Below are 83,851 nucleotides of genomic sequence, written 5' to 3'. Positions count from 1 at the left end.
GTTTGTAGGGTTTCATACCTGCCTATTTTAGCGCAGGTCTTCATATCTGCTTGGTGCAATGGCACTTTGAACTCACGTGCCCGGAAATGCTAGCAAAAAATCTCGTAAATAAGTTTAAAACGCCATTGAAAATTACTCTTTCGACCTTGGGGAATGCGCGTTGATGATTTGCCGGAGCACGGCGGGGAGGATTCCTCCGTGGGCGAGATAATCCACTTCGACGGGGGCGTCGACGCGCGCGAGGGCGTAAAAGTGGAGGATGGATCCGTCCTCTCTTTGGGTGGAAATCTTGAGTTCTTTCCGGGGCGTTAGGTTTTCAATCCCTTCGATGGCGAAGGTTTCTTTTCCCGTCAGTCCTAAACTTTCGCGGGTTTCCCCCGGTTTGAATTGGAGGGGGAGGACGCCCATGCCCACCAGGTTCGAACGGTGGATCCGTTCGTAACTTTCGGCGATGACCACGCGAACGCCCAGGAGTCGTGTTCCTTTGGCCGCCCAGTCTCGGGACGAGCCTGAACCATACTCTTTCCCCGCAATAACGATAAGCGGGACCTGGTCCTTTGCGTAGCGGAGGGAAGCGTCGAAAATGGACATTCTCTCTTCCGACGGAATATGGACCGTCACTCCACCTTCCACGCCGGGAACCAAATGATTTTTAAGCCGAATGTTGGCGAAGGTCCCTCGGATCATGACCTCGTGGTTGCCTCGTCGGGCCCCATACGAGTTGAAGTCTTTTTTTGTGACACCCTGAGCCATGAGATAGAGACCCGCGGGACTCTCTTCTCCAATGGACCCGGCGGGGGAGATGTGGTCTGTGGTCACAGAATCCCCCAACACCGCCAAGGCACGTGCGCCATGAATGTCCGTCAGGACGCCAGGTTCTAATCCCATCCCATCGAAATAGGGGGGATTTTTAATATAGGTGGAGGAGGGGTCCCAGGTGTATTGGCTTCCTTCGGGAGCGACAAGGGCGTTCCAATTGTCATCGCCTTGCGCCGCGGCTTCATAGCGCGTTTTAAACATTTCCGACCGAAGGGCCTTTTTTACGGTGTCCCGCACTTCCTCCGCGGTTGGCCAGATGTCTTTTAAATAAACGGGTCCATTCGAACCGTGTCCCAGGGGTTCCGTGGTGAGATCCAGGTCCATCCGACCGGCCAGGGCGTAGGCCACCACGAGGGGGGGCGACGCCAGGTAGTTGGCTTTCACATGGGGATTGATTCGCCCTTCGAAATTTCGGTTTCCAGACAAAACGGCCGCAGCAACAAGATTCCCTTCTTTAATGGCTTTCGAAACAGGTTCCGGGAGTGGTCCGCTGTTTCCAATGCAGGTCGTACAGCCATACCCCACCAGATGGAAATTGAGTTTTTCTAAATAAGGTGTCAGGCCGGCGGCGTCCATATAATCCGTGACCACACGCGACCCTGGGGCCAGGCTTGTTTTGACGTGCGGGGCCACCTGGAGACCCTTGTTCACCGCTTTCTTGGCCAATAGACCGGCCGAGATCATCACCGAAGGGTTTGAGGTGTTCGTGCAACTGGTGATGGCCGCCAAGACCACGCTGCCGTGGGTCAAAACGGTCTGATGTCCGTTCAGGTGGACAGGGACTTCCTTTTTCAGTGCCGAGGCGGGAAGTTCAAAACCCCGTTCCTTGACCGGAGCGGCAAGTGCCTTCAAAAACGAAGACTTGGATTCATTGAGCGGTACCCTGTCCTGGGGCCTTTTCGGGCCCGCCAAGGAGGGAACGATAGAACGGAGGTCAAGCTCCAACACCTGCGTGTAGGCAGGGGTGGGGGTCGTGTCGGTGCGGAAAAGGCCTTGGGCTTTGCAATAGGTTTCCACCAGCTGGATATGTTCTTCCGATCGACCGGTGAGTCGGAGATAAGCCAACGTTTCGCTGTCCACCGGAAAGAAACCCGCGGTGGCGCCGTATTCCGGGGCCATGTTGGCGATGGTGGCCCGGTCGGGAAGGGAAAGTTCCGATAGCCCTGGGCCGAAAAATTCGACAAATTTTCCGACCACGTTCATCTTTCGCAAGAGTTGGGTGACGGTGAGAACGGCGTCGGTGGCGGTGGATCCTGGGGGGAGACGCCCCTCAATTTTCACCCCCACGACTTCTGGAATGAGCAGGGACATGGGTTGTCCTAATAAAGCGGCCTCGGCTTCGATCCCTCCCACTCCCCATCCCAAAACGCCAAGTCCATTGATCATGGTGGTGTGGGAATCGGTCCCGATGACCGTGTCGAAATGGGCCACAGGGGTCTCTCCCTGTCGATCCACGGCAACGACGGAGGCGAGGTATTCCAGGTTCACCTGATGGACAATCCCAGTGTCGGGGGGAACGGTGCGGAAATTGCGGAGGGCTTTTTGACCCCATTTCAAAAAGGTATACCGTTCTCGGTTTCGGGAATACTCCATCTCCGCATTTTTTTGAAAGGAGTCGGGGGATCCGAAGTGGTCCACCTGAACCGAATGGTCGATCACCAGATCCACGGGGAACAGGGGGTTAATTCGGTCCGGGGCTACGCCGAATTTTTGCGCGGCGTCCCGCATGGCGGCCAGGTCGACCACCACAGGGACCCCCGTGAAATCCTGAAGCAAGACACGGGAAGCGATAAAGGGGATTTCTTTTGCGGGGAGGTTTTTCGGTGTCCAGCGGGCCAAGGATTCCACGTCGCTTTTTGTGACCAGGCGTCCATCTTCCGTGCGAAGGAGATCTTCTAACAGGACGCGAATGGAGTAGGGCAACGCGTTGAGGGAGATCCCCAACCGGGATCCCAGGGCGGGGAGAGAAAAATGCATGAAAGAGGGCTGGCCGGGAAGTGTCGCACGAGTGTCAAAACTGTTGAGAGCGTTGGATGGCATAGGGGAAAACTCCGTTAAAAAGATTATATCCAAGATCATTCTACTAAAACCAATCGATTTCTTTTTGAATGCCCATCCCCAAAAAATCAGGTAGAATCTCTCCGCGGCCGTCCCTTGCGGTGTCGACACCTTTTTTATTGAGAGATTGCTATGGAAAGACAAGACGAACCCCTTCCGGTTACTGAAGAAGAAGTGAAACCGTCCCTTGGACAAAGAATAATCAAAGCCGTTCTCCTGTGGGGTTTCCTCTTTGTGTTGATGGGGGGTCTTCTGGCCGGTCTCTGGAGTTGGGGATCCCTTCATTTCGTTTTTTCGACGGGAGAGCGGGCGGGTTTTGTTCAAAAATTTTCGAAGAAGGGATGGATATTTAAAACCTGGGAAGGTGAATTGAGCATGGTGAACCTGCCCGGGGCGGTCCCGGAAATTTTTAAATTTACGGTTCGCGATGAAAAGGTAGTCCCTTTGATTGAAGACACGATGGGTCGCCGGGTGGTTTTGACCTACAACCAGCACCGAGGGGTCCCCCCCGAAATTTTCGGGGAGACCGCCTATTTCGTTTTTCGAGTTCGAGGGGTTAAAGAGGAAGAGGGGGAGACGTCCTCTTTTCTTCCGACAACGCCTTCAAACCCCATCCCCTAGCCATGAAGCAAGAAAGTGTGCTAAAATCCCGTCGCTCAAAGAACTTCGGCATCGAACTCCATTGACAGCTCTCAGCGTTCTCATTCTTGCGGCCGGGGAAGGAACCCGGATGAAGTCCGATGTGCCGAAGGTCCTGCACCGGGTTGCGGGTAAAGCGTTGGTGGAACACGTGTTGGACGCGGTCTCTCCCTTGGGTGGGGCGGTGGGCGTTGTTCTTGGGCGCGGGGCTGAAGCTGTTCAAGATCGATTGGCGTTGCGGAAAGAAATCAATTTTTTTATTCAGAATAAACGGCGAGGTTCGGGGGATGCGGTGCGTCCGGCCTCCCGTTGGTTGGCGGGACGGGGCGGAAATGTTTTGGTCCTTTGTGGTGACGCGCCCCTGATTCGCTCGGCAACGGTTCGGGCGTTGAGTCGACTTCACGTTCGAGAGAGAAATGCCGCAACGCTTTTAACAGCGACCGTTGCACATCCGGCCGGGTATGGTCGGGTTTGTCGTGTGGATGGCCGTCCGGTGGCGATCATTGAAGATCGGGACGCCTCGCCTGAAGAGCGTGGCCTCTGTGAAATAAATTCGGGGACGTACTGCTTTCAAGTTCGAGATCTTTTAGAGGGCTTACGTGCCCTTCAGCCGGACAATGCGAAGGGCGAATATTACATTACGGACGTGGTCAAATTTTTAGTCGCCCGGGGGCGCTCCGTGGGGGCTCTCCGACTTTCGGAAGGGGACGAGGTCTTGGGTGTTAACAATCGACGGGAACTGGCGGAAGCCGGGCGGCGGTTGAACCAGCGGGTTCTCAACAGCTTGATGGACGATGGCGTCACTGTTGTTGACCCGACCTCCACTTATGTGGACGCCTCCGTGAGGGTGGGGCGAGACACGGTGATTGAACCGAACACGTTTTTGATGGGCGCCACCCGTATTGGGCGTCACTGTCATGTGGGGCCCAATACGCAATTGAAAGATTGTGTGGTGGCGGACGGGGTTCAGTTGGAAGCGAGTTTTTGTGAGGGGGCGCGGGTGGATCGGGGGGCGCGGGTGGGCCCCTTTTCTCGGTTGCGGCCCGGGGCGGTGGTCGGTCGCGAGGCCCACGTGGGGAATTTTGTGGAAATTAAAAAGTCCCGCTTGGGCGTTGGCGTAAAGGTCAATCACTTGAGTTATGTGGGGGACGCCACCGTGGGAGCCCAGGTCAATGTGGGTGCGGGGGTCATCACCTGCAATTACGATGGATTTAAGAAGCACACGACAACCGTCGGGCCTGGGGCTTTCCTTGGGTCGAACGTGAATTTGGTCGCGCCGGTTCGTGTGGGTGCGGGGGCTGTGGTGGGTGCGGGGTCGACCCTCACGCACAATGTTCCCGCCCATTCGTTGGCGCTGGAACGGGCCCCCGCCGTGATCAAACGCGGCTGGGCCAAAAAAAGACGGGCGGAGAAAACGGGACAAAAACATGGCTAAAAAAGAGGGAATTCGTATGGTGGCTCCATTGAAACTTTTTTCTGGTAACGCTCACCCGGCGCTGGCGAAGGAAATCGCTAAAGTTTTAAAAACGACCATAGGCGAAGCGAGCGTGGGTCGTTTCCCGGATGGGGAGGTGGAAGTTAAAATTACGGAAAATGTGCGGGGCGCCGATTGTTTTGTCATTCAGCCCACCAGCTATCCGGCCAACGATAACTTGATGGAACTCTTGTTGATGGTGGACGCCCTTCGTCGCGCCTCGGCCTGGCGCATTACGGCGGTGATGCCCTATTTCGGATACGGCCGCCAGGACAGAAAAGCCGAACCCCGCGTTCCTATTTCGGCGAAACTGGTGTCCAATATTATTCGTGCCGCGGGGATTGATCGCGTTCTCACCATGGATTTGCACGCGGGACAGATTCAAGGATTTTTTGATATCCCAGTGGACCATCTCTACGCGAACCCTGTTTTGGTGGGACACTTCCAGAAGAAAAAAATCCCCGCGGGAAATTTGGTGGTTGTTTCTCCCGATGCGGGAGGCGTGGAACGGGCCCGGGCGTTTGCCAAACGCCTGGATTCGGGTCTGGCCATCATTGACAAACGACGTATTTCCCCTCGGGAGGCAAACGTCATGCATGTGGTCGGCGATGTCAAAGGGAAGGTCACCCTTATTATAGACGACTTGGTGGACACGGGGGGTACACTGGCCAAGGCCGCTCAGGCGTTGGTGGATGCGGGGGCGACCCGTGTTCTTGCGGCCGCCGCCCATGGGGTTTTGGCGGGGCCGGCGATCGATCGATTAAACGCTTCTCCCGTGGAAGAGTTGGCGATCACGAACAGTATCCCTTTGAACCACAAAGACGCGCGCAAGATCCGCGTGTTATCGGTGGCTCCCCTGTTGGCCGAGGCCATTCAGCGGATCCATGTGGAGCGCTCCATCAGTGAATTGTTTGTTTGACACTTTAGAAATTAAGCGAGGTCTATCCGATGAAAACCATTGAACTCCGCGGTGAAAAGCGGGAATTGTCTACAAAAGGCGATCTTCTCAAGCTTCGAGAAAGTGGGCGTGTGCCTGGGGTCGTTTACGGTGAGAAGAAAGAGCCGATCACTATGTCGGTGGATGTGAAAAATTTCACCCAGTTGCTTAAAGGGCACGGGGCCAACGTTCTCATGAACCTGACGGTGGGGGAGAACGGGGAAATCGTTCTCTTGAAAGATGTCCAACGCGATGTCCTTTCACACAACATCATTCACTTGGATTTCCAGAGAATCTCCATGAAAAAAATGATTGAAGTCAATGTGCCGCTCCTCGTAATGGGGGAAGCTCCTGGTGTTAAAATCGGCGGGGGTGTTCTTGAACACATTTTGAGAAACCTTCGTGTGCGTTGCCTTCCGGCCGATATTCCGGACGGGATTTCTGTGGATGTGTCCCAACTGCAGTTGAACCAGGGGATTAAAGTTAAAGACGTTGTGTTGCCCGCGGGCGTGGAATGCATTACAGAGGGGGAGGGGTTGGTGTTGAATATTGTGGCGCCTGTGGAAGAAGAAGTGGCCCCGACCCCGGTGGCCGGCGCTGTGGCCGCGGGTGGAACGGAGCCCGAAGTCATTGCAAAGGGCAAGAAACCGGAGGAAGGCGAAGCGGTTCCTGGGGGCAAAGCCCCGGCGGCGGGAGCCAAAGCCGCGCCAGCGGGCAAGGAGAAAAAATAAGTTAATTTCAGGGAAGGGAGCGTTCCATGATTCCACGTTTGGTGGTTGGGCTTGGGAACGACGAAAAAAAATACGACCACACGCCCCACAATATTGGGTTTCAGGCGCTCGATGTTTTGGCGCGGCGACTGAAACTGAGCTGGAAGGACGAAAAAGGAAAAGTTCAATCGGCAGGGAAAGGCGATGTTCGTTTCATCAAGCCAAAGACCCTGATGAATATTTCCGGTGCCAGCGTCTTTTGGGCGGCCGCCTGGTGGCGGATCCCCGTCTCGGAAATCGTGGTGGTCTGTGACGATTTTTCCCTTCCCTGGGGTCGGGTTCGGATTCGACGGAAAGGGAGTTGTGGGGGACACAACGGGTTGAATTCGGTTGTTCAGTCGTTTAACACCGAAGAGGTGGCGCGGCTTCGTGTTGGGGTGGGGCCTGTCCCTCCAGGAATGGACCCGAAAATTTTTGTTCTGAAGAAGGTCGATACGACCCTTTTGGCCGAGTTGGCCGACCAGGCCGCTGACGCGTTGAACGCGGTGTTGGTGGAAGGAGTGGACGCGGCCATGAACCATTTTAACGGTCTCCCCAGCTAAATCCCATGGCCACAAAATTCACCCTCAAAGCTCAAGAATCCCTCCAAAGCGCTCAGGCGATTTCGGAAAAAAAGAACCACGCTCAAATCACGCCTCTCCACTTGCTTTCCTCTCTTTTGGATGTGCCAGAAAACATTGTCCCCCAACTTCTGGAAAAAGGGGGAGTGCCTCTGGGAAGTTTGCGCGCAAAAATCACTTCCGAGTTGGACAAGCTTCCGGAGGTCCGGGGTGGCCAACTCTCCGCCTCGCCGGCTTTTCGTGACGTGGTCACGAAGGCGGAGGGTGAGGCCCAAACTTTTCACGATGAATTTGTTTCGACCGAACATTTCTTGTTGGGAATTTTGGGGTTATCGGGGGACCCCGCTTCCTCCCTGCTTCAGTCCCATGGGCTCTCTCGGGAAAAAGCGCTCCAACTCCTCACCGAACTGCGGGGGTCTCATCGCGTGACCGACGAAAACCCTGAAGCCAAATACCAGGCTCTTGAAAAATACGCCCGGGATTTAACGGAGGCGGCGCGGGGGGGGAAGTTGGATCCGGTGATTGGGCGCGACGAAGAAATTCGGCGGGTGATTCAGGTCTTGTCCCGTCGAACCAAAAACAATCCCGTCCTGATCGGTGAACCGGGTGTGGGCAAGACCGCCATCGCTGAGGGATTGGCCCAGCGCATTATCTCCGGAGACGTTCCGGAAAGTCTTAAATCCAAACGGGTCTTGTCACTGGATCTGGGTGCTTTGATCGCTGGGGCCAAATATCGGGGTGAGTTTGAGGATCGCCTGAAAGCGGTGCTCAAAGAAATTGTCGATGCCCAGGGAAAGGTCATTCTTTTTATTGATGAGCTCCACACGCTGGTGGGGGCCGGGGCGGCGGAAGGTGCCGTGGACGCCGCCAATCTGTTGAAGCCCATGCTGGCACGGGGGGAACTCCGATGCGTGGGGGCCACGACGTTGGATGAATACCGAAAACATATTGAGAAAGACGCGGCGCTGGAGCGGCGGTTTCAACCCATCGTGGTGGCCCCTCCCTCCGTGGAGCAGACCATTGCCATTTTGCGTGGGCTTAAGGAGCGCTACGAGCTTCACCATGGCGTTCGCATCACGGACAGTGCCCTGGTGGCCGCGGCCACTCTTTCCGACCGTTACATTGCGGATCGGTTCCTCCCCGACAAAGCCATTGATTTGATGGATGAGGCCTCCAGCCGTCTCCGCATGGAAATGGATTCCATGCCTTTGGAGTTGGACGAAGTGGAGCGTCGTCGCCTTCAATTGGAAATTGAACGGCGCGCCCTTCAGAAGGAAGAGGACGCTGCCAGTCGGGAACGGTTGTCCAAGTTGGAAAAAGAGTTGGGGGAGCTGGCTAAAAAATCAGACGGGATGAAAGGGCAATGGGAGGCCGAAAAGGCCGGCTTGGGGCGAATCCGTGACGCCAAAGAAAAATGGGAAGACGCCCGCCGGGAAGAGCAAAAAGCGGAGCGCGGTGGCGATCTGGGCAAAGCGGCTGAACTCCGTTATGGGAAATTGCCGAGCCTGAAAAAAGAATGGGAGGCCGCGCAAGAGCGTTTGGTGGGCCTTCAAAAAGTTACGGCTATGTTGAAAGAAGCGGTGGATGAGCAAGATATTGCGCAGGTTGTGGCCAAGTGGACCGGTATCCCGGTGTCCCGGATGTTGGAAGGGGAAGTGGCCAAGCTGTTGAAAATGGAGGACAAGCTTCATGACCGTGTGGTGGGCCAGACGGAGGCTGTTCGCGCCGTCTCCGACGCGATCCGGCGATCGCGCTCGGGGCTAGGGGATCCCCATCGACCGATGGGGTCCTTTATCTTTTTGGGCCCCACCGGCGTTGGGAAGACCGAGTTGGCCCGTGCCCTGGCCGAATTCCTTTTCGACGACGAGCGGGCCCTCTTGCGGTTGGATATGTCGGAGTATATGGAAAAACATGCCGTGGCCCGGTTGATCGGTGCCCCACCAGGATATGTGGGGTACGAAGAAGGCGGCCAATTAACGGAGGCGGTGCGGCGGCGGCCTTACGCGGTTCTCCTCTTGGATGAAATTGAGAAAGCGCACGGGGATGTTTTTAACATCCTTCTTCAGATATTGGATGACGGCCGGTTGACGGATGGTCAAGGTCGAACCGTGGATTTCAAAAACACGGTGGTCATCATGACCTCCAACATTGGAAGTCAATGGTTAACGGACGCGTCCTCGGATGAGGAGGCCCGGGCCAAGGTGATGGACGCCCTTCGTGGCCATTTCCGACCGGAATTTTTAAATCGGATTGATGAGGTTTTAATCTTTTCTCGTTTATCGGAAGACCAAATCGCTCAAATTGTGGATATTCAATTGGCGCACTTACAAAAACGACTGGCCGAACGTCGTATGACGATTCGGCTGACCCCGGCCGCCAAGTCCGCCCTGGCGAAGGATGGGTTTGATCCGGATTACGGGGCCCGACCCTTGAAACGGGCCCTTCAAAAAGAAGTCATTGACCCGCTGGCCCGGAAACTCTTGTCCGGCGATTTTTCAGATGGCGATCCTATTGAGGTGGACGCTTCCCCCACCGGAGATTTCGTTTTTCGCACGGGCAAAAAGAAGTAGCGCCTTTCGCCATGTCGCGCCGATTGTTTTTCCTTCCCCTGTTGGCTCTTTTGTTCCTGTCCGCGAAGAAGATGGATTATGTTCGTACGTGTCTGAAAGAGGCGGGGGGGGAGGATCGCTACGCCCGTGTGGAAACGGTGGATTGGTCCTTTTCCTTGGCGCGCCCATCCAAGCAGGGTGTCGTGACGTGGCAGGGGCGTCAACGGTTAAAGCGGCGGGGGGATGTCTTTGAGATTCGGGAAGATTTGGACACCCCGGAGGGGCGGTGGACGGTTTGGGTGGGTTCCGTTTCCTGGGTGGAACGGGACAGCGTTCCTGTCACCGATGTGGAGGTCCGAGACTCCCGCGTGGAGGAAGCGCGCCGTCGCGCGTTTTGGGGGTTAGCTCCCTTTCCACTCCTGACCCCGTCACCGGTGGGGCGTTATTTGGGATCGGCCTATTTTCAAAACAGATTGGTACGACGGGTGGAGCTGGACCCTGTTCGGCGAGGGGAGATCTTTTTTCCCTCCCCCTTTGTGCTGTTTTTGGACACCACGGTTCCCCTCCTTCGGGGGGTGGTCTATGGGACCGGGGTTGAAAGCGAAAGTTATCTTTTTGAAGGGCACGAGCTCCATCAAAATCTATTGACCACCGCCCGGGTGTGGACCAGGTTCAACGCGGAGGGAAAACGTGTGGAAGTGATGCGCGTCCAAGAGACCCTCTACAATTCGTACATTGATGACACGCTGATGACGTTCTCGGCCCACACCCCTCAAGGAGAATAATCCATGATTGAACAATTGTTCGAATGCAAACGAGCGGGCCAATTTGATAAACGGTTTACGTTAAAAGGGTCTGAACCCCAGTACGCCCCGGATCGGACGTTTGATACCGAACACATCCGGTTGGATCTTCGCTTGGATATCCCCGGCAAGATCCTTCAGGGCGTTTGCACCACAACCGTTCGTGTGTTAGCGGAGGGGGCGGAAACCTTGGTTTTTGATGCCGTCAACTTTAAGGTGGCGTCTGTTCGGGTGAAAAATCGACCGCTCCGTTTTGATTACAACCAGAAAAAACTTACCGTGCATCTTTCCAAACCCGCCCGAAGTGGTGAACGGATGGACCTGGTGGTGTCCTACAAGGTCACTCGGCCCAAACTGGGGCTTTACTTTGTCGGTCCGGATCGCGGGTATCCCACGAAACCAGTCCAAGTCTGGACCCAGGGAGAAGATGAATACGCGCGGTATTGGTTCCCCTGTCACGATGCCCCACAGGATCGGACCACCACCGAAATGATCGTGCGCGTGCCGCGGGGATTCACCGCGGTGTCCAACGGTCGTCTGGTTCGAAAATCGACCCAAGGGCGAGAGACCCTTTTCCATTGGAAGCAAGAAATTCCCCACGCCACCTATTTGGTTACCCTGGCGGTGGGGGAGTTTTCGGAAATCAAAGATTCGTGGCGGGGGAAGCCCGTTCTTTACTATGTTCCCAAGGGACGTGAAGAGGACGCCCGTCGAGCGTTCGGCAAGACCCCTCGAATGATGGAATTCTTCTCCAAGAAGATCGGCGTGCCCTACGCCTATCCCAAATACGCCCAGGTGGCCGCCCTGGATTTTATCTACGGGGGCATGGAGAACACCAGTGCCACCACCCAAACATCCCTGACACTCCATGACGAGCGGGCCCATTTGGATTTTTCGTCGGACCCCTTGGTCGCCCACGAGTTGGCCCATCAGTGGTTTGGTGATCTTCTGACCTGTCGAGACTGGTCCCACGCGTGGTTGAACGAAAGTTTTGCCACCTATTTCGAAGCTCTTTTTACGGAATTCGACAAAGGGCCCGCGGAATTCGCCGTGGAACTGTTCCACAACGGAGAAATCTATTTCGAGGAGGATCGGGATCATTACCGTCGATCCATCGTGACGAAAGTGTACAAGCAGCCTTCCGATCTCTTTGACCGCCATCTCTACGAAAAAGGTTCTCTGGTCCTCCATATGTTGCGGGGACTCTTGGGGGCTCGGGATTTTTGGAAAGCCATTGGGGTTTATGTGCGGGACAACAAAGGCCGTACCGTAGAGACGCGCCAATTGCTGGACGCCATCGAGAAAGCCACGGGCAAGAACCTGTCGCGGTTTTTTGACCAATGGGTGTATGGGGCAGGCCATCCGGAGTTCAAGGTTCGTTATTGGTGGAATTCCCGAAAAAAGGAAGCGGTGGTTCGAGTCCTTCAAACCCAAGCGACGAACGGGGAGACGGGACTGTTCCATGTGCCCATTGAGTTCGGTTTTCGATGGGGCAAAGTGGAAAAACGGTTTAAAGAAACCTTGGACAAGAAATCCCATCTCTTTCATTTCAAACTAAAAAAGGAACCGGACGTTGTCCTTTTTGATCCGGACCATTGGATCCTGAAAAAGGTAGATTTTCCAAAATCAGAGGAGATGTGGATTCGTCAACTGACCCAGGATCCCCATGCGCTGGGGCGCGCAGCCGCCGCGAAGGCGCTCGGAAAAGTGGGGGGGCCTGCGGTGGTGGAGGCTCTCGGCCAGGCTATTTTGGCCGAAAAGTTTTGGCACGTTCAAGGGGAAATGGCCCAGGCGTTGGGGCAAATTCGAACCCCCGCCGCCGCCCAGGCGCTCCTGCGTGCCCACCACGAGGTGGAACATCCCAAAGCACGCCGGGCCCTCTTGTTCGCCTTAGGCGAATTTCGTGAGATTCAGGTCCGGGATCGCCTTCTTGAAACCCATGGACAAGAGAAGAGTTATTTCGCTTTTAACCAGGCGATTCGGACCTTGGCCCGCCAGGGGGATCCGTTGGTGATGGACCTGATTGAACGTTCTCTCCGGATGGATTCCTGGAACGATGTGATTCGTTCGGGAGCTTTGGACGCCCTGACCGCCATGAAACCAGCGGATCTTGTGGTCCGGCTCAAAAAGCACACGTCCTATGGCGTCCCCGAAACCCGGCGCATGACGGCGATCCGATGTTTGGCCCAAGTGGGATTGGGGCGGACCGATGTTCAAGATCACTTGATGGGGTTGCTTGAAGACCCAAACCTTTTGGTGCAGATGGCGGTGATACGAGGGCTCACACAGATCGGAGACGAACGGGCGATTCCCGCCCTTAAGAAATTAACCACCGGAGACCGAGACGGCCGCCTTCTTCGGACCGCCGAAGAAGCCGTAGAGAAACTGAAAAAAGGAATCGAAGACGAACCCAAAAAGAAAGAAAAGTGACCCATTCTTTAACCTCCTTTTTTTGCAGTGGGAGAGAGATGGAAATAAATAAATGACGGTCTGGACGGTTCTCCTTTCTGACCCGGCCGGGGTCGATTCGGGTGTTTTGGGTCGGTTCTTCGCTTCTCAAAAAAAGATTCTTCTCTTGGATGCCCAGCGTTTGGCTCGCCACGCTTGGGGCTTTTTAGGAGACGATCTTTCTGAGGAAGAAGCCCGAACCCTCGTGCGTTCGGCGGAGGCCGCTGGGATCCAGGCCATCGCCATCGAAAAAGGGGCTGTCGTTCATTTGCCAGGACCTCAGGCGGTCCGGGGGCTTGTTTTTGAGGGCGATCGCGTGGAATTTCGGGTGGGCGTTCCCGCTCACCTTCAACCTCTCCCCCTTTCCCGCCTACAACTGTTTTCCGTTGTGAACCTCCGGCAGGACACTTCAACTGTTCGGACCATTCAGGAACAAGCCTCGATGGGGAGAAAAATTGCGGGTTTGGGCGTTATGCTTTCCACGGGGATCCCCGTGGGAATGGGGAAGGGGAAATCCCTCCAAAAAACGGTGACGGAAACCGAATGGGTATTGACCTTGGATATTTTTGGAAAGGGGGGGCGCTGGCGAATTGTCCCCGCGGCGTTTGATTTCTCGGGATTGGGTAAGGACATTGGCACCGCGGGACCGGACAATCTTCGTCGTCTTCTCCAACGGCTCCACGTGGAATGTCCTTCCGCCCTTTTGAACCGCGGAGCCCGTTGGTGGTTGGAGGGGCGACCGCTGAACACCACGGGGTACGATGAGGTGTCTGATGGGGATCAAGAAGCTCGGTGGTTGTTGACGTTGGCCCAAGGACAATGATGAACGACGAAACCAAACCGCTTTCCGTCAGTCAAGTGAACCGGGCCATTGGGGTGGCTTTGGAAGAAAGTTTTTCAGACGCGTTTTGGGTGGTGGGTGAGGTGCAGGGGTATGACCGGGACGCGACCAAGGCGAGCCAGCGCCGATGGGGACAGATCTATTTCGAATTGATTGAAAAGGAATCGGGCAGCGACACAGTGAAGGCGGGGATCAAGGCCCTCGTGTGGGGGGATGTTCACAACGCCATGAAGGCGAAGCTCCTAGACGTGGCCGGTGACCTGAAATTCCAGGACGGACTTCAAGTAAAGCTTCTCTGCAAAATTGATTTTTACTGGCCCCGGGCCAACCTGCAACTCAAAGTGTTGGATGTGGATCCCCATTTCACATTGGGGGATATGGAACGGGCTCGTCGTGAACTCATTGAATCGCTCCAACGGACCGGTGTGTATGATCGAAATCGGGAGATGGTCTTTCCCCGTGTTCCCCTGGACATTGGGTTGGTGACATCGGAAGGCAGTGCCGCTTATCATGACTTTGTGGAAGAGCTGAGAAGTTCCGGGTATGCGTTTCGATTGTATTGTGTGGACGCCCGGATGCAGGGGGCCGAAACGGAGACCGACGTCCCCCGGGCACTCGTGCTCCTGGGGCGCCATCCGGCGGTGGAAGTCATTGTGGTGGTGCGCGGTGGGGGATCCCGGTCAGACCTGATCTGGTTTGATAAAGAAAAAGTGGCCCGGGCGGTGGCCCTTTGCCCCAAGCCGGTGTTAACGGGGATCGGTCATGAAATTGATCTGTCTGTGACGGATCTGGTGGCGCACATCAGCCGTAAGACCCCGACGGCGGTCGCCCAAACGCTGATCGAGCGGGCCCGGGACTTTGAGAACCTCTTGGTGGAATCCTGGCGCACGGTCCGGGAAACCGCCACAGGGCGGTTGGAACGGGAATCCCGGGTTCTCACAGAGGCGGCGCAGGATTGGCGGGTGAGCGCGAGGAATACGGTTCAGGGACACCGCGACCGGTTGTCCCGGGGCCGGGACGTGTTGCGGGCCGCGGCCCGCCGCCATCTGACCGTTCTTCGAGAGAGAGTGAGAAACACCCCGGCCCGGTTGTCGGGTGGCGCGCGATCGCTCTTGAAATCCCAATCCGAAAAAATGGATTTGTTCCACAAAGAATGTGCTTTGAAGGATCCGCGGCGAATGTTGGCGCGAGGCTACAGTTTGCTTTACGTCGGGGGGCGGATCGTGAAGAGTGTTCGTTCTGTGCGGGCGGGAGAATTTTTTGAGGCGCGGCTCTCCGATGGAGTGGTGACCGCGAACATCCTGGGGCTGAGGAAGGATTGATATGACTAAAAAGACGGAAGGTTACGCCGCGGCTTACGATGAACTTCAGAAAATACTTGAAGCCATGGACCAAGGGGAAATTGATGTGGACGAGCTTTCCGAAAAAGTGAAACGCGCGGCGGAACTTATTGAATTTTGTCAGAAGCGGTTGCGCGACACAGACCTTCAGGTCAAACGGGTCATGCAAAAATTAGAAGAGTCCACGGAAAAAGAGGACGCGGAATAGGGGGGAAGTTTTTTCTTTAATGCAGAAGGGAATCGATGGTTTCGATTACCGTTTTTGCCTCAATTTTCTTGAGGCAGAGTTGATGGTCCCCGCCGCGAAGAGGGCATTCGTTTCGGACGCAGGGGACGCAGGGAACTTGGTCGGTTTGGATCACGCGGACCTGGGGGCCGAAGGGAGACGTGAGCCGTGGATTGGACGGCCCCGCCAGCACCACGAGGGGAACGCCCACAGCCCACCCCACATGCATCAGGCCCGATTCGTTGGTGAGGAGAACGGTGGCGCAGGTTAAGAGGTCCGCCACCAGGGGAATCGAGGTTTGGCCACAAAGGTTGAGCGTGGGACGACGGGACAGACGAGCGACGTCGTCAGCGAAAGGCTGATCTTCGGGAGCGCCGAGGATCAGGACGGTCGCCCATTCGGGCCCCAATCCGTCGATCACTTCCGCGAAGCGTTCCGGAAACCACCGGCGCGCCGGAGCCCTCGAACCGGGGGCCACCGCCAATATTTTTCCGGATCCCAGATCGACTCCTTTTTTTAGAAATTGCTCTTTTTCTTTTTCGGTCGTTCGCGGAACGAAAAGATCTTCGACACCCACGGACTTGTTTGCTTCTCCCAACAAACCCATGTAGCGTCGGACGTAGTGAAACCGTTCATCCAAAACGGGGGATTCCGTCAATAGCCCGCGGCGAAATTGTCCGGCGTATCCCACCCGTCGTGGAATCCCGGCCAACCAAGGGGAAAGAGCGGCGGAAAAAGATGGGGGGAGAACGTAAGCGGCTTCGTAGTTTTTGGAACGAAGTTTCCGAGCGGTGGCCCAGGGGCTCTCCCTTGAATCCAGCGGGAGGACATTCGCCACTCCCGGCGCGCCTTGGTAAATGGAGGCCAAGGACAATTTGGTCAAAACGTCAATTTCGATACCGGGAGAGCGGGTGGCTAGCCGTTTCACAAAGGGGGTGGCCATGATGGCGTCTCCCAGCCAGTTCGGTGCGCGAACCAATACGCGTTTCGTCATAGGGAGATTCTACCTGGTTTTGTTTTATTTTTCTTGCTAATGTACCCCCGTGGGACCATTTTCATGTTTAGAGGAGGAGTTTTCTATGAAAAAGTTAGCCTTTGTGTTTGCTTCCTGTCTCGGTCTGTCTCTCGTTGTGGCGGAGGAAAAGGGGGTGGCGAATACCCCAGCTCCCGAAGTCGTTTCGGACGGGATCTCCTCCGTTCTCGTGATCAAATCCGCTCTGGGGAGTGGTGTCGATCGGGAAACCCGTACTATTGAGGGAGAGGCGGAGAGTTTTGATACGGCTGTTTCCGTCCATTATCTGACCCAGATCAAGTCCGATTCCGTTCCCACCACGATTCATCACGTGTATTCTGTTGATGGAAAAGAAATCGTTTCGGTTCCTCTTGCCATCAAAGGATCTCCCTGGACCACCTGGAGCCACAAAACCGTTTGGCCAGGGGCTTGGAAGGTCGAAGTGAAGGACGAGGGGGGCAAGGTGATTCAGTCGAAACTCTTTACGGTTTCTGCATCGATGGAAACTCCTGATCCCATGCCGTCCGTCGAAGGACAATAAAGAAAATATCCGATTGAATTCCCCCCCTGGCGCCACGCGGGCCAGGGGGGTGTTTTTTTCTCTCAATGGGGAATCTTTCCTTGACTTAAGGCCCGTCTTAGGTAAAATATGCCCGTTGGAACGATTACTCCCCTGACACAAACAGCAACCCAATGGAAAAGGATGGTCAAGGATGTACTTAAAACGTCTTGAGATGGTTGGTTTTAAATCATTTGCCGAGCGCACGCGCCTGGAGTTTGAAAAGGGCGTGACGGCCATCGTTGGTCCAAATGGGTGTGGAAAATCCAATGTTGTTGATGCCCTGCGTTGGTGTTTGGGGGAAATGAGCGCTAAATCTCTCCGATCCAAGGTGTTGGCGGACGTTATTTTTAACGGGTCAGCGAACCGAGCCCCGTCCAACTTGTCAGAAGTTTCCATGACGTTTGACAATTCTCAAAACCGGTTGCCCATCGATTATTCTGAAGTGACCATCACACGTCGGCTTTTCCGGTCCGGAGAGTCCGAATATTTTTTAAACAAATCCCAGTGCCGCTTGAAGGACATTAAAGAGCTTTTCCTCGATACCGGAATCGGAGAAGAAGGCTATTCGATTATTGAACAGGGCCGGGTGGAATATGTTTTGTCAGCCAAGCCGGAAGAACGGCGAGAACTTTTTGAGGAAGCCGCCGGCGTATCGAAGTACAAGGCCCGGAGGGAGGAAGCCCTTCGCCGCTTGGACCGTACCCAGTTGGACCTGGACCGATTATCGGACGTCATTGCCCTTACAAAAGAACAGATGGATAAAATTGAGGCGGCGGTCCGTAAGGCCCGTTCCTATCAGAAAATCCAAGAGAATCTAAAATCTCTGGAAATTGCCCACGCCCTTTTTGAATCAAAACAACTCGAAGAACAGATGGAATCCATGCGCCAAGCCATGATGGTGATGGAAAATGATCTTCACACGAAGACCGCAGGAACAAGCCAGAAAGAAGCGGATTTGACCGACTTGCGCTGGAAAGAAACACAGCTTGGGGAAAAACTTGTTGAAATGAACCGACGCCTTTCCGAGATTGACGGATCAGTGAGTTTGGCGGAACAGCGCCAGGCCACTGCCCGGGAACGGCAAGCGGAGATTGCGCATCGGGACTTGATTTTGGATGGAGAAATAAACCACGGCCGCTCCCGTCGGGAAGAGCTGAAAAAATTGGCAGAGGAAATTCAAGGATCCCTCGCGGAAGAGGCGGAGAATTTCCGCCAGTCGGCGGGCGTTTTGGCCGCGGCCGAGGCCTCTTACACTGAAAAATCGGGTCTCCTCACGAGTGTTCAGAACGTGGCAACGGAGATTCAGAACGCCCTCTGGAAGACCACCCAGGATCGGACCAAACTCAATAACGATTTGGTGGCCCAACGGTCACTGGAATCTCGTTTGGAAGCCCAACTCCAAGTTCACACAAAGGAGTTGGCCAAGGCGGAGGAACGGTTGGCCCAGTTGTCGGCCGAGTTGACAACGGCGGAAGCGGATGTCCTGTCTTCTTCCACGGCACTTTCGCAAGCGGAAGCCTCGGTGAGCGCGGCCCAAGCGGATCGGACGGAACGGGACCGTGGGCTCTCGGAGTCCCAAACGACCGTGGCGCGGGCCCAAGAAGATTTATTTCGAACCCAGGCTCAATTGGACGCCCAAGAAGAATGGGAGTCCTCCGATGTTTACGCCCGCGGGACCCAAGCGGTGTTGGGAGCTTCTTTGGCAGGGATTCATGGCCCTGTGGGGCGTCTGATTTCGGTTTCAACGGCGGATGAAATTCCCGTTCGCCGGGCGCTTGGAATCCACGTGAACGATTTGGTGGCTGATACCTTGGAGGACGCCCGGGCGGCAATCGATTTCTTAGCGAAAGGGGCTCACGGACGGGCGCGGGTGTTGGTCTTGGACCGACTTTCTTCCGGGGCCCCAGGGGCCGCGGTATCGGTAGGTCAACGGGCGCTCCTGGATATGGTGCGTGTGGACATGCGGTTTGAGCCCGTGGTGCGCTATCTGTTGTCCGGCTGGATCTCTTCCGAGGGAACACTTTACGGAGAGGGAATCCTGGAGGGGGGGGCGGAGTCTTCTTCGGGGCCTGTTTTTGATGCGCTGAGACGGGAGAATTTGTCCCGGGAAATTTCCACCCTGACCGCTGGGCTTGTGGCCGCGCAGGAGTCCCGTCGTTCTGCCGAAGAAGCCCGGCGCGTGGCGGCCCAGAATTTGGAAAGTTCTCGTCGAGAATTAGAATCGGCGCGTGTGCGGGCGAATGTTTCGTCTCAGGCGGCGGTGCGGCTTCGGGGGCAGGGAACTCTTCTCCAAGAAGAAATTCAGCTGATCCGTAAAGAGATGGAAAAAGCGCAGGGGAGTGAAACGCAAGCCCGGGGATCTGCCCAGGTTCTGGAATCCCAGTTGGAGGGCTTGAAGGGCGAAGAGACCCGCCTTCGCAATGAGTGGGGGATGATTCAAGAGTCGTTAAAAGAACGGCAAGCGGAAACGTTTACGGCGTCCTCGGAACTGGCGGTGGCCAAAGAACGGGCCCACGGACACGAAGAGCGTTTGCGCTGGAAAGAAAAACAATTGACGGACGTGGAGACGGAACGTCAAGGGTTGGTCTCCGGCCTGGAGGTGAAGGTTCAGGAGCGGGAGGGATCCGTTCTCCGCGTGGAGGAGCAGCGAAAAATCGAGGAAGAAGCCGCGCGCGTTATTGTGGAGCTCATGACCCACCGCCGGGAAGCCAATGACGCACTCGAAGCGGTTCACTCGGAACGTCGCGTGCTCGCCGAATCGTTGGGATTGGCCCAAACAACCCTGTCGGACCTCCGGCAACAAACGGAGGAGATGCAAAATCAATTGCACGAGAAAAAACTTCAGCACAGCCACGCGGAATTTCGTCGAGAGTCCGTGGAAACACACCTGAAAGACAAATACACCCTCACTTTGGCCGAGGCGCGGGAAGCCCATCCCATTCCAACGGAGGCTGTGGCTCAAGCTGAATTAGAGAAACTGCGTCGACGAGTGGAAGGACTTGGGCCCGTGAACCTGGCGGCACCAGAAGAGCACGCCCAATTAGAAGAGCGCTATAATTTCCTCCTTTCTCAACAGCAGGACCTCGTAAAAGCCAAAGAGGATTTGCTGAGCACCGTCCAGAAAATTAACGCTTCCACCCGTCAGAACTTTAAAGAAACGTTTGATAAAGTTCGGGAAAACTTTAAGGACATCTATGGTCAGCTCTTCCCCGGCGGGGAAGCTGATGTTCGGCTGACCGATGAGGCGGACATTCTCAATGCAGGCGTTGATATTTTTGCCCAGCCGCCAGGGAAAAAGCTCATGAACATCACGCTCCTTTCCGGCGGCGAAAAAGCGCTTACGGCGGTGGCGCTCCTTTTTGCGTTCTTTATGGTTCGGCCCGCGCCCTTTGCCGTGTTGGACGAAGTCGACGCGCCCTTAGACGAAGCCAACGTGACTCGCTTTATTACCCTGATCAAGGCTTTCACTGATCAGTCCCAATTCATCATGATCACCCACAACAAGCGTTCCATGGAAACCGCCGACACACTGTACGGGGTCACGATGGAGGTCCAGGGCGTCTCCCGCATTCTTTCCGCACGTCTAAAAACTCTGGAAAACCGTGCCCCCACCCGAAGCCCCGAGTCTGTTCTTTCTGGTACCGAAAAGGACTAATACTAGGATTTTTGCATAGTATGTCATTGTTTTGTGGACATTCTATGCAAAACAATGTGATTTCTTTTAGAAAAATCGACCTCTATTTGATTCGTTTAACTAAATCCGTTTGGAGATCGATACACAGCCTTCCCCAGGTTTTTCCACGAAATCAAGGGTTGTTATTCCCCCATCCCTTTTTGACGCTCTGGTCTTGCCCTTCCTTTTCGGAAATCATCGACCGGATCCAATGCGTATGAGATCATCTCCTGTGTCTGTTCGCGTCCCCATTGCGGGAATATCTGTCGACACACTGACAGAAAAAGAGGTGATTGAGCGGGTTAAGGTTTATGTGGAAAGCGACGAAGTCCATCAGATTATCACAGCGAATCCGCTCATGATCATGGCCGCGGAGAAGGATCCCGCTCTTCTCGCGGCGTTTCGATCCGCGGATCTGGTTGTCCCGGATTCTGTCGGTGTTATTGGGGCCGCCCTGCTTAAGGGTCGGCGTTTGACAAAAATATCCGGCATCGACTTGCTCGAAACCCTTTGTGCCCAAGCCGCGGAACGGGGATGGCGCGTTTTCTTCCTGGGCGCCGCCCCGGGGGTCGCCGAATCGGCGGCCAAAGTTTTGGCCAATCGACACACCGGACTTAGCGTCTCCGGCGTCCACCACGGGTATTTTAATCGAAAAAATGAGGAAACGGTTATCCAACAAATTGCCAAGTCCAAATCAGACCTCTTGTTTGTTGCCCTTTCCACCCCCTTCCAAGACGGTTGGATTCACACCAATTTGAATGGGCTCGGAGCCAAAGTTGTGATGGGCGTGGGGGGGAGTTTTGATGTTCTCTCCGGGCGCCTTCACCGCGCTCCCCGGTGGATGCGCGCCGCCGGTTTTGAATGGCTCTTCCGCCTTTTTCAAGAACCTCGACGAGCCGGTCGTATGCTCCGCCTCTTTATCTTTGTATTTAAAATAACTAGGAATAGCGCAAGGTGGGACCGCTGAATGAGGAAAATCTGTTAGCCTATTCGCCTGCAATATGGCTTCCATCATCTAAATTCTCCTTGAGGGATTTCAAGATACCACACATCATTTTTTAAGGGGTATTGGTTTCCTCCCATCACCCAAATTTTATCGTCATAGACGAGGCAGGACTGTTCATGTCTCTCTGGCCACAGGGAAGGTGTCGAGAGTTTTTTCCAATTCGAACCATCGCGAGAATACCAAACATCATTCCAATTCTTTAGTGGATTATTCGACCACCCCCCAAGAATCCACATCCGCTCTCTGTATTCAACAGCAGAGAACCAGATTCGGCCTGGCCATCTCGCGGCTTTCGTGATTCTATTCCAGTGAAATCCGTCTTCGGTATTCCAAACATCGTTTCTTGCCTCATATGCCGATAAATAATTTCCTCCCCCCATGACCCAAATCTTATTGTCGAACACTAAGGCACAATGAAAAGCACGTCCCTCCCATGGGGCTTGTTTCGTAGCGCAGACCCATCGCTCTCCATCCTCAGAAAACCACACATCATTTTTTAAATCGCTTTTTTCGCCATCGAAATATCTTCCCGTCCCACCCATCATCCACATTCGATTTTTAAAGACGACCCCAGCTGCGCCAAAGCGTGGCGACCATTCGGCGTTTCCGCTAACACAGTTCCATTTGATTCCATCAGAGGAAGACCACACTTGGTTCGAGGCCGACGCGTTTGGCAACCTCCCCCCTGACCACCCCCCCATAAGCCATATTTTATTTTGGAATACCAATGTTGTTGATAAATCCCCGTGGGTCCAACTGGCGGTGGCCTTTATCTGTTCCCACTCCGACCCATTTTGAGAATTCCAAACATCCCTTAGTCCTGGAGTGAAAGAACTGTCCCAGCCACCAATAATCCACATTTTATTATTGAAAACGACTTCACCTGCGGAATCTCGCTGGCCCCACCCCGCATGTTCTGTCACCTTTGTCCAATGGAGGCGCTTCGTGTAAAATGAAAAGTAAACAAAGGTGCTCCCAAGGGCAATGAAAAAGATTAAAAATTGGGTTACTTTCGGGATTTTCATGGCTTTAAGCGGGTTCAATATAAAGTTTCCAGTCGTCCTTGCTTTTCCTGGCCAGGCGGGGCCTGCTCCTCCCTTCTAAGGATTACCCATTGTAAACTATTTGGATTCTCCATGGGGGCGTTCTTGGCCCTTTATCGCTATTAGTATGTTAGAATTTATGAACGAACACGATTAATTTCCCAATAATTTTCCGAAAAGCGTAGGGCTGCGAATAGTTTAAATGACTTGGGCCTGCGGTTGTCGCGGTTTTAAGAAAGTCTATTTAATTATTACTTATTCGAAAAAGGATAAACAGGTAATTCACAACAAGTGTTATTTTAATGAATCAGCAGTCCCACCCTTTATCAGTATGTCATCTTTCAACAGCCCACCCTGTCAAGGATGTAAGAATCTTTTACAAGGAATGTCTTACTCTTGCGTCTGCGGGTTTTAAAACGCATTTGGTGATTCAACATACGACCAGTGAAGAGATGGGGGGGGTTCATATCGTCCGATTGAAGAAGATCCGCGGTCGAATTGGCCGAGTGTGGGCTTCGCTTACTACCGCTCCCCTGGCGGCTCTTAAAACGGGGGCAAAAATTATTCATTTTCATGATCCGGAATTATTGTTGGCGGGAGTTGGATTCGCGCTTATTGGAAAAAAAGTTATTTATGATGTTCATGAAGACTATTCGGCCGCAATCCTCAGCCGTGATTGGATGCCCATCCTTTTTAGAAAATCCGTTGGTGTTTTGTTTTATTTTCTTGAAAAAGTTTGTTCTTTTTTCTTTTCAGGGATTGTTGTCGCGACCCCGAGCATTGGAGAAAAATTTTCTTCAAAAAAAACAGTGCTTGTTCAGAATTTCCCACTTCTCTCTGACCTTATCCATGAGAACACCCACCAAAGGAACGCCAACGGGACTATAGCCTCTTATGTCGGAGTGATATCGAAAGAGCGCGGTTTGATGGAAATGATTGAAGCCGTCGAATTGCTTCCGGAAAAATTAGGTTTAAGTTTGCACATTGCGGGCGATTTGCCTCCTGAATTATGTCAGGCCATAGAACAGAAAGTTAAAAAGAATAATCGATTTGTTTTTAAAGGGTTAATAAGTCGGGCAGAGGTGGGGGATCTTTTGTCCCAATCGCTTGTGGGTTTGGTTCTTTTTCATCCATGCCCAAATCACACGAAATCCCAACCGAATAAACTTTTTGAGTATATGGCGGCTGGAATACCGGTGATTGCCTCTGATTTCCCACATTGGAAGAAATTCGTTTTAGAAAATCAATGCGGACTCTGTGTCGATCCGCTTTCTCCAATTCAAATTGCAAAGGCCATTGAATGGATCATGGCTCATCCTGATCAAGCCGAAGAAATGGGCAATAATGGGCGTATACTTATTGAGAGTCGGTTTAACTGGGAAACCGAATCTCGAAAATTACTTGATCTGTATCACGGGTTTGGTGGTTCTGTGGTTGCATGACCAGACCCAAAAAACCGACGAATGAGAATATCCTATTATTGGAATAATGTTGGGACCGTTTTGGGGGGAATGCTAACGGCTCAATCGATTCCGCTGATCGCTTCGTTTGTGATCGCGCGAATATACGGACCGGCGGAATTTGGTGTTTACGCGATTTGGTGGGGATATGTATCCATTGCTTCGGTTGTCGTCACAGGAAGACTGGAGCATGCGTTTGGTTTAGCGGAGGTGGGGCAGGCCCGTTACAGGCTTGTGGCAACCGCGGTATTACTGGTGTTTTTTATTTCTGTGCCACTCGCTATCCTGTTTGTGGTTTTTGCCTCCACGGGGTTACTCTCCCTTTCGATGCCCCCCCCTATGGCGTGTCTTATTGTTCCAGCAGCCCTTTTCGTCTCTTTGTCCCAAATATGGCAATCATTGGCCGCCTGTGATGGGAAATTTCGCGAATTGTCAATTATCCGTATCAGCCAAGCATTGTCGGTGGCCCTGTTGCAGGTTTTGGCGGGAGCCATCTTCCCCTCTGCCAGTATGCTCGCGCTGGCTCATGCCGTGGGTGCCCTCTTGGGGGTGTCTTTATCCGTTACGTTTATTCGATTACCAATCGGCTCATTTCCTTCTGGAATGTCCGATTCGTTGATAGCTCTTCGGAACACTTTAAGTCGCTACAGAAAGTTTCCCCTTTATTCATTACCGGCGGATGGGTTGAATACGGTGGCCGGGCAGTTGCCTCTTTTTATCCTTCAGGCACGGTTTGGGAGTGACGTCGCCGGTTGGACGGCTCTTGCCATGAGAATTTTTGGAGCCCCCGTTGCATTGTTGGGGGGAGCGATTCGAGACGTTTTCAAGAATGTATCAAGCGAGGCCTTCATCGCCAAGGGGGATTGTAAAGCGGAGTACCTCCATACCCTCAAAGTTCTTTGCCTTTGTTCAGCAATTGCCGTTCCTCTATTCATGATGATTAGCGAGCCGCTGTTTTCCAAAGGGTATGGTGAAAATTGGAGGATGGCGGGGACGATATGCGCATGGTTGACCCCTATGTTTGCCATGCGTTTTATTGCTAGTCCTTTGAGCTACACGATGTATCTCGCGGAAAAACAAAAATATGATTTAGCTTGGCAGGCGGCACTGTTGCTATTTACTCTCGGCGCATTTTCCGTTCCGGCAAGTTATAAGAATGCTCTCTTAATTTATAGTGCGGGGTACGGATTAATGTACGGGGTTTACTGCATGATGTCGTTTCACTTTAGCAAAGGGAAACCCCGTCCATGAGCGGTGCATTGGTTTTTGTGTCGTATCTAATGTTTTTGGGAGGAATCATTCTTCCTCATAAGATGCAGACCGTTCTTATTGAATTGGGAATGAATAAATGGCAAGTGGGGCCTATCGCGTTTCTGTGTTTAATGGGTTTGGCGTTTCTCTCCCTACCCCTCTTAAACAAAAAGAAATTTTTGCCGTCTGATTTTTTTATTGTATTTCAATTCCTGGCATTACTCACACCCATGGCTGCTCTATGCTCCGTGTCCAATTACATAGGGGAAGAGAACGTGTTGCTGGCCCTAGCGGTATTGGTATTGCCAACGTTCGTTTTGTTTGCCGTGAGGAAAATAAACTTAAAGTTCCCACGATACCCTTTGATTGGGAACCAATCTGTTTTGTGTTTCTTTATTGTTTTCCTGGCGTGTGTTTTTTTCTGGACGCAAAGGCATTCTCCTCCTTCAGCGGGTTTTGGATTGACAGACTCCTACATCAGACGTCTTGAAGGGAGAGAGCTTTTTGTCTCGAGATCTTTAATTGCCTATTTGATTTCAATGGGGACCAACCTTATCGCGCCTTTTTTAGGATTTTTGGCTGGGTTTAAGAAAAACATGTTCTTGTTTGTATTGTCTTTCTTGGTTGCTGTATACTTTTACTGGTTGCTAGGAATCAAAGCCACTTTTTTATATAGTTTCGCGTCTTTTGGCGTCGGCTTTCTCGTGTCGAGAAAACAAATTATTAATTTACCTCGCCTTGTCATGATGTTCGTGTTCTTCCTGTCCGTTGTTTTTCTGATCGAATGGCGTCTGAATGGGTATTCCTATGTGGCCGATTATTTTTTTCGGCGGGTTTTTTCGGCGACCGTTAAGACCCAAGGGGATTACATTGATATGATATTTCATCACCCGCCGGAAGGATGGAACTTCCTTTTTGGTCTTAGTAAAACTAAGTTTTCTGTCACCTATTTTATCGGTGAACATTACGATAGGAACCCGTTGGCTAATTCCAATACGAATGCGTTCTTGGTGGCTTTTGGTCAAGGAGGATTGATGGGTTATCTCGGGGCGGTTATTGTCATTCCGTTTTTATTTTTATTGCTGGACATGATTTATCAATCCAATAAAAATCCAGTGGGTTTGTTTATTGGTTTTATGTTTGCGGTGCTTATCTTAGAACAAGCGTATACGACAGCGCTTCTTTCAAGTGGCATTGGGTTTATGATCTTAATTTTCTTTTTTATGAAACCGGACCCCGTAACCTTGTGCCGGTTTGAAGACGCGAGGTAAAAAAATGGCTGACAACCGAGTGTGTCTCAATTGCGTGATGGACACAAGCGACCCCGCCATCACTTTTGATGAAAAGGGGATTTGCAACCACTGCCACTCGTTTAAAGAAATGCGTTCCAAGTCCTGGTTTCCCAACGATGAAGGGAAAAAGAAACTTGCCCGGATTGTTGAGAAAATACAGACAGAAGAAAAAAATAAACCTTATGATTGTATTCTGGGGTTAAGTGGGGGAATTGACAGTTCCTATTTGGCACTTAAAGTGAAAGAGATCGGCCTTCGTCCCCTCGTCGTTCACGTCGATGGGGGGTGGAACAGTGAATTGGCTGTTCAAAACATTGAAAAGATTGTCAACTATTGTGGATGGAACCTGTATACCATTGTGATTGATTGGAACGAGATGAGGGATTTACAGCTTGCCTACATGAAATCAGGGATCGCAAACCAAGATGTGCCGCAGGACCATGCTTTTTTCGCTTCCCTTTATCACTTTGCAACAAAACACAAAATAAAATATGTCTTAAGTGGGGGAAATCTTGCCTCCGAGTTCGTTTTCCCGCGCTCATGGCATTGGACCGCCATGGATTCCATTAACCTGAAGGCCATCCAAAAGAGGTTCGGTAAACTAAAGCTACGAAAATACAAAACGATTGGGTTCCTTGAATACTATTTGTACTATCCCTTCATCAAGGGAATGAAAACGGTTCGACCATTAAATTATATGCCTTACGTTAAATCAGAGGCCTTGGAAATTCTTCAGAAGTGTCTGGGCTACAAGGCGTATGATAGAAAACATGGGGAGTCGCTCTTTACCAAGTTTTTTCAAAATTACTACTTGCCAATGAAATTTGGGTATGACAAAAGAAAGCCGCATCTCTCAAGTTTGATTGTGTCGGGCCAACTCACTCGTGATCAGGCACTTGCGGAGTTGGAGAAGCCCCTCTATAGTCCCCTCGAACTCAAATCGGACAAAGCCTATGTCGCCAAAAAACTTGGCGTTCCTCTTCTGGAATTCGAGGAAATATTGAACGCGCCGTCTCACCGGTACAGCGATTTTCCGAACATGGAACGGTATTATAAAGTCATGAAAACCGTCCAATCCTTAGCGTCCAAGATTCTTGGTAGGAGGATTGAGAACTATGCCTGAATTACGAATGACAAGGGTTGTGCGCTCGTGATTGCTATCTTGGATTATGGAATGGGGAACGTCAAATCGATTCAGTCCATGCTCAAGAAAATAGGCCAGGAATCCATTATCACTTCTGACCTGAACATCATTTCTCAGGAGTGGAAATATATTTTGCCGGGCGTGGGGTCCTTTGATGCGGGGATGAGGAATTTAATTAATTCGGGGATTGATAAGGTACTTCATCACGAAGTTTGTGTTGGTAAAAAGAAAGTCCTTGGGATATGTCTTGGGATGCAGCTTCTCACAAAAAGAAGTGAAGAAGGCCAGGAGCCGGGGTTGGGCTGGGTGGACGCGGAAACGAAACGCTTCTCTTTTTCTGGTGAGGAGAGGAAGTTACCGATTCCCCATATGGGATGGAATTCGATCAATGTGGTTCGGCCATTGGGCCTTTTTTCGGGTTTGCCTGAAGATCAGCGATATTATTTCACACACTCGTACCACGTGGTCTGTCATAACACGGAAGACGTCGTCGCAGAGTCCAACTACGGGGGCCCATTTACATGCGCCTTTCAAAGGGAGAATGTTTTTGGTGTACAATTTCACCCGGAGAAAAGCCACAAATATGGGATGGCCTTATTGAAAAACTTTTGTGAGGTGTAATCGTGTTCCATAAAAGGGTGATCCCGTGCCTCTTGCTTCACAAAGGGGGACTCTACAAGACGATTCGTTTTAAAGATCATACCTACATTGGGGATCCGATTAATGCTGTTCGAATTTTTAATGAAAAAGAAGTGGACGAGCTGATTTTTTTGGATATTGACGCCTCGGTGGAGTGCCAGGAACCCGACTACAAAATGATTGAAGATATTGCCTCTGAATGTTTCATGCCGTTGTGTTATGGGGGTGGAATTAAGAATATCAATCAAATGAAGAAACTCTTTGCACTGGGTATTGAGAAGGTGTCCTTATCATCCGTGGCCGCTGAAAATCCAGGGATTGTTAGAGAGGCGGCGACGGTATTTGGTTCTCAAAGCGTTGCTGTGACAATTGATGTGTTAAAGAAAGCGTTAGGTCCTTATCTGGTCGTAACCCATAACGCGAAAAAAAAAACCAACCACAGGGTGGAAGATTTTGTTGTTCTTATGCAACAGATGGGGGCGGGAGAACTTATTGTCAATTTTGTTAATAACGATGGTGTCATGAAAGGGTATGACACGGAATTACTGAAACGTGTTACAAGTCGAGTCTCGTTGCCAGTCGTGGCTTTGGGAGGGGCAGGGAAATTGGAGGATTTTTCCATGGCTGTACAACAGTCGGGTGTTTCTGCTTTAGCAGCAGGAAGTTTATTTATTTATCATGGCCCTTTAAAAGGAGTGCTCATTAATTATCCTTCCGCGGACTTATTGAAATTATTTTTCCATCCGGGGGGATAATGGGTCGCATCTCTGGCTGAACCGTGTCTTTAAGATCAAATTTTAGGCGGTTAAAATTTTGTTATGATGCCCATACCCGTTGGGCTTTTTCTGAGGAGTGCTATGCAAACCACATCTAAATCTTTCGCACAAGAATTAAAATCCGAATTGGTTAATAAGGCTAAAAATGCTTCCTCAGCGGTTTGGCAAGCCAGCCTGAATAATAGGAAAAAAGAGGAATTGGCATTTCATAACAAAGATCGGAATGCTGAAATTATTTCCAACCTTCCAAAGGATACCTTTGAACTTCTTCATGGCAATAAAAAATATTATTCAACCACTCAATTATCCAGAGCCTATGTGGAATCCTGGATTAAAAAAAACTGTGGAGAAAAAATATTTTTAGATTATGCCTGCGGAAATGGAGCAATGAGCCTTTTAGCCGCCCAGGCCGGAGCGGCCCTTTCTATTGGAATCGATATCAGTGATGTCTCAATTCAAAACTGCCAAGCCAAAGCCAACTCGTGTCATTTATCGGAAAATACCTTGTATTTACAGGGCGATTGTGAAAACACTGGTCTTCCGGACAATTCCGTTGATATCGTTATTTGCAGTGGGATGCTTCATCACTTAGACCTTAGTTATGCTTTTCCCGAACTTCGTCGAATTCTTAAACCAGGGGGTAAGGTTTTGGCAGTGGAAGCATTGAATTATAATCCAGTCATCAAACTCTACCGAGAGTTTACCCCACAGATGCGAACCAAATGGGAAAAGGGGCATATCCTTTCGATGCGAGATGTCTCTTTTGCCCAACGTTTTTTTGAAGTGAGTGAAGTTCACTTCTGGCATTTATTTTCCATTCTTGGCGTATTCATAAAAATTGAAGCCGTTCACCGTTTATTTAATGCCCTGGATCGAATTGTCCTAAAGATTCCCATCATTCGATTGATGGCATGGCAATTTACTTTTGTTCTTTCTAAACGGAATGACAACTAGGTTTGATTGATAAGGCAAAGACGGAAAGAATGATCATGATGGTTCTTTGGGGTTTTTGTTGCCTACCTGTGAGGATGGGATGAAATTTATTCATGTCATTGGAGCCCGTCCCCAATTTGTCAAGTATGCTCCTGTTGCCATTGCCCTGGGGCGGTTCACAAGGAAAAAAAAAGCGGATTTAAAGAATCTGGTCATTCATACGGGCCAGCATTACGATCGCAATATGTCGGAGGTGTTTTTTCAGGGACTGGGAATCCCTCCCCCTGATTATTTTCTTAATGTTAGGTCGGGTTCCCATGGGGAACAAACAGCTCGGATTCTCACTCGAACAGAAAAAGTTTTTTATCGGGAAAAACCCGACCTGGTGGTCGTTTATGGCGATACCAATACGACCCTTGGGGCCGCTCTTGCCGCGGCGAAAATGCATATTCCCGTGGCCCATGTTGAATCTGGACTGCGAAGTTACAACAAACAAATGCCTGAGGAAATTAATCGGATCCTCACCGACCAGGTATCGTCCCTCTTTTTTTGCACAAGTAAAAATGCTGTGGAGGTTCTGCGGCGGGAAGGTCGTGTCCGACGGTTGAACAACGGAAATCTTATCCCATGGGCAGGCCCCGATCAAAAAGTGCCTCATTGGGATATGGATCACCCGTTGGCGATCAATGTGGGTGATGTGATGCGGGATGTTTTTGAATCGACACGGGCAAAAGCGCTCACCTCATCGAAGGTTTTAAAACAGTTCTCTCTTAAGCCGCGCCGCTATGTCGTGGTGACGGTTCACCGGGCTGAAAACACATCGGATACGAACTCTTTTGAGAAAATTATTCGTTTCATTAACTCTTCGGCAAAAGGGAAAATGGTCATCTTTCCGATGCACCCTCGAACGAGGGGGGTGTATGCGAAGTCAAACGTCCGGTTCTCCTCACTTGTTCAAGTGATTGATCCCCTCTCCTATCTTGATGTCGTGGCCCTCGTGTCCCAAGCGGAAATGGTTATGACGGATTCCGGCGGCCTGCAAAAGGAAGCCTTTTGGTCTAAAGTCCCTTGTGTCACGTTACGAAATGAAACCGAATGGATTGAGACTGTGAAGGCTGGATGGAATATCCTTTATAAAAATTATAAGGGGATATGGCCTTTTTTCAAGAAAGGGACAGAATGTTATGGGGACGGCCGGGCCGCGATGCGGATTGCCCGGGTGCTCCTGTCTTTCAAAGATAAGGGAGGGATTCGTGGATAAACGTACTATTGGATTAATCGGCCTGGGGTATTGGGGAAAAAATATTTTGAGAGATCTGACTCACTTGGGCGTATTGCATAAGGCCTGTGATGCCCATGACGGGACGCTCTTTGATAAGAGGAAAGAATATCCCCATGTCGAATTTACATCGGATGCCAATGATATTTTTGAGGATGACAGAATTAAGGCTGTTGCCATCGCCACCCCAGCAACGACACATTTTCATTTGGTCAAGAAAGCCTTGCTTTCGGGGAAAGATGTTTTTGTTGAAAAGCCTCTGTCCTTGAATGTTATTGAAGGTCAAGAACTTGTTGGTTTGGCAAAAAAATTGAACAAAATCCTCATGGTTGGCCATATCCTTCAGTACCATCCCGCCGTTGTGAAACTGAAGGAACTGATCTCTGATGGAAGTCTGGGAAAGATTCAGTATCTCTATTCGAATCGGCTCAATATTGGAAAACTGAGGACAGAGGAAAATATCTGGTGGAGTTTTGCCCCCCACGATATATCCGTGATTTTAATGTTGCTGGAAGATGAACCCGTTCGAATCCTTGCCTCGGGCGGGGATTACATCAATAAAGGCATCTGCGACACGACTTTGACCGTGCTTGAGTTCCTTAACGGTGTGAAAGCCCATGTGTTCGTCAGTTGGCTTCATCCCTTTAAGGAGCAAAAACTTGTGGTGGTCGGTTCTAAAACCATGGCTGTCTTTGATGACGTAGCGAAAGACAAATTGGTGCTTTATCCTCACCTCATCGAATGGAAAGGGGGACGGTTGCCCGTCGCGACGAAAGCCCCGCATGTTGTCGTTCCAACGGATCCGGAACCCCCATTGCGCAAGGAGCTTCTCCACTTTCTCGACTGTGTCCTAACACGAAAAGAACCTAGAACAAGCGGGGAGGAGGGGCTTCGTGTTTTAAAAGTGCTTGAAAAAGCTGAAAAGCTTCTCTTGAACAAAGAACCCGTACGGCATCATGCCGATGTCTTTGTCCATCCATCGGCTGTGGTGGACGATAAGGCGTCCATTGGTAAGAACTCGAAAATTTGGCATTTTTCTCACATTCTCAACGGATCAAAAGTTGGGGAGAAATGCGTCATTGGCCAGAATGTCGTTGTTGGACCAGATGTGAGTATCGGGACCGGCTGTAAAATTCAAAATAACGTTTCGGTCTACAAGGGAGTCACGCTGGAGGATGATGTGTTTTGTGGTCCCTCTTGTGTCTTCACGAATGTTTACAACCCGCGCGCTTTTATCGAAAGGAAAAACGAATTCTTACCAACATTGGTGAAAAAGGGAGCTACGATTGGGGCGAATGCAACCATTGTTTGTGGTGTGAAAATTGGACGTTATTCTGTGGTGGGAGCCGGCGCTGTTGTGAAAACCGATGTGCTCGATCATGCGATTGTGGTTGGTGTTCCTGCCCGCCAGAAGGGATGGGCTTGTTTCTGCGGAACAACCTTGGCGTTTGAAGCGGAGAAAGCTCAATGCAAATACTGTCGCCAATCCTTTTCCCTCAGCGACGGCGTATTGATTCAAGGAGATTGATCCATGTCCCTACACGTACAAGTGCCCATGCTTGATTTAAAACGAGAATATCTTTACATGAAAAACGAAATTGACGCCGCGATCGGAACCTGTTTGGATCATCAGCATTGGATTTTGGGGCCTGAAGTTAATTTATTTGAAAAGGCAATGATGCACTATCTTTCCGTCAATCATTGCATCGGTGTTTCATCTGGAACGGAAGCTTTAGTCCTGTCTCTTCGTGCCCTGGCTATTAAAAGGACTGGGAAAGAATATTTTGAAAAGAACCATCAAATCATTACCACTCCCTTTACGTTTACCGCAACGGGGGATTCAATCCTACGTTCGGGGGCCACTCCCGTTTTTGTTGACATTGATCCCAAGACCTTCAACATTGATCCCAATCAAGTTCGGGCCTATCTGGACTCTCCGGGGGGAAGAAATGTGGTTGGCCTTCTCCCCGTTCATTTGTACGGCCGGGCGTGTGCAATGGACGACTTGTCGTCGCTTGCACACGAGCGTGGTCTCTTTTTGGTGGAGGACGTGGCGCAGGCCTTCGGCGCCTCGTGGAAAGGTAAAAAAGTGGGTGGTCTGGGAGAGTCAGGGACGTTCAGTTTCTTCCCGTCAAAAAACTTGGGTGGATTTGGAGATGGAGGATTGGTGGCCACCAACGATGGGGAGTTGGCGGCGTTAATTCGGATACTCCTGAAACATGGGGGCCGTGACAAATACAATGTGGAACACATTGGGTACAATGCGCGCTTGGATACCTTACAGGCGGCGATCCTTTTGGCGAAACTAAAATTTATCGATGAATTCAATGAAAAACGGAGGGCGATTGCCGAAACCTACACCCAGGGTTTTAAGAATTATTCCCTGGTAATTACACCAGTTGATGTGGATGGACATGTGTTTCACCAATACACGATTCGAACTCCTGACGGGCGTCGTGATGAAATTCAAAAGGTTCTCCTGCAAGAAGGAGTTCAGTGTATGGTGTATTATCCATTTCCACTAAATGAGATGAAAGTATTTGTTGGAAGAAGTCATGTTTGGGGCGACTTAAAAAATTCGGTAAACGCAAGCCGATGCGTCCTGAGCCTTCCCATCGAACCTCTTCAAGACCTTTCCATTACTCAGTTGGTGATTGCGGCTGTCAAAAAAGTTATTGAAAAAGTAACAGCGAAATAACCGTTCATCAAAAGGGGCCGATAGGGATGAAGGGAAAGACAATCCTAGGCATCGTTTCATTGGGTGTCCTCGCCTTTTTTATTTTTAAGGGCATACAACGAACATTGAATCCTGGTCATTTAATCGTATCGTTAGAGGCGATTAATTCGAGTCTGCCAACAGAAAATAAAATTAATCAACACACGATTGGTGTCGGTTTTGATTCGTTTGTATTTGATGGTGAGAACTTTATACACCATCAGCTTCCCATCCGACCTCCCCAACAAATGTCCATCAGTGTATGGGTCAAACCCTCCCCCCAGAGAGGTCTGATGCCAGATACAGTCATTATCCGAAAAGGTGAATATGAATTCGCTCTGACCCGTGATGAAAGGGAAGCTTCTCAATTATGGGCTTACGCCAATGGTGTCGGTAGTGTTACAAAATCGAATGATCTTAAAATTGGGTTTTGGAATCATGTTGTCCTTCGTTACGATGGCAAACAGATCGTGTTGTTTGTCAATGGGAAGGACGTGATGCGGCGTGAATATTCCGACCGGAATTCAATTGTGGGTTCAGATCTCTATATTGGAGGGGATGGGCGTCAAAACTTTCAAGGGGAAATTGCCCGGTTAAAAGTGTTCGATCGATCGTTGACAAAAATTCAGGTTGGCCTTCTTCGAGGGCTAGAATCTTTTTTAATGGTCCCTGGTTGGAGTATCATGCTAATTGGGGGTGTTTTGATTTTTCTGTTTTGGCTATCACAAAGAAGCATCGTATGGGCTGTGGGTTCTAGTTCTGTTTTGTTTTACTTAACGCACGTCTGGTTTTCCTTTAGAACGCTCGCGGCCCCTTCTGACCCCCTTCAATATGTCGGTTCTGCTGTTTGGAAGACCACCTATGGGTATTGGCCGTGGCTGGATCGCATTGTCCTGGCTAATAATTTGTTTGTATTTTGTGAAATATTTCCACCCATCTACGCCGGTCCAATATACATATTATTGGTCAACACTTCATTGTTGGCTATGTGTCTATGGTGGGCGTCTCGTTCGTCAGGGGTGTGGGCCACAATTATTGTCGGCCTCTTTTTTAACACAACCTACTTAACCCTTGGCTGGAGTACCTACGTCTATCCAGACCAAACGGTTGCCTTGTTTGGTTTAGCATCATTTATCTGTCTCTCAGCTTCATTTGAAAGGGATAATGCGAGAGTCTTAATCTTCCTGGCTGGTTTTTTTTCGGCTTGGGCAACTTTCAGTAAAGCAACAGGAATTGCTTCGATCCTGTTTTCCATTGGATTCTTAATTTTTAAGAAAGAGACACGGTGGATCATTCGATATATCATTGGATTTATGGTGGGTGTCCTGTGCGCTTTGGGGATATTTATTATCCTTTATAACTGGGAATCGTTGGTCAATGTTTGTTACTTGTTTTTTAAATCATCAATAAATGAGAATCTAAAGACCGCAGGAAAACCAATAAATAATTATTTTGATTTAATTATGAACAGTAAATATTACCCGATGCTCGCATTAATTGCATTGCTCGGGGCCTATCGTAATGTCATTACAAATTATTTGTTTACGATAAGTTGGGTGTATTTATTGTTTTTGTGTGTTATTCGATTAGGGGGACCACCCATTCCAAATTATTTTTATCCGGCATTTGTATTTTGTTTGCTTGGTACAGCCATTTATTTAGGTGAGGTCGCACATGAGAGATTAGCGAAATCTGAAATCTTTAATAGACCATTCTTATTCTTGATGGCAGGCTTTTTGGTGATTGTATTCGCTTTCTCCTACGCACGTATCTACCCCCCTGTTTCTCAATTTTCGTATGACTACAATTATTTTTTAGTTCAAGATGTCTATTCTGAAGCTTTCCCTTATCCGATAGGGGTAAAGCTCCTCTACTCGTGGGGCCCAGCTTTTTTAATAGGATTTTTTATTCTCATTGAGATTTTCTCATCCGCAACCATTTTCGCTGCTGGGTTTGGCCTCATCGTTTTTTTTATGGCGTTTTTAAATGGAGGGTTGGCTTACAAAAAGACAGCTTTTGATCGGAATGAGGCCCAGCCTTATTATTCTTTAATATCTATCTTTAACCGATTGCCTCATAAAATGTTTGGTGTTTTTATTGAAAATTCACAAGGCATGAAAATGGATAGGATCCCATGGGTCTACCGGGTGTTTTTTGATGGAAAATTTCATAGAAAAGAAACATTTGATGGTCAGATTGAAAACGAGAAGGAAGTGAATGCTTCAATTATAATATTGAAGGATAGAGAAACGGCTCATAATTTCACAGGCCGGTATATATTAACGGACAAACCCGAATATTTTTCAATGGGATCCCTCAATTATGTTTCCCTATCGAATTATCAATGGGATGACACCCTCTTAACCCTTATTGAAAAGAAGGAATGATCCGGATGTTAAATATCCTTTGGCTGAGGAAAACAAGGAGTGCGCCTTCAATGAGGCAGGCGAGTGTTGTTGCAAGGGCTGATCCGTAAATTGAAAAGTAGGGGATGAGTAATATATTGAGAACAATATTCGAAATGAATACGGTGAGAATCAAAGATGTATAAAGGCCTGGCCTTCCCCCTTGGAGAAAAATTCCCATGAAGGGGCGAAACGCTGCTCCCATAATTACCCCTATCACCAAAATACAAAAAGTCATGCTGCTGGCATAGGTGTTTCCCTTATTGTTCATGAATAGATTAAAAAAGAAAGGGTAGGCAATGAGGATAGCGATACAACCCGTAACGAAGAGGGGGAGAAAAAACGTGTAAACTCCCTGTTGGACCGATTTGAATGATTCGGCCTCTTTTTGTTTTGAAAACGCTTGCCCTAGAATTGGGTCTATATTTTGGCGAATGACGATAGGTATTTGTCCAAGTCCTTCAGCTAAAAGAGCGGGAAAGCTATAGACACCAATGAGCGCGTTGTTTTGAGTAATAAAACCCAAAAGCAGAATATCAACTCGGGTATTAAACTCAATAAGAATTCCACTGAAGACTCCTCGAAGGCCAAAAGACAGGTGTTTTTTTAAAGAGGGTAAAAATAACCTATTAAAACTAAATGCGATCGCGTTCTTTTGGCTATAACCGACGAGCAAAATGAATAACAGGAATTCGGAAAGGGAAAGGGACAAGCTATAAGAAACGGGGTCAAATTTATTTAGACAAAGAAAAAGCGTTGATGAGAGAATAAACAAAGCACGCAATCCTTGAAAAATAGCGTAGGCACGCATATGGCGGAGCGCGTTGAGAGAGAGCATGATCACTTTGTTTAACGAATAAAAAATAAGACCCGGTAAAGTCAGTAAAAACGCCGATAGGACGTTAGGGCTTTTAATAAAAATTGATAAGTGGTCTCTTGATAGAAAAATGATTAAAACAAGGGAACTAGCCAAGCCTCCCACAAGGACAAAAGCGGATGTGAAAATGGCAATACATTTCTCCTCATTATGAATGGAATGAGATATGTGATGTAAGACTGAAAATTGGAATCCTCCGACCCCGATTTGCGAAAAAACAATAAACAGGGCAAAGGCCTGATTAAATATGCCTAGGGAGGCATCGCCAGAAAGGTTTGTAATGGAATAGTTCGTTAATAAGCCACCCACAGCGAGGAAACAAAAACTGCTTATATTCCAAAGGACATCCGAGGCGAACTTTTGACTCATTACGCCGTGAATCTTCACCCATTGATTTCGGAAGCTCATTCTAAGTACGAATCTGTATGACCCGTGCGGGGATCCCTGCTGCGATTGATTTTTGGGGTATGTCTTTCGTCACCACCGCTCCACTCCCGATGATGCTGTTTGCCCCAATTGTGACCCCTTTATTAATTATGGCTCCGGCGCCTATCCAAACATCCTTTTCAATGGTGACACGACCAATGGTATAGTCTTGATGCATGATGAATCGATTGGGGTTATCAAACCCATGGTCCGCGGTATTGATGCACACATAAGGAGCAATGCGGACACCTTCCTCAATTTCCACTCCTCCAAATCCGTCGATGATGACGCCTTGATTAAGAGACACATTCTTCTTTATTCGGGTCTTCCAGGGGAACCAAATCATGACACCATCGGAAATTGAAATCGATTGTATTCTCCCCCAGGAAAATAGATATAAAATCACAAAACGAACGTAATTGATTAACGGGAAAGATGAATATTTGAATACCCCGTACACCGATAAATAGGCAGCATGTAATATGCAATTTTTCAATGTACGCATTTGTTCATTCGGAACCGTGAACCGTGGATTCATGCTATTTGAATTGAGATAGTGGCGGGATTTTTAATATTGTCTCAATTGTGTTCCGCATATCGATCCCAATGGTATCGCAATACCATCTAATGGATTCAAATCTGGGCTGGTTTTCTTGGGCAATCGTATTTATCGCTTGTTCACGTGTGATCATCCCTTCCCGAATTTGATTGCTGCGAAAAGTATCATTCTCGGTAAATCCAGCAATGTGATAATAAATGAAATTATAAAAGGCCGCGGTTCCATCCCCAATACGCCAGGTGCTATTCGTGTCTGTTGCTTTCTCCCAATGGTATTGGGCGAGAGTGGCGTCAATGCGTTTTTCGTCCCAAGGGACATAATCAAAAAGGTTGATGTAATTGTGCGGAATAAAATAATAGGAAACGAAGGCGCCCATTGTATCAACCAGAGAGGAATTTAAGTAAGCAGGATTCGTGGCGTATTCTTGGGCATAAAAAAAAGCCATTTTGAGTTTATTGAGGAGAGATAACGTGTAGGTATGATTCCGTTTGAATGTGGGCGGAATCCCACAAAAACCAGATTTAAACCCCGTGTTTTCAAGCATGTTTTCACATAAAAAAACCAGATCAAGACCGAGTTGTTTTCGAATCTTGTTTGTGTAATAAAAATATTGTTTATCACCGGCCATAAATAGTGGGATGGTTCCGAGTGACGGTTTCTTGAGCCAAGCCAAGACATTGTTGCGGATATTGGTGCGTTTCTTTGTGATATCGGCTGAAACAAGGATGTGTTCAATTCCCAGTTTGCCGCACAGCCTCGCCTGATTTCGTCGAGCTAAATCGGTGACCATTCCCCAGTCGTAAGTGTAAGAAACTGGGTTGAGTTTAAGAATGTTTTTGACATAATGGAGGCCGAAACTACTGTCACGACCTCCGCTGAGGGTGACAAGGCAATTCACCCTCCCTTTCGTGTGAAAAGGGGTAACGCGTTGTTGGAGCTTTTCTTCGCCTTGAATGGGTTGAGAGACGTGGTTCAAGCAATAGTTGCATACCCCTGACGGATCGAAACGGATGAAAGGCATTGTCTCGGGTAAAACGCAACGAGAACATCGCTTGAGTTTAGCAACGGACACGTGTTCCCTATTATAGTGAGTCCGCTCTCCTTCTGAAATCGGGGTGTTTGTTTTTTGTGGTGGGGTTTTCGAATGATTGGAAACGTTTGTAATAGTAATGGTATGGATTTTTGGTGTGCCTCCAAGGGGGACGCGGTTCAATGGGGCTTCATTTTTATTGGTGGTCATTTTAAAAAAGGTTAAGGGATCAGCGAGGTTATTGTTATTAATATGGATTGCTTGTTGAGGGGATACTTGTGAAATAGGACCCCGCAGCACCTTGTGGTTGCGCGATATTCTTTGAAGAATTATTTCCTCTGAAGCAAAAACACAGAAATATTCATTTCTCAGGTAATAAAGGGATCCGTTGTTTGTGGCGAGAATCACGCTGTGGCTGCTCTGGGGAAAAAATGCCACAGAGGCTGTGCCTTCAATAAGCGAAAAAACTTTGGCCAAAGAAGTTTCTTCTGTAAACCCCATTTGATAGAAGTGATTGAAGAGGGTTGGGATTATTTCCGTGTCAACTTCAAGGGCTCGGCTGAGTTGGTGGAATTGTGCCCAGAGGGAGGTGTCGTTAACAATAATTCCATTGTGGACGCAAACGCTGCCTTCTTTTACAACCGGTTGATTGTTGTATTCGTTGAGTTGGTTCCCATTCGTTACCAATCGCGAATGACCAATGGCATAAGGAGAAATGGCTGCGCACGCAGCGCGGAAAACGGGTTTTTTGGTAAATTCCGATGCGGACACTGCCCCTTTCAAAACATGAATTCTTTCCCCCGTGCTTAGAGCCAGCCCAGAGGCTTCTTTTCCGCGCGATTCTGAGAAAAGGAAGAGTTCCTTTAGGATGCTTCGATATTGATTGATTGGGAGTGACTGAGCGGTCAGGTGAGTGATTCCAAATATTCCGCACATAGGATGTTATGGTTTTTGCCCGTGGTGCATGTCCATCCAGAGGGCAAAAAGGATCGTTTGGATGGTGGTCATCAAAGAGGAGGTCAAAATCAGGAGTGTGGTTTTTGGGGCTTCGCCGTAAAGGTAAAAATAGTAAAAAAAACGCACGGTCATTGGTATGATAATGAACACGATGTTAATAAACGCGAATGCGTAGAATAAAACAAGGGGGTGAAAATCTCGAACAACATATTTTCCCCAGAGGCGTCTAAAAAAAAGGTGTATCAGTAAGAGCGATGTTTTGGGAATGTATTTCCATAACTTTATTTTGCTTTTTTCTCGACCATAAACCGGTTGCACTTCAATGTCTGTCGCACGAAAGCCCTCAATGTTGAGCATACATAAAATGTCCGCGTTATATCCATATCCGCGGGTCATTCGTTCAATGGGAATATTGCGTAGGGCTGAATTGCGAATGAGCGTGTAACCGCATTGGGGGTCCATGATCGAATAATACCCGGTCGCGAATTTCGTTAGAATGGTGAGAATTGCATTCCCGAAGAAACGATACGTGGGCATGGAATCAATGTTGCGGTGCAGGAGGCGATTCCCTTTGATGTAATCCGCTTGGGTGGCCAAAAGAGCATCAATCATCTTTGGCAGGTCACTCGGATGCATTTGGTTATCTCCCGCCATGATGGCGGTGACGTCGCCGTCGGATTTTGCGCTGGCTAAGTAGCCGTCAATCAAGCTTTGCCCCAGGCCTTTATTGGCCTCATGATGAATGAGAATGATTCGGCTGTCGACACGCTGGCGTTGCTTGATGCGGGAGGCGGTGTCATCGGTGCTTCCGTCATTAATAACAAAAATTGAATCGACGAATTCGGGAACACCTTCAAGAGTTTCTGTTATAAGATCGTTCTCGTTGTAGGCCGGAATAACAACGGAAATTTTAAGATTTTTGTGCATGCCCTATTTTGTCAAGAAAGAAATCCTTTCCCCAGTCAACGGTCCTTTGCAACCCCTGTTTGAAATCCGTTAAAAAGGAAAGCCCCAGATCGTTTTTTATTTTTGAATTATCGACATTAAAAAATTTGATGTCACCGGGTGTCCAATCTCCATATCGAACATCAGGGGATGGAATTTCTAAGCAGGTGGCCACCATTGATGCCAATTGGCCAATGGTCACCTGAATTCCGGAAGTGCAATTGTAAACTTGACCCCTGGATTTTTCAGCTGTCGCTGATCGAAGATTGGCTTGAACCACGTCATCAATATACGTAAAAGATCGCATCTGCGTTCCATCTCCAAAGATCGTGATCGGTTGCCCTGTTAGTAAACTCCGGACGTAAATAGAAACGACCCCACCGACATCACTTGATTCTTGGCGAGGGCCATAAATGTGAAAATAGCGAAGAATCGTTGTATTGAGACCGTACAGATGATCAAACACTTTCACATACCGCTCCCCAGCCAGCTTGCTGACGCCGTAATACGAAACTGGGGCAAGAGGGTGGTTTTCGTCTTGAGGGAAAACAATAGGTTCCCCATAAACAGAACCGGTGGACGCATGAACGAATTTTTTAATTTTGTATTTAACCGCAAGTTCGAGGAGATTAAACGTTCCGGTGCCATTGATCTCGAGGTCTTTCCTCGGATCTTTCATGCAGATTGTTTTTTTTGAAGCCGCCTGATGAAAAACAACATCCACGCCTGGGAAATGTTTTTCAAGGTCATGATCGTTTGTTATATCGCAATTGACTTCATGAAAATTATCGTACCCCTTCAGATGGGCGAGATTAATCGGTTTGCCAGCAAAGTAATTATCAATACTAATGGTTTCAACGCCCATCTTTACCAAAGCTTCAACCACGTGACTCCCGATAAATCCTGCGCCGCCAGTCACCAAGGCTTTTTTATAGGGAAAATTATTCATGGATTCCTTTGAAGAGTGATGTGCTTCCTGTTTGCTTTGGGTTTCGTCGCCAGAATCGGATTATGCCTTATGTTTTTATTTCCTGCAATCCATTGGTGTGCCAAGTGTCTCAGCTTATTGTAGTATTTGCGCACAGAATTTTTTCTCTCGTTTGTGCCCAAGGGGGGCTTCACTCCATCCCCTGGAAAGGGAAACCTATGGAAAAATCCGCGGACCATGAAGGTCCTGTTATTCAAATCGGGGCGTCCGAATTGATTGAGTTTTTGCGCGTGGGGGGGCGTATCCTTCTTCGAGCCCTTGTGGGAGGATTCGTGGGCGGGATACTTGGTTTTTTTATTGGATCCCATCTGCGGATAGACTATATTTCGGAAGCCTTTCTTGAGGTTTCGACAAACCCCATTCAAAAAGTATTGGACTCCCGGGCGGACTCTGATTTCTTGGCTGCAAAAAGTGACTCAACAAGTCAGGTGAAAACGGTTGAAGTCCTCGCCGAAACCCAAAATGTTTTGAATACGGTCACTTCCCGACTTAACGAAAAGGGGCTGAACACCCCAGTTTCTTTTTCTGCCAGGAGTATTCATAATACACGGTTGTTGCGTTTACAGGCCACATCGAGCTCTGCCAAGGAATCTATCCAAGGGGTTAATTTTTGGGCGCAAGCTGTTGTCGATGTTTTGGGCCAACAACGTGCCGAAATGTTTCAAAAGGGGGACGCATTGTTGGGGGGCCCCTATGAGAAATTGTGTCATGAAATGGAGGGTCTTCAATCTCAAATTAAACGACTTAAACCGCAGTTAGCTATTCAACAAGCTGAGCTTGAATCTCGGCAGTCCATGGTTATTGGTCAAATAAAAGAGCTGATGCTCATTGATCCTGCCATTGATCAAAATTCATATACGCTTCCCGTGATGAAAGAGGAGATGAAGAAACATAAATTGATTTTCCCAAATGCGCCTGTGGCAGGTGGGAATCAGGACGTTCTTCCCTTACGTGAATTCCCTCTTGGAGTGGAGTCCGGAACCAAAATTCAGGGGATTATTACTTATGGGGCAAATCCTCTGTATCTGGACCTGCAGAAGAAAATTAGCGATATGGCGGTGGATCAAGAGACTCTTGTTTTTCGTAGGAACCAACTCAAAAATAGCATAAAGGAAAACAAAACATTAATCGACAGAATTTCCGGGGCTATAATCACCTCTTCTGTTTCGTTAGATCGGTTGGAACGTGATTATGAGATCGCAAATAAGAGTTTTATAGCCATTTGTTCCAATATGGGTGAAACGAGACTTGCCGGCAGTGTCCCAATGGCTAATGTTCGGATAGCGAGCCAGGCGGTTGTCCCTGGGGAAAAGACAAAGGTCAAGGCGGCCACAAGTTTTTTTTCCTTCCTTGGGTTCTTGGGGGTATTCATTTTTTTCTCCTTTAGAGTCAAACCTGGCGTATCCTCCATTTTTTTAAATCATGGGTGATCAACGATATCCCAATGAGGGATCCTCTTTTTCTCGAAAGTCCTTTTCTTATGCATTTTAAAAAAGCCATCGTATTCCTCCACGATTTATTGGTCGCGGGACTGGCGTGGCTATTGGCATTCCATTTCCGATTTAATTTTTCTATTCCTGACTCAAACAAAGAAAGTTTGCTCTGGTCTTTGGTGATTGTCGTGAGTGTTCAAGGCGTCGTTTTTTGGGGATTTGGGCTCTACCGGAGTCTTTGGCGTTTCGCGAGCCTTCCAGACCTGAGACGTATCGTGCTGGCCGTTCTGGTTTCCACCTTAGCCTTTGTGATGGCCCTTTTCCTTTATCGTCGGTTGGAACAAGTGCCGAGATCGGTGCTCCTTTTGGACCCCATATTATTGATCACGTTTATGGGGGGAAGTCGTTTTCTTTATCGATCTTGGAAAGACGGGCATCTCATCCCCATCCGAAAACTTTCGGCCACGCCTGTGTTGGTCTTAGGAGCAGGGCAATCGGCGTCTCGACTTCTTCGAGAGCTCTTTCGTGGAAGCGAGTGGGAAGTGGTGGGGCTGCTGGACGATGATCCCCAGAAAAAAGGCCGGATGCTGTCCGGGGTCACCGTGCTTGGCGCTGTTTCGGAACTGGCGGGATGTGCTAAAAAATACGATGTGACCCAAGTGATTCTGGCTATGCCCTCCGCCTCTCCCTGGCGTCGCCGAACAGTTGTGGAAGCCGCCAATGCGGCGGGGTTAACTGTTTTGACAGTGCCACGGTTGGAAGATCTGCTGACGGGGCGGCTCAGTGTTTCCCAAATTCGCCGAGTGGAGTTGGAGGATTTGTTAGGTCGTGGCCGGGTCAAGCTTGATGAAGCAGGTTTACACGGTTTGTTGACGAATCGGGCCGTTTTAGTAACGGGGGCGGGAGGATCCATTGGATCGGAACTTTGTCGTCAAATCGCCCGGTTCTCTCCTTCAAAGTTGATGCTATTGGAATCCAACGAATTCGCCCTTTATCGCATCGAACAAGAGTTTTTTGAGCACTTTCCATCCATTCCCATCATCGCGTTGTCCGCCGATGTTCGAGATCCTCGTCGTTTGGATGAGTTGTTTCAACGTTTCTCTCCCCAGGTTGTCTTTCATGCGGCGGCGTATAAACACGTCCCCCTCATGGAAAATGACAATTGTTGGGAAGCCGTCCGCAACAATGTATTGGGAACCCTCAATACCGCTCACGCTGCGATTCGTCAGGGGGTGGAAAAATTTGTCTTTATCTCTTCTGACAAGGCTGTGAACCCCACCAACGTGATGGGGGCGACAAAACGATTGGCCGAAATGGTTTGTCAAGGGCTTCATTCCGTTGGCAAGACACAGTTCGTTGTTGTTCGGTTCGGGAATGTGCTTGGGAGTACCGGAAGCGTTATTCCCAAATTCAAAGAACAGATTGCGCGTGGGGGGCCTTTGACCGTCACTCATCCTGATATGACACGGTATTTCATGTTGATCCCGGAAGCAGCCCAGTTGGTGCTTCAGGCCGGGCTCATGGGAAAGGGGGGCGAGCTCTTTGTCCTCGATATGGGATCTCCTGTCAAAATTCTTGACCTCGCTCAGGACATGATTCGCCTCTCTGGATTTAAACATGACGAAATAAAAATCGTTTTTACCGGTCTTCGGGCGGGCGAAAAAATAAAGGAAGAGCTACTGGCGGACGAAGAGAAAACTCTCCCCACTCACCACTCTAAAGTGCGTATTGCTCGGGCAAGGGAAGTCTCCCCCACCTTTCTTAATGATTTGTGCAACTGGATTGAACAAACTCCGATCCTTTCGGATGAAGAGGTTAAGCGAGGGCTTCGAGACTGGATCCCTGAGTATTCCTTTGAGCGTGCCCCTCAACCCCCTCGGCACCGGTGACTTTTTAGTGACGACGCGTGTGGACCGCCCGGTCAATGACATTGGATTTTTTCACCGGCTTTTGGTGTTCCTCTTGGGGTTTTCTCCTTTTTTCTCGATTGCTGCAACGAACATCTTTCTCGTCATTCTTTTCCTGTTGTGGGTAGCCGATTTGGTTCGAAAAAAAACGTCTATATCTATTCATCACACACCTTTTGACCTTGTTCTGGTCTGCTATTTGTCCGTGTGGTTTTTGGCTGGTTTAGTGGGGTATTCCCCGATTGAAAGCTTAAAAAAAGCGGTAAATTTTCAGCATCCCTTATTATTTTACTTTCTACTTTTTTCTTATGGAGGGCGCCTCATCCCGTCCGTCCTTTGTGGGCTGGGTGTGGGCGCGGGTCTCAATGTTCTCTACGGTTGGGGACAATTCATCCTCTGGGAAGGAGTGTATGACTTTAAAGGGGGGGAGATTCCGGCCTGGTTTCAACGTCTTTCGTTTTATTGGCAAAAAGTTATTTCACTTTCCCCGAAAGATAATCGGATTCATGGGTCCCTCCATCTAATGACGTATAGCCATCTCCTTTTACCCCCATTCTTTTTTATGGGAGCCCTTCTTCTTGAAAAAAAGGAGAAGATTCTTATGTGTTTGGTTGGGTTTCTTCTTTCCGGTGCGGCCTTGGTGTTTGCGGCGGAACGGGGGCCGATATTGGCCGGGGGAATCGGGTTGCTCTTTATCTTCGTCATTCATCCACGACGTGTTCGTTTGCTGGTTCCGATGCTCTTTATCCTATCCCTGGTCTTTATTTACCCCGCTTCCCGTATTAAAATGGGAGACATCTTCGATGCGCAACGCTTTAAAGAAAACCATAGGCTTGCCATCTGGAAGGGTGGACTCTACGTGTTCTCTCGTCATCCACTTTTAGGCGTGGGACCGGGCCAAATCAAACGAGCCGTGGAACATTACAAAGATGAATCAGATTTTCCCCCGAATCCAAAAGGTCAGGCGGGTGACCTCCATAATTATTACCTTCAAAGATTAGCGGAAATGGGAATCCCTGGCCTCGTGGTGTCCTGCTGGCTTCTTTGGGTTTTATTGGAAAACGGAAATAATTGTTTTCGCAAAAGGAATTCTGTCGCTCAAGCATTTCCCGAATGGGCTCCTGAAACAATCAATGCCCTTTCCCTTTGTTTTTTTGCGTCTTTTCTTTCCTTCCTTTTCGTCAACATTACGGAACGGGCGTTTGATGACGCGGAGGTTTCCCTGGTGTTTTGGATGATGGCGGCTGCGTCTGTTTGGCTCGTGCGACAGTCAAACCGAGTTCGTCTCTCTGTATGAAGTCTCTCTCTGTCTGGGTTGTTCAAGTTGGCGAGAATATGCGTTTTGCGGAGAACCCGGTTCTCCAGCGGACCGGTTATTTGGTTGAAAAACTAGTAGAGCGAGGGCATCGGGTTTTGTGGTGGGGAAGCGCATTTGACCATTTCAAAAAAGAATGGCTATTTAATTCGGACCAGAAGGTATCTCTGCGTTCAGGTGTTGAGTTCATTGCCTTGGGGGGGAGGGGCTACAAGAAAAATATATCTTTGGCTCGATTTAGGGATCACCGAGTTTTGTCATCGAAATTCCGAAGCCTTGCACCAGACTTTGATCGGCCAGACGTCATGGTTGTATCAACGCCGCCCTATGACCTAGCTTATGAGGCCGCTCTCTACGCAAATGAACGGCGAATCCCGTTTCTTGTGGATGTCCGAGATCCATGGCCAGATCTCTTTGTAGACCACTTTCCAAAACCATTACGATGGTTGGCTCGCTTTTTTTTAATGGGCGAACGGCGACGGCTGCAAACTGCTGTGCGTTCGGCCACGGCCATTCTTTCAGTAACGGAAGATATGTTGGAGTGGGGCCTCGCTCACTCTGGCCGCAAGAGAACTTCCCAGGACCAGGTCTTGGGTTTAGGATTTTCAACTTTTAAGGGATCTGACGATAGGGTTTCTCCACGTCTAATAGAAAAGGCGGGACAATGGAATGGGAAATTTGTCGTTCTTTTCGTTGGAACGATTTCCCCCTCTTATCATAATCCAGCCATTTTATTGAAGGCTGCTCGGCTTCTGTCCTCGAGCAACCTTCATTTTGTCATCGCAGGGGAAGGGGAAGGGTTAGAAACTATTCGAAGTGAGGCTAAAATCTTACCTAATGTTACTGTAACTGGGTGGTTAAACCGCGCGGATTTGCAGTTCGTACTGCTCCGATCCCATGTGGGGGTGTGCCCCTGTTCAGTTTCATTGGAGATTCCAACGAATAAATTTTTCGCTTATATCTCTGAGGGCCTCCCGGTGGTTTCTTCGTTTGGAGGCGAAATTCGGAATATAATTGAAAAAGAAAAGGTTGGGCTTTTTTATCCCCCTGGAGATCTAGGTAATTTGGTAAAATCTCTCCGCCAACTTTCCGATGATTCCGTTTTTTTTAATCTGTGTTCAAAAAATGCAACACGGCTCTTTCACGAAAGGTTTAACGCCTCTGTCATTTATTCCAGATACGCCGAAAGGGTCGAGGCTCTCGTGCGAGGCGAAATGGGACCCAATAAAGGAAAGAGTCATCGATCGGGAGATTTGTAAATTGAAACGAATGATTGATATTTTTTTGTCAACGACTGGTTTAATTTTTCTATTACCCTTTATCGCGTTGATCGCTTTTTTGATCAAACGTGAAGACGGGGGGCCTGTTATTTATGGGGGAAAACGGGTGGGGTTAAACGGTGGATTGTTCTCCCTTCTCAAATTCAGAACGATGGTTGTGAACGCCGACAAAATCGGTGGGTTTACTGCTTCCGATCGGGATCCGCGAATCACTAAAATTGGGCTGTGGCTTAGGAACAAAAAATTAGATGAACTTCCGCAGCTGTGGAACGTCATCCGTGGGGACATGAGCCTTGTGGGCCCTCGCCCGGAGGTTAAGCACTATGTGGACATGTTTACGGCTGAGGAGAAAAAGATTTTAAGCGTTCGCCCGGGGATCACGGACTGGGCATCACTCGCGAATCCGGATGAGGGGGCATTCTTAAAAGATCATCCCGATCCAGAGAGGGGATACATGGAGCTTATTCGCCCAACAAAATTGCGTTTGCAAATGAAATACGTGGATCACCATAATTTGTGGGTGGATCTGGTCATCCTGTGGCAAACAGCACGAACCCTTCTTTTTAAAAAACATGTTGACCTTAAATTCCTTTGAAAACAACAATGAAAAATGTTGATTTTTTAATTCAACTCTACACCTCGATGGTTCGTATTCGGACATGCGAGGAAAGCCTTGTTGATCCCATTCAAAGAGGGGAAATCAAGACCCCGTGCCACCTTTGTTCTGGGCAGGAGGCCGTGGCTGCAGGCGTTTGTGCTGCTCTGAGGAAAACGGACGCCATTTTTGGCGGACATCGCTCCCACGGCCATTATTTGGCCAAAGGGGGAAGTATGGACGAACTGGTGGCTGAGATTTTTGCGAAAAGCGGCGGATGTTCCGGAGGACGAGGCGGATCCATGCACATCATTTCTCCCGAAAATGGTGTGTGGGGGGTTGTCCCGATTGTGGCTGGTACGATTTCGTTAGCGACGGGAGCGGCGATGGCGGCCAGAATTCAAAAAAAAGACCAAGTCGTTGTCAGTTTCTTCGGTGATGGAGCGACCGGGGAGGGTGTTCTTTACGAATCCCTCAACCTTGCCTCTCTCCTTAAACTTCCCATCATTTATGTTTGCGAAAACAATTTTTATTCGACCCACATGCCTTTACGGGAGTGTCGGCGTAGGGACAATATTTTTCAGACCGGTCTTCCTTTCGGTATTCGCGGGATTCGATTGGACGGAAATGATGTGCGTGCTGTCTTTAAGGCTTCTCAGAAAGCGGTGACCCTTTGTCGTTCCGGGAACGGTCCCGTTTTCTTAGAATGCGTGACCTATCGATTGCGGGGGCATGTGGGCGCCGATGATGTTGTGCAGGGAAGTCATACCGATATTCGCCCTCCCGCCGAGGTGGAACGCTGGCGTCGTCGTGATCCATTGTCGCGGTTCAAAAAAGTTTTGATCAAGGCAGGTGTCAGCCAAGTTGCGCTGAAGAAAATTCAGAAGGAATCCTCAGAGGAAGTCGCGCGGGCCCATGCTTTCGCTCGCCGGAGTCCCGCTCCCCTGTCTCGCGATTTGGGAGAAAATATTTTTGGACCAGTGGTGGCTTTATGACTTCCGTGACCCGATCTTCTTCTGCCCCAAAGACATCCCCGTCGCGGCGATTGACCTTTAGTTTGGCAATAAATGAGGCGATTCATCAGTCTATGGCGGCGGATGAACGTGTGGTTCTTCTTGGGCAGGGAGTTAAAAGTCCATGGTATGTGGGTAACACAACACGGGGTCTCTTGGAACGGTTTGGGGAGTTAAGGGTTCAAGACACCCCGGTGTCTGAAAATGCTGTCACGGGGGCAGCGGTGGGCATGGCCATTGCGGGGCTCCGTCCCATTGTTGTGCATCCTCGGGTTGACTTTTTGGTTTATGCGCTTGATCCCATTTTGAACCAGGCGGCCAACTGGCGCTACATGTTTGGGGGGCGATCCTCGGTTCCCATGGTTCTTTGGGCCATTGTCAATCGTGGGGGAGAGCAGGGCGCCCAACATTCCCAGTCTCTGCATGCGCTGTTTGCCCATGTACCGGGTTTAAAGGTGGTGATGCCATCGACCCCTCATGACGCCAAAGGATTAATGGTTTCAGCCATTCAGGACAATGACCCTGTCGTTTTTATAGATGAACGTTGGTTGTATTCGACAGAAGACGAAGTTCCGGAAGATTTTTACTCCATTCCCTTAGGGCGAGGGGTGGTTCGGCGGGTGGGCCGAGATGTGACCTTGGTGTCGGCATCCTTTTTGTCTAAGGAGACCGTTCGCGCGGCGGAGGTGTTGGCTGAGGAGGGAATTGACGCCGAGGTGATCGACCTGCGAACCATCAAGCCTTTGGACAGTAATCTGGTGTTGTCTTCTCTCAAGAAAACGGGCCGTTTGGTGGTTGTGGATGGGGGGTGGCGAACATGTGGGTTTGCCGCCGAAGTCGCCGCATTGGCCGCTGAAGCAGGGCCAGCCATTCTTCGTGCTCCCGTGGTTCGGATCACTTTGCCGGATATCCCAGCACCGGTCAGCACCTCGCTGGAGGAGGTTTACTATTTTGGATATAAAGAAATTGTTCAGCGAACGAAAGGAGTGATGTCATGACCTCTACTTCATCTACAGAAAAGGTCCGATTTGTTGGTTACACCCGGCAATACGATCGCTGGAAAGAAAAGTTCAACAGCGTTTTTCATGAAATCATGTCGCAAGGGGAGTTCATCCTTCGCAGGCACCTGAGTGATTTTGAGGCCAGAATCGCTAAATACGTCGGGACCAAACACGCCATTGGAATGAACACTGGGACGGACGCCCTTTACTTATCTGCTCATGCCTTAGGGTTCGGTCCAGGCGACGAAGTCATCACCGTGGGGCACACGTTTGTCGCCACGATTGGAGCGATTGCCCAATGTGGGGCGACGCCCATTTTGATTGACGTTTCGGACGATTTTAATATGGACGTTCGCCAAATTGAAATGGCCATCACACCTCGAACCAAGGGAATTATCCCAGTTCATTTGAACGGGCATGCCGCTGATATGGACGCGATTTTGTCCATTGCGAAGCGGCACGGTTTAAAAGTGATTGAAGATGCCGCCCAGGCTTTAGGGGCCACTTATAAGGGAAAAAGGACCGCCTCCATGGGCGATACGGGTATTTTTAGTTTTTATCCTGCCAAAATGTTGGGGACGGCTGGCGACGGTGGAATGGTTTGCACTAATGACGATCTTCTGGCACGGAAGCTGAGGGCTTTTCGAGACAACGGGCGTGTGGAGTCTGTCGAACAAATCGAGTGTTTTGGGTGGTGTACGCGTCTGGACAATCTTCACGCGGCTCTGCTAAACATGAAATTTGATTATTTTGATGAAGACGTGAAACGTCGGCGCGCCATTGCGCTCCGTTACGATTCCGCTTTGCTTGGCGTGGGGGATATCAAAACTCCCCCGGTGTCTTCGTCCGAGTATTATGACGTTTTCCAAAACTATGTCATCCGATCCCAAAAACGCGATTCTTTGGTGAAGCATTTACGAGACAACGGAATTGAGATTTTGATTTCATGGTCTCCCCCCAATCACAAGCAGATGGGGTTAAAACTGAGCCATTTTCAACTCCCTAAAACAGAGGAAATTTCAAGGGAAGTTCTGTCCTTGCCGATGTATCCCGAACTTCGAGACGACGAGGTGGATCGCGTGGTCTCTGAAATTCGCCGGTTTTTTAAATGACCCTGCCGGCTGTCACTCCTGAACAACAGGATTACACTTCGGTTTCTGAACTGAGTGGTTACCGTGTCACCAAAGATCAGCTGGTGCGTATGTTTACACGTTACATGTTCGCTTCTGATCTTTGCACTGATCGTGATGTTCTGGAGGTGGCCTGTGGGTCAGGGCAAGGGTTAGGTCTCGTTGCCCGACGCGCCAAAAGCGTGAGGGGGGGGATTTTGATCCCGCCATCGTTGCCTTGGCCACTCAGCATTACGGGGACCGGATATCCGTTCAGCAGATGGACGCCCACTCGATTCCTCTTGACTCCGGGAGTTTGGACGCTATTATTTTATTCGAGGCCATTTATTATTTGAGAGATCCGCATCTCTTTGTTCGTGAGGCCAAAAGGCTTTTAAGGAAAAATGGAATCCTTCTCGTTGGTTCGGTGAATACGGAATGGGCCGGGTTTAATCCAAGTCCTTTCAGTCACCGCTATTTTTCAGCCTCGGAGTTGGCCCACCTCCTCCAGGGAGAGGGGTTTCAGACCGAACTTTTTGCCGATTGTTTTGTCGGAGAGGGTGGGCTCAAAAGCCGAGTCGTCGAGTGGTTAAAGGAAGTCGCCGTGCGGTTTCATCTGATCCCGAAGACCATGAAAGGGAAGGAAGTTTTAAAGCGGATCTTTATGGGCCGACTTCAACATCTTCCTGCGGAACTGGAGGAAGGCTTAATGAGTTACCTGCCCCCGGTCCCTGTTTCCGTTGAAGCTCCGGTTAAAAATTACAAAGTGGTGTTTGTTTTGGGTAGAATAAATCAGTGAGCTTTTTTAAAACGCGACATAATATTGGGGGATGTCTTTGAACACACTAAGCCAACTTTCAACGAAAATTGAAAAGAAATCAGTCCGTGTGGGGGTTATGGGGCTGGGGTATGTGGGGCTACCCCTCGCGGTGGCTTTCGCTCAAGCCGGGTGTCGGGTTGTGGGGTATGATGTTGACGATCAAAAATGTAAATCCCTTTCCCAAGGAAATTCTTACATCCCCGATATCCCCTCCTCCGTTCTAGGGCCCTTAGTAAAGAAAGGATTCCTTGTGGCAAGTTCAAATTCTGATGTTCTTGCAAAGGTGGATGTGGTGGTGGTCTGTGTCCCCACTCCTTTAGGAAAAAGTAAAGACCCCGACATTAGCTACATCGTTGCGTCCGCTGACGTGTTGGCTGTAAATCTGAGGAAAGGCCAATTGGTTGTCTTAGAGAGCACGACGTATCCCGGGACAACACGGGAATTGATCCTACCGAAATTGGAGTCTCGGGGGCTTCGAGTTGGCCGTGATTTCTTTTTGGCCTTTTCACCTGAAAGGATTGATCCCGGGAATTCTCATTTCGGATTGGGGAATACTCCAAAGATTGTTTCTGGGTTCACACCGACCTGCTTGGATGTGGTTAAAAAATTCTATGGTTTGATTTCCAACCAAGTGGTTCCGGTCTCTTCGCTTGAGGCGGCCGAAATGAGCAAATTGCTGGAAAACACCTTTCGCGCCGTTAATATTGCTCTGGTCAACGAGGTCGCCCTCATGTGTAACCGGTTGGGGTTGAATGTCTGGGAGGTTATTGATGCGGCGGCCACAAAGCCCTTCGGCTACATGAAGTTTTTCCCGGGGCCTGGGATCGGCGGACATTGCATTCCTTTGGATCCCCATTACCTCTCCTGGAAGCTTAAAACGCTAAATTTCAATTCTCGTTTCATTGAATTGGCTGAGGACATCAACTCTTTCATGCCCCGCTATGTGGTCGAACGGTTGACGGAGGCCTTGAACATGAAAAAAAAGGCTGTCCGAGGGGCTCGGATTTTATTGTTGGGGGTGGCCTACAAGAAGGACATCTCCGATGTTCGCGAGTCTCCCGCGTTACGGATTATCGATGAATTGATGCGGTTGGGAGCCGAGGTTTCTTTTTCGGATCCATTTGTTACTTCCCTTCGAGTGGAAGGTCGAGTTTTTAAACGTAAGTCATTGACCGCCCAATTATTATCATCTCAGGATGCGGTCGTGCTGGTGACGGATCACAGTCAGTTTGACATGCCATGGGTTGTTTCTCAATCTTCCCTTCTCTTGGACACACGCAACGCCACCCGAAACGTTTCTGACCGCCAAAATATCGTTCTGCTCTAGAAACATGGAGATACCCCAGGCCGAATCACGGGGGGGATTGTTCCGATGCCTGTAAGCGTCGAATTATTGAAGTGAACCCTAAATGCGCATTCTTGTAACGGGTGGGGCGGGGTTTATAGGGTCCCACATTGTGGATGCCTATTTGGGGCATGGACATCAAGTAACGGTCGTTGATGATTTGTCGACAGGTCGTCGGCATAACCTAAACCCCCATGTTCGTTTAATTAACGCGGATATTCGAGACGCTTCGCTTTCACGGGTATTTATAAAAGAACGTTTTGATCTGGTGAATCATCACGCGGCGCAGTTGGACGTTCGGAAAAGCGTGAGTGATCCCGTGTTTGATGCCAGCGTTAATGTCCTTGGGCTTTTAAACCTGTTGGAACTTTCCCGCCGTTATAAAGTTAAAAAGTTTATTTTTGCCGCTTCAGGTGGGACCTACTATGGGGAGTGTGCGCGTCCGGCGCGAGAAGAGTCTCCCGCCCAGCCGCTCTCCCCCTATGGTGTTACTAAGTTAGCGGGGGAACATTATGTCCGGGCTTACGGTGCGCTCCACGGAATAAAATTTACTGTTTTGCGGTACGGCAATGTCTATGGTCCTCGGCAAGATCCTCACGGCGAGGCTGGGGTTGTTGCGATTTTTTGTCAGCGGTTATTGGCAGGGCAGACCGCTTTCATCTACGGAAACGGAAAACAGCAAAGGGACTATGTTTTCGTGGGCGATGTGGCACGGGCCAACATTGCCGCGCTTGCCAAAGCCGATGGGGAGTCCGTGAATATTGGTATGGGAAAACCGACGGACGTGACTCGTTTGTTTAAGATTTTGAGCGCGTGCCACGGAAAGCCCTCGACAGTCGAACACAAGCCCCCTCGGACCGGGGAGCTCTTTCGGAGTGTTCTTGATGTGTCCAAGGCGGCCCGGGTGTTGAAATGGAAACCGATGGTTTCTCTGGAAGACGGATTGGCCGAAACCTACCGACATATTTTCAAGAGTCGTACACCCTTTCCATCCCCCTCTCCCGCACGCAAGAGAGGGAAACCGCTTCTGACGGCTTAAAGGACATCATGAGAGGGCCGGCGGTGTTTCTTGATCGAGATGGGACGTTGAACGTCGAAAAAGATTATGTTTATCGCTATGAAGATTGGGAATGGGTTCCCGGCGCCGTGGACGGATTGAGAGACTTGATCGGTCTGGGGTTCCGCCTGGTGGTCGTGTCGAACCAATCGGGAATAGCTCGGGGCTACTTTGGGGTTTCGGATGTGCAGGCCCTCCATCATCGGGTCGCTCAGGAACTTCGTGAAAAGGGAATTGAGTTGGCCGGTTTTTATTTCTGTCCCCACGGGCCGGGAGGGGGGTGCGACTGCCGAAAACCGGCGCCTGGTCTTCTCCTTCGGGCCGCTCAGGATCTTGGTATTGATCTCCACCGTTCTTTTATGGTGGGGGATAAGGCCAGTGATGTTGAAGCCGGTCAGCGAGCGGGGGTTCATCCCTTACTGGTGGAAACTGGATACGGGAAAGAACAGCGTTCTCAGGTGGGGTCTCCTGTCCCTGTTGTGCGTGATTTTTCCGCTGCGGTGAAGTGGATTGTTTCGAAGAGCAAGACCGAAGGCGATCCGCAATGAAAGCGTTAATCCTTTTAGGGGGACTGGGGACTCGTTTAAAACCTTTAACGTCTTTTAGTCCTAAACCGCTCCTTCCCATCCTGAATCGACCCTTTATTGGATATCAACTGGATTTGTTGAAAAAATATGGAGTGCGCGAGGTGGTGTTGGCCCTTGGGCATCAGGCGGCTCATTTTCGACGGGCGTTGGGGGATGGGCGACGGTGGGGGGTTCGGTTGACCTATTCGTTAGAGAAGGAACCCTTGGGGACCGGTGGGGCCATTCGGTTGGCTCTCCCCCATCTCTCAGGGCCAGCCTACATCCTGAATGGGGATGTGTTAAGTGATTTTGATTTAGGACAGTTGGCCGCCGTTCATCGCCATCGAAAGGCCGACGCTACCGTGGTTTTGGTGGAGGTCGACGATCCTTCCCATTTCGGGCTCGTGGAAACGGATCGTGAAGGGACGGTTCGACGGTTTTTGGAAAAGCCTTCCGGGGGGAAATCCCCGGTGCGAACGGTCAACGCGGGATGCTATTTGTTTTCGCCCAAAGTGGTGGAGCGAATTCCGTCCGGGCGGGCGGTGTCCATCGAACGTGAAATTTTTCCGGCCCTCTTGTCGGAAAAATTTAAGGTGGTTTCTTTCCTTCATCGGGGGTATTGGTCCGACATCGGCACGTTATCCCGTTATTGGCGAACCCATAGGGACCTTCACGAAAGAGGACAATGGCCCAAGGGATTAAAGCTTCGAAAAGGGCTACGTCTTGAAAAAGGGGTCGTGGTGGGAAAAAGCCCGAAAGTATTGGGGACGGCCGTTATTGGGGAGGGCGCGTGGGTGGGAGATCATGTGGAATTTGAGGGGCATGTGACTTTGGGCGCACGAACTCGAATTGAATCTTCTGTGCGATTATCGGATTGCGTTATTTTAGAAGGCGTTCGCATTGGTTCCCACACACGTGTTGAAAAAAGCATCATTGGTCCCCAATCCGTTGTGGGATCCCATTGTTTTGTTGGTCCCAATCAGGTTTTGGGGAGTGGGGCTCGATTGCCCTCTCATTCCCAGGTCTTTCCTGGGTTAATGTCAACGTGATTCGAGGGAAGATCTCCCCCATTCGTTTTTGAGACTGCCAATGCCATTGGGAATTGATATAATCCGTTTCTTCCCAATTTGACACCTGAAAAAAGGAGAGTTTTTATGCGTCGTGATAAATATGTTTTTACATCCGAATCGGTGACGGAAGGGCATCCCGATAAGGTGTGTGACCAAATTTCGGACGCTGTTTTGGATGCCATTCTTAAAGACGATCCGCGGGGGCGGGTGGCGTGCGAGTCTTTTGTGACCACCGGTTTGGTGGTGGTGGGCGGCGAGATTACCACCAACACGTGGGTGGACGTGCCCTCCTTGGTTCGGTCCGTGGTCGCTGATATTGGGTACACCGACCGTCGTTTCGGATTTGATGCGGCCAGTTGCGGGATTTTAAACGCCATCGGTCGGCAGTCCCCGGATATTTCCCAGGGTGTTGATACGGGAGGGGCCGGGGACCAGGGGCTTATGGTGGGGTTCGCCTGCGATGAGACGAAAGAGTTAATGCCGACGCCTATTAGTTTGGCGCATCAACTGACCCGACGGTTAGCGGAAGTCCGTAAGAAAAAAATCCTTCCCTATCTGGGGCCGGATGGCAAATCTCAGGTGACGGTGGAATACGAGAACGGAGAACCCGTTCGGATTGACGCGGTGGTGATTTCCAGTCAGCACGACACGTCTATCTTGGATCGCTCTGGAAAAAAAATAACCAATAAATCCGTGGAAGATATGATTGAAAAAGTCATTCTCCACGTTTTGCCCAAGAAGATGTTGGACAAAAAAACGAAGTATTATGTGAACCCCACCGGGAAATTTGTTGTGGGTGGTCCCGAAGGGGACACCGGGGTGACCGGTCGAAAGATTATTGTGGACACCTATGGCGGGTGGGCTCCCCATGGGGGAGGGGCCTTCAGTGGAAAAGATCCCACCAAAGTCGATCGATCCGCCTGTTACATGGCGCGTCACGTGGCAAAAAACATTGTGGCGTCAGGATTGGCCCGCCAATGCACGGTCCAACTGGCCTATGCCATCGGTGTTGCGGATCCTGTCAGCGTCATGGTGGACACCCACGGGACAGGGGAGGTGCCGGAAAGCCAATTGGTGACCCTGGTGCGTGAAATGTTTCCCTTGACCCCCAAGGGCATCATCGACTACCTGAAACTGCGTCGTCCTTTTTATCAAAAAACAGCGTCCTACGGTCATTTCGGTCGGGAAGACGCTGATTTCTTCTGGGAAAAAACCAATAAAGCCGCCGAGTTGAAAAAAGGCGCGAAGGCCTAAACCATGAAATATGACGTCAAAGATATTCGTTTGGCTGATGCGGGTGAAAACCTGATCACGTGGGCCGAGCGGGAGATGCCCGTTCTTCGTTTGATTAAAGAGCGTTACACGAAGCAAAAGCCCTTTAAGGGGATTCGGATGTCCTGTTGTTTGCACGTCACAACAGAGACGGCGAACCTGGCCATCACGTTAAAGGCGGGCGGGGCGGACGTGGTTCTGTGTGCGTCCAACCCCCTTTCCACCCAAGACGAAGTGGCCGCGGCGTTGGTCAAAAAACACGGTATTCGGACGTATGCGATTAAGGGCGAAGACAATAAAACCTATTACAAACACATCTACGCCGCACTGGATCACCGTCCCCAGATTACGATGGACGATGGGGCCGACGTGGTGGGGGTTTTGCATAAAGAACGGCGGAACCAACTGCCCGATGTGATCGGCGGTACGGAAGAGACCACCACCGGCGTCGTTCGTTTGCGGGCCATGGAAAAAGATGGGGTGTTGGAATACCCCATCATTGCCGTTAACGACGCCCTGACCAAGCATATGTTCGATAACCGATACGGCACGGGGCAATCCACCCTGGACGGGATTTTACGGGCCACCAACGTTCTCTTCGCTGGAAAAACCGTGGTTGTTGCCGGTTATGGTTGGTGTGGTCGTGGTGTGGCCAGCCGGGCTCGCGGGTTGGGAGCCCATGTGGTGGTGACCGAAGTGGACCCGTTCCGTGCCCTTGAGGCCGTGATGGACGGGTTTGGTGTGATGCCCATGGGTGAGGCCGCCGCGATTGGAGATATTTTCATTACGGTCACTGGGGATATCGCTGTTCTTCGCGCCGAACATTTCAAGAAGATGAAAGACGGGGCTATTGTGGCCAATTCGGGGCACTTTAATGTTGAGATCGACATCCCCGCCTTAGCCAAAATGGCGAAAACGAAACGGCAGGCGAGACCCTATGTGGATGAATATAAGCTTCCTAACGGGCGTCGGATTCACGTTTTAGGTGAGGGGCGTTTGATCAACTTGACCTCCGCTGAGGGCCATCCCGCCAGCGTGATGGACATGTCGTTCGCCAATCAAGCTCTTTGTTCGGAATATATGGTGAAGAACGCCAAAGGGCTTGCCAAGAAAGTTCACAGCGTTCCGGTCGATATCGATCGGGACATCGCCCGCTTGAAATTGGCCGCCATGGGCGTCGGGGTCGATACGCTGACTCCCCAGCAGAAGAAATATCTGGCTTCCTGGCAAGAAGGAACTTAACCCCGCGAAAGACATCGTTACCGATTCAACCAAAATGCCGGGCGGAGCTTTTTAGCCGCCCGGCATTTTTTTTATCCCTTGAAATGGAAACGTTCTTGACCTAGGCTTATTGAAGCCATTCGAAAGTTCGAGTGGAGGAGGAATCGAATGAAAAAAAGTGCCCTGTGGTGTTCGATCGGTTTGTTGGGACTCTGTGTGTTGATGGGGTGTAAAAACAACAATCTCTTTGGCGGTTTGCACCGGGAAGGGTCGGGAGACGCCGAAAGCCTCGTGGCCGATGGGCAAGCGGCTTTGGGAAACCTGAATTACGCCAAAGCCAACCAATACTTCAGTCAAGCTTTGTCTAAAGACCCGGGAAACTCCGAGGCTCTTCTTGGCCAGGCGGCGGCTCAGATGGGTCTTTCGGGTTTGAACTTTGGCCAACTGATATCGAATTTAACAGCGGGAAACGCTGTGATCAGCGGGGCGCCGCTCCGTGGAGCGATTCGCCAGTCTTCCTTGGGGAGCCTGAGCGCCTCGGAGACGAATCCCAACAGTTTGTTGAACCAAATCAATGTGCCTGCGCTTGACGCGGCCTTGAGTGTCGTTATCGTCAACCTGGAGAAAATCCGTTTGGGAATATCCGACGGTAAAATAGCACGAGACGATTCTTCCCTGCTCATTAATCTGGGGCTGGCCCGGCTTTTGAAGGCCGTAACCAAACCCTGGCTGGCCTCCCTCCTTGATATTCGAGAATCAAACGGGAACTATTCGGTGATCTTGTTGCAGGGCTCTTATTCCGAGGGAGACTGCGAGGATTATGTTGTCCCTTCGGCCTACAACGTAGGGTGGGGAATCTTAAACCTCGAGGGTGCCGCTCTGAAACTGAACCTGGTGGCGGGCTCTACCCTATGGGACATCAAGGAAGATGTCAACGAGCTCTACTCCGATTACGCCAATAACGTGAGAGGCTACTGTCCTGAAATACCTTCTTCCTTACCATCAACCGGTCCGAGCCATCCCTCCGATGGGATATAGGTCGTCATTAAGGAGATTTTTATGAAAAAACTACTCATGCTTTTCTTAGTGGGGGCTGTCCCTGTTTTTTCGGCGGAAGCGCCGGCCATGATTCGGGGAACCCGGGCTCTGGGGATGGGCGATGCGGTGACGGCGATCGCGGATGATCAAAATGTCTTTTTTTACAATCCTGCGGGAACGGTTCAGCGCACCGGTTCGTTGGTGAACTTTGTCAATGTGTCATTAACGGCGAGCAAAGACGCGATCGATTTCTATCAATTCCTTGATGACAATGAATCGGCTCTCAAGGACTTTGATACGCTCCCGATTACAGAGCAAGTCGCTTTGGGAAATAGGATTCAGAACGAAATGGTTCCTCTCAAACCTTCCTTTGGGTTGTCGGCCCCTAACGTCAGTTATTTGTCAGGCCCCCTCTTTGGTCGGTTCCATTGGGGGGCGGGTTTCTTTGGCCAGGTTTCGGGGCGAGCCGGTTTTAAGCCCATTATCGTGACTCCTCAGCTCTATTACGATATCAATGTGGACGTCATTCCTGCCGGGAACATGGCCGTGAAATTAAAAAATATCCCCCGGGTTCCAGGGACCTTGGGGTTGGGCGCCAACATGAAATTTATCCGACGAGGACGAATCGAAGAACCCGGGGCGGACGTCTTTGCCTTGGACGATTATTCCACGCCTCCGGCCCAGATCGGGCGCGGAGTGGGTTGGGATTTTGGAACGCTCTACCAACCGACCCCTCGCTGGAACGTGGCTCTCGTGGTGGCGGATTTTGGCGGGACCAAGATCGATTTTGATGCCCGTGAGGCTGAGGACGGTTACGCGGCGAAGGACCCCTACTCCGAAACGATCCCCGCCCGTTGGAACATGGGCGTCGCTTGGACCCCCGCTCGATTGGGACTGCCTTCCTTTGGTCTTCCCCTGCGGGATCGACTGGTTTTAGCCGCCGATCTGCGGGACTTTGCCAACAAAGAAAGTAAGGTCTTTGAGAACGGCGGGTTAGCCGATACGGCGGGAACGCATTTCCATCTGGGGGCGGAGTACCGCTGGTGGTTCCTGCGATTGCGCGCGGGCGCGAATCAGGGGTACTTTACGGGAGGCGTGGGGATCGATTGGCCTGCCTTGAAACTGGATTACGCCTATTACGCGGATGAACTGTCGCCCTTTGCGGGTTCTTCGCGGCATCCGGCTCACCGAATTTCGTTCACCCTGGGGTTTGGGAGTGGGAAGACGGAATCTCGGGAAAGGATTAAGGCGGCTAAAGTTCTCAAAAGTCCTCCCGTTTCCCGCCCGTCGGCCCCGACGCCGAGAACGCTCCCCGCAAAGAAATAATCAGAAACCATCATTTTAGAAAAAGGTCCCCGGTGATTGAGCCGGGGATTTTTTTTGCCTGTTTCCATCCAGCCTTTGTAATATATCTCGCGATGAACACGAACTCTTTATTTCGCCAAAACCCTCTCTCCCTTGGTCCCTGGATTGCCCTGTTTCTTGGGTTCGGTTTGCTTGCGGTGAGGGGGGGGGCTGTGCCTCCTGCTCCTGGGCAGGAGGTTCGGATCGGGATGAAAACATGTTTTGTGAATCGTCAGGGGATGGAAAGGCGTGTTTCGGCTTTTCGGGGATCACCCGCTCTGATGGGCGCTTCCCCCATGCCTAACCCGCGCGTCTTGGTGTTGCGGGTTCAATTTGCGGATCTTTCTTTTGGTTCAACGGACCTCTCAGCAGGTTTTTTTCAACAGGTTCAAGATTATTTTGTGGAAAATTCTTACGAAACTTTTCGTCCCACGTTTACGATCAGTTCCATCTTCTCTCTGCCTGGAACGTTGGCGACCTACGGAAACAATTGTGGGGACAACCCCGGCTGCAATGTCCCCTCCTTGATCCTTGCCGCGTCGGCGGCCGCGAACCCTTCCATCCATTTTAACGATTACGATCAAGTGATGATCTATCACGCGGGGTATGGCGAAGAATCCACAGGAAGGCCTTCGGATATTTGGTCCCTTTTCTATCCGGCGGAAGCCATGCCGGAGGGTTTCGTTCGCGTGGATGGTCATGAATTTGACGGGGTGATGATCGTCCCTGAGCGGGAACTTGGTGCCAGTGCTCTTGGGGTTATTTGTCATGAATATGGTCACCAGCTGGGTCTCCCGGACCTCTATGATATATCCGTTCCGGGTGGGCGTTCGACGGCTGGGGCGTGGGACCTTATGGATTATCCTTGGACAGGATCTCCGGTTGGATCGAACCCACCCCATTTGGGGGCTTGGAGCAAAAGGTTTCTGGGGTTTGGGGCCACCCTGTCGGTTTCGAGTGGGGCGGTGTCTCTGTCCCCCATCGAACTTCTGCCGGGGCAGTCCCTGGAAATCTTTGGAGAAGGATTAGATTATTTTTTATTGGAATATCGATTGGCTTCGGCGGCCGGTTTTGACCGATTCCTCCCCCAGGCGGCCGGGTTGGCGGTTTGGCATGTGGATAAGGCTTTAACAGAGGATGCCAGCGTTTTGAATTTCAACGTGGTCAACACCCCCTCCCAAAACGGTTTTGGGCATTTAGGTGTTGACCTTATCGAGGCGGATGGGACCACGGCAGACCCTCGCTCCGGTGATCCGGGCCGGGGGAACGCCTTCGAAAATGGAACACGGTCGATTCCCATGTTTTCTGGAGTCGGTATGGCGTTGGTCCTCTCAAACGTCCAAGGGGTGGGAGGGCCCACAGCCAGCGCGCTCATCAACATTTTTCGAGTGACCAACCATCAGTCTATCGCTCGAGCGATTTCCTATCCGAACCCGGCGGCCGGGAAAACCCGTGTGGGGGCACCCTCTGGGACGTGGAGCACGTTCCGTGTCGAACTCACGCGGCCTCGGACCCTCAACACCTTTTCAGCAAATATATACACCCTCAGGGGGGAGCGTGTTTTGGAATTGAAGATGGATGATTTTTCTGAATCGGATGATTTCTCTGACTACTCTTTCATCTACGAACATGACTGGAACGGACGGGATGATACGGGGGCGGAAGTGGCTTCTGGCGTGTATTATCTGGTGTTTGATGTGGAAGGGGAAAAAGTTAAAACCCCCTTTGTTCTTCAGAGGTGAAAAGTTAGCTGAGGGATCTCATTCGTATGAAAAGGCGCGTGCCGATAATAAGAAAGACGACGTTAGCGAACCAGGCGCCGAAGAGGGGGGGGCACCAGGGGCGCAGGCCAAACGCGCGACCCACCTGGAGTAGACCGAAATAAGCGAAAGCCACACCCAGTGCGACAGCCACCGCCCTCACGTTTCCTCCGCGTTTGTTAAAGGCGAACGGAATTCCCAGCATGACAATGATGAGGTTGGCCCAGGGAAGGGCCGTTTTCATGTAGCGTTCCACCTCGGCTTTTCGGGTTTCGATGCCTAAAATCTTTAAGCGTTGAATGTGTTGACCCAACTCACGCAGATTCATTTCTTCGGGGTCAAGATCCCGAGGGACAAGATCGTCGGGTTTGTCCAGTAAGGTGGTTTGTTTTTCTTTAAAAGGAATTTGTTGGTCCAGCCGGTTCAGCCCTTTGTAGGTGCGCTCCGTGCCATTAAACAGTCGCCATCCTTCCGGTGTCCATAGTCCCTCCCGTGCCTGCCATTGATGGCGGGGGGCTCCGTTTTCCACCAAATCAATAACAACGTTTTGCATCCTTTCCTTGTTGAGGTCGAGGAGCCCAATGGCGTAGAACACCCCTTCGCCGGGAACCGTTACGTTATTGAACAGGGACTGCCGGGGCGACGTGATTTTTTTGATTTCCACGTTCCATAGAGTTTTAACTTCCCGGTTGGCCCAGGGGGTGAGGACTTCCCCCAACCCCCAGGTAAAAATACTGAGAGCGATCCCGACATACAGGAGAGGGGAAACAATCCTCCACGGGTGGATTCCTCCCGCCATGGCGGCCGTAATTTCCATGCGGCGCGAGAGTTGCCCGATAGAAAAAAGCGCGGCGAGCAAAGCCGCCACCGGAAAAAGTTCCATGCTTCGCACAGGCCATAACGCCAAGAGATAGCGGGCCACAACCAAGAAGGTCGCTTTGCTGGCAATTATTTTATCCAACCGTTCCATCAGTTCCGCCATCAGGATCAAAATGGTCATGGACACGTAACTGAGGAAGAGCGGTTTCAGAAACGACGTGAGAACGTAACGGTTGAGTTTTGTCATGAAGACAACCTTTTGCGAAAGAGAGTCAGGCCAACGAGGACAGCGACGCTGTTGGCCATCCAGAGAGCAGGGACGGCCGGAATGGATTCCCGGTCGGCCAGGTTCATCCCCATCACTAAAAGTAAATAATAAAAAAAGAGAACCACCACCGCCGCGCCAAACCCGACGCCCCGACCGCCACGCTCAATCGTCATTCCAAGGGGGATCCCAATCAAGGCCAACGCCATGGGTGCAAAGGCCAGGGAGAAACGTAGGTGATATTCGGAACGTAATTCCCCGATCGGAAGCTGGACAATCGAGCGCCGCGTGATTTCACGGCGAAGTTCTGGGGTGGTGAATTCTCGCCAGTTGCGATTTCGGGAATCACCGGGCGGTTGAAGGGGAACCGAGAGCCCATACTTTTTAAAGGCGATGTGCATGAAGTCCCCGGCGGCCGAATGGCCGAAACGCTCAATTTGCCCATTCAATAGTGTGAGGGAAAGGCGTTCGTCATTGACCTCCCACTTCCCTTGGGGGGCGTGCACCCGTTCCGTGTAGTCTGGAAAAAGTCGGTAGAGCCACACTTCTTTCAGTTGTTTGTGTTCTTTTTCGACCTCCCCAGCATAAAGTCGAACATTTCGAACCGCGACAAATTTTTTGGCTTCAATTTGCAACGGGTCTGTTTGGGCTATTTTGTGGTAAATCGAACGAAATTGGCCCATGGCTTTTGGCGTAAGCTGCGTGTTGAAGGGGACGAGGGCCAGTGAAACAAGCCCGGCGAATAAAATTGGGGGCCACAGTATTTGCCGGAACGAAAGCCCCGAAGATCGAAGCGCCAAAATTTCATTATCTTCCGATAGCCTACCGAACGTGAGGAGGCACGCCAGAAGTATGGACATGGGGACGCTCAGGCTTAAAATAGTGGGGAGGAAGAGAATGAATATTTTTGCGGACAGAATGAAAGAAACGCCTTTGTTCACCAGGAGGTCGATGAGGTCAAAAATTTTGTCCAGGAGCAGTACCCCTGAGAAAAGGGTCAAAGCAAAAAAGAAGGGGGGCAGGAATTGGAGGAGAAGGTATCGGGCAAGAATCATTGGAACATTATAATATTTCGGTTGATTTTTCGACGAATTAGCTCTATCCTTAGGGGCAGAAATTCCAAACGGCTAAACTGTTGCATAATTATAAATACAAATGACACCACGACCGCTTTTTCACCGTTTTTTACGCCAGTGGGCGACGCTCCCTTTTTTTCTTGCGGTCGGGGGAGTCGTTTTTTTCTCTTCCCCCACACACAGTCAAGACTATCGCCTAACGGATGTCCCAGCGGAAGAGTCGCTCCTGAAAGGTGCGGTGGAGCCCGAACCCGTTTTCAATGACGGTCTTTTTGAGTTCAACCAACGGAGGTGGAATCAGGCACGGGAATCAATCGAGCGGGAAGAACATCCGTTTCCCGAGGCGTCCGCCCCGACCCTTCCCGACACCCCTAAAAATGAAACGTCCGGCATCAACGTGGATCTCCCCTACGACTCCGGGCTCAGTATTTCGGGTCGAAAACTGATCGCCCTTCGCCTTTCGCAAACCCGTCGCAAGAGCGCCAAACGATCAGAAGATTTAGGGTTGGACCAAAATACCAACGACATGGAAATGCGTCAGGAGCTTCAGGTCCGAATTAAGGGGAAGGTCGGGCGAAAAATCACAGTGAACGTGGATTTTGACGACACCAAGGAAGACAAGCGGGACATCTCCGTGATGTACCAGGGCGACCCGGGGGAATTCGTCCAAGAGGCCGCGTTCGGAGACATCACCCTTTCCCTCCCCTCCACAGAATTCGTTTCCTTTTCAAAACAGCTCTTTGGGGTGCGAACGAAACTTCAATACAAAAACGCCACTCTTCTGGCCATCGGCAGCCGCGCGAAGGGAACCACGGAAACGAAGCGGTTTAACGGCGCCACGAAATTCGAGCGCCGGGTCATCCCGGGACACAATTATGTTAAAAAACAATATTACTCCGTTGCCTTCACCACCCGGCCCATCGTCGCTGGGACAGCCATCGTTTGGCGTGACGATGGGATTGTGACCAACAATAATATTACGACGGTGGATATGACCGGAGAAGATTTTACTGTGTCCGCGGCTCGCTATTCCGGAAAGTTTGACCTGTTAAAACCAGGGGACGATTACACGCTGGACGCGGCCCGGGGAATTCTGTTGATGAAACAACCGGCGGCGGCCAACGATGTCCTGATCATTGACTACCAGTTTGCGGACGATGGGTCCTGGTTGCGAAATCAAAATACCCCGGGTTTGTTAAAGGTTATCAAAACAGTTTCAGATAATTCGCTTTCCATTGATCCCTTGGAAACAGCCCATCGACGAGAAATTAAAACATTTTATAGGTTTGGAAATATTCGGCTTATTCCGGACAATGGTTCCGGGAACTTTATTTTAAGAACCGTGGATGGGAACCAAAATGAGAAGGTGATTCCTTTAAAGCCCTCAGGAGATCTGGTGTATAAATCCTCCGACGTGGTGCAGGGGGCGTCGACCGTTGAAGTTGATTTTGATACGGGTGTGTTTAATATTAAATTCGCCACGGGGACGTTTGATCCGGAAAATTACTTGCGGGTTAACGATGCGGCGGTTTACGCGCCCTCTCCTACCTCTGAATTCAGTTTCTTAACGGAATACAAATACCGTTTAAGGGATTTCCAGCTTCGTCCCAACGTCGTGTTTGGCAGTGAGCGGGTCACGGTGAACGGCCGGCTCATGAAGAGCGAGATTGATTATTTCCTGGATTCCGGGAGTGGGTTGCTTCAGTTCTTCAACGAGTATGAATTGGATGAAAACTCCCAAATTGAGGTGACGTATGATTACGCTCCTTTTGGGGGGCAGTTGGGGCAAACCCTTGTGGGAACGCGCGCGGAACTCGCGTTGATTCCGGGGAAGTTGGAGTTTGGTTCCACTTTTTTGTACACCTTTGCTCCTAAAACGACGGTTGTTCCGGATGTGCGTTCGACCCCTTCTAGTCTCATGGTGTTGGAAGCGGACGGGCGGATCATGGATGTGGAGATCCCTTTCACAGATCTGAAAATGTCGTTCACGGGGGAGGCGGCCCAGTCACGGGAAAACCCCAATTTGTACGGAAAGGCGCTCGTGGACTCCATGGAAGGAGTGGCCCAGGAAGATACAGTAATTTTGGACCCTGATTTTTGGTTTTTGGGGTCGAATCCAACGGATTACGGCATTCCCACGAACCCCAATTCCCTGGCGGCCAAGGAGGTCACCCTCAATTTGAGGGATGTGGTCTCCGCCCAATCGGGGGTGAATGACAATGAACAATTGCGTGTTTTAGAAGTAGCGGTGAAGAACCTCTATCAAAAACCCGGTGATCCTTCGCGAAGAGAAAAAAGCTCTCTCATTCAATCTCTCCCCAAAGGGGGCGGGCAAGATTACTCTAAAAAAATGTACATGGAATTGTGGCTTGAAGGGTTTGGGAGCGCGGGGCAAGGGGTGGACCTGGAGGTGAACGCGGGAATTTTTAATGAAGACGCTGACCTGGATGGAATGGAGGATACGGAAGACGTGAACAAGGATGGAACCTTGAACATCAACGAGGACGTGGGATACTCCTTCCGTTCCTGGGGGGCGGATGGAATTCCCAATAATGCGGATGATGTCCTGACCTCTATTGGGGCAAACAACGGGCGAATCGATTCGGAAAACGCCAATGGGGGGGGATTTCTTACTGTGGACAAACCTGACTTTTCCACCTCGCTCCTGCAATTGTCCAATCTTCCCCTTGGGACAACAGTAACGGACAGAAATGGGATTTCCTCCCCTATCTCTGACTTGGGGTTCACCGGATGGCGGTTTATTCGTGTTCCCTTATCGGGGATCACATCCAATCCCGATAAATATAATAGTGTTGAGCATGTTCGGCTAACTTTCCATGCCCAGACCAACACGTCTCCTGCAACAACGAAAGTGCGGATAGGGAAAATCTCTTTTGTTGGAAACACCTGGGAGAAACCTGTGTTGTCTCATGGGGCTGAAATGACGGTGGCCGCCGTCAATAATTTGAGCAATCCGGATTATGACCCGCTGATCGGCCATCCGGCCTTTAACGACCTTTATGGAGATCAAGCGGAGAACCGCACGCGAGAGCAAGCGTTGGAACTTAAATTCACACTGCTTCCTGGATCGACGGCCACCACCCGCTCGTTGTTCAGCCCGCCCCGGGATTTTTCTCATCACAAATCCTTGGACTTCTTTTTTCAGAGACCCATGGGCCAACCGGCGGGCGAGACGTTGTTTGTTCAATTCGGGTCCGACTCGGATTATTTTGAGTTTTCTCGGCCCATTGGAAACGACACGGTCGGTTGGGTTCAAGAATCCATTCGTCTCCTGGATCAAAACAATGACGGGACGCCAGAGACTATTTTTTCTGATACGCCGGGGTCCAGCGTGAGGGTGGTCGGATCCCCCAACCTCTCCCGGCTGGGGCAGTTTAAAATCGGGGTTCGTAACGATACCTTGACAACCATTGAAAGCACCCTGTGGGTGAACGAAATCCATGTGTCGGGCGCCCGGACTCGGATTGGCAACGCCCGACGATTTACGGCCGATGGGCGGTGGGGAGGGTGGGGATCTTTTGGAGGCGGGTTCCGTAATGTGGACCGGAACTTTCAAACCTTGACCAGCCCCGTTGTCAATCAAGACCGGGAATCCTATAACGGTTACGCGACTTTTTCGAAATTGCGGTTTATGCCGCTTTCCGGTAGTTATTCCCATTCCAAGACCATCACCCCGGCTGTTCTCCAAACCGGGCAATCTCAACTTGTTTCTGTTTTGTCTGAAGGACGGGAAGAGAACACGCAGTTTCGGGGCGATGGCCAATTCCTTTTTTCAAACTTCCCCGCCCTCAGTTACAGCGCGGAACGCACTCTGACCGAATCGACCACGAACAAGGACAAACGGGACAATAACGTCTATTCCGGTTCACTCGACTACGCGGTGCCCGTTCAGCCGGACATCCTTCCCGGCAAACTGATGTTCAAGCCTCTCCCGGAAAGCGTTTTCCTCAAATACACGCGCGCCAATTTTATCCATTCTTTTTTCCCGGAAAGGCTTGAGGAACAACTTAATATTTCCACCGACCCGGTGACTCAATCGAACGCTGTTTTCTCCAACGCTCGCGTGAGCGAGTTCTCCGATGACTGGGTGGGCCGTCTGGCTTTCCGTCCTTGGACAGGTTTGGTTTTTACACCCAATTACAGTCAAAGGACGGTGACAGAGCGGCGTGATTATTCACCGGAGGAACTGGAAAGAAATCCCCAGTTCATCGAGACGCAAAGCTACGAAAAATCCTTTAGCCAAACCCGTGGGTTGGCGGGGTCGTGGCGAATCTTCCCTTGGCTGGAACCCCGCATGACTTTTTCCCAAACCGGAACGGAAACCAACGGATTGCCGACCGCGTCCTCCCCCACCGCTTCGAATTTAAAAAATCTTGAACGTACCGCTGCGGGGGATCTTTTTTTAAGTTTGGCTCCGCGGGATCTCTTCCCGAAATTGAGTGTTTTTCGATCGCTGAATATGGACGCAAGTTTTCGGGTCGATTCTTCCGATTCCTATGGGGGGGTGCCCAAGGGCTACACCGATTGGCAAAAAATTACCCTGTTCCAGGTCGCCAAAGTCGATCGGCGGGATGGGTCGAAAATGTTCGGGTTGCTTTCTCCCTTGGAGTTTGAGGATTCGACGGTTGAACGACGCCAAGTCACCGCCCGCAACACACTCCGTTACGCGTTGAATTGGTCCCCGCTCGATTGGATCAAATTTCCTTACCGGCTCGAACCGTTCAAAACAATGAGTTTGAACAACACGTTGACGATCACCAACGAACACACGGAGAACACCCTCACCGCGCGGGATGTGACTTCCCGCACGTCCCCGGACCTGATCGTGACCCTCCGGGACACGGAAAAACTTTTCTTTACGGAGCGGTGGGTGGGAGGGTCTCAAGTCAATTATAGGTATACCCAGCGAACGGCGGAAACCTTTAAGGAAGACACCTCCGATAATTTGACCCAAGGGTTGGATTATCGCTTAACGTTTATCAAACGGTACGATATTTTCATGAGCATGTCCAAAACGAAAGGGGAGACGACAGATTTGCGTACAGGTCTCTTGAAATCCTCTCTCGATGGATTCAACCACACCCTTCAGGTGGGAACGAAACTGGGCCGATGGCGGTTAACCCCGAGTGGGGGAATCCGTTCGGATGTGTCCAAAGACGGGACCGGACGCCTGCTTCAGGACATTCAAGTTCAATCCGCGTCTGTCCTGGGGCGGTTTGATAAATCCTATCCGGGAGGATTTCGAATCCCCTTCACCCAAAAAATATTTGCCAACGTCAATCGCCTGACCTTGGACGCCAAGCTGGGGTTTGATCGACGTATTTCAAGCTTGAATTTTGAACGGGACAACACCGACACCTACACCGCCGAGTCCACGGGGGAATGGGAAATATCCAAGAATTTTCGGCTGTCGTTCGGAGGGAAGTTGGGGCTCATTAACAATCGGGCCCGTTCGGAGGATGGGTATATGACCGTGGAAGTCAACAGTCAATTGGTTATCCAATTCTAATGGGTGGGGAAGGTTCCTTCTTCCGCGCGCTCAGGCGCGTGGGGTTGGATCTGGTTTTTCCACGTTCGTGTGGGGTGTGCCGGGGGGACCTGTCGGGGGATGATCAGAGTCTGTGTGGGCCCTGTCAAAAAAACTTTCCGCGGTGGACAGGCCTGGCGTGTCGGGTTTGTGGAACGCCCCTTCCGGATGGGGGAGCTCGTTGTGCCGTTTGTCGTGGGCGCCGTCGATCGTTTCGGTTTTGTCGGAGCGCGGGACTCTATGAAGGGTCGCTCCGCCAGGCGATCCTCTTGTTTAAATATGGGCGACGGGAGGAAATCGCTGTTCCTTTGGGAGAGTGTCTCGCCGAGACATTCCGTTCCCGCCCCGAACTCCATCGAGCGGAACGGGTCGTCCCGGTTCCCCTTCATTTTATAAAACGGCACGCCCGTGGGTTTAATCAGTCCGAACGGTTGGCAAGGGTGTTTGCGGGGTTGACTGGATTGCGCTTGGAATCGGATCTCCTTGTCCGGCATCGCTGGACATGGGCGCAAGCGGGGTTAGGGAAGGAAAAGCGGAAGACCAATGTTCAGGGCGCGTTTGTCGTTCGACACCCGGAAGGGATAAAGAATCAACGCGTGTTGCTCATTGATGATGTGTGCACAACAGGTGCCACTCTGGAGTCCTGCGCGCGCGCTCTCAAAGAAGCGGGGGCGGTCCGTGTGGACGCCCTTACTTTGGCCCGCGATGTGGAAACCCAAAAATACGATTCATTGAAACCCGTTCATGTCCAGCGTGCGCGGGGGGGGACTTGAACCCCCACGCCTCTCGGCTTACGCACCTCAAGCGTGATCTTTACCGTCGATGTCTCCGCTTTTTAGTGGGGAGATTGGCGGGTAATTCACCAAAATAACCGAGTCCGAGCGGGCCTTTGTGAGGTGTTGATATACCCTCACGCTTCCCATACTTGTCCACCCACCCAGCCTCATTAATGCGAACAAATCCCCCGTGGCTTGCATGAACCTAGTGGCCCATGTGTGGCGGAAATCGTGGAATCGGATGCGCCCCAGACTTGCCTTCCGGGCGGCTCCCTCAATCGCGTGGACAATCGAGGAGGGGGAAAAATCGAATACCAGACCCCTCGCCCGTGGGGTGCCCATGGCGTCCCGAGCCCGTGGGTGGAGGGGGATTATGCGGCTCTGGCGGGTCTTGGTAGTGGGACCGCCGACCCCACCAATTTCCGCCTCCCACAGGCCCCCCGCGGGCCGCTGGATACGCTCCCATGCCAGGGAGAGCATTTCCCCGCGCCGAACCCCGGTATGGAGGGCAAATACAACGGGTGGCTTGAGCCAGTCGGGAAGGGCCGCCATAAGGGCCACCACCTCTGGGTCTGAAAGCGTCCTGCCCACATCGTCCGCCGGGGGCATGTGGAACGACGGGGTGCGGGTTATCAACCCCTCACGGACGGCCCAATTAAACGCCGTGCGGACCGCCCGGAGCCGAATCCGGGCCGTATTGGGGCTCCCATTCTCGAGGAGCCGACTCTCCCACCGAGCAACGTCCTCCCCGGTGATGGACGCCAGGGAGCGGTTCCCAACGAACGCGGTGAAATGGTCAACCGCCCACTTGTCAAAATTGGTGTAAGTCCGGGGGGCCTTGTGGGCCTTACAGTGGGCGAGGTAGCGGGTGGCGAACTCCCGCCACGGGGTCTCGGTGGGGGCCTGGGCTATTCCGAGCTTCCCGGCATAAAGCTCTTCGAGTTTCTTGGCCCGGAACTTTTCGGCGAACTCTTTCAAAGGGCCGCACGACTTTGACCCCCGCGACCTCACCCCATCTGATACCGATTCCCATCGGACGAGCCAAACCCGGCCACGCTTCGACGGCTTTGACTCTACCCAGGCGGAAGGCATCGGTTACGGCTCTTCCGTCCCGTCTCCGTCTAGACCAAAGGCTTTCTTGATGTCTTCCCGCTCTTTGAGGCGTCTTTGGATTCTCACGAAATCCGCCGGAGTGTTCCCATACGTCCTCGAAAGTTCCGATTCCCGCCGGGCCTTGCGGAATATTTCGTCAAAGGCGGCCCGGTATGCGGTCCCCTTGGAAATTAGTTGGCCATCGCGGTAATAGGTAACACCTTTCCACCCACGAACAAAGTCTATTACTGTCCGGGCGGATTCAAAATCTGTCTCGACAAACTCGACGGAGTAAAGGTGTATCCCGTCCGAATCCCATTCTTTGAATGTGGGGAATTGCCGGACAACGGAAATAATACGGTCGAATACCGGAGATTTTGTCCGCATGAACTCAATGCGGAGGTTCATTGGGCTAAAAGTTCCTTGGCAACTTTCTCTTCCTGTATCTTAAGGGCAGATGTTCTTCCCTTTTTAACAAATGGGCCGTTGTCACCGTGCATAACGGCGACTCCATCAATCGTAACGAGTGTGTCGTTTTCTGTCTGTTCGATGGTAAATACATAGCGGACGTTATAGGAGAATAACCACCCGGGCATCCGCGTAGGATCGTCGGCAACGATTATTCCCGAGCCTGGGGTGTCCTGTTCCATCTTCCATCCATTCAATGCCACCAATTTTTTAATTGCGGTGGCGGCTTTATCTTTCGACATTGACAGCGTTAGCGTTGTCGGTGGGATTGTGTTGTCAATGTTGTTTGTCGGAAGACCAGCACACCCCGCGATGGAAAACAAAACTGGAAGGAAAAACTTTTTCATAACGCCCCCTTTTCTCTTCTTTCTGTTCTTGCTCTTTGATACGTCGACGGAAAACAGGCTAAAAACCCATTGATTTTTCCTAAACTGAACTTACAATAACAATGTAGGTAGCCTTCGAAACAAAGGAGCCTATCATGCAAAACGGAAACCACGTAGTTCTCCTCGTTGATGACGACCACGAACCCCTGGAATTATTAGAACACTACTTCGAGCGAAATCAATATATCACAAGAACGGCCCGCAGTGTTCTTGAAGCAATCGAAAAACTAAACGACACCATTGATCTTGTTGTCACCGATTATGAAATGCCGATAATGAACGGGTCCGATCTACTATTAATGATCCGGCAGAAGTTCCCTAAAATCCCGATCATTGGGATAAGCGGCCTCCGCTTCATGGACGGGAACCGAATTGATCAGCTCTTCGATGCCTTCCTATCTAAGCCGTTTCGGATTAACGATCTCCGCTCGTCGGTGGCCCGGGTGATTTCGTGGGCGGCTTCTGATGTCCCGAGTAAAGGTGTTTCTTTGACGGCCATATAACAGTATCACCCGTTACCTCTTCCTTCGGGGGGTATTCGCCCGGCCCGTAAACTTTAGGCACCGCGGGATTTTCCCTCGCGGCGAACCAGTCCTCTAGGATTATCTCCATTTGGTCGTTGTAATTCCGCTTCTCTTTCGTGCAAAGAGCGCGGAATTTTTCAACAATGGCCCTATTTAACCTCAAACCAAGCTGAATATTATCCTCTTTCTTCGACGTAAAACCCCCAAATGTAACAGAGTTGTAAATTTTTTAATCTAGCACGTTTTACCTATTGACTTTACATGTTAGCACGTGTATACTGACCACGTAGCCGAACAAAGCACGAAAGAAACAAAAATCCAATGACCCTATCGGGGGCGGAGACAAGATGAAAAACTTAAACGAGAAAAACCCGAGCGCAAAGAAGAGCGGTCGGGCATTTTTTTGTCCTCTTTCCTCCTCCGCACGGGCCGATACCCGACAATCCGGTTTTGTCTTCGCCGGACTTGCGGAGGAGACTATTTTTGACCCTCCCATGATACCTGTTCCGCTCAATATAGGTCAAGGCGTACCCCCTTCCCGCCCTTTCGGATCAAACCTGATCGGCGGGTTTCTTTATAAGTCTGGCTCTATTTTTTTTGTCTGGCAATCTCACGCCCGTGAGACGAATATGACGGTGGTGAAATGAAGACCGGGACGCCACACTTTCAAGCCGCTGTCCATTTTCGGCGGTTCCTTGAAGACAAGGAATTCCGTTCTCCGTCGGATTTTCACCGGGACTTAGTGGGGGCGATGGGGAAATATGCTCCGAGTCTTTCCGCCGTTTGGATGGCGTTCTATGGGGCGCGCCTCCTCCCACTCGAAACGCTCCTCTTTATGCGTGAACGTTACGGCTTCAAATTGACTTGGCGGGACGCTCTCCCGACGCGGAACACGGAAGGGGTTGATTTGAAACGAAACCAGCTTTCCCTTCCAGGGATGAGGGAGATGAAACGATGACCGCCACCCACCTTTTAGAGCGAATCGCCCGCGCCCTCGAAAACAACGGGGCCACCCGGCCAGTGTTCAGCACGAAACAGGCGGCGGAATACTTGGGTGTCTCCACGACATCCATTGAGCGGATGCGCTCCGAATACAAAATCCCTTTTGTCCGGCTTGGTTCCCGAGTGGTCTACCGCCGGAAAGATTTGGACCAGTTCATTGCGGATCGGGTTGTTTCGTGTGTCGAAGACGAAAGGGGGGTAAGGCCATGACTAAAACCGACGAAGTTGCAATTGAGCGGGAAATTCAGGCGATGCATAGCGAATACCTTGAACGGCGGGCGGAACGTGACACACAGGCCATGATACGGCTTTCTAACCTTGCCTATTATACGGCGTTTGAAATCGCCTATGGGGTTGGGGGCGCGAAATGACCCCGGACGAGATGATTCCTCAAACGATTATGGGGTTTGACGAAGAGGTGGACCTGATGGAAAAGAACCTCCCTTTCTGCCCGTTTTGCAACAAGGCCCCGTTTTACGAAGACACGGTGGGAGGCTGGTATGTGTCCTGTCATTGCGGGGCGCGGGTTCCAGGGTCCGACGTATATGAGGCGACGGCGAAATGGTCGAAACGCCCAGCCCTACCCGCGGAGCAACGGTGTCTGAGAGAAGGGCCTCGGGCCGCTTGGACGGCTTGGTAATGATAGCGCACCAGGGCGGGAGAACAATGTACACGGGGCCTAAGTGCGAAAAGTGCCGGAATTTTAGAGTGAAATTTTACGGCGACCATTGCCAAACTTGCCGGGACGAACGTCGGGAGAAGAAGGCCGTGGCAGGATTGCTACTGATTTTTCTGGTGGCATCGCTCCTTATTATGGGGTTCGCGTCGGCTTATGGGGCTTGGGTTGGATTGAATGGATCGCTCTAATTTCATCGGAGGGAGCGACGCGGCGGCCATTATTGGCCTCTCCCGGTGGGGGAGCCCACTATCCGTGTGGGCCGAGAAGACGAAGCAGGTCCAACCGAAGGAACTGGACAGCGAGGCCGTGGAACTGGGCCGGGAACTTGAGGACTACGTGGCCCGGCGGTTTATGAAAAAGACGGGGAAAAAGGTCCGGCGGGTGAACAAAATGCTGGTCCATAAGGTCCACCCATTTATTGGCGGGCACATTGACCGGGACGTGGTTGGGGAAAACTCAATTTTTGAGGCCAAGACATGCTCCGCGTTCAAGGCCCGTGAATGGGAGCTTGAGGAGATCCCCGCGGAATACGTGATTCAGGCCATGCACTATCTGGCCGTCACCGGGGCGGATCGGTGTTACATATCCGTTCTGATCGGGAACCAAGACTTTAAAACCAAGACCATCGAGCGGGACGAAAAGGCGATAGCCGACCTAATCCGCCGGGAGGTTGATTTTTGGGAACGGTTCGTGGTCCCCCAAGTCATGCCCATGGCCGGGCCGCGGGACAAGGACACGCTGGACGAACTTTTCCCGGTGGCCGAGGAAGGGGAAACGGTGGAGCTGGACGACAAGGCGGACGCGATTATCGAGTCCCTGGCCGGGCTCAAGGCGGACGAAAAGAGCTTGGCCGGGCAGATTGCCACGGCGGAAAACGATTTAAGACAGTTGATCGGGAAGGCCGAAGCGGGTTTGACCCCAGCCATGCGGAAGGTGTACTGGGGGAATATCCATTCCCGTCGGTTATCGACGGACATGGTCAAAGAGCGTCACCCCGGAGTTTATGAGGAGTGCGCGACGAAGAAGAGTTACCGGAAGTTAATCATCAAAGAACTAAAGGAGAACGACAATGGCCAAAGTGAATGAAGTAGGAAAAGAGTTATCTAACAGCACGAATGGGACGACAGACCTTCGGACACTTATTGAAAAGTCCGCGAAGGAACTTGGGCGCGCGCTCCCTGAACATTTGAGGTCTGACCGCTTGGTACGGATCGCCTTAACGTGCGTCCGTCAAAACCCCGAATTGGGCCGATGCACCCCCGAGAGCTTTCTTGGTGCATTGTTCACAGCCGCCCAGTTGGGCATCGAGCCAGTTGGTGGCCGGGCGTATCTCCTCCCGTTTCGGAACAGCCGGAAGAAGCCTGACGGTTCCTGGCATTCAGTTTTGGAGGCTCAATTCGTCCTTGGGTATAAGGGCCTGGCCGAAATGTTTTACCGCCATGACAAGAGCGTCCAGCTTGAATGGGGGATTGTCCACGAAAAGGACGAATTTGAGTTTGAAAAGGGGACATCCTCATATCTCAAGCACAAGCCAGTCCTGACCAAACGTGGCGCGCCCGTGGCTTATTACGTGGTGGCTACCCTATCGAACGGGGGTAAGGTGTTTGAAATCATGTCCCGCGAGGACTGCCTGGCCCACGGGAAAAAGCACTCAAAGACCGTGGACAAAAAATCTGGTGAGTTTTACGCGGCTTCCCCATGGGCAACATCCACGGATAGTATGTGCCTCAAGACCGTCTTGGTCCAGCTTTGCAAAGTCCTCCCGCTCTCCGTTGAACTCCAGAAGGCCATTCAAAACGACGAATCGAGCCGAGATTACCGCTACGGGGTTCAGGATGTCTTGGATGTCCCGAGTACGACGGCATGGGCGGAACCACTTATTGACTCGGTTGTCGATGACGAAGCCGGGACCGCGCAGGAGCCGGAGTAAGAATGACCCAAACCGAACAGCTTAGGCGTTTGTTCGAGGACCACTGCGGGCGTCTGACGCTTGGCGACATCATGCAGACATATCTTGGGGCGTCGTATCGCCAGCGTCTCACGGACCTACGCCGGGAGTTGAACGGCGAGGGGAAAACGATTGTCTGCTACCCGTGCCGGGTGGAAGGCCACAAGTCTGAAACATATTGGCGTATCGAGGATTTACCGAAGCCGTTTGTTTATGCGGAGCCATCCGGACAACTAGCTATGGTTTTCAAATAGGGGACACCACGATGAACAAACGAGAGGAGCAGGGGCTTTCTAACGCGGTGATGAATTACCTGGCCATTAAGCGGATACCGCACTATCGAACAAGAACAAGCGGGTCAATCATCCACAAACGCGGTGGCGGGATAGCCTATGGGCGTGACAGATACGCCACGACTCAACGTGGGTTCCCTGATTTGCTTGTTTTCAAAGATGGTCGGACATTCGCGCTTGAACTTAAAAGCAAGATCGGGAAACTAACGCCTGAACAAAAGGCGTGGCTTGATAACCTACGAAACGAGGGTTGTATTGCCCGCGTGGTCCGGTCACTGGACGAAGTCATTGCCCTGTTTCCATGAAAACTCAATTGGCGTTTTGGTGGCTGATGTTAGTTTCAATCGCCCCGTGGGTGGCTGTATTCATATTCTGGAAGTTTGGAAAGGGGGCAAAATGAGTTGTCAACTACATCATTCATGTGTTTGCCGTGAAGACCTTCTGATTGAATCCGTAGAGGCTTTGACGCACATTGTGGCCGGATTGGAGAAATACAGGGAAACTCTTGGATGCCTTGATAAGGGGAAACTTAAACGGACAATCGAGGCTATACCATCTGCTAAATCGGTTATCAATCGTTACAGGCAGTCAAAAACATTTTGAGGTAATGATACATGGGAACCGCTGACCTTCATATTTGCGACACGTGCGATAAGTCCCCAAGGGAGATGTTTTACTATCGGGACAAAGACAAGTCTTTCTTTAAGTATTTCTGTGGTAGTCACGTCCCTGAAAAGACGAAAAACAACTTCATTGTGGAAATTGTTAACCGTCCGATTTCGCTGATTTGGAGATAGAAAATAATGGCTTGGATAGCATCTCATAAAGAAATTTTGTCACACCCGAAAACGCTCGACCTCATGGAAGCCATGGGGTGGGACGTAGACCAGTGTGTGGCCAAACTTCACCGTCTCTGGTGGTGGTGTGTAGACTACGCCGAAGATGGTGACTTGCGGAAGCACAATGATGATCGGATTGCTCGCGCCGTTGGGTTGAACGGCGGGAACGACGCAACCCGATTTGTGGAGGGCTTGGTTACAGCGCGTTGGCTTGATCGAGAACCCTACTTCCGAATTCATGACTGGTGGGAATATTACGGTCATTTCCTGCGCGGGAAATACTCTAAGACACCCGAAAAGTGGCATAGGATACGGGATTTGTATATACCACCCGTAAACCATACGGTAACCATACGGTTACCTTCCACAACAGTACCTAACAGAACAGAACCAAACAGTACAGAACCAAAAGATAAAGAACCCCCCTTACCCCCCAAACAAGAAAAGGTGATCAAAATACCTTTTGACTTGGATGGTGACAGGGAATCCATCATGGGATGGCTGGAATACAAACGCGAAAAGGGTCAAAGCTACAAAACAAAGGGCCTTGAATCTCTTTGGCGTATGATCCGGGCTATTCCACCAAATGAGAGGAAAGCATCCATCGACAACTCGATGGCGTGTAATTACGCCGGGATATTCCCGCCGAAAGGAGGATCGAATGGAAAAAACCGAATTGTCGGTGAAGCCGGGTATATCCCTGGAAAATACGCTCACTTGTCCTGAAGCTTGGCTTAAGTGTTCCGTTTGCGGTGAAGAGTATAGCCGCCTCGTCGGTGGAGTTTGTCCTCCATGCCAATCTGTTTCTGAATTGGAAATGGCGAGGAATGAAACCGAAAAAGAACGGATCATCGAAATGATGGGCCAAAAGGGTTACGAACAATTCACGTTCGATAAGTTCAAAACGTCGCAAGAAAACGCGATGGCTTTTGACAAATGCCGTTCCTTCGATCCGTCTAAATCATCCCTGTATCTTTGGGGATCGGCTGGTTCAGGTAAAACTCATCTGGCCGGGGCAATTGTTCGCGGTGTGAAGGGAGGTGTGATGCTGAAATCCACGTCGCTTGTCCGATGGTTCCGGCTCCGAGACCCACGGGATGAAGAGCGTGAAATCGAAAGGTTAGCGAGTGTCCAGGTATTGGTTGTCGATGACCTTGGAGTCCAGAAGGACAGCGAACACGCCTTGTCTGTCCTCTACGAAATAATCGATAGGCGTGACATGAACCTAAGGCATGGGCTTGTTATTACTTCAAACCTATCCCTTGATGTCATGGCAAAAAAAATGGGTGATGACCGCATTGTATCGAGAATTGCTGGGTTGTGTGACGTTGTTGAAATCAAGGGGAAAGATATGAGGGTATCAAGATGACGCACCACTGGCCTTCGGACAGAATTGGGGGGAGAGATGAACGAGATTAAATACAAAAAATTGGACGATAAAGAGAAATCTAGATTTTTCGCTCCTTTCGTTATGGTGAAAGACGCTATTTTAGGGCCGAACGGGTTTAAATGCCCAACATACGCCGAAGAAGAGGGACTTGTGGAACTTCTGAACTTAGCGCACAAAGTAGGTAAATCGTCTGAAAAAGAGAGGGCTAGATGAGAGAGATTGACAGCGGTGGTCCGGCGTTCCCGATGTCTCATGAACAAAAGCAAACGGGTGTATGGGGACTGACAAAGCGCGAATGGTTCGCCGGGATGGCGTTGCAGGGGCATTTGGCAAATGCATCAACGACAACAAATACGTCATGTGACAGAGAAGGACTTGTCAACGATTGCTTTCTGATGGCCGACGCCATGCTCCGCGCCGGGGAGGTGAAGAAATGAGCGACGCTAATGGACCGTATAAGATTGGCAGGCCGGAAGAGTATGATGGGACGCAGGATTACATTAGTCCGCGTCTAGTTGGCCCTGGGCTAGGGCGTTGGTGGGCTCCTGAAATCAGCGACTTGATGGAAACAGAAAAAGACTTAGAGGCTTTGACCAATTTGGTTAATAACGTTTACGCCGAGGGCCGGAAGGCAGGCCGGGCCTCTCGGGACGGGCTAAGGGAAGAACTACTTTATGTTAAGGGGTATTGCGATTGTGCCAGCACGCGATCAATAGAAAAGGCACTCGAAGCCGACGGGGAGGGGCGGTAATGACCATAGACGCTAACTTAATCATGGGACTCAAGATCGGCTTTTCAATAGGGGTCTTCGTATCTTTTGTAATTAGTTATTTGGTTTACAAACTGTTTGGCGGAGGGGAAAATGACAAGTGATAGCGGATTAAGCGATTTGATGGAAAGCTCTAGGAATCTCGGGTATTTGGCTGGAAAACTGGATGAGCGCGCCCGGTGCATCTCTATATCGTCCCGAGACGTTGAAGTGGTGGACCGTGTGAGCGGAATAAAGTTAATGGTAAAGCCTAACTGCTCTTGTGCGAAGGACATCGCGGGTGAGCGGTAGCGATTTACCATATTCGTTCGTTTGGTTGAAAGGCATCGGATGTTCGGTTATCGGTCCAGGCGAGCACAGAGAGATTTTCCATATTCAAGAAACTATTGGATTCGTCCGGGCCATGAAAAACAAGTGCGACGCACTGAATGATGCTTTTGAAGAAGGGCGTAGGTCACGGGATGGGCTGAGAAGTGCTCTTGATCTGATTTCGAAGTTGCGTAAACGTATCCTAAAAATTGACCCGTTTGATATTGAAACCGCTTTATTGGTGGCAGAAGTAGCCATAAATTCTGATGAATGGGGTGAGCCATGGGAGAAAGACGAGACACCAAGGGTTACGGCAGGATAGTCGATGACGCCATGTTCAGGATCACACGGGGGCCAGCCTACTACCAAAACAATATCGTGTTAATCAAAAATGTTGTAGTCAAACGATTTGAAACTATGGGAGAGGCTATGGACTTCGCCGATTTGATTAACCGTGCGCTGGATATGTAGCTTAATCGTGGCGTTTATCCCGTGGTCATTATGGGCTCTATCGCAACAGCCACTACTATCGAAGAAAGACGGCAAGACCAACAATTTCGCGGTAAATGTCACGGTGATGGCCTTGGATAACGGGATACCAGTTAAGAAACGGTGGCTAGACAACGTCATTTTTAATTCAGTTAGCCGGATTCATAATAACGGGGTGGTGGAATTGAGATACCCAAGCGGTTTGAGATCATACAGTGTGGCCGGCAAAGAGCCGAAAACAAGGTTCAAGCAAGCTGGTGCCATATTCCCAAAGCGGGGGTGGATCAAAGAGGAAATCAACGGAACGCCTATTTACCATATTCAGACCGCCCCTATTTTGGACAGGATCAAGGTGAAAATCCACAAACTCACACCGATTTATTACGAATGGTCCGCCAAATTCAAAGAATGGGAAAGCCTGTCACAGCTTGACCAATATATTTTGGATCTTATCCTATCCGGTGACAAAGACGACCGAGAATATCTACTGAACGAATACCCCCATAAATTCGCTATAGAATCCCCAGCAGGGCGCACGGCCTACTTGAAACTTGATAATTTCCTCCCGGGTGGAATAACACACCTACGGATCAAAGGTTGCATGCCACAGCGGGGGTGGTTTAGACGCCTGAAGACACACCTTACTTCCGACAGAATTATAAAAATGGTGGGAGATATACCAACAATAGTTAAGAATATCAACACAAATATCCCATCCGGTACCATGCTAATGACATCCGCAAAGAACGAATTTACCGCTGGACTCCACTTCGGGGGCGACGAGCCCATGGCCCTTGGGAGATACAAGATCAGACACAGGAACAAACCAACAGGTTTCGTGATTTACGGCATGACCGAAGAGGATCACCGTATCAAATGCGAGGGCCGAAATAACGTTTGGCTGAACAACATAACCCACGAAATGGAACCCATGGGGCACGAGGGACCAGCTTTCTTCCGAAGTGTCGGCCAACACCTCCGTGGGTCTCATGCTATGGGGCTAATTCATCGCTCCTTTCACTTGGCGAACATCGGCTACACCAGTAGTGGCCAAACGAAGGTTCCGGTGTTTAAAGACCTCGAGGACGCCTTTCGGCTTGATATCAAGACTTCGATCTACGAGCGTGCCGGGTGGATGTTTAACGACGTCGCATGGCCAATCCACCAATGGGCGATGGCAATGGAACCAGGCATTGAATCCGAGGACTACGCAAGGCAGTTCCTAGAGGGGTACTTCGATGGGTACGTGAGCAAAGACGTTGTGAACGAATGTATTTCTCCGCTATTCGCAAGAAAGATGGACGCCATGGCAGAAGGCCCTCTCGACATCCCGGACCAGTTTCCCAACCTCTACCGAGCTATACTCGCAAAAGAGTTAATGGAAACAGGTATTCACGACCCGATGGACGTGATTGAAGGTCAAATAAACATTGTCCGGTGGATAGAAAACAATTCCTAATGGGGGGCTATGATTGCAATCTTCTGTTTAATAATCATTCTTATGGTTGTATTTTACATTCTGGCATACTAGGGGTGGTATGGTGACATCACGCCAACAAACTAAAAAAGTAACCAAAGTACCACATCTCGAAGGAT

The 83,851-nt window shown here is 50.6% G+C and carries 74 protein-coding genes; 62 read left to right on the top strand and 12 right to left on the bottom strand.

Annotation, left to right across the window (positions count from 1 at the left end; translation table 11 throughout):
- Positions 1–132: 132 nt before the first annotated feature.
- A complete protein-coding gene (gene acnA / locus JNK54_06780; protein ID MBL8023971.1) occupies positions 133–2,859 on the bottom strand; it encodes an aconitate hydratase AcnA in 2,727 nt (908 codons plus the stop codon).
- Positions 2,860–3,117: 258 nt separating this feature from the next.
- On the opposite strand from acnA, the gene JNK54_06775 reads away from it, so the two are divergent.
- The 11 genes from JNK54_06775 to xseB all read left to right on the top strand — a co-directional run bounded on the left by JNK54_06775 (position 3,118) and on the right by xseB (position 15,446).
- Positions 3,118–3,498 carry a hypothetical protein gene (locus tag JNK54_06775; protein MBL8023970.1) on the top strand — a complete coding sequence of 127 codons (381 nt, stop codon included), beginning with the start codon at positions 3,118–3,120 and terminating at the stop codon, positions 3,496–3,498.
- Between the two features lie 109 nt (positions 3,499–3,607).
- Positions 3,608–4,951: a bifunctional UDP-N-acetylglucosamine diphosphorylase/glucosamine-1-phosphate N-acetyltransferase GlmU gene (glmU, locus tag JNK54_06770; protein ID MBL8023969.1), complete on the top strand. Its 1,344-nt coding sequence runs from the start codon at positions 3,608–3,610 to the stop codon at positions 4,949–4,951.
- A 19-nt stretch (positions 4,952–4,970) separates the two neighbouring features.
- Positions 4,971–5,909, top strand: a complete 939-nt coding sequence (locus tag JNK54_06765; GenBank protein ID MBL8023968.1) for a ribose-phosphate pyrophosphokinase — start codon at positions 4,971–4,973, stop codon at positions 5,907–5,909.
- Positions 5,910–5,938: 29 nt separating this feature from the next.
- Complete coding sequence (locus JNK54_06760; GenBank protein MBL8023967.1) at positions 5,939–6,658, top strand: 50S ribosomal protein L25; 720 nt, start codon at positions 5,939–5,941, stop codon at positions 6,656–6,658.
- 26 nt (positions 6,659–6,684) lie between these two features.
- On the top strand, positions 6,685–7,239 hold the full coding sequence (locus JNK54_06755; protein ID MBL8023966.1) for an aminoacyl-tRNA hydrolase: 555 nt from the start codon (positions 6,685–6,687) through the stop codon (positions 7,237–7,239).
- Between the two features lie 5 nt (positions 7,240–7,244).
- Positions 7,245–9,827, top strand: coding sequence for an ATP-dependent chaperone ClpB (gene clpB, locus JNK54_06750; protein ID MBL8023965.1), 2,583 nt, complete (start codon positions 7,245–7,247; stop codon positions 9,825–9,827).
- An 11-nt stretch (positions 9,828–9,838) separates the two neighbouring features.
- A complete protein-coding gene (locus JNK54_06745) occupies positions 9,839–10,591 on the top strand; it encodes a hypothetical protein (protein ID MBL8023964.1) in 753 nt (250 codons plus the stop codon).
- A 3-nt stretch (positions 10,592–10,594) separates the two neighbouring features.
- A complete protein-coding gene (locus tag JNK54_06740; protein MBL8023963.1) occupies positions 10,595–13,039 on the top strand; it encodes a M1 family metallopeptidase in 2,445 nt (814 codons plus the stop codon).
- A 52-nt stretch (positions 13,040–13,091) separates the two neighbouring features.
- Positions 13,092–13,880: a hypothetical protein gene (locus tag JNK54_06735; GenBank protein ID MBL8023962.1), complete on the top strand. Its 789-nt coding sequence runs from the start codon at positions 13,092–13,094 to the stop codon at positions 13,878–13,880.
- On the top strand, positions 13,877–15,220 hold the full coding sequence (gene xseA, locus JNK54_06730) for an exodeoxyribonuclease VII large subunit (GenBank protein ID MBL8023961.1): 1,344 nt from the start codon (positions 13,877–13,879) through the stop codon (positions 15,218–15,220). The genes JNK54_06735 and xseA overlap by 4 nt, the downstream gene beginning before the upstream one ends.
- Position 15,221: 1 nt before the next feature.
- Positions 15,222–15,446 (top strand): exodeoxyribonuclease VII small subunit, encoded by a 225-nt coding sequence (xseB, locus tag JNK54_06725; GenBank protein ID MBL8023960.1) that lies wholly within the window; start codon positions 15,222–15,224, stop codon positions 15,444–15,446.
- A 16-nt stretch (positions 15,447–15,462) separates the two neighbouring features.
- Here xseB and waaF read toward each other — a convergent pair whose 3' ends face one another.
- Entirely contained in the window at positions 15,463–16,458 is a 996-nt protein-coding gene (gene waaF / locus JNK54_06720; GenBank protein MBL8023959.1) for a lipopolysaccharide heptosyltransferase II, read from the bottom strand.
- An 85-nt stretch (positions 16,459–16,543) separates the two neighbouring features.
- Between waaF and JNK54_06715 the strand changes: the two genes are divergently transcribed.
- The 14 genes from JNK54_06715 to JNK54_06650 all read left to right on the top strand — a co-directional run bounded on the left by JNK54_06715 (position 16,544) and on the right by JNK54_06650 (position 36,637).
- On the top strand, positions 16,544–17,017 hold the full coding sequence (locus JNK54_06715) for a DUF2914 domain-containing protein (protein MBL8023958.1): 474 nt from the start codon (positions 16,544–16,546) through the stop codon (positions 17,015–17,017).
- A gap of 172 nt (positions 17,018–17,189) precedes the next feature.
- Positions 17,190–20,693: a chromosome segregation protein SMC gene (gene smc, locus JNK54_06710; GenBank protein MBL8023957.1), complete on the top strand. Its 3,504-nt coding sequence runs from the start codon at positions 17,190–17,192 to the stop codon at positions 20,691–20,693.
- A gap of 235 nt (positions 20,694–20,928) precedes the next feature.
- The gene (locus tag JNK54_06705) at positions 20,929–21,678 is read left to right on the top strand and encodes a WecB/TagA/CpsF family glycosyltransferase (protein MBL8023956.1); all 750 of its coding nucleotides are present in this window, start codon (positions 20,929–20,931) and stop codon (positions 21,676–21,678) included.
- Between the two features lie 1,507 nt (positions 21,679–23,185).
- The gene (locus JNK54_06700) at positions 23,186–24,202 is read left to right on the top strand and encodes a glycosyltransferase family 4 protein (GenBank protein ID MBL8023955.1); all 1,017 of its coding nucleotides are present in this window, start codon (positions 23,186–23,188) and stop codon (positions 24,200–24,202) included.
- 21 nt (positions 24,203–24,223) lie between these two features.
- Positions 24,224–25,471 carry a lipopolysaccharide biosynthesis protein gene (locus tag JNK54_06695; protein MBL8023954.1) on the top strand — a complete coding sequence of 416 codons (1,248 nt, stop codon included), beginning with the start codon at positions 24,224–24,226 and terminating at the stop codon, positions 25,469–25,471.
- Positions 25,468–26,742 (top strand): hypothetical protein, encoded by a 1,275-nt coding sequence (locus tag JNK54_06690; protein ID MBL8023953.1) that lies wholly within the window; start codon positions 25,468–25,470, stop codon positions 26,740–26,742. The genes JNK54_06695 and JNK54_06690 overlap by 4 nt, the downstream gene beginning before the upstream one ends.
- Positions 26,743–26,746: 4 nt before the next feature.
- The gene (locus JNK54_06685; GenBank protein MBL8023952.1) at positions 26,747–27,886 is read left to right on the top strand and encodes an N-acetyl sugar amidotransferase; all 1,140 of its coding nucleotides are present in this window, start codon (positions 26,747–26,749) and stop codon (positions 27,884–27,886) included.
- A gap of 27 nt (positions 27,887–27,913) precedes the next feature.
- Positions 27,914–28,528 (top strand): imidazole glycerol phosphate synthase subunit HisH, encoded by a 615-nt coding sequence (gene hisH, locus JNK54_06680; protein ID MBL8023951.1) that lies wholly within the window; start codon positions 27,914–27,916, stop codon positions 28,526–28,528.
- A 2-nt stretch (positions 28,529–28,530) separates the two neighbouring features.
- On the top strand, positions 28,531–29,301 hold the full coding sequence (hisF, locus tag JNK54_06675) for an imidazole glycerol phosphate synthase subunit HisF (protein ID MBL8023950.1): 771 nt from the start codon (positions 28,531–28,533) through the stop codon (positions 29,299–29,301).
- Positions 29,302–29,364: 63 nt separating this feature from the next.
- Positions 29,365–30,276 carry a class I SAM-dependent methyltransferase gene (locus JNK54_06670; protein MBL8023949.1) on the top strand — a complete coding sequence of 304 codons (912 nt, stop codon included), beginning with the start codon at positions 29,365–29,367 and terminating at the stop codon, positions 30,274–30,276.
- Between the two features lie 79 nt (positions 30,277–30,355).
- On the top strand, positions 30,356–31,516 hold the full coding sequence (locus JNK54_06665) for a UDP-N-acetyl glucosamine 2-epimerase (protein MBL8023948.1): 1,161 nt from the start codon (positions 30,356–30,358) through the stop codon (positions 31,514–31,516).
- Positions 31,440–33,062 carry a Gfo/Idh/MocA family oxidoreductase gene (locus JNK54_06660; protein ID MBL8023947.1) on the top strand — a complete coding sequence of 541 codons (1,623 nt, stop codon included), beginning with the start codon at positions 31,440–31,442 and terminating at the stop codon, positions 33,060–33,062. The genes JNK54_06665 and JNK54_06660 overlap by 77 nt, the downstream gene beginning before the upstream one ends.
- Before the next feature lie 3 nt (positions 33,063–33,065).
- A complete protein-coding gene (locus JNK54_06655) occupies positions 33,066–34,232 on the top strand; it encodes a DegT/DnrJ/EryC1/StrS family aminotransferase (protein MBL8023946.1) in 1,167 nt (388 codons plus the stop codon).
- Between the two features lie 26 nt (positions 34,233–34,258).
- Entirely contained in the window at positions 34,259–36,637 is a 2,379-nt protein-coding gene (locus tag JNK54_06650) for a hypothetical protein (GenBank protein MBL8023945.1), read from the top strand.
- Here the strand turns inward: JNK54_06650 and JNK54_06645 are convergent.
- From JNK54_06645 to JNK54_06625, 5 genes are all read right to left on the bottom strand, one after another.
- The gene (locus JNK54_06645; protein ID MBL8023944.1) at positions 36,618–37,919 is read right to left on the bottom strand and encodes a polysaccharide biosynthesis C-terminal domain-containing protein; all 1,302 of its coding nucleotides are present in this window, start codon (positions 37,917–37,919) and stop codon (positions 36,618–36,620) included. The two genes, JNK54_06650 and JNK54_06645, sit on opposite strands and share 20 nt — an antisense overlap.
- A 22-nt stretch (positions 37,920–37,941) precedes the next feature.
- Positions 37,942–38,496, bottom strand: coding sequence for an acyltransferase (locus JNK54_06640; protein MBL8023943.1), 555 nt, complete (start codon positions 38,494–38,496; stop codon positions 37,942–37,944).
- A gap of 1 nt (position 38,497) precedes the next feature.
- Positions 38,498–40,330, bottom strand: a complete 1,833-nt coding sequence (locus tag JNK54_06635; protein MBL8023942.1) for a hypothetical protein — start codon at positions 40,328–40,330, stop codon at positions 38,498–38,500.
- A 159-nt stretch (positions 40,331–40,489) separates the two neighbouring features.
- Positions 40,490–41,431, bottom strand: a complete 942-nt coding sequence (locus tag JNK54_06630; protein ID MBL8023941.1) for a glycosyltransferase family 2 protein — start codon at positions 41,429–41,431, stop codon at positions 40,490–40,492.
- The gene (locus JNK54_06625; protein ID MBL8023940.1) at positions 41,415–42,398 is read right to left on the bottom strand and encodes an SDR family NAD(P)-dependent oxidoreductase; all 984 of its coding nucleotides are present in this window, start codon (positions 42,396–42,398) and stop codon (positions 41,415–41,417) included. The genes JNK54_06630 and JNK54_06625 overlap by 17 nt, the downstream gene beginning before the upstream one ends.
- Positions 42,399–42,595: 197 nt before the next feature.
- Here JNK54_06625 and JNK54_06620 point away from each other — a divergent pair, with 197 nt between their 5' ends.
- The 18 genes from JNK54_06620 to JNK54_06535 all read left to right on the top strand — a co-directional run bounded on the left by JNK54_06620 (position 42,596) and on the right by JNK54_06535 (position 63,565).
- Positions 42,596–43,867, top strand: coding sequence for a hypothetical protein (locus JNK54_06620; protein MBL8023939.1), 1,272 nt, complete (start codon positions 42,596–42,598; stop codon positions 43,865–43,867).
- 50 nt (positions 43,868–43,917) lie between these two features.
- A complete protein-coding gene (locus JNK54_06615) occupies positions 43,918–45,759 on the top strand; it encodes a polysaccharide biosynthesis protein (GenBank protein ID MBL8023938.1) in 1,842 nt (613 codons plus the stop codon).
- A gap of 7 nt (positions 45,760–45,766) precedes the next feature.
- Positions 45,767–47,074 carry an O-antigen ligase family protein gene (locus tag JNK54_06610; GenBank protein MBL8023937.1) on the top strand — a complete coding sequence of 436 codons (1,308 nt, stop codon included), beginning with the start codon at positions 45,767–45,769 and terminating at the stop codon, positions 47,072–47,074.
- Complete coding sequence (locus tag JNK54_06605) at positions 47,071–48,351, top strand: glycosyltransferase family 4 protein (GenBank protein ID MBL8023936.1); 1,281 nt, start codon at positions 47,071–47,073, stop codon at positions 48,349–48,351. Before JNK54_06610 ends, JNK54_06605 begins: the two co-directional genes overlap by 4 nt.
- A 10-nt stretch (positions 48,352–48,361) precedes the next feature.
- Entirely contained in the window at positions 48,362–48,967 is a 606-nt protein-coding gene (locus JNK54_06600) for a sugar transferase (protein MBL8023935.1), read from the top strand.
- A gap of 8 nt (positions 48,968–48,975) precedes the next feature.
- Entirely contained in the window at positions 48,976–49,962 is a 987-nt protein-coding gene (locus JNK54_06595; protein ID MBL8023934.1) for a thiamine pyrophosphate-dependent dehydrogenase E1 component subunit alpha, read from the top strand.
- The gene (locus tag JNK54_06590) at positions 49,959–50,978 is read left to right on the top strand and encodes an alpha-ketoacid dehydrogenase subunit beta (GenBank protein MBL8023933.1); all 1,020 of its coding nucleotides are present in this window, start codon (positions 49,959–49,961) and stop codon (positions 50,976–50,978) included. The genes JNK54_06595 and JNK54_06590 overlap by 4 nt, the downstream gene beginning before the upstream one ends.
- Positions 50,975–52,093, top strand: a complete 1,119-nt coding sequence (locus JNK54_06585; GenBank protein MBL8023932.1) for a DegT/DnrJ/EryC1/StrS family aminotransferase — start codon at positions 50,975–50,977, stop codon at positions 52,091–52,093. Before JNK54_06590 ends, JNK54_06585 begins: the two co-directional genes overlap by 4 nt.
- A 151-nt stretch (positions 52,094–52,244) precedes the next feature.
- Positions 52,245–52,889, top strand: a complete 645-nt coding sequence (locus JNK54_06580) for a class I SAM-dependent methyltransferase (protein MBL8023931.1) — start codon at positions 52,245–52,247, stop codon at positions 52,887–52,889.
- Positions 52,890–52,920: 31 nt separating this feature from the next.
- The gene (locus JNK54_06575; GenBank protein ID MBL8023930.1) at positions 52,921–54,237 is read left to right on the top strand and encodes a nucleotide sugar dehydrogenase; all 1,317 of its coding nucleotides are present in this window, start codon (positions 52,921–52,923) and stop codon (positions 54,235–54,237) included.
- 82 nt (positions 54,238–54,319) lie between these two features.
- A complete protein-coding gene (locus JNK54_06570; protein ID MBL8023929.1) occupies positions 54,320–55,294 on the top strand; it encodes an NAD-dependent epimerase/dehydratase family protein in 975 nt (324 codons plus the stop codon).
- Between the two features lie 8 nt (positions 55,295–55,302).
- Positions 55,303–55,860: a D-glycero-beta-D-manno-heptose 1,7-bisphosphate 7-phosphatase gene (gmhB, locus tag JNK54_06565; GenBank protein ID MBL8023928.1), complete on the top strand. Its 558-nt coding sequence runs from the start codon at positions 55,303–55,305 to the stop codon at positions 55,858–55,860.
- Positions 55,857–56,927, top strand: a complete 1,071-nt coding sequence (locus tag JNK54_06560; protein ID MBL8023927.1) for an NDP-sugar synthase — start codon at positions 55,857–55,859, stop codon at positions 56,925–56,927. Before gmhB ends, JNK54_06560 begins: the two co-directional genes overlap by 4 nt.
- A gap of 105 nt (positions 56,928–57,032) precedes the next feature.
- Positions 57,033–58,202 (top strand): methionine adenosyltransferase, encoded by a 1,170-nt coding sequence (locus tag JNK54_06555; GenBank protein MBL8023926.1) that lies wholly within the window; start codon positions 57,033–57,035, stop codon positions 58,200–58,202.
- Positions 58,203–58,205: 3 nt separating this feature from the next.
- The gene (locus JNK54_06550; protein MBL8023925.1) at positions 58,206–59,462 is read left to right on the top strand and encodes an adenosylhomocysteinase; all 1,257 of its coding nucleotides are present in this window, start codon (positions 58,206–58,208) and stop codon (positions 59,460–59,462) included.
- Between the two features lie 147 nt (positions 59,463–59,609).
- Positions 59,610–60,479, top strand: coding sequence for a hypothetical protein (locus tag JNK54_06545; GenBank protein MBL8023924.1), 870 nt, complete (start codon positions 59,610–59,612; stop codon positions 60,477–60,479).
- Between the two features lie 21 nt (positions 60,480–60,500).
- Positions 60,501–61,805 (top strand): hypothetical protein, encoded by a 1,305-nt coding sequence (locus JNK54_06540; GenBank protein MBL8023923.1) that lies wholly within the window; start codon positions 60,501–60,503, stop codon positions 61,803–61,805.
- 92 nt (positions 61,806–61,897) lie between these two features.
- A complete protein-coding gene (locus JNK54_06535; protein MBL8023922.1) occupies positions 61,898–63,565 on the top strand; it encodes a M6 family metalloprotease domain-containing protein in 1,668 nt (555 codons plus the stop codon).
- A 4-nt stretch (positions 63,566–63,569) separates the two neighbouring features.
- Here JNK54_06535 and JNK54_06530 read toward each other — a convergent pair whose 3' ends face one another.
- Both JNK54_06530 and JNK54_06525 read right to left on the bottom strand, forming a co-directional pair.
- Positions 63,570–64,649, bottom strand: a complete 1,080-nt coding sequence (locus JNK54_06530) for an LptF/LptG family permease (protein MBL8023921.1) — start codon at positions 64,647–64,649, stop codon at positions 63,570–63,572.
- A complete protein-coding gene (locus JNK54_06525; GenBank protein ID MBL8023920.1) occupies positions 64,646–65,722 on the bottom strand; it encodes an LptF/LptG family permease in 1,077 nt (358 codons plus the stop codon). Before JNK54_06525 ends, JNK54_06530 begins: the two co-directional genes overlap by 4 nt.
- 100 nt (positions 65,723–65,822) lie before the next feature.
- Between JNK54_06525 and JNK54_06520 the strand changes: the two genes are divergently transcribed.
- Positions 65,823–71,273, top strand: coding sequence for a hypothetical protein (locus JNK54_06520; GenBank protein ID MBL8023919.1), 5,451 nt, complete (start codon positions 65,823–65,825; stop codon positions 71,271–71,273).
- Positions 71,273–72,064: a ComF family protein gene (locus JNK54_06515; protein MBL8023918.1), complete on the top strand. Its 792-nt coding sequence runs from the start codon at positions 71,273–71,275 to the stop codon at positions 72,062–72,064. Before JNK54_06520 ends, JNK54_06515 begins: the two co-directional genes overlap by 1 nt.
- A gap of 27 nt (positions 72,065–72,091) precedes the next feature.
- Here the strand turns inward: JNK54_06515 and JNK54_06510 are convergent, their stop codons facing one another.
- The 3 genes from JNK54_06510 to JNK54_06500 all read right to left on the bottom strand — a co-directional run bounded on the left by JNK54_06510 (position 72,092) and on the right by JNK54_06500 (position 73,974).
- On the bottom strand, positions 72,092–73,045 hold the full coding sequence (locus tag JNK54_06510) for a site-specific integrase (protein MBL8023917.1): 954 nt from the start codon (positions 73,043–73,045) through the stop codon (positions 72,092–72,094).
- 117 nt (positions 73,046–73,162) lie between these two features.
- Complete coding sequence (locus JNK54_06505) at positions 73,163–73,567, bottom strand: hypothetical protein (GenBank protein MBL8023916.1); 405 nt, start codon at positions 73,565–73,567, stop codon at positions 73,163–73,165.
- Positions 73,564–73,974: a hypothetical protein gene (locus tag JNK54_06500; GenBank protein MBL8023915.1), complete on the bottom strand. Its 411-nt coding sequence runs from the start codon at positions 73,972–73,974 to the stop codon at positions 73,564–73,566. The genes JNK54_06505 and JNK54_06500 overlap by 4 nt, the downstream gene beginning before the upstream one ends.
- A gap of 134 nt (positions 73,975–74,108) precedes the next feature.
- Between JNK54_06500 and JNK54_06495 the strand changes: the two genes are divergently transcribed.
- From JNK54_06495 to JNK54_06415, 17 genes are all read left to right on the top strand, one after another.
- Entirely contained in the window at positions 74,109–74,516 is a 408-nt protein-coding gene (locus JNK54_06495; GenBank protein MBL8023914.1) for a response regulator, read from the top strand.
- A gap of 368 nt (positions 74,517–74,884) precedes the next feature.
- Entirely contained in the window at positions 74,885–75,184 is a 300-nt protein-coding gene (locus JNK54_06490) for a hypothetical protein (GenBank protein ID MBL8023913.1), read from the top strand.
- Positions 75,181–75,495: a hypothetical protein gene (locus JNK54_06485; protein MBL8023912.1), complete on the top strand. Its 315-nt coding sequence runs from the start codon at positions 75,181–75,183 to the stop codon at positions 75,493–75,495. The genes JNK54_06490 and JNK54_06485 overlap by 4 nt, the downstream gene beginning before the upstream one ends.
- Complete coding sequence (locus JNK54_06480; GenBank protein MBL8023911.1) at positions 75,492–75,749, top strand: helix-turn-helix domain-containing protein; 258 nt, start codon at positions 75,492–75,494, stop codon at positions 75,747–75,749. Before JNK54_06485 ends, JNK54_06480 begins: the two co-directional genes overlap by 4 nt.
- Positions 75,746–75,910 (top strand): hypothetical protein, encoded by a 165-nt coding sequence (locus JNK54_06475; protein MBL8023910.1) that lies wholly within the window; start codon positions 75,746–75,748, stop codon positions 75,908–75,910. The genes JNK54_06480 and JNK54_06475 overlap by 4 nt, the downstream gene beginning before the upstream one ends.
- Positions 75,907–76,179: a hypothetical protein gene (locus JNK54_06470; protein ID MBL8023909.1), complete on the top strand. Its 273-nt coding sequence runs from the start codon at positions 75,907–75,909 to the stop codon at positions 76,177–76,179. Before JNK54_06475 ends, JNK54_06470 begins: the two co-directional genes overlap by 4 nt.
- A gap of 68 nt (positions 76,180–76,247) precedes the next feature.
- Entirely contained in the window at positions 76,248–76,406 is a 159-nt protein-coding gene (locus JNK54_06465; GenBank protein ID MBL8023908.1) for a hypothetical protein, read from the top strand.
- Complete coding sequence (locus tag JNK54_06460; protein MBL8023907.1) at positions 76,393–77,304, top strand: YqaJ viral recombinase family protein; 912 nt, start codon at positions 76,393–76,395, stop codon at positions 77,302–77,304. Before JNK54_06465 ends, JNK54_06460 begins: the two co-directional genes overlap by 14 nt.
- Positions 77,288–78,148, top strand: a complete 861-nt coding sequence (locus tag JNK54_06455) for a recombinase RecT (protein MBL8023906.1) — start codon at positions 77,288–77,290, stop codon at positions 78,146–78,148. Before JNK54_06460 ends, JNK54_06455 begins: the two co-directional genes overlap by 17 nt.
- 283 nt (positions 78,149–78,431) lie before the next feature.
- Positions 78,432–78,764 (top strand): VRR-NUC domain-containing protein, encoded by a 333-nt coding sequence (locus JNK54_06450; GenBank protein MBL8023905.1) that lies wholly within the window; start codon positions 78,432–78,434, stop codon positions 78,762–78,764.
- Between the two features lie 498 nt (positions 78,765–79,262).
- A complete protein-coding gene (locus JNK54_06445; GenBank protein ID MBL8023904.1) occupies positions 79,263–80,024 on the top strand; it encodes a hypothetical protein in 762 nt (253 codons plus the stop codon).
- Complete coding sequence (locus tag JNK54_06440) at positions 79,960–80,667, top strand: ATP-binding protein (GenBank protein ID MBL8023903.1); 708 nt, start codon at positions 79,960–79,962, stop codon at positions 80,665–80,667. The genes JNK54_06445 and JNK54_06440 overlap by 65 nt, the downstream gene beginning before the upstream one ends.
- Positions 80,668–80,703: 36 nt before the next feature.
- Positions 80,704–80,901, top strand: a complete 198-nt coding sequence (locus JNK54_06435) for a hypothetical protein (protein MBL8023902.1) — start codon at positions 80,704–80,706, stop codon at positions 80,899–80,901.
- Complete coding sequence (locus JNK54_06430; GenBank protein MBL8023901.1) at positions 80,898–81,125, top strand: hypothetical protein; 228 nt, start codon at positions 80,898–80,900, stop codon at positions 81,123–81,125. The genes JNK54_06435 and JNK54_06430 overlap by 4 nt, the downstream gene beginning before the upstream one ends.
- Positions 81,122–81,439: a hypothetical protein gene (locus tag JNK54_06425; GenBank protein ID MBL8023900.1), complete on the top strand. Its 318-nt coding sequence runs from the start codon at positions 81,122–81,124 to the stop codon at positions 81,437–81,439. The genes JNK54_06430 and JNK54_06425 overlap by 4 nt, the downstream gene beginning before the upstream one ends.
- 298 nt (positions 81,440–81,737) lie before the next feature.
- On the top strand, positions 81,738–82,088 hold the full coding sequence (locus JNK54_06420; protein MBL8023899.1) for a hypothetical protein: 351 nt from the start codon (positions 81,738–81,740) through the stop codon (positions 82,086–82,088).
- Positions 82,089–82,340: 252 nt separating this feature from the next.
- Complete coding sequence (locus JNK54_06415; protein MBL8023898.1) at positions 82,341–83,714, top strand: hypothetical protein; 1,374 nt, start codon at positions 82,341–82,343, stop codon at positions 83,712–83,714.
- Positions 83,715–83,851: the final 137 nt, after the last annotated feature.

Source organism: Elusimicrobiota bacterium, from assembly GCA_016788905.1.
In the GTDB taxonomy this organism is placed as follows: domain Bacteria; phylum Elusimicrobiota; class Elusimicrobia; order FEN-1173; family FEN-1173; genus JADKHR01.
The sequence above is the reverse complement of the archived record's forward strand: the minus strand, read 5'-3'. Positions and strand labels throughout refer to the sequence as shown.

Excerpts from the sequence above, each read along its gene's own strand:
- acnA (MBL8023971.1), bottom strand. The coding sequence starts at position 2,859 with ATGCCATCCAACGCTCTCAACAGTTTTGACACTCGTGCGACACTTCCC.
- JNK54_06775 (MBL8023970.1), top strand. The coding sequence starts at position 3,118 with ATGGGGGGTCTTCTGGCCGGTCTCTGGAGTTGGGGATCCCTTCATTTC.
- glmU (MBL8023969.1), top strand. The coding sequence starts at position 3,608 with ATGAAGTCCGATGTGCCGAAGGTCCTGCACCGGGTTGCGGGTAAAGCG.
- JNK54_06760 (MBL8023967.1), top strand. The coding sequence starts at position 5,939 with ATGAAAACCATTGAACTCCGCGGTGAAAAGCGGGAATTGTCTACAAAA.
- JNK54_06755 (MBL8023966.1), top strand. The coding sequence starts at position 6,685 with ATGATTCCACGTTTGGTGGTTGGGCTTGGGAACGACGAAAAAAAATAC.
- clpB (MBL8023965.1), top strand. The coding sequence starts at position 7,245 with ATGGCCACAAAATTCACCCTCAAAGCTCAAGAATCCCTCCAAAGCGCT.
- JNK54_06745 (MBL8023964.1), top strand. The coding sequence starts at position 9,839 with ATGTCGCGCCGATTGTTTTTCCTTCCCCTGTTGGCTCTTTTGTTCCTG.
- JNK54_06740 (MBL8023963.1), top strand. The coding sequence starts at position 10,595 with ATGATTGAACAATTGTTCGAATGCAAACGAGCGGGCCAATTTGATAAA.
- JNK54_06735 (MBL8023962.1), top strand. The coding sequence starts at position 13,092 with ATGACGGTCTGGACGGTTCTCCTTTCTGACCCGGCCGGGGTCGATTCG.
- xseA (MBL8023961.1), top strand. The coding sequence starts at position 13,877 with ATGATGAACGACGAAACCAAACCGCTTTCCGTCAGTCAAGTGAACCGG.
- xseB (MBL8023960.1), top strand. The coding sequence starts at position 15,222 with ATGACTAAAAAGACGGAAGGTTACGCCGCGGCTTACGATGAACTTCAG.
- waaF (MBL8023959.1), bottom strand. The coding sequence starts at position 16,458 with ATGACGAAACGCGTATTGGTTCGCGCACCGAACTGGCTGGGAGACGCC.
- JNK54_06715 (MBL8023958.1), top strand. The coding sequence starts at position 16,544 with ATGAAAAAGTTAGCCTTTGTGTTTGCTTCCTGTCTCGGTCTGTCTCTC.
- smc (MBL8023957.1), top strand. The coding sequence starts at position 17,190 with ATGTACTTAAAACGTCTTGAGATGGTTGGTTTTAAATCATTTGCCGAG.
- JNK54_06705 (MBL8023956.1), top strand. The coding sequence starts at position 20,929 with ATGAGATCATCTCCTGTGTCTGTTCGCGTCCCCATTGCGGGAATATCT.
- JNK54_06695 (MBL8023954.1), top strand. The coding sequence starts at position 24,224 with ATGAGAATATCCTATTATTGGAATAATGTTGGGACCGTTTTGGGGGGA.
- JNK54_06690 (MBL8023953.1), top strand. The coding sequence starts at position 25,468 with ATGAGCGGTGCATTGGTTTTTGTGTCGTATCTAATGTTTTTGGGAGGA.
- JNK54_06685 (MBL8023952.1), top strand. The coding sequence starts at position 26,747 with ATGGCTGACAACCGAGTGTGTCTCAATTGCGTGATGGACACAAGCGAC.
- JNK54_06670 (MBL8023949.1), top strand. The coding sequence starts at position 29,365 with ATGATGCCCATACCCGTTGGGCTTTTTCTGAGGAGTGCTATGCAAACC.
- JNK54_06665 (MBL8023948.1), top strand. The coding sequence starts at position 30,356 with ATGAAATTTATTCATGTCATTGGAGCCCGTCCCCAATTTGTCAAGTAT.
- JNK54_06660 (MBL8023947.1), top strand. The coding sequence starts at position 31,440 with ATGGGGACGGCCGGGCCGCGATGCGGATTGCCCGGGTGCTCCTGTCTT.
- JNK54_06655 (MBL8023946.1), top strand. The coding sequence starts at position 33,066 with ATGTCCCTACACGTACAAGTGCCCATGCTTGATTTAAAACGAGAATAT.
- JNK54_06650 (MBL8023945.1), top strand. The coding sequence starts at position 34,259 with ATGAAGGGAAAGACAATCCTAGGCATCGTTTCATTGGGTGTCCTCGCC.
- JNK54_06640 (MBL8023943.1), bottom strand. The coding sequence starts at position 38,496 with ATGAATCCACGGTTCACGGTTCCGAATGAACAAATGCGTACATTGAAA.
- JNK54_06630 (MBL8023941.1), bottom strand. The coding sequence starts at position 41,431 with ATGCACAAAAATCTTAAAATTTCCGTTGTTATTCCGGCCTACAACGAG.
- JNK54_06625 (MBL8023940.1), bottom strand. The coding sequence starts at position 42,398 with ATGAATAATTTTCCCTATAAAAAAGCCTTGGTGACTGGCGGCGCAGGA.
- JNK54_06620 (MBL8023939.1), top strand. The coding sequence starts at position 42,596 with ATGGAAAAATCCGCGGACCATGAAGGTCCTGTTATTCAAATCGGGGCG.
- JNK54_06615 (MBL8023938.1), top strand. The coding sequence starts at position 43,918 with ATGCATTTTAAAAAAGCCATCGTATTCCTCCACGATTTATTGGTCGCG.
- JNK54_06605 (MBL8023936.1), top strand. The coding sequence starts at position 47,071 with ATGAAGTCTCTCTCTGTCTGGGTTGTTCAAGTTGGCGAGAATATGCGT.
- JNK54_06600 (MBL8023935.1), top strand. The coding sequence starts at position 48,362 with ATGATTGATATTTTTTTGTCAACGACTGGTTTAATTTTTCTATTACCC.
- JNK54_06595 (MBL8023934.1), top strand. The coding sequence starts at position 48,976 with ATGAAAAATGTTGATTTTTTAATTCAACTCTACACCTCGATGGTTCGT.
- JNK54_06590 (MBL8023933.1), top strand. The coding sequence starts at position 49,959 with ATGACTTCCGTGACCCGATCTTCTTCTGCCCCAAAGACATCCCCGTCG.
- JNK54_06585 (MBL8023932.1), top strand. The coding sequence starts at position 50,975 with ATGACCTCTACTTCATCTACAGAAAAGGTCCGATTTGTTGGTTACACC.
- JNK54_06575 (MBL8023930.1), top strand. The coding sequence starts at position 52,921 with ATGTCTTTGAACACACTAAGCCAACTTTCAACGAAAATTGAAAAGAAA.
- JNK54_06570 (MBL8023929.1), top strand. The coding sequence starts at position 54,320 with ATGCGCATTCTTGTAACGGGTGGGGCGGGGTTTATAGGGTCCCACATT.
- gmhB (MBL8023928.1), top strand. The coding sequence starts at position 55,303 with ATGAGAGGGCCGGCGGTGTTTCTTGATCGAGATGGGACGTTGAACGTC.
- JNK54_06560 (MBL8023927.1), top strand. The coding sequence starts at position 55,857 with ATGAAAGCGTTAATCCTTTTAGGGGGACTGGGGACTCGTTTAAAACCT.
- JNK54_06555 (MBL8023926.1), top strand. The coding sequence starts at position 57,033 with ATGCGTCGTGATAAATATGTTTTTACATCCGAATCGGTGACGGAAGGG.
- JNK54_06550 (MBL8023925.1), top strand. The coding sequence starts at position 58,206 with ATGAAATATGACGTCAAAGATATTCGTTTGGCTGATGCGGGTGAAAAC.
- JNK54_06545 (MBL8023924.1), top strand. The coding sequence starts at position 59,610 with ATGAAAAAAAGTGCCCTGTGGTGTTCGATCGGTTTGTTGGGACTCTGT.
- JNK54_06540 (MBL8023923.1), top strand. The coding sequence starts at position 60,501 with ATGAAAAAACTACTCATGCTTTTCTTAGTGGGGGCTGTCCCTGTTTTT.
- JNK54_06535 (MBL8023922.1), top strand. The coding sequence starts at position 61,898 with ATGAACACGAACTCTTTATTTCGCCAAAACCCTCTCTCCCTTGGTCCC.
- JNK54_06530 (MBL8023921.1), bottom strand. The coding sequence starts at position 64,649 with ATGACAAAACTCAACCGTTACGTTCTCACGTCGTTTCTGAAACCGCTC.
- JNK54_06525 (MBL8023920.1), bottom strand. The coding sequence starts at position 65,722 with ATGATTCTTGCCCGATACCTTCTCCTCCAATTCCTGCCCCCCTTCTTT.
- JNK54_06520 (MBL8023919.1), top strand. The coding sequence starts at position 65,823 with ATGACACCACGACCGCTTTTTCACCGTTTTTTACGCCAGTGGGCGACG.
- JNK54_06515 (MBL8023918.1), top strand. The coding sequence starts at position 71,273 with ATGGGTGGGGAAGGTTCCTTCTTCCGCGCGCTCAGGCGCGTGGGGTTG.
- JNK54_06505 (MBL8023916.1), bottom strand. The coding sequence starts at position 73,567 with ATGAACCTCCGCATTGAGTTCATGCGGACAAAATCTCCGGTATTCGAC.
- JNK54_06500 (MBL8023915.1), bottom strand. The coding sequence starts at position 73,974 with ATGAAAAAGTTTTTCCTTCCAGTTTTGTTTTCCATCGCGGGGTGTGCT.
- JNK54_06495 (MBL8023914.1), top strand. The coding sequence starts at position 74,109 with ATGCAAAACGGAAACCACGTAGTTCTCCTCGTTGATGACGACCACGAA.
- JNK54_06490 (MBL8023913.1), top strand. The coding sequence starts at position 74,885 with ATGAAAAACTTAAACGAGAAAAACCCGAGCGCAAAGAAGAGCGGTCGG.
- JNK54_06485 (MBL8023912.1), top strand. The coding sequence starts at position 75,181 with ATGAAGACCGGGACGCCACACTTTCAAGCCGCTGTCCATTTTCGGCGG.
- JNK54_06480 (MBL8023911.1), top strand. The coding sequence starts at position 75,492 with ATGACCGCCACCCACCTTTTAGAGCGAATCGCCCGCGCCCTCGAAAAC.
- JNK54_06475 (MBL8023910.1), top strand. The coding sequence starts at position 75,746 with ATGACTAAAACCGACGAAGTTGCAATTGAGCGGGAAATTCAGGCGATG.
- JNK54_06470 (MBL8023909.1), top strand. The coding sequence starts at position 75,907 with ATGACCCCGGACGAGATGATTCCTCAAACGATTATGGGGTTTGACGAA.
- JNK54_06460 (MBL8023907.1), top strand. The coding sequence starts at position 76,393 with ATGGATCGCTCTAATTTCATCGGAGGGAGCGACGCGGCGGCCATTATT.
- JNK54_06455 (MBL8023906.1), top strand. The coding sequence starts at position 77,288 with ATGGCCAAAGTGAATGAAGTAGGAAAAGAGTTATCTAACAGCACGAAT.
- JNK54_06450 (MBL8023905.1), top strand. The coding sequence starts at position 78,432 with ATGAACAAACGAGAGGAGCAGGGGCTTTCTAACGCGGTGATGAATTAC.
- JNK54_06445 (MBL8023904.1), top strand. The coding sequence starts at position 79,263 with ATGGCTTGGATAGCATCTCATAAAGAAATTTTGTCACACCCGAAAACG.
- JNK54_06440 (MBL8023903.1), top strand. The coding sequence starts at position 79,960 with ATGGAAAAAACCGAATTGTCGGTGAAGCCGGGTATATCCCTGGAAAAT.
- JNK54_06435 (MBL8023902.1), top strand. The coding sequence starts at position 80,704 with ATGAACGAGATTAAATACAAAAAATTGGACGATAAAGAGAAATCTAGA.
- JNK54_06430 (MBL8023901.1), top strand. The coding sequence starts at position 80,898 with ATGAGAGAGATTGACAGCGGTGGTCCGGCGTTCCCGATGTCTCATGAA.
- JNK54_06425 (MBL8023900.1), top strand. The coding sequence starts at position 81,122 with ATGAGCGACGCTAATGGACCGTATAAGATTGGCAGGCCGGAAGAGTAT.